Below are 102,682 nucleotides of genomic sequence, written 5' to 3'. Positions count from 1 at the left end.
CTGCGGTCAGCGTCGTCTTGCCGTGGTCAACGTGGCCAATCGTGCCGATGTTGACGTGCGGTTTTGTACGCTCAAACTTTTCCTTTGCCATTCCTCAGGCGCCCTTTTGCGATTTGGGGGACCCTTGGTCCCGTGGTTACATCTGCGCGCGCGAGATATTTGGTTCGCAGGGGAAAATCAAGCACATCCTGCGGGAAAAGCGGATCAAGACGCCGGATTCTGCGTGACCTCGCCAGAATTCAGCGGCTGGATCAGATCAGGACGTCGGTCGAACCAGCCGTTCTCCTCATGTTCCTCGGCCAGCCATTCTTCGACTCGGTCCGCGACCTTAAGAGCCAGACCGCTCATCTGCTCTTCTCTTGTGCGCGTGTTGCCTGATCCGGTCAAGGCACTTTCGCCGGTCGTATCTTCGAGAACCTGAAACTGTTTCCCCTTGGCCAGGAACTCTTTCTTGTTCACGTCGTAGACATTGACCAACACGATCGCCGTGCTTTTAGGATTGTAGATGACCGGAATGCCCGGAGGGGCCAGCATGTAGCCTTCAAGACTGATACCGATGTCATAATCCTGCAAACCTTCATAGCGACCGAGACGGATATCAACCGCATTCTGGATGGCTGCCGTCCACTCGTCGGGCGTGGCATCGCGGGATACCGGACCTTGCACAGCCTTGTCTGCGAAGGCGTAGTTGACCCTCAACTTGAACTCACCCAATGACTCGGGCTCTTCGTATAGCTGGGTTTGAGTGCACGCGCCCATCAGGGCGAGTCCGGTGATCAAGGTCAGGATGCGCAACATATGTTCGTCTCGATAGGCCTGTTTTTGTCTGATCTAGCGCACCGATACGGGTTGTGCCAAGCCGTATCAGCGGATTTCCCCCCGTGAAGGCGCGCGATCACGAGAATTTATAGCTGCGCGGGAAACCATAGGGTGGCTTTTTTCCAACGCTGGCGCGCTTGGACAACCACTGAGACATGTCGGCCTCATGTCGGGTTTTGTCGCCACCCATGGACCATTTCAAACCCTCTTCCCAGTTGAAGGTGGTGATGTCGGACAAACCGCCATCCAGTTCCAGCGTCCCCTGACGCCCGCGTGCCATATTGTATTTCTGCAGGCGTACTCCTTTGCCGCGCGTCATCTCAGGTAACTCGTCGGTCGGGAAGACAAGGAACTTACCATTCTGCGACACCACGGCGACGTGGTCGCCTGCGACCGGTTTGCAGATCACCGCCGTCTCGCCCCCTTTGACGTTCAGCACCTGTTTGCCGTTGCGGGTCTGCGCCAGCACCTCATCCTCGGGCACCATGAACCCGTTGCCAGCATCCGACGCTACCAGCAGCTTGCGCCCCGGTTTGTGGATCATGATGTCGATGATCTGCGCCTCGTTCGGCAGATCGACCATCAGGCGCAGCGGTTCGCCCATACCCCGCCCGCCGGGCAAGTTCGCAGCGCTGACCGTGTAGAAGCGGCCATTCGAGGCGAACACCAGCAGCCTGTCAGTGGTTTCCGCGTGGAAAATGAACCGCGGCCCGTCGCCGTCCTTGAACTTCAATTCTCGCTTTAGATCAATGTGACCTGTCATGGCGCGAATCCAGCCCATCTGGGAACAGACGACCGTGATCGGCTCGCGGTCGATCATCGCCTCAAGCGGCACCTCTTCGACCTGTCCGGCGTCAGCGAATTGCGTGCGACGCGCACCGCCTTCGTAATCCTTGCCAAAGGTCTTCTTGGTCTCTTTCAACTGCTCGGCGATCTTGGCCCATTGCAGAGCAGGATCGGCCAGCAAGTCTTCGAGGTTGGCGCGTTCTTCCATCAGCGCATCCCGTTCGCGGACAAGTTCCATCTCTTCCAGACGGCGTAAGGAGCGCAGGCGCATGTTGAGGATGGCATCGACCTGAACTTCGGACAGTTCGCCCTCACCCGGTTTGGGTGTGATGTAGTCGGATTCGTCTGTGGCGCGGACGTGGTCGATGCCCCAGTCCTCGCGCATCAGCGCGGCTTTGGGGTCGTCGTCATATCGGATGATGTCGATCACACGGTCGAGGTTGAGGAAGGCAACGATAAAGCCTTCCAACACTTCCAACCTATGGTCGATCTTAGCCATGCGGTGACGAGACCGGCGCAGCAGCACCTCTTGCCGGTGATCCAGGAAGGCGCGCAGCACCTCCTTCATCGAGCAGACCTTGGGCGTCACGCCGTCGATCAGCACGTTCATGTTCAGGCTGAACCGCACCTCTAAGTCCGAGTTGCGATAAAGCATCCCCATCAGCACCTCGGGGTCCACGTTCTTGGAGCGCGGTTCAAGGATCAGGCGAATGTCATCGGCGGATTCGTCGCGGACATCGGCAAGGATCGGGATTTTCTTGGTCTGGATCAGCTCGGCGATCTTTTCGATCAGTCTGGATTTCTGAACCTGATAGGGGATCTCGGTGACAACGATCTGCCACTGACCCCGGCCCAGATCCTCGACTTCGAACTTGCAACGCAGGCGGAACGATCCGCGCCCGGTGCGATAGGCCTGTGCGATATTCTCGGGCGGCTCTACGATCACGCCGCCGGTCGGGAAATCCGGGCCGGGCACGTAATTCAATAGCGTGTCGTCACGCGCGTCGGGCGTTTTGATCAGATGCAGACAGGCGTCGCACAGTTCCGAGATGTTGTGCGGAGGGATATTCGTCGCCATCCCCACAGCGATACCACTGGCCCCATTGGCCAGCAGGTTCGGGAATTGCGCGGGCAGCACGACCGGCTCGGTCAGTGTGCCATCGTAGTTGTCACGGAAATCGACCGCGTCTTCGTTCAGACCCTCAAGCAGCGCCTCTGCCACGATGGTCATCCGCGCCTCGGTGTATCGCGAGGCCGCCGGGTTATCACCGTCGATATTGCCGAAATTCCCTTGCCCGTCGACCAGCGGGTAGCGCACGTTGAAATCCTGCGCCAGACGCGCCATCGCGTCGTAAATCGCGGCGTCACCATGCGGGTGGTAGTTGCCCATCACATCGCCGGAAATCTTCGCCGACTTCCGGAACCCTCCGGTTGCACTGAGTCGCAGCTCGCGCATCGCGTACAGGATTCGCCGGTGAACCGGCTTCAGACCATCCCGCGCGTCCGGCAGCGCCCGGTGCATGATGGTGGACAGCGCATAGGTCAGATAGCGCTCACCAATTGCGCGGCGCAGCGGTTCAGCTACCTCGCCCCCACCATCAGGGGCCTCCATGTTGGGGTCATCAATCGTATCGTTCATATATGATGTGATACGCCGCAAGACGCCGCTGGTAAAGCAATCAGCGCGCATTTTACTGGGGACAAGTGGCGCTTTTTGCAACAGGGGGAGGCAAGTCCCGGATTTCCCCCGTTTTTCGACTCGGACCCCGAAATATGCTAGTCTTTCCGAATTGAACCGCTGCCTTTTTTGTTTCTTACGATTGCCTGAGGGATGCGCCATGACGCGCCTTATTGTTTTGACCTTCGCCGCACTGGGATGGTGCTTTTATGTCATGAGCGGCGGGCCCGATTTTGAACCGCGCGGCCTGCGGTCGGATCAACCTCGACATGTGGCCGCTGCTCAAAGCCGAACGCTGGCTGCGCCTGTCAAAGCCGAAGAGCTTGTAACCCACGTCGCCTTGCGTAGGCCTGCGCCTGCCGTCGAAGTTTCGACTGCACCGGTCGCGGCCGAAATCGCCGCGTTCGACGAAGGCAAGTCTCCAACGCTTGCAGATTTTCCAAGTTTCGCGGACCCAAGCAGCAATATCACGCTTGCATCGCTCGAGGATGGTCTGAACGGACTGCGTCAGACAGCACCTGCCGAAGAAGATAATTCGGCCGTCGCTCCGCAAAGCCCAGAGCCCAAAAAGGATATCCGTGAAATCTCTGGTACGCGTGTGAATATGCGCGATGGTCCGGGGACCATCTACCCGATCATTGCCAAGACCAGCATCGGGCAAAAAGTCGAAGTGCTCGGCGACTCGGGCACCGGATGGCTACGCCTGCGCGTGTTGCCCGCGCAACAGGTGGGATGGGTTTCGGCCTCGCTTGTTCGAAAAACATCAAACTGACGCAAGGCCGTCATTGTCCTGACCTGATACGCGCCATAACGTCGGCGCAACGTCAGGTCCGGGATCATCATGCAAAAAACCATCCTTATCACCGGCTGTTCCTCGGGGATCGGCCTGGACGCGGCACACGGTATGCGCGCGCGTGGTTGGCGTGTGTTTGCCTCGTGCCGACAACAACGCGACTGTGACCGCCTTCGCGCGCAAGGATTCGACAGCCCGCTGATCGATTACACCGATGCCGACAGTATTACATCCGGTCTGACCGAAGTTCTGAACGCCACCGGAGGCACCCTTGACGCGCTGTTCAACAACGGTGCCCACGGTTTGCCTGGCGCGGTTGAAGACATGCCGACCGAGGGGTTGCGACATATCTTTGAATCCAATTTCTTTGGCTGGCACGAACTGACCCGGCAGGTGATCCCCGTGATGCGCGCGCAAGGCCACGGTCGCATCGTACAGAACTCGTCGGTGCTGGGTCTGGTGGCCTTTCCCTGGCGCGGGGCGTATGTGGCCACGAAATATGCGATCGAAGGGCTGACCGATACCTTGCGCCTGGAACTGGCCGACACACAAATCAAGGTCATCCTGATCGAACCCGGCCCAATCACATCGAAAATTCGCGAGAACGCGATCCCGGCGTTCGAGCGGTTCATCAACTGGAAGGATTCGGCGCTGCGCGAGCGGTACGAGGCAACCCTGTTGAAAAGACTGTATGAATCCTCGGGGCCCGATCGGTTCGAGTTGCCAGCCTCAGCAGTAACCGACAAGCTTGCACATGCGTTGGAGGCCAAACGCCCCCGCCCCCGCTATTATGTCACGACGCCAACCTACATCGCGGGATTTTTGCGCCGCATCCTGCCGACCCGCGTCATCGATCGCATCCTTTCGGATATCTGAGACGAAATTACCCGTTCGCTTTTCAGACACAGAAGGCTAGATGATAGCGCAAAGAAACGGCAAACGCGGACGGTGTATTGATGGACCTCTTGATGGTCATTTTGCTTTTGGCCATGGCGGCTGTGGTCGTCGTGCTGGCGATTGGTATCAGCAACTTTGGCAAAAGCGGTAAAAGCGCCGCGATGAAAAGCAACAAAATGATGCAATTGCGCATCCTGTTTCAGTTCATTGCCGTCGTACTGATCGTGATTTACGTCTGGCTGCGCGGACAGGGAGGTCAGTAAATGGTCGTGCTCAACAAAATCTACACGCGTACCGGCGATGACGGTAAAACCGCATTGGGCAACGGCGAGCGGGTCGCCAAATACTCGGGCCGCGTCGCGGCATATGGTACCGTCGACGAGTTGAATTCATTTGTCGGCGTCGCGCGGACCGAGGCTGAAGGCGAAGTCGAATCCGCCCTGTCGCGTATCCAAAACGATCTGTTCGATCTCGGCGCGGATTTCTGTCGCCCCGACATGGACAAGGACGCCGAAGCCGACTTCCCCCCATTGCGCATCGTGTCAGCGCAGATTGACCGGCTGGAGGCCGAAATCGACGCGATGAACGAGACGTTGGAACCCTTGCGCAGTTTCATCCTGCCCGGCGGTTCGCGTCTGGCCGCGCATCTGCATGTGTGCCGCACAGTCTCGCGCAGGGCCGAACGGTTGGCCGTTGAACTGACGAACATGGAACCGGTAAACGAGGTCGCGGTGAAATACCTCAACCGCCTAAGCGACTGGTTTTTTGTTGCCGCCCGTTGCGCCAATGACAACGGCAAGGCTGACGTTCTGTGGATTCCCGGAGCGAACCGCTAACACCTTGCGGGTGGGCAATATTATTGCGCTCCGTTGCGTCAAAAATCTTGAAACGCGACGTCCCCAGCCCGTGACGTGACGATTTTGCCCTGTTGCGGCGCGATTTGAGACGCTATGCAGTCGTCCATGAACATTGGTGGAGTCGCTTAGCGGCTTACCGTTATCTTGAGGAGAAAGCGCAAAATGAAGGTACTCGTGCCTGTCAAACGCGTGATTGACTATAATGTGAAGGTCCGCGTCAAAGCGGACGGTAGCGGTGTCGATCTCGCCAATGTCAAAATGTCGATGAACCCATTCGACGAAATTGCCGTCGAAGAGGCCATCCGCCTGAAAGAAGCCGGTAAGGCCGACGAAGTCGTCGCAGTTTCCATCGGCGTCAAGCATGCGCAGGAAACCCTGCGGACCGCGCTGGCCATGGGCGCCGACCGCGCCATTCTGGTTGTTGCGGCCGATGACGTCCATCAGGACATCGAGCCTCTGGCAGTTGCCAAAATCCTCGCCAAAGTGGTCGAGGAAGAGCAGCCCGGTATGGTTCTGTGCGGCAAGCAGTCCATCGACAACGACATGAACGCCACGGGTCAGATGCTGTCAGCGCTGCTGGGCTGGTCGCAAGGTACGTTCGCCTCTGAGGTGGATATCGAAGGCGACAGCGCCAAGATCACCCGCGAGGTTGACGGCGGTCTGCAAACCATCAGCGTCAAGATGCCGACCATCGTGACCGTTGACCTGCGCCTGAACGAGCCGCGTTATGCATCGCTGCCCAACATCATGAAGGCGAAGAAAAAGCCGCTGGATGAGAAAACCGCCGCCGATTACGGCGTCGATGTCTCGCCCCGTCTGGAAATCGTCAAAACCGAAGAGCCGCCGGCACGTGCCGCTGGTATCGTCGTGGGCTCGGTCGACGAGCTGGTTGCGAAACTCAAAGAAGCGGGGGCTGTGTAATGGCTGTTCTTCTTCTCGCCGAAGTCAACAATGGTGAGCTGTCGCTGGACGCCACCGCCAAAGCCGTCAACGCCGCAAAAGCGCTGGGTGACATCACCGTTCTGGCCGCAGGTGGTTCCGCCGCTGCTGCTGGTGAAGCCGCTGCCAAGATCGACGGTGTGTCCAAGGTTCTGGTTGCCGAAGACGCGTCGCTGGGCCATCGCCTGGCGGAATCGACCGCAGCCCTGATCGTAGGCCTGGCCGATGGGTATGAGCACATCGTTGCCCCCGCCACCACCGACGCCAAGAACGTTATGCCGCGCGTTGCCGCGCTGCTGGACGCAATGGTGATTTCGGATGCATCCGGTGTGGTTGACGGTTCGACCTTCGAGCGCCCGATCTATGCGGGTAACGCGATCCAGACCGTGAAATCCAACGACGCCAAGAAAGTCGTCACCTTCCGCACCGCGTCCTTTGACGCAGCGGGCGAAGGCGGGTCGGCTGCCGTTGAGACGATTTCGGTTGGCGAAAGCGCTGGTCTGTCGTCCTGGGTCGAAGACAAGGTTGCCGAAAGCGACCGCCCCGAGCTGACCTCGGCTGGCGTTGTTGTCTCGGGCGGCCGTGGTGTTGGTTCGGAAGACGACTTCAAACTGATTGAAGGTCTGGCAGACAAGCTGGGCGCAGCAGTTGGCGCGTCACGCGCGGCCGTTGACTCGGGCTATGCCCCCAACGACTGGCAGGTGGGCCAGACCGGTAAGGTGGTTGCACCCGATCTGTACGTCGCCGTAGGCATCTCGGGCGCGATCCAGCACCTGGCTGGCATGAAAGACTCCAAGGTCATCGTGGCGATCAACAAAGACGAAGAAGCACCTATTTTCCAGGTTGCAGACTTTGGCTTGGTCGCCGACCTGTTCCAGGCGGTGCCGGAACTGACCGAAAAGCTCGGCTGATCACAGGCCAAGATTTTTCGACGAAAAATCTCTGAAAGGCCCGCCAACCGGCGGGCCTTTGTCACTGCAGTTCGTGAACCACACGCGCGAGCGCATCAGCTATGTTTCGGTGTGTGGCCGGACCGATCATGTGCTCGGCAACAGGCTGTTGCAATGTTCCAAACAGCATATCCTCCAACTCTTCTGACTCTCCCGACCGCCGAACTTTCAAAGAGACCGTTTTGGCACTCAAAGCCTCCAACGCGTCCACCATCTGCGGTTCGATCCGGATCGGGTCATGCGTGCCGGATTCGGTCGGGCTCGCCTCCAGCTCCAGCCAAAGAAGTATGACCGGCGGAATGACTTTCGCCAGAAAACTCGAGACCTTTTCGGTCCATGACCGGCGTATCTCGTGCGCGACAAAATCAAAACGCGCATCACAATAGCCGTGCAATCGGCCGACCAAATGCCGGACAAAGTGAATATCCGTAAAATCCGCTTCGGGATACAGAGATTTCAGATCCTCACTCGGCGCTACAAACCGGTCGTTTCGACGAGGGTGCACGCGGAAAAACCCGTTGGATTGCCCTAGGATATCGGGCAATTGCAGGATGCACAGTTCAGAACCGTTGACCAGATCCAGCGCGCCGTCATCCTGCGACAGCGCCTCAGCACCGCAAAACAAGCTGCCGAAGTTAATGCACCTGCGGTCCAGCGCGCGCTCCAAAGCAGTCGGATACGGTTGATCCACGAACCGGCCAAAGGTCATTTCTCCGCCGAGGCAAGCGACATAAGCGCTATCCAGCCTGCGTTCAGGACCCCGGAACTGCAGTTTCGACCCGTCGTATCGGCACACGGATTCGGCAGGACCACCTGCCGATGACAGTTGATAGCTCATCACACTCACCCAAATTTTTCACCCAATTGCCATGTTGCAGCCTCAGGTCTTGAGAAATCCCTAATGCGCGCATTTGAAGCGAATTTGAGCGACCCGATCCCCTTGCCGCCCGCCCCGATCTGCCGATATTGTCGCGGAGGTCCCGTGACACAGAGGCAACTGAACATGGATATCAAATCGGTCGGAGTGATTGGCGCAGGCCAGATGGGCAACGGCATTGCGCATGTACTGGCCTTGGCCGAGTATGATGTTTTGTTGAACGACGTCAGTCAGGACGCGTTGAATTCAGCGATGACGATAATTGAGGGCAACCTGAGCCGCCAGGCCTCGCGCGGGAAGATCGCCGATGCCGCCGTGCAGTCGGCGATGAAGCGCATCAAGACAACGTTGGAATTGCCTCAGCTTGGTCAGACGGATCTTGTCATTGAGGCTGCGACCGAACGCGAAACGGTCAAACAAGCGATCTTCGAGGACCTTCAACCGCATTTGCTGCCGCATACGATTCTGACTTCGAACACGTCGTCCATTTCGATTACGCGTCTGGCCAGCCGCACGGATCGTCCTGAACGGTTCATGGGATTTCATTTCATGAACCCGGTGCCGGTGATGCAACTGGTCGAGCTGATCCGGGGGATAGCAACCGACGAAGACACGTTCAACGCCTGCAAAGCGGTCGTGGATCGTTTGGGCAAAACGGCAGCCAGCGCCGAGGATTTTCCAGCCTTTATCGTGAACCGGATATTGATGCCGATGATCAACGAGGCCGTTTACACACTGTACGAAGGTGTCGGCAGCGTTCAATCCATCGATCAGTCGATGAAGCTGGGGGCCAATCACCCGATGGGGCCACTGGAACTGGCAGATTTTATCGGATTGGACACCTGCCTTGCTATCATGAACGTTCTGCATGACGGTTTGGCGGACACCAAATACCGCCCCTGCCCGCTGTTGACGAAATATGTCGAAGCCGGTTGGCTGGGCCGTAAAACGCAGCGGGGATTTTATGACTATCGCGCTGAGGTACCGGTGCCGACACGATAGCGTGCATAGGGGGCCAGCCCCCTCGCCCGGATGGTATCCGGGCTCACCCCCGGGATATTTATGGCCAGATGAAGGGGCGGATCAGGGCTTTTGTCCTAAAGACAGCGTCCGTTTCCTGAGCCAGGCCATAAAGCCGCGCGGGTCGCGTTCGAGCATTTGCATATCTTCGTCTGAAACCGGCTCGCCGATGACGGGGGATTGCGGTTTATTGCAGGATCGGACGATCTCGTGCAACAGCAGACCCTGGCGTAGTATCGCCGAGATTTTGTTGGCGATCTGGTAGGCACGCGAATTTCTGCCGGGGAAAAAGATCGGAACCACCTGTGCGCCCGAGCGGCGGATCATCTTGGCGGTGAACACATTCCATTCACGCTCAATTGCTGGGCCGAACCAGTCATCCGAGGACATCACAACGCCGGAAGGGAACAGAGCGACAACACCGCCGTTTTTCAAATGCTCCATCGCCTTTCCGCGCATTTCCAGCATTTTGGCCTGGGCTTCGGGGTCATGCGGGAACGGAACCGGGATCATGAACGAGGTCGCGGCCTCGTCCAGCCCAGTCAGGACCGAGCGGGTCAGGATGCGGTAGTCATTGCGCACACGGCCAATGAGTTCCGCCAGGATCATGCCGTCAACCATCCCATGTGGGTGGTTGGCTACAACAACCACCGGACCTTTTTGGGGAATGCGCGAAATCTGTTCTGCGGGTGTGGTCAGGTCGATGCCCATCACCTCAAGCGCACCGCCCCAGAACCGTTGGCCCCGATAGTATTCGTTCTTCTTCTCGAACTTGTTGACCATGCGCAGGATGGTGAATTTTCCGGTGCACCATTCGATGGCGCGAATGGCCGTCGCAGTCCAGACGTCGTCGAAGGAGTTTGCGTAGGTCAGTGTTCTGCGATCATAGATTTCGCCCTGATCAACAGCCCCGTCTGTTACCGGTCCTGTCTTGGTATCGTGCGTCGTTTCCGCCAATTCCTGGTCTTCCCATTCCTTGTGTCGTGGCAGGGCGTCGCCCTAGAACCCTTCTCCGAACTTGTCATTCACCAAGGTTTCCAGCGCGTCTGCCAACGCCTCAGCATCCGGGCCGGACGTCTCGACGTCAATAGTGGTTCCGCGAGACGCTGCCAACATCAAAAGGCCCATAATACTGTCCCCCGATGCAGAAAGGCCGTCGCGGGACACTTCGGCACGGGCATCAAACCCTTCGACCACCTCGACCAACTTTGCCGAGGCACGCGCGTGCAGGCCCTTTTCGTTTATGATTTTCAAGCTTTTGACGATCATTCGAGTTAATCCGATTTTAGTCAAATGTCACATTTTGCGCGTTGATGTATTTGCGTCCGGCTTCAAGGGCCAGACGAACGGCTTCGGCCACCGGCAAGTGGCGACTTTTGGCCAGTTTTATCAGCAGGGGCAGATTCGCACCGTAAAGGATTCGCCGATCTTGTGGCGCGCAGGCGCGCAGGCTGAGATTCGAGGGGCTCCCACCAAACAGATCCGTCACCACAACGACGCCGTCACCGGCATCTACTTCGTCCGCAGCACGGCAGATCTCGGCCTGTTTTTCTTCCCGGTCGTGGTCAGCTTCGATCGCGACGGCCACAAGTCCGGGCTGTTTGCCAACCACATGCTGCGTGGCAGCAAGATACTCTTGCGCCAACCCGCCATGTGCTACGATTACGATACCGATCAACCCGGCCTCACATTCAACGCTCGTCGTTCCATTTCGCGATGCCTAATTGACACCTGCTGACCCCCATCCACAAGGGCTTTGGCTACCGCTTCGGCCACGGCGACCGAGCGGTGCTGACCGCCGGTACATCCGAAGGCAACGGATAGATGTGCCTTACCCTCGGCTCGGAAAGCAGGCAAGAGTGTGGTCAGCAGATCAATCACGCGGTCGACAAAAGGGCCATAGTTCTCATCAGACTGAACATAGGCGGCAACATCCGGATTTCGACCATCTTCGGCGCGCAATTCCGGACGCCAATAAGGATTGGCCAGAAATCGGCAATCCAACACCATATCCAAACCGCGCGGCAAACCGCGTTTGTAAGAAAAAGATTCGACCGACACGGCAAGATGTCGACCACCTTGGGGCGCGAACCAGTGTTCTACCTCATCGCGCAACTGGTGAACGTTCAATGCAGTAGTATCGATCAGAGTGTCGGCAATTTCCCGGATCGGGGCCAGCAGTTCCTTTTCGCGCTCGATCCCGGTTTCTGGGCTTGCATCGGCCGCCACAGGATGGCGGCGGCGAGTTTCTGAAAATCGCCTCAGCAGAACCTCATCGCTGCAATCAAGGTAAAGCGTCGTGAGGTCCACATTTTCCATCCGGCCCAGCTTGGCGGCTAGTTCGATGAACCCGATGGTCGAGAAATCCCTGTTTCGGGCATCAATCCCCAATGCCATCGGACGAGTAAGGTCCTCTCCGTCCAGCAAGCGCGTAAGAAGGCCCATCGGCAGGTTGTCGATGGCCTCGAATCCAAGGTCCTCCAGAACATGGATCGCAGTCGACCGACCTGCGCCCGACGGACCGGTGATCAAGACAATCCGTCTTTGTGAGGTCATTTGCTCGGCCATTGCGGGTCAACGCGCCCCAGTTTTGCAAGTTGCATCAATGCTGCGGCTAAATTGGGCACACCACCAGCTCTAAGCAAGGGAACAGTTTGCCTCACAAGGACAATTTCCACTGGGTCGGGCAATCGCTTTTGTTCCGTTTGATCCAAATCGACAATATAGGCCAGCCGGGCTGAATCGATAGGGTCGGCCCGCAAGAGACCTACGCCGCGCGCTTCGATCAGCCCGAGGATTGAGGTGGGGGCGCTGGCGGTCAGATGGCCGTCTTGAACCTGCAACTCAACGCGGTCGTCCGCCACCAACTGCGCTCCGACAGCCATCATTTGCAAAGCCAAACCAGATTTGCCGGAACCTGAAGGTCCGACAATCAAAATCCCTTTTCCGTTCGCTGCGACGCAACTGGCGTGGATACAGGCTGTATCGCGATCCGCAAGGTCTGACAGCGGGACCGCGCACATGGCCTAGACTGGCAGCCCTACGACAAAGCGCGCGCCCAGCGGCTCTGAGGTGATATCCGCCTCGGTCGGACGAATGTTCTCGGCCCAGATCACGCCGCCATGGGCTTCGACGATTTGCTTTGAAATAGCAAGACCGAGACCGGAGTTGTTCCCAAAATGCTCCTCGGGGCGTTCTGAGTAGAACCGTTTGAAAATCTTGGTCAGCGCCTGTTCGGGAATGCCTGGCCCAGTGTCCTCGACCACGACCAGAACCCGGTTGTCGCGACGGCGCACCCAAACTCGGATGGCGTCGCTTTCACCGGAAAAGGAAATCGCGTTGGTGATCAGGTTGACGAAGACTTGCGCCAGGCGCGCCTCCAACCCGTTCACCACAATGGGGCCAGGCGGCAGATCGGTGATGTAGTCGATCCCTTTCTTACGTGCGTCCTCGCCCAGAAACTGGCCAATATTGTTCAGAAGGTTAAGCAGGTCGAATGGCTGTTCTTCTTCTTTCACAAGCTCCGCATCCAGACGCGACGCATTCGAAATGTCGCTAACCAGACGGTCCAACCGCCGGACATCGTGTTCAATCACACCCAGAAGCTTGTCGCGCTGGTCGTCCCGTTTGACCATCCGCAGAGTACCGACCGCGGATTGCAAGCTGGCCAGCGGGTTCTTGATCTCGTGCGCGACGTCGGCGGCAAACTGTTCGTTGGCGTCGATCCGGTTGTAGAGCGCGGTGACCATGCCGCGCAGAGCTTGGCTAAGGCGTCCGATCTCGTCCGGGCGTGCGCTGAGGTCCGGGATACGGATGCGCCCCGGATTAACCCCGGCCCCCCTGTCCTTGCCAAGCTCGGCCGCGGCGGCCAGATCCGCCAGCGGATTCGCGATTGTGGATGCAAGAACCAAGCTGAGACCAATGGACACAAGCAGCGCGACGACAAACATCTGCAGGATGCGTTCCTGTTCTTTGCGGGCGAGGGCATCAATTTCACCTGGAGGTCCAGCCATGGCAACGGCGCCGACAGCCTGGCCCTCGACACGAATGGGTGCGGCGGCAACGATGACAGTGTCACCCGATTCGTCTTGCACCGCTTGCACCTGCTTTGCACCCTCAAGCGTGCGGGGAATGATCTCTTGCACCCTTTGAGCCAGCGTCGGCGGGTCACCTGGCGCGGTGCCGGTAAAAACGGCGGATAAACCGTTCCAAACCGCCGTCAGCGCGTCGCTGATCATCGTGCTGCCTGTGGGCGACGGCGTTTCCGTGTGCAGCAGGCTCGGAAGCGTGGTTGTCGGAGATGCGCCGCGCGTCCAGCCGATCAGGGTGCCGGTGCTGTCATAAACAAACACCTCGCCACCCTCGGGCAGGCTTAGGCCGGACAGCGTGTCGTTGACATCCAGTGCGGTGGCCGCCCGGTTTGCAGGTTGCCTCAGCTGGGTTTCGAACACGTTGCTGACCAGTTGCGCATCACCCAGCAGGTTTGCGGCGGTCTGCTGCACCCTGTCCCTACGAGTGTCATCCAGATAAAGAAGACCCGCGACAAGAATGACCAGTGCGATAAGGTTGAAGGTAATGATTCTGCGTGCCAGAGGCGAACTGCGCAGGGAAAACAGGTTTCGCCGCGACCGTTTTGCGCGCAGTTCGGCAGACTCGGGATCCTGGGGGATAACCCAATCATCCCCTAGAACGACGTCTCCGTCGCGCATATCACTGACTTGATCGGTATCGCGCACGAGACCCTTTAACCCTTGAAAGACGGCCGCGCCTATTCTTCGTTATATCGATACCCGATGCCATAGAGTGTTTCGATCGCCGAAAACTCCTGATCAGCCGCGCGCATCTTCTTGCGCAAACGTTTGATGTGGCTGTCAATGGTACGATCATCGACATATACCTGATCATCATAGGCCACATCCATCAGTTGGTCACGACTTTTGACAAATCCCGGGCGCTGAGCCAACGCCTGCAGCAACAGGAATTCGGTCACTGTCAAAGAAACGTCGTTGCCCTTCCAACTAACAGCATGGCGCAGCGGATCCATCCGAAGTTCGCCCCGCTCCATGACCTTGGCGTCGCCGGTTGCCGCGTTGGTCACATCGCCTTCGGTTGCTTCCTGACGACGCAGCAGAGCGCGGATGCGTTCAACCAGCAACCTTTGGGAGAATGGCTTTTTGACGTAGTCGTCCGCGCCCATGCGCAAGCCCAGAACCTCATCAATCTCATCATCCTTGGACGTCAGAAAAATGACCGGCATCTGCGTTTTCTGACGCAAACGCTGCAACAAATCCATGCCGTCCATACGCGGCATCTTGATGTCCAGAACGGCCATGTCGGGCAGTTTCTTGTTGAACGCGTCCAGCGCGGCCTGTCCATCGTTATAAGTTTCGACCTCAAAGCCTTCGGCCTCAAGCGTCATGGATACGGACGTCAGAATATTCCTGTCGTCATCCACCAGTGCAATCTTAGACATCGGGGTTACCCCTGTTCCTGCTCACTCACGCAATATTCCGCTTATTAGTAGTGCATTTTTGTCTTTTTTAAGGCCGCGAATCAATCCGTATCTGCGAATCGTGAGATTGATGCCACACAGTTGCGACAAAAAAGCCGTATCGTTTCGCGGAAACACGCCAGTTTTTCCGACAGGAAATCAGTGGTGGCGCTAAACCTGAACTTGGTTGCGCTAACTCCACCAAACCCTTCTGTTCATGCCCTAAATGACCGTGGTAAGACCCAGCCAACCGCCGGAACGATCCGGCAATTTGCCCCAATGGCGCACCTCGGCCCACCCGCCGCCGCGCCGCCACAGGAGAAGACACACATGACATCTGGACGGGTTAACCCGCAATTCCGCCTCGAAGATCAGGGCATCGAGGGTCTGGGCAATGTCTATTACAACTACATGGAACCGGCGCTGATCGAAGAGGCGCTGAAGCGCAGCGAGGGCACCCTTGGCAATGGCGGGGCCTTTCTGGTCACCACCGGCAAGTTCACCGGCCGGTCGCCCAAGGACAAGCACGTCGTGCGCACCGACAGCGTGGCCGACCATATCTGGTGGGAAAACAATGCCGAGATGAGCCCAGAAGGGTTCGAAGCTTTGTATGTCGATATGCTCGAACATATGAAGGGCCGCGACTATTTCGTACAGGACCTCGTCGGTGGAGCTGATCCGACCTATTCGATCAACGTGCGCATGGTCACCGAACTGGCCTGGCACAACCTGTTCATCCGCCACCTGCTGCGCCGCCCGGATCGCGAAGATCTGGACGATTTCACCGCCGACTTCACGATCATCAACTGCCCGAGCTTTCAGGCCGATCCGGCCAAGCATGGCTGCAAGTCCGAGACCGTGATCGCCCTGAACTTTGACCGCAAGCTGATCCTGATCGGCGGAACCGAATACGCGGGCGAGAACAAGAAATCCGTCTTTACACTGCTGAACTACATGCTGCCCGAAAAAGGCGTGATGCCGATGCATTGCTCGGCCAACCACGCGGTCGGCAACCCGGTGGACACAGCCGTGTTCTTCGGTCTGTCGGGTACCGGCAAGACCACCCTTTCGGCTGACCCGGCGCGCATTTTGATCGGCGATGACGAACATGGCTGGTCCGATCGCGGCACCTTCAACTTTGAAGGTGGCTGCTATGCCAAGACCATCAACCTGAACGCCGAGGCCGAGCCCGAGATTTACGCGACCACCAGCAAGTTTGGCACCGTGATCGAAAACATGGTCTTTGATCCCGAAACCAAGGAACTGGATTTCGAAGATGATTCCCTGACCGCGAACATGCGGTGCGCCTATCCGCTGGAATATATTTCGAACGCGTCCAGCAGTGCGCTGGGGGGGCATCCCAAGAACATCATCATGCTGACCTGTGACGCGTTTGGCGTTCTGCCTCCGATCGCGCGGCTGACACCGGCGCAGGCGATGTATCACTTCCTGTCGGGCTTCACGTCAAAGGTTGCCGGGACCGAGCGTGGCATCACCGAACCGCAGCCCACATTCTCGACCTGCTTCGGCGCGCCCTTCATGCCGCGTCGCCCGGAAGAATACGGTAATCTGCTGCGCGACAAGATCGCCCAGCACGGCGCGACTTGCTGGCTGGTGAATACCGGCTGGACCGGCGGTGCCTATGGCGTTGGCAGCCGCATGCCGATCCGCGCAACGCGCGCGCTGCTGACGGCTGCTCTGGACGGGTCACTGCGCGACGCCGAGTTCCGAAAGGACGCCAATTTCGGCTTTGACGTGCCCGTGTCGGTTCCTGGCGTGGCCGAGGTTCTGCTGGACCCGCGCCGCACATGGGACGATCAGGCCGCCTTTGACACACAGGCTGAAAAGCTGGTGCAGATGTTTGCCGAGAACTTTGAGCAATACCTGCCGTTCATCGACGACGACATCAAAGCTGTCGCGATTGGATAATCCGCTGGGGGCGACAAGCCCCCGGCCCCTTCCGGCAACGCGTGTTCACATATTCTTAGGGCCTGCCAGAAAACCGTTGCGGCATGGCCCCTGTTCCTGTAGCCAATTCGGTCAGTGACGCGCTGCACACCCCGTAATTTTCGGGCGCGGTCGCGTCGCCGTCAATATTGGGTCGCGGGTTCGGGTTCTCTCACCCCCGTTATCGTGGCTCACGGATTAATGATTGAAGCCACTTGGGGATGAGTGTCTGCCTGAATCGCAATGTGGTACAATCGTGCCCGATACAGGTGGTCACAACAGCTACGGATACACCATGACTGAGATTTCGAAACTCACCGAATTGCGCAAACTGATGCAAAGCATGGAGCGCACACTGGGCCTTGAAGAACTGTCGCCCGTCGAAAAAGACATCTACTACGCCGCCGAAGAGCTTTCGAAATCAAGCCAAGAGGTTCGCACATTCGGGTTGATCGAACACACGCTGGTTCAAAGCGTATCGCGCCCAACCTTTTTTCGCGCCCTTAAGTCATTGGTTCAAAAGGGATATCTGTCGCAGAGCGGCAACGCCAACCGCGGACGGTATGTTGTAAATGCCCCCAGGTGACGCCGCAAATCTGCGCTGCGATGGCTGAGCATCGTGCGCAGGTGGGTCTCGGAAACCTTCTTCGCCTCGTTGGCCTATGTGGCTGCATCATTCCTTACTTTCGAGGTTCTGATGCCGCTGCAAAACGTATTCTTTCCTGAATACCCTAGCCGCGCGAGCCTTCTGTTCCTGCCGCATGGCGTTCGGGTGCTGTCGGCGTGGCTATTGGGATGGCGAGCGATATTTGCGCTTTTGCCCGGAGTTTTCATCGTCTTCGCCGTGCTCGGGGGCTGGGATGTGTTCCTGCCCAGCCGTCTGTTGGCCGTGTTCATCGCGGTCACCACTGTTCCGGCGGTCTTTTATGCCTGCAAGGCGCTGGGATGGGACCTGTTCCCCCGACCCGACCGAAAACCCTGCTGGGCTTGCATCATGGGCGTCGGAGTCGTGACTTCGGTTCTAGTATCGGCATTGACCAATCTGGCCTTTGGCAGCGCAACCGCCGAATATGTCGCCTATCTGATCGGAGATATCTCGGGCCTCTTTTTCCTGATGCTGGGGCTGCTGCTGGCCTTCCGCATCATGGAAAAACGCGGTTGACGGCTTAGCCAAACACCCCGCGCCGCAACAGGTTCGCTCCGGCAATCAGCAAGACCAGAAGGGTCAGTTTGCGAAACTGGTCCTGATCGATCCGGTCCTGCAGCAGCAACCCGCCCCACATCCCGACAACAGCCGGAGGCACCAACAGCGCCGAAAACACCGCCGTTTCCGCGCGCAGAATGCCAGACCCCAGATGCGCCACGACCAGCGCAACCGAACCCAAACCGTAGATGACGCCCTGCACCCGCATCTGTTCTCGCTTTGGGGTGTTGAGCGCGGTCAGGTAAGCCACGGTGGGCGGACCCCAGACGCCCGAGATGCCACCGACAAATCCCGCAACCGCTCCGACCGCAGCCTCAACCCGAAAGGACGGGGCCCGCAGTGTCAGACGCAACCCCAACAGCTGTATCAGCGCAAAGAACGAAACAGGAAGGCCGATGACCAACAGAAAACTCTTGGCGGAAAGCACGGTCACCAACTGGGCGCTGGCGAATAAAAACATCACCCCGACGGCCAGAAAGACACGAAACCGCCGTATCGACGAGATCGCGGCGGGCACGCCTTCGCGCAGGGCCTGCAAACCGTTCGTCACGAGGGTCGGCAGGATCAGCCCCGCCAGCGCCAGTTCAGGCGGCAGCATGATGCTCAGCCCCGAGACCAGCACCATGGGCATGGCGAACCCAACCATGCCTTTGATCCAGCCCGCAACAAATGCAACGGCCAACGCCAGATAGAATTCCTGCGGAGACATGAGCGAAAACAGGGCCATATCGCTTTCATATCATCGGTCAGGTTTTCTGCATCGCAAAAACGTCACGGCAATTTTCGAACTTTTCTAAGCGTTCATACGTATTTTTGTTGCGCTGCATGTGCAGCATGATATGACCAGACGACCCCAGAAAGGACGCACTTCATGGCCCATGACGGACAGGATATGACGAACATGACCCAGCCCGCAGTTTTGCCCGACCTACTGACTCTGACCGCTGCCGCACTGCCCGCGGTGGAAACTGTCTTTTCTCGTGCCCGCGACTCGGTGCGGGACATGGTCTCGCAAGATGGCAAGGTATCCGGCGCGCTGATCGAGGCGCACCAAACCGCGGCGCACGGGTTTGCATGGCTGGCCACTTACCACCAGTCCCTACAGCAGATGCAACGCTGGGCTGAAGCTCTGCAAACTGATGGCAAGTTCGGCGAGATGGAGCAATTGCTGCACCAGATCGCGTTTGGCGAATACCTGCACCAGATCGCGGGCGGCATCCCGATGAACCAGGGAGAGGTTGTGCGCCTGCAGGATCTGGGCCTGGGCTGGGACGCCTTGTCGGGCTTTCAGTGCTCGGAAGTGCAGACCCTTATGGCGCAAGCCAACTCTCAGGCGGCCCGCACGCGGTTGGTTGAGCTGATGGAGGATCAGGCGGGTGCTACCATGTTTGGTGCCTCGGGGCTGGACGAAGAGCTTGAGATGATCCGCAACCAGTTCCGCCGCTACGCGCAGGAAAAGGTCGAACCGAACGCGCATGAGTGGCACCTGAAAGATGAATTGATTCCGATCGAAATCATCGAGGAGCTGGCCGAAATGGGCGTTTTCGGCCTGACCATCCCCGAAGAGTTCGGCGGATTTGGCCTGTCCAAAGCCTCGATGTGTGTGGTGTCGGAAGAGCTTTCGCGCGGCTACATCGGCGTCGGCTCACTGGGCACCCGGTCCGAGATCGCTGCCGAGTTGATCATCGCGGGCGGCACGGACGAACAGAAGGCCAACTGGCTTCCGAAACTCGCCAGCGCTGAAATTCTGCCAACCGCCGTGTTCACCGAACCCAACACCGGGTCCGACCTTGGCAGCCTGCGCGCCCGCGCGGTCAAGAATGCCGATGGTGACTACGAGATCACCGGCAACAAGACCTGGATCACCCATGCGGCGCGCACCCATGTGATGACCCTGCTGGCACGCACCAACCCGGACACCACCGACCACCGCGGCCTGTCGATGTTCCTCGCCGAGAAGACGCCGGGCACCGATGAAAATCCCTTCCCCACCGAAGGCATGACCGGCGGCGAGATCGAGGTTCTGGGCTATCGCGGTATGAAGGAATACGAACTGGGGTTTGACGGCTTCAAGGTCAAAGGCGAGAACCTTCTGGGCGGCGAGGAAGGCAAGGGCTTCAAGCAACTGATGGAGACCTTTGAGTCTGCCCGAATCCAGACCGCCGCGCGCGCCATCGGCGTGGCGCAAAGCGCGCTGGATATCGCGATGCAATATGCACAGGATCGCAAGCAATTCGGCAAATCGCTGATCAACTTCCCCCGTGTGTCGGGCAAGCTGGCGATGATGGCGGTTGAGATCATGATCGCGCGGCAATTGACCTATTTCTCGGCCTGGGAAAAGGATCACGGGCAGCGCTGCGACCTTGAGGCCGGCATGGCCAAGCTGTTGGGCGCGCGCGTGGCCTGGGCGGCTGCGGATAACGGACTGCAAATCCACGGCGGCAACGGGTTTGCGCTGGAATACAAAATCAGCCGCGTTCTGTGTGACGCGCGCATTCTCAATATTTTTGAAGGGGCTGCCGAAATTCAGGCACAGGTCATCGCCCGGCGCTTGCTGAGCTGACCTGTTTTTTGGCAATCCTGTTTCCCCAACTTGACCCGGCGCACGCGCCGGGTCTTTTTTTTCTGCTCGGAGCTTTGCGTGGCCGTTGCGTTCCAGCCTAAGCCATGACCTGCCGCCCCCCAAACTTCCCCCTATCCCCCCGCCCCGAATGCCGTTAGATCACGCCCCAAAGAGCAACGAGCGGCAGAGCAGTATGACCCGACATTTTCTTGGCCTCCTGGCGGTACTTGCGGCGCTGGTTCTCACCGCGTGCGCACCGCCCATGCCGACAGCCAGTCAGGGCGATATCGACGAACTTGCGATGGCAATCCGGTCTCTTAGCCCCGACGTCGACCCCGCCGAGGCACAGCGGGCCGCTGATATCGCCTATACCTATTCGCAGCACCTCGCGCAGGAATGGCAGGTCACCGATCCTGCGATCATCCACAATGCCAAGGTGATCAACGGTTTTCGCGAGTATGGCCTGTGCAATGACTGGGCTGAGGCGATGACCACACGCTTGCGGGCAGAGGATTTCCGCACCCTCGATCTGCATTGGGCAACTTCGCCGCCAACGCCGTTCCGGATTATTCACCACTCGGCCTTGATCAGCGCAAAGGGCGCGTCGATGTATGACGGCATCATCCTTGACCCCTGGCGCGACAGCGGTGCGTTGGTGTGGGCGCCCACGCGCGACGACACCCGGTACAATTGGCGACCCCGTCTGGAGGTGCGAGAGCAACTGCTGAGCGGTGAATTGGATTTCTAATGTCCTCGCGCCGGTTCCACACGCGCGCGAATCTGGTTAGGACGCTGACATGACACGTCTGATATTTATCCTGCCGATGATGGCCCTGTTCCAATGCAACACGGACGAATCCGTTGCTGCCTACGGCTCTTCAGATCGCACTTGGGTATTGCAGGAAATCGACGGTCAGCCCTTCGAGTCCAGCGCGCTACTCCAATTCCCCGAAGATGGTACGATCGCTGGCAACGGCCCCTGCAACAGCTACTCGGGAACACTGAACGCTCCATATCCGTGGTTCGAGATACAGGACCTGACGGCGACCCGTGCCGCGTGCGCTGGTCTTGAGGCGGAAGGCATCTACTTTGCCGCCCTTTTGGCGATGACCCAATCCGAAGTCTCAGGCGACGTGCTGATCCTACGTAATGACGCCGGGCATGAAATGGTGTTCAAAGCCGCCGAGTGAATTGCTCGACAAACCGCTCACGCGCCTCGGGCAAAGGGTTGTGGCCCAGCGATGGGGCAAGCCGGTGGTGCAGAAAGTATCCGGTGGTCGTGAACGCTGCGGCGACCTCGTCATCGTCGCCCTGTCCCTCCCCTTTCAGGCAGGGCGTCAGCGGCAAGAGTTTGTCTGACCAGTCCCCGGCCCCCTCTGCGCTGACCGCGCGCCCTGTCTTGGGAGAAACATATACCAACCCTTCCTTGGCTCCGGTGACGGCGCATTGGCCAAGGTCGAGGCCGAAACCCAACTCTTCCAGCAAGGCAAGCTCCCAGCGCAGATAGGCCAGCGGCCAGATGTCATCCTGACCAAGCAGGTCCATCAACTGTTCTGTGCGCCTGTAAAGGTCCGGATGCGACTGGCGTTCTGGCATCGCAAACGACAGCAATGAGACGACCGCATTCAAACCGGCCAATGCCAAACGCCCCGAAAACGCAGCCGCTGCCCGAGACCGCAGGGGTTCTACCTGAAACGTGCCGATATGCTCCTCAAGCCGCGCGCGCCACAGCACATCCAGCTGTGCGCCCGGCTGCAGGATCGGCGCAATCTTGCGGCTGGTGCCGCCGCGCACGACCCCGGCGTGACGACCATGAGACTGCGTGAAAACTTCGATGATGGCCGCCGTCTCTCCGTGGCGGCGGGAGGTCAGCAGGATGCCCTGATCACGCCAGTCCACACCGGGCCTATATCGCCATCATGCGCTTGCGCCGACGCGACGAAGACAGACGAAACGCCCAATCGCTGATCAGGGTCAACGGCAACAGTATTCGCTCACCTGCGCCATCGATGACAACGAGCTTGCCGCCACGTTCCTGCGCACGCACAATATTCTGGCGGCTGATGTCGCCGACGATGATCCGGCCGTTTTCGAGATCGGTCAGCAGTTCATCCAGCTCATTGATCAAGGCCTCGCGACCCGGAGTACCTTTGGGAAACTGACGCAGTTCCTCGGTGAAAGTCCGGGCCAGATCGCCGTCCGGTCCGGTCATCTTTTCAACCGCAATGGCCGGCCCTTCCGACGTTTGTGCATAGCCGTAGAACCCGGCCAATCGTTCGATTTCCGGGCACCCCCGGCTCATGGCCGACAAGTATTCATTGGCCTCACGCTGCCACTGGCGCAGGTTGCCATATCGATAGGTCGCGTATCGTTTAAAGAACTTTTTCTTTGGCTTGTCGGTGCGCACTTTCAACAGCGCGCCTTCAAGCTGCGGGTGATCATAGATCTTGTAGTTCCGGCTGGCCCTGAGCGGCGTATGATTGCTGAGGTCGATCATCGTTTCACCCTATCTCTGCGAGGCGCACCGCATCCCGCGTCAGCGGGCAGCCTTTGTGAAACAGGCCCGCCCAAGTATCCCTGGTGAATATGTGAGAGCAGTCATGCCTTGCAACCCCAAAGCGTGTTCTGGCCTGCGCTCACTCCAGGCCTTCTTCGCCCAGCAGATGACGCCCCTGACGGTCTTCGACTTCGATCACCCAGAGATCGGGGTCGAAACTGCGTTGGCGTTGAATGGCCTGATCCACCTCGGTCTCCGGGCCACTGGACAGCTCCACCCAGCTGCGCGCGCCGCTCAGGAGATCAAAACTGCGTTGAAAGGCCATTGCGTGCCCGTCGAGCGTGTTCAGCTTGACCAGCACCGCACCTGCTGTGTCATCCCCATGTGCCACCACAAAGGCCGGAATTTCCTGAAATCGCAAGCGCGCCAGATAGGCATGAACCCAAAATTGCGCCGTCAATCGGGTCATGGCCGCGTCCTTAACACCAGCGCCAAGAATTTTCGTCGAAAATTCTTCACCCGTGTCATGCGTTACCGTCTTTGAAATCCAGTCCCATTTCCGAATAGCGTTCGGATTCTTCCAGCCAGTTGGGCCGCACCTTGACCTGCAGGAACAGATGAATCTTGCGATCCAGAAATTCCTCAAGCTCAGCACGTGCCGCCTGGCTGACCGCCTTGATCGTCTCGCCGCGTTTGCCCAGCACGATCCCCTTGTGGCCGTCGCGCATGACATAGATGACCTGGTCAATCTTTGCCGAACCATCCTTGCGCTCTTCCCAGTTTTCGGTCTCGACCGTAAGCTGATACGGCAGCTCCTGATGCAAGCGCAGGGTCAGCTTCTCACGCGTCATTTCAGCTGCGATCATGCGTAGCGGTAAGTCGGCAATCTGGTCCTCGGGATAGAGCCACGGACCTTCCGGCAATTCCGAAGCCAGCCAGGCCCGCAAATCGTCGACCCCATGCCCCTTTTCGGCAGAGATCATGAAAGTTTCCGCGAAGGGATAGCGCGCGTTCAGATCGCTGGTCAGAGCCAAAAGCTTCTCGGATGGCACCTTGTCGATCTTGTTGATCGCCAACGCGATCTTGCGACCCTGCCCAATTTCTTCCAGCCCTTCAAGAATGCGCTCAACACCTTCGGTGATCCCGCGATGCGCCTCGACCATCAGCACGACCACATCAGCATCCGCCGCCCCGCCCCACGCTGCGGCCACCATGGCACGATCCAGGCGACGGCGGGGTTTGAACAGGCCTGGCGTGTCGACGAACACAAGCTGCGCATCCCCCTCCATCGCCACGCCGCGAATGCGCGCGCGTGTTGTCTGCACCTTATGCGTCACGATCGAGACCTTGGCCCCGACCATGCGGTTCAGAAGGGTGGATTTGCCCGCGTTGGGCTCTCCGATCAGGGCAATAAATCCGGCGCGTGTGGTCATGGGTGTTGCGTTCCTATTAGCAAGTGCGCACCCCTATAGCAGAATGATGTCACGGGCCAGAGGGATTTATCCAGACACCTGATCCAGCAAAGCTTTTGCCGCAGCCTGCTCTGCTTGCCGCTTGGACCCCGCCGTGGCCTGAGCTTTGGAGCCGTCCTGCAATCGGGCAGCGATGGTAAAAACCGGCGCATGGTCGGGGCCACTGCGCTTCACTTCGACATAGGACGGCGGCTTTTGCCCGCGCGCCTGCGCCCATTCCTGCAATGAGGTCTTGGCGTCACGCGCGTCAGCCTCGACATTGTGGATGCGGTTGCCCCAAAGGTTCAGGATGACGTCGCGCGCGGCCTCAAAACCTGCGTCGCGATAGATTGCAGCAATGACCGCCTCCATTGCATCCCCCAGCAAAGCCTGTTTGCGGCGGCCACCTGACAGCATCTCGGACCGGCCCAGTTTCAGCACCGCACCCAGATCAATCTGACGGGCCACGTCCGCACAGGCCTCTTTGCGGACCAGGGCGTTGAATCGCGGTGCCAATTGGCCTTCCGACGCGTTCTTGTCTGCTTCCAGTAGCGCAGTCGCCATCACCAGACCCAACACACGATCGCCCAGAAACTCCAACCGCTGGTTGTCGGGGCGCGTCGGCGAAGACACCGACCCGTGGGTCAACGCGCGCACCAACAGTTCGGGGCTTGAGAAGTCATACCCCAACCGTTGCTGAAAGGCCTTTATGTCAGCCGATAGTTTCAATTCACCGCCTTGAAATACCGATCACTGCGCCACGTCCAGAAGAACAGCATCGAGCGACCGGAGGATGAGAACATGATGCGGTCCGCGCGCCCGATCAGGTCTTCGTAGGGCACATACCCGACCCCACCCGCCGATTGCGGCAGACGGCTATCGGCCGAGTTATCCCGGTTATCGCCCATGAAAAAATACTCGCCCTCGGGCACAACATAGACGCCTGTGTTGTCCGAGCCCTGATTGGCGATGTTGAGCACCTCATACGACACGCCATTCGGCAAGGTTTCGATGAAGCGCGACTTCTCACATGCCCCGCCAATGCCCACCGGCCCGTTTTCGCAGCGCGGGCGCAATCCCTGGGGACCCTGTGGCGCTGCAACCTCGGTGAAAACGCCATCTGGTTCTTGTGGAACCGCGGTACCGTTCAGGATGATTTGACCATTGCGCACCTGCACGCGGTCTCCGGGCAGGCCAATCAGACGTTTGATGTAGTCCCGCCCTGTAACAGGGTGCCGGAAAACGATGACGTCGCCGCGTTCCGGATCACCGCCGAACAGACGTCCGTTATCCCCCTGCATCCATCCGCAGATATCTTCGGCGTCGACATTCAAACCGACGCTGGGAATGACCAGGCTTGGGCACGACGCGTAAGAATAACCATAGGCCATCTTGTTGACGAACAGGAAATCCCCGATCAGCAGTGTGGGCTTCATCGACCCGGATGGAATCCAGAACGGCTGAAAGAACAGAGTGCGGAAAACGCCCGCGATCAGCAGGGCATAGACGATGGTTTTGATCGTCTCCCAGACGGCGTTTCCTGATTTGGCTTCCTCGGCCATACTGCTCTCCGGTCCTTGGTTTGTTGGGGTGCTACATGCGGGGCGGACGGGGCCGAGTCAAGGCTGCGCGGGCCCATCGTGAAGCGGCCGCGCCTCGATCACCACAAAGGCCTGGGCCCAGGGGTGATCGTCGGTCAGGGTGACGTGGATGATCGCTTCATGCCCCTCGGGCGTCATCTCGTTCAAGCGTTCCGCCGCCCATCCTGTCACATGCATAACGGGCTGGCCGGTACGCAGGTTCGTAACGGCCATATCCTTCCAGGCGATGCCCATACGCAGACCCGTACCCAGCGCCTTGGAGCACGCCTCTTTCGCGGCCCAGCGCTTGGCATATGTGCCCGCAGTGTCGTGACGCCGTTCAGCTTTGCGCTGTTCGATATCGGTGAAAACTCGGTTCCGGAACCGGTCGCCAAATCGGTCAAGAGTGCCCTGAATGCGTTCGATATTCGCGAGGTCGGTGCCGATGCCCAGGATCATGACAGGCGCACAGTCAGGATCTTGTAGCTTGCAAAACCGAAGAACCCGGCAAAAGCCAGGTCGAACCCGCGTCGGGCGCGACGGTAAGCCCTAACCATTCGTTCTGACGAAAACAGAAACGCATATCCTATGAAGATGAACAGCGAGCCTGCATAGAGCAGGGCGAAATACGTCAGCAACGTTGAAAGGCTGGCGTCATTCGGAGCAACAATTGCGTAGATCGACCCCCAACTCAGTATCGCTTTCGGATTGGTCAGGTGGATCGCCGCACCTTTCGCAAAAATGGTTGCCAGAGAACCAGTTACAGGATTTCCCAGCACCACTTCACTTGAGGTCATGGCACGCCGCAACGCCTTGATAGCCAACCAACCAAGATACGCGACGCCAACATAGCGGATAATCTCAAACACCCACGCATTCGCCAGCATGATTGCGGACAGGCCCAGTGCCGCAGCTATTCCCCACGCAGCTGATCCTGCGCAAATGCCCAAAGCGAACACCAACCCCGAACGGCGTCCTTCGTTCATTGCTGTTCCGGCTATGCCCATTGTTGCAGGTCCCGGTGAACCGCCAGCCATGATCCACGCAAGCCAAATTGCCACAAAGCCTGTGGTCATCATGAGCGCGCCTCATCCATCAGCCGCCGCATCTCGGCAATGGCCGGCGTCAGGCCGCGGAAGATGGACTCGCCGATCAGGAAGTGCCCGATGTTCAGTTCGCGCACCTCAGGGAAGGCCGCCACCGGTTGCACTGTGTCGTAAGTCAAACCATGCCCCGCGTGGACCTCCAGCCCCAATGAATGCGCAAAAGCAGACATCTCGCGCAGGCTTTCCAACTCGCGCGCGGCCTCCTCCATGTGACCTTCGGCGAAAGCGTCGCAATAGGCACCCGTGTGAAGCTCAATCACCTGAGCGCCAATGCGGTGGGCAGCCTCGATCTGACGTTGGTCGGCGGCGATGAAGATGGACACCCGGCACCCGACCTCGCGCAAAGGTGCAATGAAATGGGCTAGCTTGTTTTCCTCGCGCGCGACCTCCAGCCCGCCTTCGGTCGTCCGTTCCTCGCGCTTTTCAGGGACGATGCAGACGGCGTGCGGTTTGTGACGCAGGGCGATCTGCTGCATCTCGGGTGTGGCGGCCATCTCAAAGTTCAGGGGCACCGACAGAACGTCCATCAGCCCGTCGATGTCAGCGTCCGAGATATGGCGGCGATCCTCACGGAGATGCGCGGTGATACCATCGGCCCCGGCTTCTTCGGCCAGTTTCGCGGCGCGAAGAGGGTCGGGATATGCCCCACCCCGCGCGTTGCGCACAGTCGCCACGTGGTCGATATTCACGCCCAGACGCAGGAGATGGTCAGCCATCGCTTGGTTCCTTCTTATGCCCTTGAACAGAGCCTAGGTTATTCATCGGAGAAACGGCAGCGTTAGATTCCGCCAAACGTTTGATTTCCTCAAACTTCGCCTTGATCTTGGCTCGGCGGCGCTGCTGGTACTTCCGGATCAATGGAAGGCTGAGATAGGCGCAGATCACACCCGCCAAAATACCCGGAAGAACGCCGCCCACCATGTAAGGAAAAAACACCTCGTCATAGAAGACCTCAAGCCCGTGCCAGTCCGCAACGCGATCCGTGAACATCGCCAGGACATTATCCTTCAGATCCCCAATTGCGTCAGCAAACTTACCCATCAGGCCGTGGGTATCGCCTTGGCGAAACTCGGTTCCAAGAATGAAATGTCCGGTTTGCAGACTGATCACACCGATCGGGACATATGTCAGAGGGTTGCCGAAGAAAGTACCGCTGAGCGCGGCCAGAATATTACCGTTGAACAGGCGGGCACAAATTGCCGCGACCACGAAATGGAGCCCGTAAAACGGAGTGAACGCAGCAAAAACCCCAGCCCCGATTCCGCGCGCGATGCGTTCGGGTGTGTCCGGCAATCGGCGGACGCGGTGTTTGACATAGTGAAAGGCGCGGGTCCATCCGCCACGGGGGTAGACGAATTCAGATGCGATCTGGACAGGCGAGCGTCGATCTCGGCGCTTGAAAACCACTCCTGATCACCCTTTCTCAGCCTGCCGCGACTGCGGCTTTGGACCGGTCCCTGTAACGCTCGACCGCGGCCACGTCGCTTTCGGCCTCAAGCATCAGCATCAGTGAATGCAATTGCTCAAGGTCGCGCAGTTCGACATTGATCATCAACCGGTAAAAATCCGGTTTGCGGTCAACAAATTCGAGGTTGGAGATATTCGCCTTTTTCTCGCCGATCAATGTGCAAATACGCCCCAGCACACCGGCATCATTTCCGATCGTCAGGTCAATTGTCGCACTATAAACCGCTGGGTGAGTACCCGAGTGCCAATGCAGATCAACCCAGCGGTCGGGCTCGTTTTCGAACTCGGTCAGGCGGTCGCAGTCAATGGCGTGAACAACCACCCCCTTGCCGCGATACGTTATGCCCACGATGCGTTCACCTGGCAGAGGTTGGCAGCACGGTGCCCGGTCAAATTTTTGCCCCGGCTCCAAGCCGATCACCGCCCGCCTCAGAGGAATGGCATCGCCCTCGTCCTGGGCCAACTCAGGGTAAACGGCGCTGACAACCTCATGCGCCGTCAATTCCGCGCTGCCCAGTCGGGCCAACAACTCGTGCCGGTCCGATAGACGCAGGTGTCTGGCCGCGGTATCCAACGCTTTGTCGGTGGCTTTGCGACCGACATTCTCGAACCCGGACCGCGCCAGTTCCTTACCCAGTTTGATAAAGCGTTCGCGGTCTACTTCGCGCAACGCGCGACGGATTGCTGTACGGGCCTTGCCGGTGACCGCGATCTCGAGCCACGTCACCTGCGGAGTCTGGCCGTCAGCGGTAATAATGTCCACGGATTGCCCGTTCTTGATCCGGGTCCAGAGCGGCACGCGAATGCCGTCCACTTTCGCCCCGACGCAGGCATGCCCGATGCGTGTGTGGATGGCATACGCAAAGTCAATCGGCGTCGCCCCGCGCGGCAGCTTCACCACGTCCCCTTTGGGCGTAAAGCAGAAGACCTGGTCGGAATACATCTCAAGCTTGACCGCTTCGAGAAAATCCTCGTGATCGTCTTCGCTGTCGAACTGTTCCGTCAGGTTCGCAATCCACTTGGCCGGGTCCACGGCAAAGGGGTTTTCTGATCGCACACCGTCCCGATATGACCAATGCGCCGCCACGCCAGTTTCGGCCACATCATGCATCTGGCGGGTGCGGATCTGAACCTCTACCCGTTTGCCGTCACGGCCCGAAACAGTGGTGTGGATCGAGCGATAGCCGTTCGATTTCGGCTGGCTGATATAGTCCTTGAACCGCCCTGGCACTGCGCGCCAGCGTTGGTGAATTGCGCCGAGCGTCCGATAACAATCTTCCTCGGTCTGTGTGATGATGCGGAATCCATAGATGTCGGACAGGCGGGAAAAGCCTTGGTCCTTTTCCTGCATCTTTCGCCAGATCGAATAGGGTTTCTTGGCGCGGCCAAACACCTCGGCCTCAATCCCGGCCTTTTCCAACTCGTGTCGCATGTCACCGGTGATGCGATGGATCACGTCGCCGGTTTCGCGTTGCAAGGTAATGAAACGGCGAATGATCGACTGGCGCCCTTCTGGGTTCAAGACGCGGAAGGCGAGGTCTTCCAGTTCCTCGCGCATCCATTGCATACCCATGCGGCCCGCAAGCGGCGCGTAGATATCCATCGTCTCGCGCGCCTTGACGACCTGCTTTTCGGGGCGCATCGCCTTGATGGTTCGCATGTTGTGCAGACGGTCGGCAAGCTTGACCAGAATAACCCGCAGGTCCTTGGACATGGCCATGAACAGCTTTCGGAAGTTTTCCGCCTGTTTGGTCTCGCGGCTGGACAGCTGAAGATTGGTCAGCTTGGTGACGCCATCAACCAGCTTGGCAACCTCGTCCCCGAAAAGTTCGGACACCTTGCCGTAGTTGGCCTTGGTGTCTTCGATCGTGTCATGCAACAGAGCGGTAATGATCGTCGCATCATCTAGACGCTGTTCGGTCAGGATGGCGGCAACGGCAACGGGATGGGTAAAATAGGGCTCGCCGGAATGGCGAAACTGCCCGTCATGCATTTGGCTTCCGAACTCATAGGCCCGGGCGATGCGGTCAGCATTTGTCTTGGGGTTGTAGTTGCGGACCAGCGCAATCAGGTCATCAGAAGAGATCATGCGGTCCGCACCTTCGTTTTTGGGGCTTACCCCTGGCCTTGGGCCTCCATCAGAGCGCGCAGCAGCTTTTCTTCGGACATGTCATCATCGGCTGGTTTGTCCGATTCCGCACCCATCAGCAGCGCCATCTGGTCTTCTTCCGGCTCGTCAACCTCGATCTGGGTCTGGTTGGCCTCAATCAGACGCTCGCGCAGCTCATCAGCGCTCTGGGTTTCATCCGCGATTTCACGCAGGGACACGACCGGATTCTTGTCGTTATCACGATCCACGGTGATCGCCGCACCAGCGGAAATCTCACGCGCACGATGGGCGGCAAGCATCACCAGTTCGAACCGGTTTTGTACCTTGTCTACGCAATCTTCTACCGTCACGCGGGCCATTGGGCGCTCTCCGTTTCTGAATCCATGTCAGGAAGAGGTTTATCTAAGGGCGAATCCCCGCCTTGACAAGCAGGAAATGCTGCAAATGCACCGATCACAAAGGAGTGACGGCGGCAATATCCTCTGCGGGCAAGTCACGGATCATTTCACGGACGGTTTTGTTTAGTTCCGGATGCAACCAATCAGGCGCAACGTCAGCCATCGGAACCAGAACAAAGGCCCGATCCTGCAGCCGTGGATGCGGCAGGATCAATTGATCAGGCGCGACTTTTGTCTGTTCTTCATATGGAAGCGCCTGCCACCGCCGGTATTCCTGCACATCCGGCGACACAAGATCACCACGACACACCAAATCCAGATCAAGTGTCCGCATACCCCAACGCTGCGCACGAGCCCGACCGAACGTCTGCTCGATGTCGTGCAGAACCGTCAAAATGCCCGTGGCGGACAAGTCCGTTTCGATAAGGGCTGCGGCATTGACATAGTCCGGGCCAGCACCTTCCGGGAAACACGGCGTGGCGAAAAATCGGCTTTGCGCGCGAATCACCAGCCCTGCCTCGCTCATCGCCGAAAGTGCTTGCCGAAGAGTGTCGGCGGGTCCGTTTCCTCTCAGGCTGAGATTTGCCCCTAGGGCAACTACTGTCCCGGAAGGTGATTTGATCATATTTTCACTCACATCAGCATCAGAGAATACTTGCGATTAAGCCTAAAAGACCTATCTTAGGGACACCATTGCGCTGAACATTTTTTCTTCACTCACGGATATCACGGGTGCGATGGCTAATACCGGAAGGACCTATTTATGTTTTATAAGGACGAACGGCTAGCGCTGTTCATCGACGGCTCGAATCTTTATGCCGCCGCCAAAGCTCTGGGGTTTGACATCGACTATAAGTTGCTGCGTCAGGAATTTATGCGCAGAGGCAAACTGCTTAGAGCTTTCTACTACACAGCGCTACTGGAAAATGACGAGTATTCCCCGATCAGACCTCTGGTCGACTGGCTGCATTACAATGGCTTCACCATGGTCACCAAGCCAGCGAAGGAATACACCGACAGCATGGGGCGTCGGAAAGTCAAAGGAAACATGGACATCGAGTTGACCGTCGACGCCATGGAACTTGCACCACGCGTGGATCATATTGTGCTGTTCTCGGGCGATGGGGATTTCCGTCCGCTGATTGCCAGCCTGCAGCGTCAGGGCGTGCGGGTTTCGGTTGTTTCGACAATCCGCAGCCAGCCGCCGATGATCTCGGATGAATTGCGCCGCCAGGCGGACAACTTCATCGAACTGGAAGACCTGCGCGACGTTATCGGACGACCGCCGCGTGAAGTGCCCGTCGAGCCACGCAGCGTCGCGGCCGCAGGTGGACATTGATATCCGGTCACTCACTACCGGGGAAGAAATTGGCGCGATCAGGATTCACCACCCTGACCGCGCTTTTTTTGAAAAGTAACAGGTGCTGAAACACCTATTGGCTAGCACTGATTCATGTCAGATCAATGACGAGGTCCTGTCTGGACCAAGGCCGTGAAAAGACTTACCTGTGGCCCATGGAGATCGAGACATGACCAAACCGCCCCTGACCCTCTACCTTGCCGCCCCGCGCGGGTTTTGCGCCGGCGTGGATCGGGCAATCAAGATCGTCGAAATGGCGCTGCAGAAATGGGGCGCGCCCGTCTATGTGCGTCACGAGATCGTTCATAACAAATTCGTCGTCGATGGGCTGCGCGAGATGGGCGCGGTGTTTGTCGAGGAGCTGGACGAATGCCCTGATGACCGCCCGGTGATCTTCTCGGCCCATGGTGTGCCAAAATCCGTTCCTGCGACCGCGGCACAGCGCGAGATGATCTATGTTGATGCCACCTGTCCGCTGGTGTCCAAGGTTCACGTCGAGGCGCAGCGCCACTCCGATGCCGGTCTGCAGATGATCATGATCGGCCACAAAGGCCACCCCGAGACCATCGGCACCATGGGCCAGCTGCCCGAAGGCGAGGTGTTGCTGGTCGAAACTGTCGAAGATGTCGCTACCGTTGAGGTCCGCGATCCGGACAGGTTGGCCTTTGTAACGCAGACCACCCTGTCGGTTGACGACACCAAAGACATTATCGCAGCACTTGAGGCCCGTTTCCCCGCAATCGTCGGCCCACACAAGGAAGACATTTGCTACGCTACAACAAACCGGCAGGAGGCTGTCAAAGCGGTGGCACCCAAATCGGATGCCTTGTTGGTCGTCGGTGCCCCGAACTCGTCGAATTCGCGCCGTCTGGTCGAAGTCGCCAAACGCGCCGGGTGCGATTATGCCCAACTCGTCCAGCGCGCGACCGAGATTGACTGGAGGGCGCTTGACGGCATCTCAAGCGTCGCATTGACTGCAGGCGCCTCGGCCCCCGAAGTGCTTGTGAACGAAGTCATCGACGCCTTCCGCGATCACTACGACGTGACGGTTGAGAAGGTCGAAACCGCCGTCGAGAACGTCGAGTTCAAAGTGCCCCGCGTCTTAAGGCAACCCGCATGAGCGGCATCCCCCGCGTACCACTTCTGCTCGGCCTTGCGGGGTTGATTCCGTTCATCTGGGGCGCGCTGACCTATTTGAATGGCGACCTGAACGACTGGGGCAGGCAAGCGCTGGGGTCGCGATTTGTAGGGCCCTACATCCAACTGTTTTATGGCTCGGTCATCCTGAGTTTCATGTCTGGTGTGCTATGGGGCTTTGCCACCAAAACATCGGGCAGCAAGGCGGCAATTTGCTATACTTTGTCAGTGCTGCCTGCGCTCTGGGCTTTTTTCAAAACCGGTGGCGGCCCCGTCAATGCGGGCACCAATCTGATGTGGGGGTTCGCCGGATTGTTCGTGCTGGATGCGGTGTTCGCCTATTGGCGTTTGACGCCTGTCTGGTGGATGCGACTGCGGACGTTACTGACCGCCATCGTCCTGGCCTGCCTTGCTGTCGGAGTTTACCTGTGACCGATTCCAAAACGATCGATGCCTACACCAACAACGTGGGCGAATACCTCAAGGTGCCTTTGCCCCCCGAACAGCTTGAGGCGCGTCAGGCCTTTGTGGATGCAGTTGGGCAAGGCCATGTGCTGGACCTGGGCTCGGGGCCTGGATCGGACAGCACCTTTTTCCTGCGCCAGGGCCTGACGGTTCGGGCGCTGGACGCGACGCCAGCCTTTGTTGAATACGCGCGCGGCATTGGTGTTGATGCTCATCTGGGCACGTTCGACGACCTCACCGAGGTGGCAGAATACGATGGTGTCTTTGCCAGCTTTTCTCTGCTGCATGCCCCACGGGAGGATTTCCCCCGTCACCTCGCGGCAATCCACCGCGCGTTGAAACCCGCTGGCATCCTGTTTCTGGGCCTGAAACTCGGCACCGGACAGCATCGCGACCATCTGGACCGTTTCTACACCTATTTCTCGCAACCCGAGATCGAAGAGGCGCTGACTGAATCGGGGTTTGCCATCGACAACATCACCACCGGTATGGGCAAGGGATTGGCCGGGTCTTACGACGGGTTCATTCTGGTGCTCGCCCATGCCTGAGCTGTTTGCTTATACGGACGGCGCGTGCTCGGGCAATCCCGGCCCGGGCGGTTGGGGTGTACTGCTGCGCGCGATGGAAGGGGACAAAGTCCTGAAAGAGCGTGAGCTCAACGGCGGCGAGGCCGAGACGACCAACAACCGTATGGAGTTGCTGGCCGCGATCAGTGCGCTTGAGACATTGGACCGGGCCTCGAAAATCACGGTGGTCACCGACAGCGCTTATGTAAAGAACGGCGTCACTGGCTGGATTTTCGGTTGGAAGCGCAACGGCTGGAAAACCTCGAACAAGAAACCGGTCAAAAATGTCGATCTGTGGCAGCGACTGGACGAAGCCCAAACACGCCATGACGTGACATGGGAATGGGTCAAAGGTCATGCGGGTCACCCTGAAAACGAAAAGGCGGACGAATTGGCCCGCGCTGGCATGGCACCGTTCAAACCCAAAAAGGCACAAGCGTGACCTGGCTGGCGCTGCTGGACTATGGATCGGTTCTTGTCTTTGCGCTGACCGGCGCTTTGGTGGCCAGCCGGGCGCAGCTTGATCTTGTCGGTTTTGCGTTTGTCGCCAGCCTGACAGCGGTCGGAGGCGGCACAATTCGCGATCTGCTACTGAACCGGCATCCGGTCTTCTGGATCGGCCAACCTGACTATATTCTGATCGCCGCCGGAGCTGCCGTGTTGGTGTTTTTCAGCGCGCATCTGGTGGAAAGCCGTTACAATTGGCTGGTCTGGCTGGACAGTTTCGCGCTGTCCATCGCAGTCGCCGCAGGAACAGGTGCGGCGTTGTCGCTGGGCCAACCCGGTCTGATCGTCGTTCTGATGGGCATCACCACCGGCTGCCTCGGCGGCCTGATGCGCGACGTGGTTTGCAATGAGGTTCCATTGGTGCTGAAACAGGGTGAGCTTTACGTCACTTGCGCTTTCGTTGGGGCACTGGCCGCTGTCGCCGCAACGCGCCTTGGGTTCGAAGACTTGGTGGCGCTCGCGGCGTGTGCCCTGATCTGTTGGGCGCTGCGTGCCGGATCGCTACTGTTCGGCTGGAGACTGCCGGTTTACAAAAGCCGACCGCCTCGGCAATAGGGACAGAACGACGGATATTTTGATGACCCTCCGACTTCCATTTCTGACCACGGCGCTTTTGCTCGTGGCGGCATGCACAGATCCCTACGCCCCCGTCAGCTTTACGGCACAAGGGGACCGGATTGTTGCTGCCGGAACGATCGACCACACAACACTTAGCGCGTTTGAAGAGGTCATTGCGGCGAATCCCAACATCAAGACACTGGTTCTTCAGAACATCGAAGGCTCAGTGGACGATGACTCGAATGTGGTTTTTAGCCGAGTGGTCCGCGAAGAAGGGTTCGACACCATTGTGCCCTCGGACGGGTTGGTGGCTTCGGGCGGAACAGACCTGTTTCTGGCGGGCAACCGGCGCGTGTTGGAGCCCGGTGCCTGTGTCGGTGTCCACAGCTGGGGCGGGGGTGGTTACGTTGCCGCGGAACTGCCCGAAGACCATCCCGAACACGATCGGTATCTCGACTATTTCGCCGATATCGGTGTGGACCCGGCGTTCTATTGGTTCACGCTGGACGCCGCACCCGAGGATGAGATGCATTGGGTCACGTCGGCAGAGGCCAACAGTTTTGACATGACGACCCGCCAAGCGCCCGCTTTGGGATCACCGGACGTGTGCGACGCGCGATAAAGACGCTCAGCGCCGCAGATAGGTCTGCCAGATCCAGATCACCAGCAAGGCGCCCAGAACTGCGCCCACGAATCCCGAGAGCCAACCCGCAACGGTGATCAGGGCGCGCAGAAGAAAGCCACCAACCAGAGCGCCGACAATACCGATCAGCATCGTTGTCGGGATGTCCGCCTCGATCCGCATCAATCGGGTGGCCAGAAATCCAGCGGCAGCGCCGATGATGATAAGGACAACAACGGGCATGTCATTTCCTCCAATGGGTTGGCACAATGATCAGTGCGCCGATCGAGGACAGCACCGCATCCAGACCCGGCGGGCCAAAGCTGATACCGAACATGATGCGGACGAAATAGAACAGGAAAGCCCCGCCCACGCAAATGATGATCGCTGGCAGGTAGCCGTTATGGGTAAAGCCTGTCTTCTCGGACAGATAGCCCACAATCCCGGCGATCACGACGGTGCCCATCAGGATCATGAACATCTGGCTTTACTCCGAAGACAGGCGCGTACCGACCGGGATGGGCCAGCCCCGCAGAAAGGTTTCTCTATCCTGCGCGCCTTTGCCCGCCCTTTGCAAGCGCAGCAACTCAACTGCGCCTTCACCACATGCCACGCGCAGGTGGTCGTCCAGAACTTCGCCCGGTATGCCCTGCCCTTCGGCCAAGCGTGAGGCGAGGAGTTTGATCCGGTCTCCTCCGACTTCGGTCCATGCGCCGGGGAACGGAGACAGCCCCCGGATGTGCCTGTCGACCTCAATGGCGGGGGCCGACCAGTCGACCCGTGCCTCGGATTTGTCGATCTTGGCGGCGTAGGTCACACCGTCCTCGGGCTGCGGTTCCGGCGTCAGGTCGGGAAGGTTTTTCAACGCTTCAACGATCAGCCGGGCACCCATATCAGACAAGCGGTCATGCAGTTGCGCGGTGGTTTCCTCGGCTTCAATATCGGTCGCTTCGCGCAGCAGAACCGGGCCGGTATCCAGCCCGGCCTCCATCTGCATGATGCAGATGCCGGTCTGCGCATCACCGGCCATGATCGCCCGGTGGATCGGAGCCGCTCCGCGCCAGCGCGGCAACAGGCTGGCGTGGATGTTCAGACACCCGTAAGCGGGCGCGTCCAGTATGGGTTGCGGCAGGAGCAAGCCATAGGCGACAACCACCGCGATATCAGCGTTCAGCGCGGCAAAGCGCGCCTGTTCCTCAGGTGATTTCAGCGAGGTCGGGTGGCGCACCTCAAGGCCCAGCGCCTCGGCCCGTGCGTGCACCGGCGTCGGTCGATCCTTCTTGCCGCGCCCGGCGGGGCGTGGCGGCTGGCAATAGACGGCGGCGACCTCATGCCCGGCCTCGACCAGCGCATCCAGCACCGGCACCGAGAAATCAGGCGTTCCCATAAAGATGACGCGCATCGCTATCCCTGTTTCTTTGCCTTGCGCAGCAGCATGTCGCGTTTGACCTTGCTGAGCCGGTCGAAATACATCCGACCGTTCAGATGATCGATCTGATGCTGCACGCTTGTGGCCTCGACCCCGACGAAATCCCGGCGATCAATGATGCCATGTTCGTTCAGGTACTTTACCGTGACGGCCCGAGGGCGTTTCACCTTGGCCGAGACGCCTGGAAGATTGGGGCTGGCCTCGTCATGTTCGCGCAGTTCGATGGAACTGTGCAGAATTTCCGGGTTTGCCAAACGAATAGCCCGCCCGCGTTCGGTTGAACCATCGACAACCGCCAGCCGCAGCATGACACCGATCTGGGGGGCGGCGAGGCCAACGCCCGGCATCGCCTCCATCGTGTCAATCATGTCGTCCCAAATGGCGCGGATAGCGTCCGTGATTTCCGAGACATCTTCGGCCTTGGTGCGCAGGCGCTTGTCAGGCCATGGCAGGCAGGTCCGCACCGTCATGCGCGCGCCTGCTCTCGCTTGAGCTTTTGCATCTTGCGGGTGATCATCTGCCGCTTGAGCGGTTTGAGGTAGTCGATGAACAGCTTGCCGTTCAGATGATCGATCTCGTGCTGCACACAGGTCGCCCAGAGATCATCAAAGGTTTCCTGCTGCAGATTGCCATCGCGATCCATCCATGTGACATCCACCACCTTGGGGCGCGTCACCTCGGCATATTGCTCGGGGATCGATAGGCAACCTTCTTCATAAACATTCGTCTCATCCGAAGACGCAATGACCTCGGGGTTGAACATCACCAAGGGGCGCGGCGTTTCGCCTTCTTCTTTGACGCAATCCACCACGATCAGCCGATCCAGAACGCCGATCTGAGGGGCCGCGAGCCCGATGCCAGGCGCGTCATACATCGTCTCCAGCATGTCGTCGGCCAGCTTGCGCAACTCGTCGGTGATGTCGGCCACCGGCGCGCAGACCTTTTTCAGGCGGGGATCGGGATGGATCAGAATATTGCGTTTCATGAGGTTGATTTAGGCGATCCCGCCCCCTACCGCAACGCCCCCCTTGCACCCGCCGAAATTGCGACTAGCTTTCGTCGCGACAGATGGAGATGACATGACCTTCAACGACCTAATTGACCGCCGGGGGACCAACAGTTCAAAATGGGACAAGATGGAACAGCTCTATGGCGTTTCACCCAAAGACGGGTTGGCCATGTGGACCGCCGATTCCGACTTTCCAACGGCACCTTGCGTGATCGATGCGGTGCGTCGGGCGGCTGAACATGGCGTGTTCGGCTATTCCTGGACGCACCCGGATTATCTGGCATCAGTCCAATGGTGGATGAAGAACCGCCACGGGTGGGAGGTTGACACGGATTGCGTTCTGACGTCGCAGGGGCTTGGCAATGCGATTGCGCTTTGCCTGGATGTCTGGACCGAACCCGGCGATGGGGTTGTGATTTTCACACCCGTTTATCACGAGTTTGCCCACAAGGTGAACAAAACGGGCCGCAAGGTTGTCGAATGCCCGCTGATGCGGGATGGTGCCACCTATGTTCTCGATCTGGATGATGCACAGGCGCGGCTGGACGGATCGGAAAAGATGTTGCTGTGGTGCTCGCCTCAGAACCCTTCGGGTTGCGTCTGGACCGCTGATGAGTTGCGTGCGGTGGCAGCCTTTGCGGAACGCAACGGGTTGATCCTGGTATCGGACGAAATTCATCACGATCTGGTCTATCCGGGCAGCACATTTGTTCCTATGGACGTGGCCGCGCCCGATGCTCGACCTTGGACGGTGACGCTGACGGCGGCCTCTAAAACGTTCAACATTGCGGGGCAGCGGACCGGAAACATGATCATCCCCGACCCAAAGCTGCGGGCCGCGATGCGTCACCGGATACAGGCGCTGGACTATGATCCCAGTGCGTTGGGCGTGGCGATGATCACTGCGGCTTACTCGCCTGAAGGGGCCGCTTGGGTCGATGCGCAGATCGCGCATTTGGACGACAACCGGCGACTCTTCGACGCGTCAATTGCGGACATCCCGGGCCTGTGGTCCATGCCCTTACAGGCGACCTATCTGGCCTGGGTCGATTTCTCGGGCACCGGGATGGACCACGACGAATTCGTGCGCCGACTGCGGCAAGAGGCGCGCATCGCCACATCGCCTGGCCCTGGTTTCGGCACCGGCGGAGAAACGTTCGAGAGGTTCAATCTCGCAACCCAACGCGGACGGGTCGAGGAAGCCTGTGCAAGATTGAAACAAGCCTTTGCGGACTTGCAATAGATCGGCTGGAACACTCGCCAAGTCACATTGGCGAGTTGTCCTATGCCATGACCGTTGGTTCGAAACCCAGTGAAATCGCAATAAGCAGCATTGCCAATTGAACGGTCTCGGCCCCTAGTCCTGATGTCCCAGCAGCGCAATCGGGGCGTCGGGATCACGGTAGAAATCCAGCGGCGCTTTGTCCGCCGCTGCGGTGCTGCGTTTGAATTCGTACCGCATTTCCCCTGCCTCATCCTCATCCGCGATGATCAGGCACTGGTACAGATGGTTTACGCCGTCATAGATATCGACCAATCCCCGCAATTGCGGCGTGGTCGCGGCCTCAACGGTAAAACCGTCTTTCCACAGTCTTAAAATTTTGAATGCATTGTCGCCGAACCCAACACGAAGACGGCTTGCCTTCTTCAGCGCGGCGATTCGGGCCGCATCCAATTCGGCGCGAATTTCCTTAGAAACATAGGTACTCATCAAACACTTCCCCCGCTAACGCATACTATTTTGAACTTCCTTTTGTGAAAATCCAGTGAACTGTGTCACCTAAACCGAATTCGATTTGACTTGTTGCACCGAATTCGCGGCCGGTGTGCATGCATGCAGAGGGTTTGCGCGTGTGGTGAAATAGGAAACGAGCCATACAGGCACTATTCTTTCTCCAAACGCATTTCGGAGGACGCAAGATGGGCCTGCTGGTCGACGGAACCTGGCACGACACCTGGTATGACACCAAATCAACAGGCGGGGCCTTCAAACGCTCGGCCGCGCAGTTTCGCAACTGGATCACCCCGGATGGTGCGCCCGGCCCATCTGGAAAAGGCGGGTTCGTGGCCGAAAGCGGTCGCTATCACCTCTATGTCAGCCATGCCTGCCCTTGGGCCCATCGCACGCTGATCTTTCGTGAGTTGAAGGGCCTGAGCGATCACATCTCGGTCTCAGTCGTCCATCCCGACATGCTGGACAAGGGCTGGACGTTTGAGACGGATGCACATGGCGCAACCGGGGATAATCTGTTCGGCCACGACTTTGCCCATCAGATCTACACCCGCGCCGATCCCAACTATTCGGGTCGCGTGACCGTGCCAATCCTGTGGGACAAACAACAGGGCACCATCGTGTCCAACGAAAGCTCGGAAATCATCCGCATGTTCAACTCGGCCTTTGACGGGATCACCGGCAATAACGACGACTACTGGCCCCAGGCGATGCGGGACGAGATCGAAGAGGTCAACGCGCGCATCTATTCAGACGTCAACAACGGTGTCTACAAATCCGGTTTCGCCACCAGTCAGGAAGCCTATGACGCGGCCGTCGGCCCTCTGTTTGATACGCTGGACTGGCTCGAAGAGCGCCTCGCCTCAAACCGCTATCTGATGGGCGACCGCGTGACCGAGGCAGATTGGCGTTTGTTCACAACCTTGATCCGTTTTGACCCGGTTTATCACCTGCATTTCAAATGCAACCGGCGGCGCCTGATCGACTATCCGAACCTTTGGGCCTATACGCGCGAGTTGTATCAATGGTCGAGCGTCGCCGGGACGGTCAACATGAACCACATTGTACGCCACTATCACTACAGTCACGAAAGCATCAACCCACACCGGATCATCCCGACCAACCCGGTGCTGGACTATGACGCGCCGCATGGGCGCGGTCAGCGACCCGCTGCGTAGTGTTCCACCATAGCCGCCAGATCCTCTGGCGGCGTTCCGCTTTGCACATACGCACAGGCGTTCGAACTGTGGGCAAAAATCGACCCGTCCGAAAAGAACGTGGTGTTGGTGACAAAGATCACCCGCGTCTCGGGTCGGCGATAGCTGGCGAAATCGGCCACAGCCAGCGCGCTGCCGGATTCCAGCACAAGATCCAACACGATGATATCGAAGGCCGTGCCATAGAGCGCCAGAATCGCGGCCTCCTGCGTTTCGACCAGTGTGACCTCGGCCCCCTGCCTTTGCAGATGCCGCTGCCAGACCCGACCTAGATCGGGGTTACTCTCAACAATCAGTACATTCATTTGCAACAACCTCGGCACGTGATAGGGTGAGTGGTGCCGACCCCTAAGGTCCGTGATCACGCGATTTCCTTAACAAAGTGTTAACGATGATTGTCAGGCCGCCCGCTCACGCGGATTTGCTTGTCAAAACGGCGAAAATCCGCTTGAAGCGGGCCGAAACAGGTAATTTCGACGGAATCCCGATGGAAACGCAAGCGACAGATCTGAACCCACGCGCCGTGCGGGACCATGGCGGGGGGCTGGATGACGCCATCCAGCGGTTCGGCGGCAACCGGGAGGACTGGATCGACCTGTCCACGGGTATCAACCCGGTGCCGTATCCATTGATGGGTTTTCATGCGACCGATTGGACGGCCCTTCCAGACCACGGCGCGTTCGAACATCTGACAAAGGCGGCGCGCCAGTTCTGGAACGCGCCCACCGGCGCAGCAATCCTGCCCGCGCCAGGAGCTTCAGCTCTGATCGCGCGCATTCCGACCCTCGCCCAGAAAGGCCATGTTCAGATCACAACACCCACGTACAATGAACACGCCGCTGCGTTTTCCGCACAGGGCTGGACCATTCAGGATACCGGCCCAGCAGATGCGCGCGTCATCGTGCATCCAAACAATCCCGACGGACGATTGTGGTCTGCCGCGGATGTCTCGGCCCCTCTGACCGTCATCGATGAAAGCTTTTGCGACGTGACGCCCAACCGCTCTTTGGTCCATTTGGCCGACAAACCGGGCGTGGTTGTTTTGAAAAGCTTCGGCAAGTTCTGGGGGCTCGCGGGTCTGAGACTTGGTTTTGCGATCGGACATCCCGAACTGATCGCGCGTCTGAACGATTTGACCGGCCCATGGGCAGTATCCGGACCTGCGCTGCGGGTTGGAGCGCAGGCGCTGCGCGATGATCAATGGGCAACGGAAACGCGCGCCAGATTGACCGAAGACGCCACGCGCTTGGATAGTCTTCTTACTAGACGTGGCGCGCGACTTGTGGGGGGAACGACACTTTTCCGTTTGTACGACGTCGACAGCGCCGACAACTGGCAAACTCGCTTGGCGCAATCGCACATCTTGAGCCGCATATTTCCCTATTCGTCTTCCTATCTGCGCCTCGGCCTACCAGCACCTAAGGACTGGGACAGGCTGGAGGCGGCCCTGTGAGTACCCCTTTCCTGCTGGTTTGCGCCATGTGTCTGGATGCAGCTTTGGGAGAGCCAAATTGGTTATGGTCCCGCATCCGCCACCCTGCGGTGATAATTGGCAGCGCAATCGGCTGGCTGGACAAGCGCCTGAACCACGGCGATTGGCGTCAGCTAAAGGGCTTTTTTGTCGTATTAGTGTTGGTTTGTGGTGCGCTGGTTTTGGGCCGCGTGCTGTCCCTATTGGGTCCGGTCGCGGAACTCATACTCTGCGCTATCCTGCTGGCGCAGAAATCATTGGTGACACATGTGCGGGACGTTGGCATTGGATTGCGAACTTCGTCGGAGGAAGGCCGCGCCAAGGTCGCGATGATCGTGTCACGCGATACACGCGACATGACCGAAGCACAGGTGGCCCGGTCGGCAATCGAAAGCGCGGCGGAAAACCTGAGCGATGGCGTCATCGCGCCCGCTTTCTGGTTTCTGGTCGGTGGCTTGCCCGGCCTGCTGGTCTACAAGGCGATCAACACCGCCGATAGCATGATCGGCTACCGCACCGAGCAATACCGATCCTTTGGGTGGGCGTCGGCCCGACTGGACGACCTGCTGAACCTGATCCCCGCCCGGCTGACCTGCGTGATGATCGTTGCCCTGTCCGGGCAGTGGGCGCGTTGGTCAGACATCGTGACCGACGCACGTCGCCATATCTCACCCAACGCAGGCTGGCCCGAGGCCGCCATGTCCCGCGCCCTGAACGTCGCGCTGGCCGGGCCGCGCAGCTATGACGGGCAGTTGCGCGATCTGGCCTGGGTCAACGGCGAGGCCCCGCGCGAGATTGGTACGCAAGAGATTTTCCGCGCATGCGACATGCTTTGGCGGGTTTGGGGGCTTGCGCTTGGCCTCGTGTCAGTGTGGGTTGGGGTCAGATTCATTCTCTGACGGACCTGTTCCATGCGACTTCTCTTTGGCCTTATGGCCACCGCCCTGCTGACCTCGCCCGCCTTTGCCCAATGCGGCGGGGGCTTCAACTCTTTCGTCAAAGACCTGAAGGCCGAGGCCGTGCAACAAGGGTTCGACACGTCCACCGTAAACGGCTTTTTCAACGGCTTGCAGCAGGACAACGCGGTGCTGAAAGCCGACCGCGCGCAGGGCGTCTTTCAAAAACCGTTCATCGATTTTTCCCGCCGCTTGATCTCGCAGAACCGGATCGACCGTGGACAGGCCATGTCGCGCAAATACGATGCTGTGTTTGATCGGATCGAACAGGAATACGGCATCTCGCGGGGTGTCCTGTTAGCCTTCTGGGCCTTTGAGACCGACTATGGCGCGTTTCAAGGGGATTTCAACACCCGCAACGCGCTGGTGACGCTGTCCCATGATTGCCGACGGCCCGAACTGTTCCGACCCCAGATATTTGCGGCCATCGAATTGTACGAGCAGGGCAATTTTGACCCTGCCCGCACCACGGGTGCCTGGGCGGGCGAGATCGGCATGGTGCAGATGCTGCCGCGCGACATCCTGGAAAATGGTGTTGACGGAGATGGGGACGGGCAAGTCTCGCTCAAAACCTCAGCGCCCGATGCCTTGATGTCCGGAGCAAAAATGCTGTCCGGTTTGGGCTGGCAAGCGGGCCAGCCGTGGCTGCAAGAGGTGACGGTGCCCGCGCAAATGGACTGGTCCCTGTCCGGCCCCGGTAAACCGCGGCCTGTGTCCGAGTGGCAGGCAATGGGCGTTCAGCCGCGCAGCGGTTCGCTGGCCAACCTGCCCGCTTCGTTGATCTTGCCACAGGGTCACAACGGGCCCGCATTTCTCGCCTACCCAAATTTCGGCGTCTATTTCGAATGGAACCAGAGCTTTGTCTACGTCCTGACCGCCGCCTATTTCGGCACCCGGCTTGAGGGTGGCCAAATTTATGATGCGGGCAACCCTGCGCCGGGCCTGTCGGGCGCGCAGATGAAGCAATTGCAAAGCAAACTGCAGGCGCGCGGGTATGACGTCGGCAAGATCGACGGCATTCTGGGCGCTGGAACGCGGGCCGCCGTTCAGGCCGAGCAGCAACGGTTGGGCCTACCGGCGGATGCGTGGCCGACGGCAGATTTGTTGGGACGCTTGTAAAGCCGCGTATTCAGTTACCCCACACCGAACAAGCCTTGTCGGAAAACGCTGAACTTGGTAAGTCCTGCCCACGCTTTGCAAACACGCCAAGCGGCGGAGATTTTATGTTCACGATTGCGGGAAACCGCTAAGTCCTGAAACGCAGGACGACCGAAGCCGAACAAAGCCTGCACGTTTCGTGTCAGGGTAATGAACGCGCGGCTCGTGAATACTCAAAACCACACGACAAGTTCCAAGACCGATCCACGAGTTTTGCGCGCATCACGTCAAGCTATGTGCTTGAGTGACGACATGTAGAAAGAAAAACGAACAATGATAATACGACCAACACAGCGCAGCGATATCGCTGCCTTGCAGGATGTGCTCAACGGCACAGGACTGTTCCCAAGCGAAATGCTGCCTGACATGGCCAGTGGCTTTCTGTCCGACACAGACAGTGCTGATATCTGGCTGACATGCGAAGTCGACGGCAAGGCGGTGGGTTTCTGCTACGCCGTACCCGAGGACCTGACAGATGGTGCATGGAACATGCTTGCAATCGCTGTCCTGCCATCCGAGCAGGGAAGCGGTTGCGGCGGTGCCCTGACCAGGCACCTTGAGACAGAGCTAAAGCGTCGCGAGCAACGCATCCTGATTGCAGACACGTCGGGAACGGACGAATTTGCACTGACACGCGCGTTTTATCGCAAGAACGGCTACGCCGAAGAAGCACGTATCAGGGATTTCTGGGGGGACGGAGATGACAAGATCGTCTTCTGGAAGTCTTTAACCTCATCTTAAACAAGTGATGCTGGCCTGTCTTTGGGCAGGCCAGTTTTTCATCGACCCAACTCGGCACCTACAGCTTTCGTCAGCGTGATGACCAAAGCTGGGCGAGAATTCACCTCACTCCGGTCGTACCGGATACCGGTCACCCTTTTCGTCGATCAGGACCAACCTCTCGCCGCTCCGGACATACAGGTCACAGCGTCTAAACCCATTGCGATAGTCGATACAGACACTGCCGTCTTCGGCGATGGAATACGTGCCAAAGGCGGCGTCTCCGCTTGCGTAGGTGTAGGAATAGGCCCCTCCGGCCGAGAATTTGGCCTGACCATCATCGTAAAAAGTCAGCGTCTGGCCAGCAAGCGCGCTCAGTTCCTCGGGGCTGAGGGGCGTGTCTCCGGGTTTAGTGGGCCATTCGGCGGCGAAGGCCGGGCCAGCGGCCAGCAGCGCGAGGATCAGAAAACGGGTCATGCCGCCACCCTACCCTGAGAGGCCGTGAAACAGGCATAACGTTGCAGTGATAGGTCAGGCGACCATCTGCTCGGCCTTCTTGAGGTCAACCGAGACAAGCTGGCTGACGCCCTGTTCCTGCATGGTCACGCCAAACAGCCTGTCCATCCGCGCCATGGTCACCGCGTGGTGGGTGATGATGAGGAACCGCGTATCGGTCTGGCGGCACATCTCGTCCAGCAGGTCGCAGAACCGAGTGACGTTGGCGTCATCCAGAGGTGCATCGACCTCGTCCAGCACACAGATCGGGGCCGGGTTTGCAAGGAAGACACCAAAGATCAGCGCCGTCGCAGTCAGGGTCTGTTCGCCGCCCGACAGCAGGCTGAGCGTCGAGAGTTTCTTGCCCGGCGGCTGGCACATGATCTCAAGGCCGGCATCCAGCGGATCGTCGCTTTCGACCATGACCAGATTGGCCTCGCCCCCGCCAAAGAGATGCTTGAACAGCATGGCAAAGTTCGAGTTCACCTGTTCAAACGCGGTCAACAAACGCTCACGCCCTTCGCGGTTCAGACTGGCAATGCCGCTGCGCAGGGCTTTGATGGCCTCTTCCAGATCGGCCTTTTCGCTGTTCAGCGTGTCGAATTCTTCCTGAACTTCCTTGCTATCTTCTTCGGCGCGCAAGTTCACCGCGCCCATGGCATCGCGCTGTCGCTTGTGGCGATTTACTTCCGCTTCCAGCGCATCTGCGGCGGGCATCTGATCGGGGTTTACGTCCAACTGGTTCAGCAATTGGTTCGGCGTCAATTGCTGATCCTCAGCTATCCGCTCTGCCGCCGCAACCACGCTTTCCTTGGCCGCATCGCACCGCGCCTCAGCCGCAGCACGGGTTTCGCGCGCTTCCGAGGCCAGACGTTCCGCATCGCGCTCGGCCAACACAAGATTACGCTGCTGAGTCTCGGCCACTGAAAGCTGGTCTGCTGCCTCGGCCCGGCGCGCTTCGGCGGTTTCGATCAGTTCGTTCAACTCCTCGCGCGCTTCAGCGATTTCGCCGGGCGCAGCCATTGCATCGGACAATTCCTCTTCGGAACTGTCCTTGCGTTCAGCCAGTTCCGAGATCCGCTTTTCCGCCGTCTCCAACCGGTGCTTCCAACCGCTCAGATCCTTAGTCACCTCTTGCGTGCGGCGCGTTCGGGCCTCGCCCTCGCGGCGCAGCTCGTCATGGGTCGAGCGGTGGGTGAGCATGGTGATCCGCGCCGCCTCAACCGTTTGCTTGATGTCCTCGACCTGCGCGCGGGCGCTGTCCAGATCACCCAGCCCGGTCAACGCACCCTCGGCCTCACGCAGTTGCGCGCGGGCGGCCATGGCGTCTTCCTTGTGGCGATCCACAGCGAGGGCCAGCGTTTCAAGCTTGCCCTGCGCCAGATTGCGGTCCGCTTCGGCCCGGCTGAGCTGGCGCGCGGTTTCTGCCATACGCTGATCAGCGGTGCGGCGGGCTTCACGCGCGCGGCGGTCCGCTTCGGTCACATCGGCCAATTGCTGCGACAGAGCCTCATGCGCGGCGCGGGCTCCTTCGGCCTGCGCTTCGGTGCGCGCAAGCTCCTGCTTCAAAGCCTCCAGCTTGTTCAGCTGCTCCAACCGCAGGGCCGCCGCGCTTGGTGCATCCTCGGCCCAGGCGCGAAATCCGTCCCAGCGCCACAGGTCGCCACTGCGCGATACCAGCCGTTGACCGGGTTTCAAGGCGGCCTGCAAACGCCCGCCCTGTTCCGAATCAACCAATCCAATTTGCGCAATCCGGCGGCTCAGGCGATCCGGCCCCGAAACATGCAGTGCCAATGGCTCTGCCCCGTCCGGCAAGGGTTGATCCGCGTCATAGCCTGCAACCTGAACCCAGCCCGAAGGGCCATCGCCTTCGACCAGCGGCGCGCGCAGATCATCCGCCAGCGCGGCGCCCAAAGCCTTTTCAAAGCCTGGGTCAACGCGAAGCAGGTCCAACACCTGACCACCCTCGGCCGTGTCTCGTTCGACCAGCTTGGCCAATGCCGTCGTTTCAGCCCGGATCGCACCCAACTCGCCCTCGGCCTCAGAGCGTTGGGCGCGGGCTTCGGCCTCACGCGCCTGTGTTTCATTGCGCAACTCATCCGCGGCGGCCAACGCTTCTTCTGCGGCCTCTGCTGCCTCGCGGGCTTCTTCCTCGCCCTCCTGCGCGGCTTCAAACGCCTCGGACGCACGCGTCAACGCGCCGCGCGCATCGTCCACGGCGACGCGGGCTTTTTCTTCTTCGCCTTCGGATCGGGCCAGAGTTTTTCGGCTGTCCTCGACCAGACGTTGCGCCGATTGGTGACGGGCGACCAAACGCGCCATATCCTCGGTCTGTTGTGAAAGGTGATCCTCACGGTCCTGCAGCACCGAAGCCGCCTCGCGCGCGACCTCAGCCGCTTCGGAAACTTTTTCGTCATGCCCTTCGGCGGCTTTGGCCAACTCGCGGGCTTCCCATTCCAGACGTTCGATCATCTGGCCCGCGTCGCGGTTCAGGCCCGTTTCCCGCTCAATATCATTGGCAAGCTGTTGGATACGGTTGGTCAGCGTTTCGATGGTCTGACGGGCCCGCGTTTCCTGATCCGCCAATTGATCGCGCTGCACCTGCTGGCGCTGCAGAACGGCTGCGGCGATGGCCTCTTCTTCGCGCAATGGCGGCAGAGTCTCTTCGATTTCCGCGCGCTTGGCAGCGGCAGCGCGCGCTTCGGCCTCGGCGCGCGAGGCTTCGGTGATCCGTTCGCGCAGCTTTTCTTCGGCCTGCTGCCGGGCCATGTCGGCCTCTTTCCAGCGACGATAGAGCAGCATCCCTTCGGCCTGCCGCAGCTGTTCGCCGATCTCGCGATAGCGCGCCGCCTGACGCGCCTGACGGGCAAGCTGCCCCAATTGCCCGCCCAATTGTTCCAATACGTCATCGACGCGTGTCAGGTTGGATTCGGTGCCTTTCAGCTTCAGCTCAGCCTCGTGCCGACGTTGGTAAAGACCCGAGATACCGGCTGCCTCTTCCAAAATGCGCCGACGGGCACGAGGCTTGGCGTTGATCAACTCGGCGATGCGGTTCTGACCCACCAACGCTGGCGAATGCGCACCTGTCGAGGCATCAGCGAACAGCATCTGCACGTCGCGAGCGCGGACATCCTTGCCGTTGGTCTTATACGCGCTGCCCACATCGCGGGTTATGCGGCGGACGATTTCAAGCTGATCGTTGTCGTTGAAACCCGAAGGTGCCAAACGTTCCGAGTTGTCCATGGTCAGGACCACTTCGGCAAAATTGCGAGCCGAGCGTGTGGCGGCTCCGGCGAAAATCACGTCCTCCATCGCGCCGCCGCGCATGGATTTGGGGCGGTTTTCCCCCATCACCCAGCGCAGGGCTTCCAGAAGATTGGACTTGCCGCAGCCATTGGGACCCACCACTCCGGTCAGCCCGTCCGCGATGATCAGATCGGTCGGGTCAACAAAGCTTTTGAAGCCGGTCAGTTTGAGTTTGCTGAATCGCAAAGGCTGCTCGTCCCATGATTCCTGTGCGATCAAGTCTGCGCAACCTATTGGGGCGAAGTCAACGCGAATGCGCAGGATATGGGTTTTCACCCATACTTATCCACAACATCTTGCAAGGTTTCCGCGAAACGGCATGTTCAATACGGCGTGCATTCGAAGACCTGATAGCCGTAATCGTTGCCGATTCCCTCATAGAGTCCGAAATCGATGCATTCGTAATTCGGCGTCGAAATCGAGGTCAACAAGAGGCGCTCGCCCGCCTCGCGATCACAACCCAACACACCAACGGTTACCGCAGCGTCGCCCAGAACATCCATGATCGGGCAGCCGGATACCTGCGCCATCGCCAGCGCGGCCCTGTCCCGCACGGGTCCCAGTCGGGGCGCATATTGACTATTGATCCGAACAGCCTCGGCCAATTCCCCGCGCACACGCACGTCAAAGACGCTGCCATTCACTGCCACCCGCGTTGCAGGCACATCCCTGAAATGAGGTGTGCCGGCCGAACAAGCGGCCAGCACTAGGAGAGAGAGATACCGGATCATGCCCGCAGCATTGCATCGAATTGGTTAACAGAAGCTTGCCAAAGTCTTAGTCTCGCAAAACTTCCCCAAGACGTTGGACACCTTCGCGGATCGTCGCTTCATTCGAATTGGAGAAACTCAACCGGATTGTATTTTCACCACTTCCGTCCGGGTAAAACGCCTGGCCGGGAACAAAGGCCACTTTCACTGTATCCAAGGCGCGCGCCAACAGGTCAGCTCTACTTATCCCCTCTGGCAAAGTCACCCAGACAAACATGCCTCCCTCGGGCCGGGTCCAATCCACGCCCATTGGCATATGTTTGTCTAATGCGCTCAGCATCGCGTCGCGCCTTGCTGCATAAACGCGCCTCAGCATCGGGATGTGCCTGTCGAAACAGCTGCGTGCGACATGATCAATCGCTATCTGATTGATCGTTGCCGAATGCAGATCCGCCGCTTGTTTCAACAGCACCATCTGCGCGATCACAGGCTTCGCCGCGACGACCCAACCGACCCTCAGGCCCGGTGACAGGGTCTTCGAAAAACTGCCGCAATAGATCGTGCGGCAGTCCTCGATCGACCCCTTGCACGCGATTTCAAGCGCCAAAACCGGAGGGATCGCGACCCCGTCATACCGCAGCGCCTGATAAGCCCCATCCTCGATCACGGCACACCCCAACGCATCTGCAAGATCAAGCAGCGCCTCTCGCCCCGTCTGGTCCACCGTTTCCCCAGTCGGATTGGCAAAGTCGGGTGACAGATAAGCGAATTTCACCGCACCGCCCCCTGCCTCAGCAGCATATTCGGCGGCTCCTCGATTTCCTGTAAGGTTCAACCTGTCAAAGCGCGGTTCATAGGCGTTGAACGCTGCCAATGCGCCTAAGTACGTCGGCCACCCCACCAGTGCGGTGTCCCCCGGCGACAGAAAGAGCTTTCCCAGGTAATCCAACGCCTGTTGCGAGCCAGAGGTGATCAGAACATTTTCGATACCGCAGTCGATACCGATCTGCTTCATGTGATTGACGATCCATTCACGCAGCGGCGGGTGGCCTTCGCTGACGGAATATTGCAGCGCCGTCGCCTTGTTTTGCTCGCTCAAGGCCGTCTGGAACGCGTGGGCGAAACCCTCGGCAGGGAATAGGTTTGGGTCCGGGATGCCTCCGGCGAAGGAGATAATTCCGGGCTGATCCAGCAGCTTTAGCAGCTCGCGAATTTCCGACGCTTTCATCCGCGATATCCGCGTTGCGAAACTGATATCCATGGGCGTGATCCTCCTCCACACGTCGGACGCTATCGGAAGAGAGATTAAAGTCAATAAAGCTGACCTATTATTTCAGCGAACGTGACCGCTGTTCTTGAACACGGTTGGTTTACGTGGTCATATGATTTGACCAATTTCCATCGAGCCCGCATGCCCTTTCAAAAAATCCAATCCGAAAAGCTGTCACTGGCCGTCATGCGCCAGATCGAACTGCTGATCCTGCGCGGCATACTGCGCCCTGGCGAACGCCTGCCACCCGAACGCGAACTGGCTGAACGCATGGGGGTTTCGCGCCCCTCTTTGCGGGACGCGATCTCACAGCTTCAGAACAGCGGATTGCTGACGGCCAAGGCAGGGTCCGGCATTTATGTGGCCGAGGTTTTAGGTTCTGCCTTCTCCCCCGCGCTGATCCAATTGTTCGGCAGCCATGACGAGGCGGTCTTCGACTACCTCTCCTTCCGGCGCGACATGGAGGGGCTGGCGGCCGAACGCGCGGCGCGGTTGGGTTCGGACAGTGATCTGAAAGTTGTTCAAACCATATTCGACAAGATGGAGGCGGCGCATTCCAGCAGTGCAGCCGAAGAAGAGGCCATTCTGGACGCCCAGTTCCACATGGCCATTATCGAAGCCAGTCACAACGTGGTCATGCTGCACATGATGCGGTCAATGTTCGACCTGCTGCGACAGGGCGTGTTCTATAACAGACAGATGATGTTTCAGCAGCGCACGACGCGCGACGCCATTCTGGACCAGCACAGGGCCATCAATACCGCCTTGCAAGCCCGAGACCCGCAGGCCGCGCGACAGGCCGTTCAGGACCACCTGTCCTTCGTTGAGAAATGTATGCAGGATCACCAAAAGGCGATCCGGAACGAAGCGATTGCCCAACAGCGCTTGCAGCACGAAACCGGGAACACCTGATGTTCATCGGACATCTGCCCGGAGCTTATCTGATCTTTCGAACTGTAACGCCTCGTCTGGACAAGCTGGCCTTTTCTGCAGCAATGCTGGGTGCGGTTGCGCCTGATCTGGACATGTTGTGGTTTTACTTGATTGATGACCGAGGGCACCACCATCACTCATACCTGACCCACCGCCCGATCATCTGGGCGGGGGTTCTGCTTGCCGGAATGTTGATACGTGTTTGGGCCTTAAGAACCGGGACGTTTCTGACCTTCCTTGGCGCGGGCGGGCTGGTTCATATGGTGCTGGATTCGATCACCGGAGAGGTTGCGTGGCTCTGGCCTTTCTCGGACGCAACGCACCCGCTGGTCGTGGTGCAGGCCACCCATTCTCATTGGATATTGTCCTTTCTCAACCATTGGACGTTCAAGGTTGAGATCGTGATTACCGTGATTGCGGTGCTTGTCTGGTTTCTCAGTTGGCGCAGGGCCTGAGCGCACGAAAAAACCCGAGTGCCAGAGGCCCTCGGGTTCATCCAAATCATCTATCGACAGATCAGTGCAGCTTTTCACCAACGTCAGCAATCGAGTCGTCGATCAGCTTGTTCGCCTGAGTGGCGGTCATCTGCTTGGCCAGTACCGCGTTCGCTGCCGAAACAGCGACGGTGATGGCCTGATCACGCACCTCTTTAACAGCCGAAGCCTCCGCCGATGCGATCTGATCCTGCGCGGCCGCCAGACGGCGTGCGATGGATTTCTCCAGATCGACCTTGGCTTGTTCCGCTGCGAGAGCTGCGTCGTCCTTAGCCGCTGCAACAATGGCATCTGCCTGCGTCTGCACTTCGCGCTGCTTGCGCTCGTACGAGGCCAACAGGCTGCGCGCTTCTTCATGCAGGGCACGGGCTTCGTCCAATTCAGACTTGATACCCTCGGCACGGTTGTCCAGAGCGCCGCCGATCATGCCGGGGACCTTGAAGTAGAACAGGACCGCGATGAAGACGATGAAGCCCAGCAGGACCACAAAGTCGGTGTTGCCAAGCGAGAAGAAAGGGCCGCTTGCGGCCAGCGCGGGGCTGGCAGCGCCAACGGTCAGGATAAGGGCAAGAGTGTTCCGCATGTCACTTATCCTTTCGTCTGCGCGTCTACAGCGCTGTTGATGGCTTTGGCATCCGCCTCACCGCCCAGAGCTGTGACCAGTTCAGCCGCCGTATCCTTGGCAACCACTTGAATGCTTTCCAGCGCACCGGCACGGATGTCAGCAATTGCCTTTTCCGATTCAGCCGCTTTTGCAGCGATTTCCGCATCCGCCTTGGCAATCGCGTCATCCAGACCAGACTGGATTTCAGCGCGCGCCTCAGCAGCGATACGCTGCGCTTCGGCACGGGCATCGGCCAGCGCCTTGTTATAGGCCTCTTCGGCCTCGACCGCCTTGGCCTTCAGATCTTCGGCCGCAGCCAGGTCATTTGTAATGGTCCCCTGACGTTCAGCCAGGATTGCCGCGATGCGGGGCAGAGCCACGCGAGACAGGACCAGAAAGATGACGACCAGCGTGATGACCAGCCAGAAAATCTGGTTGGGGAACCAATCGAAGCAGAGCTGCGGCATACCGATCGCCGACCCATGAGAGTCAACGCAGGTGCCAGCTACTTCTTTGGCAAGGGGTTCAGTCGCCATGATGTCCTCCGTCGGAACGTTGTCTTTACAACAGGTGGGCCGCTATGGCTTGGGCCCACCTGCGCGTAAGGATCAGGTTCCGCAGATTAGACGGCGAACATCAGCAGCAGCGAGACCAGGAATGCGAAGATCCCCAGGGCTTCTGCGAATGCGATACCGATGAACAGGGTTGCGGTCTGCGAAGCAGCCGCCGAAGGGTTGCGCAGGGCGCCGGCCAGGAAGTTGCCTGCAACGTTGCCCACCCCGATTGCGGCTGCGCCGGAACCGATTGCTGCCAGGCCTGCGCCGATGTGTGCGAGATCGCCTTCCATGATGTGTCTCCTTACGAATTGGAAGTTTCGATGTTGGGTGTTCAGACCTTAGTGCGACGGATGCAGCGCATCCTTCAGGTAAACACAGGTCAGAATGGTGAATACGTAGGCCTGGATGAAGGACACGAGGACCTCGAGGCCGTACATAGCGGTGATCGCCAAAACCGACACGGGCGAGATCACGGCAATCGCGGCAAAGCCTGCGAACACCTTGATCACCGCGTGGCCTGCCATGACGTTACCGGCAAGACGAATGGAGTGGCTGACGGGACGCACGAAGTACGAAATCAGCTCGATAATCGCCAGAACCGGGCGCAGGGCCAGCGGTGCGCTGGAGACCCAGAACAGGCCCAGGAATGCGGCACCGTTCTTGACGAAACCCAGAACGGTCACGGTCAGGAACACGGCCAGCGCCAGCGGGATGGTCACGGCGAAATGCGATGTGGTGGTGAAGGATGTCGGGATCATCCCAAGGAAGTTCGCGCAGACGATGAACATGAACAGGGTCATGACATAGGGGAAGTACTTGACGCCTTCCTTGCCGCAGATGTCTTCCAGCATCTTGTAAATGAAGCCATAGGCGAGTTCGGCCACCGACTGCATACGGGTCGGAACAATCGCGCGTTTTGAGGTGCTGAGCACCAGCAGGCCAAAGATTGCGGCAATCGCCAGGAACATCCACAGGGTCACGTTGGTGGGCGTGTACCATGCAATCGCGCCGTCGCCGAACAACGGCTTGACGATGAACTGGTCCATCGGGTGGAAAACCAGGCTGCTGCCTTCTGCTGCGGTGGTCTCGGTCGCCACGTTCAGTCCCTCTCGTCCTTCTCGGCCGCGCTTGCGGCCGCTTGTTTCTCCTGAACCTCTTTCGCGCTGCGGAGCATAACCTTCACGCCCGCGACAAGGCCCAGCAATGTGAACAGCACCAGAAAAATCGGGATCGTCCCGAGCAGGCTGTCCAGCCCGTATCCGATGCCAAATCCGATCCCCAGACCGGATACCATTTCGATGACCATCCTCCAGGCAAGCTCGCCCCCGGATACGTCAGCATCTGCACGGGGTTTGGGCGCCTTGGCCTTTTTCGCCGCCGTGATCTTGGCCTCAAGCTGCGCCATACGCTGCTTTTGGTCATCATCGGTCACGGGCGTTTCCCTCGCACAGTCTTGGGTAGGGTGCTAAGCGGCGATGGGCGCAGAGTCAACGCTGTTATGGTCGCGGCGCGATGGCCGCTAAGCCTAAGATTTTTATGATAAAAATCTTCCTATTGGAAACCATCGGAACGCCATATCACATTGTCTCATGGTGGATACGCTTGAATCCGCATATTCAACCAAATGGTTGACCAATACCGGAGGCTGTGGTTCAGCGGTGGCATGTCCAACGACCTCGACACCGTATTCGCTGCCCTCGCAGACCCGACCCGCCGCACCATCCTTGCGATGCTGTTGGAGGATGACATGGCCGTGACTGACGTCGCCGACCCGTTCGAGATGTCGCTGGCTGCGATCTCGAAACATCTGGTCATCCTGACGAAGGCCGGGCTGATCTCTCAGGAAAAGCGCGGACGGGTGAAATGGTGCAAGCTAGAGCCCGACGCCCTGCGCGCGGCCTCGGTCTGGATGCAAGGGTTCGGACAATTCGAACCCGTCAATCTGGATGCGTTCGAGCGGTTTCTTGAGGTCGAACTGCCCTCGGATGAGGCCTAACGGTCAGCGCACCACAAAAACCGAAACGCTGGCGTGTTTCGCAAGATGCCCCGCGTGGCTGGAGAACACATAATCCGTGATCCGTGGCGCATGCGTGCCAACCACAATCAGGTCGGCCCCAATCTCTTCGGCGGTGCGGGTCAGGTCGCCATCCACCTCAGGGGCGATATCGGTCGAATGAATATTGCGCGTCGCCACATCAGCACCGCTCTCCGCAGCCATCTGACCTGCCAAATCGGCGAGTTTTTCCTTGATTGACGCATCTGTTTGGGTCGGATCGCCAGGCTGCGTTCCGGTGACGCTGACAATCGTCACTTTTGCCTTTTGCCATCGCGCCAATTCGGTTGCGACCTCAAACGCCCGTTTCACCTCGGGAGGCAAATGCAGATCAACGGGGATCATGATGTGCTTGAACATATGTCTCTTCCTCGTCGTTGATTGCCATCAGTATCGACAAACACAAGCTACATTGCTTTGACCTGCCTCAACATTTGGGTATCGCCAGGCGGCTATCCTTCTTGACTGTATTCAACCGAGGTCACGACCCCGCCCGCATCCGCGCGACACAACCAGGGTGCGGCGGCACCTTCAACGGAAACCGTTGTGATCGAACCCGTGGGCACGGTCTGGGTCGAAATCGCGTTCACGCCATCAGCCCGCACACCGGTGTCAGCGGAGACCAAAGCCTCACAACTGGCCTCAAGGTCGGTGCCCGCTGTCGACCCATTATGGGTACATGCCGCCAAAATCAGCAGACAGCCAGTAAGTCCGGGGTTTTTCATTTGTCCAAACGTCCTTTGTTGCAAGTTCTCTCAGGCTTACAGGTTCGAAAATAAATGCAAGGTTCATCCTGCAGGGCGTATCTTGGCCTCGTCATTGGCGTCCTCGCCCTTCAGCAACAGCACCAATGCAAAAATGGTCAGCCCGGCCCCCACAAAAACAAGTAATGCAGGCGCTGGCCGGCCCAGGGCAACCTCCCACAGGATGACCCAGCTTGGTACAAGATAAGTGTAGGCCATGACCTTGGCCGAGGGCAGGCGCAAGGCAGCGAATTGGACCAGAACGAAGCTGGCCGCTGTTGCAAAAATTGCGACGTAGATGAGGCCCAACCAAACGAGTGCGGGTAAATTCAGCCAATCCGTTGCACGAATTTCGCCCCAGCCATAAACCATAAGAATAAGACAGCCAGCGACCAGCGTGCCAAAGGTGAACACAACCGCCGGTTCGCCCCTGTTCAGCTTTCGGACCATGGGGGTATAGACTGCATGTGCGACGCACCCCACAAAATAGATGACCTCACCCATGCCGATTTCAAACGCTGCAAATGCTTGCCAGTCGGCCCGGAAAATGACCCATAGTGCACCAACCGCGCCGATGCTTAGCGCAAGCGCCATTCGGGGTGTCGTTATCTGCCGCAGCAATATCCAACCGGCAATGGCGGACATCACGGGGGTCAAAGTGAACACGGCCGCCGCGCTGACGGGCGGTGCGGTCTTCAAGCCGTGAAACATCAGGACGAAATACGCACCGAACAAGCCTCCTAGAACAAGGTACCGCCATGGCGCCTGTGCAGCACTTTTCGACAACCCCGTGGTCAATAGCGCTGCAACCCCGATCACAACGGCAGCGATGGCGAAGCGTGCGGCCGTGAGCGCTTCGGGCGCGATCTGATTTGCGATCAATGAACCGAGGGAAAAGCTGCCTGCGACCAGCGCCGAAAATGCAAGCATAGCCAGGTGGCCACGCGCCTGTTGGCTCATGGCAGCCAGCTTTTTGATTGCTCTTTCAAAAAGCTTAAAAAGGCCTGAACTTTGGTGGTACGATGCAGGTCAACATGGGTCACAAGCCACAGGTTCCCTGACCATTCCGGCATCGATGGGATCACTTCGACCAAATGCGGATCGCGGGCCGCTTCCCACCTCGCCATGAACCCGATACCTGCACCCGCCAAAACGGCCTCGCGAATGCAGAAGTTGTTGGTGCAGCGAAAAGTGATCTGTTCCGGCGGCACAGTCTCGCGCAGCCAGCGGGAAAACGGCGCGCGGCTGTTTTCGTCATCTGTGCTGACGAAGAAATGTTTGGGAAAGTCCTCAACCCCCGAGGGTTTACCATGGCGATTGATATACGAGGTGCTGGCATACAGACCGACTTCCTGTTTGATAAACGGTTGCACCACGTTGTCTGGCTGATCAGGGGCCGAGCCTGCACGGATGGCCACATGCGCCTCGCCATATTCCAACCGAAACAGCCGGTCGCCCGTTAAGTACCGTACGATGAGTTCCGGGTGCAGACGTTGAAACTCGCTCAGGACGGGTACAACCATCGGGGCCAGAGACGACAGGGACGTGACCACCAACTCGCCAGAAACGTCATCTCCGCGACCCTTCATCCGTCCGACTAGCTGATTGAACTGATCCTCGGTCGCCTGCGCCACGCGCAAAAGATCTTCTCCGGCTTCAGTCGGGGTATATCCGCGTGCATGGCGTTGAAACAGCTTAATAGCCAAACGGGCCTCGATCGCGTCTATGTGGCGGATGACGGTGGCGTGGTGTACGCCCAGAACCTCTGCCGCCCCGCTGACCGTGCCCATCCGTGCCACCTGATAGGCGGTTCTTACTTCGTCCCAGTTGTCCATTGCATCCGTTCCAATGTGCAAATTCTAACAATACCTGTTGGCATATCAGAGTTTTGTTCGCACATGCAACATTCATATTGGGTGCAGACGCAATCCTCATGCTGAAAGGACCCCTGACATGACCAAAACCATCCTGCATATCGACGCCTCGGCCCGGCGCGAAGGGTCTGCCACGCGCGACCTGTCCGACCGGATCGTCAAACACCTAAACGCAGGGCGCATTATCCGCCGCGATCTGGCCGCTCCGTTGCCGTTGCTGACAGAAGACTGGATCAATGCAAACTTCACGCCTGCCGATCAGCGCGACGAAGTTCAGCGTGATCAATTGGCCTTGTCCGACGATCTGGTGGCAGAGTTGCAAAAGTCAGACATCATTGTCATCGGCCTGCCAATCTATAACTTCTCAGTTCCTGCTGCATTCAAGGCCTGGATCGATCTGGTGGCCCGTGCCGGCCTGACCTTTTCCTATTCCGAAAACGGTCCCAAAGGCCTTTTGGAAGGCAAGCGCGCCGTCCTGGCGATCGCCTCGGGCGGCACCGCCGTCGGGTCCGAGATCGACTTTGCCACCAACTACGCCAAACATGTGCTGGGCTTTATCGGCATTCAGGATGTCGACGTGGTGGCGGCTGACCAAATGGCGCTGGATGCCGAAGCCGCGCTGAACAATGCACATAAAGCCGTGTCTCAACTGGCGGCCTGAACACCTCTGGCAATCATGCCCGAAAACGTCCAGTCTGCGCCTGAACAGGGCTAGGCAGGCTGGGCGTATTCTATGAAGAAGATTGGCATATTGGGAGGCGTCGGATGGGCCTCAACCGTTGATTACTATCGCGCGATTGCCGAAGGCGCGGGCCGACACTTTGCCGAACGCGGCCACGGATCCCCGCTGCCAATCCCGCCCATGACTATTGAGTCTGTCACTCAAGCGAAGACCCGAGCGCTGCGTGGCGTTGCCGGGGACGAAGCCAGTTGGGCCGCATTTGATGCGGTGTTCCGCGAGGCATTGTTGACGCTGGAAAAGGCAGGCTGTGACTTCGGCATCATCGCCTCGAACACCCCACACGCCCGGCTGCACGCGATCCGCGAAGGGGTTGCCATGCCAATTCTCAGCATCTTCGACGCCACGGCCAAGGTGACCGCCCAGACCGGCGCGTCAAACGCTCTGGTCCTCGGCACCACAGTCACAATGCAGGCCACCAACTATGCCGAACGTCTTGCGGCAGAAGGCATCACCGCAAACGCACGTCTTCCCGACCCCGAGATCGCTGAAATGCAAGCGATGATTGACAGCGATTTCTACGGCGGCGCGTCTGATACGGCCCATACTCGGCTTCTGGCGTTTTGCAATAAACACGCATCACCCGGAACGGCCATTCTGCTGGCCTGCACTGAATTGCCTCTGGCTTTCCCAGACTATCTGGACGATCCGGTGTTCGAAGCGGATGGCCACTTGTTCATCAACCCGTCCGCTGCCCATGTCGCGGCTGCTTTGAACGAAGCGCTTGAAGGGTGATCAGGGCAACCAGGCCACTTCACACGCAGTTTTGTCGAAGAAGGCCATCAGATCACTGCGCGTCATCGCAACTGTCCGGTCATTGACCAGCGGGTGCATATAGATGACATCCGCCTGCTGCGCGGCGGCATCCATGAAGAAGCGAACCCCGTTCCTTACCCCGTTTATCATCGCCAGAGGGCTGACCGATCCGGGCCGGATACCAAGGTTTTGAAACAACCGATCGGCCGAACCAAAAGACAGATTGCCGACCCCCAATTCCGCCCCCAGCGCCTTAAGGTCGATCTCACGGCTCTGTTCTAGCGTCACCAGATAGTTCCGCTTTTTCTTGTCGCGTAAGTACAGGTTCTTCAGGCGCAGAGCGTTCTCGCCCGGCACCATGAACTGGTCTTCAACCGCTTTGGCCTCCTCAACCGTGCGCAGCGGGATATGGGTGTGCAACCTGTAGCCCAGCCCCCATTCATCCAACTGCGCCAATAGCGCGTCGGACCTCAGCGGCAAAGTCTCTTGAAAGGCAGATGATGCGTCCATGGAAAGTCCCTCGTGTGACGCGCCCGTCGCGCGATCGGCTTTTTGCGCTCATCACGCAATTGGCTTGGTGCGCTCATCGCGCAATTGGCTTGGTGCGCTCATCGCGCAATTGGCTTGGTGCGCTCATCGCGCAATTGGCTTGGTGCGCTCATCGCGCAACGGCCGCGCGAATTCAAGCCACGACAGGCGTAAGGTTCAATGCTAGCGTGCCGCCATGAAAGTGACGCGCAATACTTCTAACCAGCTGATCCTGTCAGATACGCCGTGGTTCATCGGCATCACTCTGATCTTCTTCATTCTGGCTTTCGTCGGCGCAGGCGTCTTTATGGTCAGCGAAGGCGGCGAAGGTATCTTCTTTGGTATCTTCTTCGCGCTCTTTGGCGGCGGTATGGGCGTCGGAGCATTCTGTGCCTTTGTGCGTCGCGTACAGGTCATACTTGACCGCAACAAAAGCAGCATCACCATCCGCAGGCAATCGGTCTTTGGCTATCAAGCCGTCGAGCACGAGCTTGCAAACCTGTCCCACGCAGAGATTGAAAGCACCACATCGCGCAGCGACAAAGGCACATCAACCCTCTATCGTCCAGTCCTTGTCCTGCACCAAGGTATGAGCGCTGGGCGGCATCCCATTGTCGAGGCGTTCTCGAACGGGCGGGGCGCGCACCAACTGGTTGATGCGATCAACGACTGGCTTCCCGCACACAAGGTTGACTCTGCCAGCCAATCGGCCTAAATCGCCGCCAACATCCGGAAGCGTCTGATCTTCCGGTCCCTTGAGTCGTTCAGGGATCGCCCCCCACCAGCGAGTTTCGCCCGTGGGGGCAATGCCATTTGGCATGACCCCCACGTCTAATTCAGTGGGAGGGGGCAATTGTGTATTTAACCGGTGTTTCCTACCTAGGAAGTGCCACCAGATAACCGGCTAAGGAGGCCGAAGGCATGTTTGAAAATCTATCCGAACGCCTTTCCGGCGTCTTTGACCGGCTGACCAAACAGGGCGCCCTGTCTGAAGAAGACGTCAAAACCGCCCTGCGCGAGGTCCGCGTTGCCCTGCTTGAGGCTGACGTCTCGCTGCCAGTGGCGCGCGCCTTCGTCAAGAAAGTTCAGGAACAGGCAACCGGTCAGGCGGTGACCAAGTCGATCACCCCCGGCCAGCAGGTCGTCAAGATTGTGCATGACGCGCTGGTCGAGACGCTACGCGGTGAGGATGACCCCGGCGCGCTGAAGATCGACAACCCGCCTGCCCCGATCCTGATGGTCGGTCTGCAGGGCTCGGGTAAGACGACCACCACCGGAAAGCTGGCGAAACGCCTGAAAGAAAAAGAGGGCAAGAAAGTCCTGATGGCCTCGCTCGACGTCTACCGCCCAGCGGCGATGGATCAGCTGGCCGTTCTGGGAACGCAGGTTGGTGTCGATACCCTGCCGATCGTTCCCGGCCAGAAACCCGTCGACATCGCGAAGCGCGCCAAACAACAAGCGACTCTGGGCGGCTATGACGTCTACATGCTGGATACCGCGGGCCGTCTGCATATCGACGAAGTCCTGATGGATGAGGTCGAGCAGGTCCGCAACGTAGTTGACCCGCGTGAGACGCTGCTGGTTGTCGACGGCCTGACTGGTCAGGTCGCCGTTGAAGTCGCCGAAGAGTTCGACGCCAAGGTCGGCATCTCCGGCGTGGTCCTGACCCGGATGGACGGTGACGGACGCGGTGGTGCGGCGCTGTCGATGCGCGCGGTCACCGGCAAACCCATTCGCTTTGTCGGTCTGGGCGAGAAGATGGACGCGCTCGAAACCTTCGAGCCGGATCGGATCGCCGGTCGTATTCTGGGCATGGGCGACATTGTTGCCCTGGTCGAAAAGGCCCAGGAAACGATGGAGATCGAACAGACCGAGCGCATGATGAAGCGCATGGTCAAAGGTCAGTTCAACATGAACGATCTGAAAATGCAGCTGGAACAGATGATCCAGATGGGCGGCATGCAAGGCATGATGGGCATGATGCCAGGCATGGGCAAAATGGCCAAGCAGATGGATCAGGCCGGTCTGGACGACAAGATCCTGCGCCAGCAGATCGCCCTGATCCAGTCTATGACCAAACGCGAACGCGCCAATCCACAGCTTTTGCAGGCCAGTCGCAAGAAACGGATCGCCGCCGGTTCGGGGATGGAGGTCAGCGACCTCAACAAACTGCTCAAGATGCACCGGCAGATGTCGGACATGATGAAGAAGATGGGCAAGATGGGCAAAGGCAAGATGTTGAAACAGGCCATGAAGGGCATGTTCGGCAAAGGCGGCCCCAGCCCCGAGGAAATGGCCGCAGGCATGGATCCCAAGGCGCTGGAACAGGCCGCCCGCGCCATGGGCGGCAAGATGCCCGGCATGGGCGGCGGAATGGCGTTGCCTCCGGGCCTCAGCGGGTTCGGGAAGAAGAAGTAACGTGGCTTTCGCCCCCTGCATATCCTTGTGCGCATGCGCGACACCGGAGGTTCTATGATGACCTTTCGGTTCGAAGCTGCGCCCAATGCTCAGGGGGCTGAATTGGCGGCTCGGGTGGCGCGCACCATCCCGACGCTTGAGACCGAGCGTCTGGTTCTACGCGCGCCACAACTGTCGGATTTCGACACCTACGCACGGATCGTTGCCAGCCCGCGTGCGCGGTATCTGACTGTCATGTCGCGCGAGGACGCTTGGTACGATTTTGCTCAGATGGTCGCCATCTGGTCGCTGCGTGGCCACGGGTTGTGGTCGGTTGCAGCCAAGACCAATGGTCAGTTGCTTGGATTTGTCGTTCTCGGGTTCGAACCGGAAGATCCGGAACCAGAGCTTGGTTTCATCTTCACCGAAGACGGCGAAGGCCACGGTTATGCCTTTGAAGCGGCCAGCGCGGCGCGGGAATTTGCATTCGACCAGCTTGGTTGGACCACACTCGCAAGTTTCGTGGTCAAGGGAAACACCCGATCGCAACGTTTGGCCGAACGGCTGGGCGCAACCATCGATCGTGAGATCGCTGAGGCCGATGGCACAACTCTGGTCTATCGCCACCTGCCTTCCAATGCCGGGGGACAAGCATGACCTTGCTTAATATCCCCCAACTTGAGACCGAGCGCCTGATCATGCGCGCGCCGTCCGAGGCTGATCTGGACGCGGATTCTGCCTTCTTCGCCAGCGACGAAGCGAAGTTCGTCGGCGGACCGCTGCGCCGGGATGAGGTGTGGCGCGTGTTTGCCGCGCTGCTGGGGCACTGGGTTGTGCGTGGCTACGGGTATTGGAGCGTCGATGAGAAAGACACTGGCGCCTATGTCGGACGCATCGGCCTGTGGTTCCCCGAAGGCTGGCCCGAGCCGGAAGTGGGTTGGACTTTGATGACCCAAGCCACGGGCAAGGGTTACGCGACCGAGGCCGCTCTGGCCGCGCGCGCCCATGCCTATGATGTGCTGGGTTGGGACACGGCAATTTCGCTGATCGATCTGGACAATCACGCCAGCAAGGCCGTGGCCAAACGTCTGGGTGCACAACTCGAATATCTCTACGAACATCCCAAATACGGCAAATCCGAGATCTGGCGGCACCCGTCGCCTGGCGATCTGGTGAATGGCGGGATAGAGGCTTACGCATGACCTCATTCACCATCCCGACCGTCGAAACCGACCGCCTGATCCTGCGCGCGCCGCATCTGGATGATCTGCCCCAAATGATCGCGTTTTACACGTCTGAGCGCAGCCATATGGTCGGCGGCCCCAAAGACCAAATGGGCTGCTGGTCCTCGCTTGCCGGCCGCCTAGGACACTGGGCGCTGCGCGGCTATGGCCTGTGGCACCTGACCGAGAAAGCCTCCGGTGCCTTTGCAGGCTGGTCGGGCATGATCAACGTCCCCGGCTGGGCTGAACCCGAACTGGGTTGGGCGTTGATGGCTGAGGCCGAAGGCAAAGGGCTGGGGTTCGAGGCCGCGCAGGCCGCACGGGACTATGCCGCGCGCCACCAGGGGCTGAACGGCGTGATCTCGTACATTGCACATGCCAATGATCGATCGCGTGCATTGGCGGAACGGCTCGGCGCGACGCTCGAGATCGAAAGAGCCGAACTGCTAGGCAAGCACGCACAGATCTGGCGTCATCCGCAGATCGACCTGACCACCGAGAGGACCGGCCAATGACCAATCCTGTGACACAGGCTGCCACGCTGCTGAAAGAGCATCGCGAAAGCATCGACCGGCTGGACGCGATCCTTGTCTATACCTTGGGCGAGCGGTTCAAGCACACGCAAGCCGTTGGCAAGCTCAAGGCAACACACGATCTTCCCCCGTCCGATCCCACGCGCGAAGCCGCGCAGATCGCACGGTTAGAAGACCTGGCGAAAGAGGCCGATCTGGACCCCGACTTCGCCAAGGCTTTCCTGAATTTCATCATTCAGGAAGTCATCCGACACCACCGGAAGCATCAGGAATAACCGCGCTTCCACGAATACCAAGAATAGCCGGACAAGACCCCGGCGAACGCCATCTTAAGGAGATACCACCATGGCAATGAAAATTCGTCTCGCCCGCGGCGGCTCGAAAAAACGTCCCTTCTATCGCATTGTTGCGGCTGACAGCCGTATGCCGCGCGATGGCCGTTTCATCGAGAAACTGGGCACCTACAACCCGCTGCTGCCGAAAGACAGCGAAGAGCGCGTGAAAATGAACATGGAGCGCATCCAGTACTGGCTGGATCAGGGCGCACAGCCCACCGACCGGATCGCACGCATGCTGGAAGCAGCAGGAGCCCGTGACAAGGCCGAGCGCAACAACCCCAACAAGGGTACCCCGGGCAAGAAAGCTCAGGAGCGCGCGGAAGAAAAAGCGGCCAAGGCTGCTGAAGCGGCGGAAGCAGCTGCTGCACCGGCTGAAGAAGCGGCTGCAGAAGAATAAGCAGGCCGGCGCGTGCGGGATCAGGCTTTTTCGGGCGATTTTCGCACGCAGTTCGATCTGTTGATGCGGCTCCGGCGCGATGTGCGTCGGTTCCGCACCGACGCAATAGACGAGGCAGTGCTGACGCACTGCCTCGACGCGTTTCGGTTGGCGCCTTCAGTGGGCTTAAGCGAACCGTGGCGCGTGATCCGCGTCGAAACAAAGGCCGCACGCGACGCGGCGCTTGAGAATTTTAAAGCGGCCAATGCCGAAGCCCTGAAAGGGTATTCCGGTGAAAAAGCGCAGCTTTACAGCGGCTTGAAACTGTCTGGGATGCACGAGGCCCCGGTGCATCTGGCCGTGTTTTGCGATGATGCGACCGAAAAGGGTCAAGGGCTGGGCGCTGGCTCGATGCCTGAGACACGGCGTTATTCGGTGGTCTCGGCCATCACTCTGTTCTGGCTGGCCCTGCGGTCCGAGGGGCTGGGGCTGGGCTGGGTGTCCATACTGGACCCTATTCAGTTGGCGCGTGATCTGGATGTTCCCGATGACTGGCATCTGATCGGCTATTTCTGTGTGGGCTGGCCCGAGGAAACGTCGGATACACCCGAGTTGGAACAGGTCGGTTGGGAAAACCGGACTTCCACTCTGCCGATCGAGGTAAGATAAATATGTTCGGACTGTTACGACTTCCCATCCTGTTGGTGATCGCCTTTATTGTGGGAGTGTTCTTTGAACGCTCGAACCAGCGCGAGGCATGCGCAGCCTTGGGACAATGGCAGAACGGAATATGTGTGACGGATGGGCGAAATGAGTGATCTGATCTGCGTCGGCAGCGTTGCGGGGTCCTACGGCGTGCGCGGCGAGGTGCGGGTAAAGAGCTTTTGCGCGGTGCCCGAAGATATCGAGGCCTACTCGCCACTGACGGATGAGGCGGGCAAGGAACGATATCCGCTTGTCCTGACCCGTTCGATCAAGAATGGTTTTGCCGCCCGGTTGGGCGGGGTGGAAACCAAGGAACAGGCCGATGCGATCAACGGTCTACGCCTTTATGCGCGCCGCGATCAATTGCCGTCGCTGCCCGATGACGAATTCTATCACACCGACCTGATCGGGCTTGAGGTCTACGATACCGGCGGCACATTGTTGGGCAGGGTGAAATCAGTTCAGAACCATGGCGCGGCGGACCTTCTGGAACTGCACGGGCCGGGGTTGAAGGCCACCGTATTGCTACCTTTTACGTTGGAAGTCGTCCCAACCGTCGATCTGGACAAGGGTCGCATCATCGCCGACCCGCCCGAGGGCTTGCTGTAATGCGCCGCGTGCTGCTTCATCTGGGCCTTCACAAAACCGGGACGACGGCAGCACAGTCATTTCTGTTCGAAAACCGCGAACTGATCTGGCCGCATCACGCGCTGGTTTTGCCGTATCGGACTCGGAATACGGGGCTGTCTGAAGCGGCAACGCGATATTCCGTTTACGGCACGCCCGGCACGCTTGCAGATTTCGAAGACCTGATGCGCGGTTTTCTGAATTCACTGGAATTCGGAGAAAAGCGCGGCTTGGTGTTAAGCGAGGAAAATTTCTCGGGCCTGCGCCCCAGCCGCAATGTGGCCGTAGGGTATGAGGCCGCACCAGAACTGGCCGCCTGCCTCGTGCGTTTGATCCGTGAACGGTTCGAAGGTCAGGAAACACATATCACGATCTATCTGTCCCTGCGCCAGCGTGGCAGCTGGATCCGTAGCCTGTGGGCGCATGATCTGCAACGCTCGCGCCTTGTGCAGGACTTTGATACATACCGCGCCCGGTTGGATCAGGTTCCATCGCCTCAGGTTGCAGCCGAGGCAGTACGGGATCGCCTGCCCTCGGTCTCGGTCCGGACCGAGTGGCTGGAGGATGTGCAGGCGCATATCTACGGCCCCGGCACGCCCTTCGCCGAGTTTTTAAACCTGCCTTCAGACAAGGCGCAGCAACTGGTCGGCCCCAAACGCGTCAACCCGCGCATGCCCGAAGACATTTTGCGCGCACTGCTTGACCTCAACCGATCCTCGCTGGACGACGCTGATCTGATCCGTCAAAAGGCGGCTTTGGTCAAGAAGACCCAAACCGAGATGATCAGCGCCTCATGACAGACAAGCCCAATAAATCCCACGGCCGCAAAGCCATTCGCCCGACTCTGAAACCTCGGGAATTGCTGACCCCGACGCCCGACCTGCATGGCGTGTGGAAGGCCAAGATCATCACCCTATTTCCGTCCGCTTTTCCCGGAGTGCTGGGCGAAAGCCTGACCGGCAAGGCGCTGCAGGAAGGTCTGTGGCAGCTGGAAACCGTCGACTTGCGCCAGTTCGGCGTGGGCAAGCACCGCAATGTGGATGACACGCCAGCAGGTGGTGGTGCGGGCATGGTCCTGCGCGCCGACGTACTGGGCGAGGCGATCGAGCACACTATGGCGGGAGTGCAGGGCAATTGGCCGCTGATCTACCTCAGCCCCCGAGGGCGCCGCATGGACCAACGAATGATGCAAAACCTTGCCCGCTGCGACGGCATGACACTGCTGTGCGGACGGTTCGAGGGCGTCGACGAACGCGTTCTGGAACATTACGGTGTGCAAGAGGTCTCATTGGGCGATTTCGTTATGACCGGTGGCGAGATCGCGGCGCAGGCGCTGATTGACGCCACTGTCCGTCTGATCCCGGGCGTATTGGGCAATCAGGCCTCGGCCGAGGATGAAAGCTTTTCGTCAGGCCTGCTGGAACACCCGCAATACACTCGCCCTGCCGAATGGAACGGCCGCCCGATCCCAGAGGTTTTGATGTCGGGTCACCACGGACGTGTGGCTGACTGGCGTCACGAGATGTCGGAACGCATCACCCGAGAACGACGGCCTGATCTTTGGGAACAGCACCAAAATTCCAAGGGTAAAGACTAACCCCCTGCCTTCCAACGTGCCCAGGTTTCCGGTGTGCCGTTGAAGGTGTTGATATCGACCCTACCCTGCACACCCGGCACCAAACCCGTTCCGGTGTATTGCCAGAATCGCCAGATCGCGCGCGGGTAAACGTTTCTTGGGTGACCTGCGACAGACCGAAGCCAGAACTCGGTTTTGGGCAGCCGGCCTATGTCGGTGTCGCCATAAAAATCGACGGTCGTATAGACGATGGGACGACGGCCATAGTGACGCTCAAGAATATCCAAAAAGCGCTGCGCCTCAGCCCGAACAGTCCGCCCGTCGGGTCGCAAGGTGCAGGTGCGCGAATGCGGCGTCCATTCCATATCCAGCACATGCGGCAGGTCTGACCCTTTGGGCACGTTCTGGATGAACCACCGCGCCTGTTCGCGTGCAGATCGGCAGAAATAGTAATAGTGATAGGCACCCCAGGGCACACCCGCCGCAGACGCGCCCTGACTGTGACTTTCAAACATCGGGTCCGCCACGTCGCCGCCTTCTGTTGCCTTGATGAACACAAAGCTCACACCCGACGCCTTGGCTTGCTTCCAATTGATCGGTCCTTGCCAGCGCGACACATCCAGCCCGTGGACAGGATAGTGTCCAGGATGCCGCCCCTCCCACTCATGCGGGTCGGCATCACCGAAGGCCGGGTAGATGACCGACGGGCTTCGCCGGTCAACATATGACTGAGGCTCAAGCGTCTGAGGTCGCGGGCCGCTGCGCCCGCAGGACGTGATGGTCAAGGCCAAGACGGCCAGAATGACGGCAATGCGCATGATCTGGTCCTGTGGTAAATATCTGCTCTTATAATTGAGACCAGAATGCCTGATTGGGTGCATAAGGCAACGGTTGGTTTCCTGGGCGGCAAAAACCCACCGCCGCCCGCTGAAGATAATGGCGATTCAGGCTTGATCCCTGCCCCCAAAGCCCGTAAAGCACCGCAATCCGGTGTTGCGAGATGTGACTCCGGTGTTTTGGTTTGTATCATGGCGTGTCGCCCCGCTTTCTTCGGCAAGGGTGCGCTGGGACAGGCCAGACCAAAGGAACATTCGATCTGACCTCTGGCGGGCTGTACGCAGGACCCGGTGAAGACCAAGAGCTCTCAGGCCGTGCCCAAACTTCGTGGACCAACCACGAGCAGATAGGAGTAATTGCGATGGACCTGATCGCACAGCTTGAGGCGGAACAGATTGCCGCCCTGGGGAAAGACATCCCCGACTTCAAAGCCGGTGACACCATCCGTGTCGGCTATAAGGTGACCGAAGGGTCGCGTACCCGTGTGCAGAATTACGAAGGCGTCTGCATCGCGCGCAAAGGCGGCGAAGGCATCGCCGGTTCGTTCACCGTCCGTAAGATTTCGTTTGGCGAAGGCGTGGAGCGTGTTTTCCCGCTGCATTCGACCAACATCGACAGCATCACCGTTGTCCGCCGTGGCCGCGTCCGTCGCGCCAAACTGTACTATCTGCGCACCCGTCGCGGTAAATCCGCACGTATCGCAGAGGTCACCAACTACAAGCCCAAGGCTGGCGCCGAGGCGTAAGGAGCGGAAAGATGAAAAAAGACATCCATCCCGACTACCACATCATCGACGTCAAACTGACCGATGGCACCGTGGTTCAGATGAAATCCACCTGGGGCGCCGAGGGCGACCAGTTGGCCTTGGAAATCGACCCCTCCGTGCACCCTGCATGGACCGGTGGCGGCGCGCGTCTGATGGACGCCGGCGGCCGCGTGTCGAAGTTCAAGAAGAAATACGAAGGCCTGGGCTTCTAAGCCTGACGTCTGCCGATCAAGAAAGCCGCCCCGGAACGGGCGGCTTTTTTTGTGACTGTTGACAAGTTGTGGCGTCTTTCGACGTCTTGAAGGCCCAGACCCCGGATCATATGGTCGCCAGATGGGTCTTACAGTCTTACCAGCCAAAGAAAAGGACGTGTCCTGGATCGCCGCCCTCTGGGAGGCAGGTTGGCACGAAGCACACGCACAGATCGTGCCAGACGAATTGCGCCGTTTGCGAACCCACGAGAGTTTTCTCGATCGCGCAATACTCAACCTTTCCGGCACGCGTGTGATATTCTCTGGCAAAGAACTGGCTGGATTTTGCATGGTGAAGGCAGACGAGCTTTATCAACTGTATGTGTCACCGAACGCGCGCGGTTCGGGTGCCGCAAAGACAATGATTGCAGATGCCGAGCATCGTATCCGGTCTGCGGGCTACAATCGGGCTTGGCTTGCCTGCGCAATCGGAAATGACAGGGCCGCGCGTTTCTACGAAAAAGCGGGGTGGCACAACTCAGGGCGCCGCACGGTCCAATTGGACACCTCCGACGGTGTGTTTCCTCTGGAAGTGTGGCAGTTCGATAGACCATTGGTCGCGCAAGATGCATAACCCGCGCGTTTGATCAGGCACACCATTTGGATTTATTTGCGCGTCAAATCAGCCGCACTGTGCACCGGCGGAACCGGCCCGCGCAACAGGATCAACGCAAGAGCCATCCCGATCAGCGCCGCAATTGCGGTCACCAGCATGGCGCTGTCAAAAGCGTCGTCCAGCAAGTCTCGTAGAGCCTGTGCCAGCGTCGAACCCGCCTCTGGGGTCATGCCATTGATCAGCTGCTGAATCTGGCTTGGCGTACCGTGTGTCAGCGCATGAGCCAGGTCTTCGCGCTGCGTCGAACCCTTTGGCAAGGCGTCGATCACCTCGGATAATCCACGGCGGATCGTGATAGATTCGATCAGACCACAAACCACGGCCCCCAGCGTTGCACCGAAATACAGACAGGCGTTGATCACCCCGGACCCTTGACCCACATGCTCTTCTGGCAACAGGCGCAGCCCCAAGCGTGGCAAAAGGGAAAAGCAAATGCCCAACCCGATTCCAAGGATCATCAGCTTCCACCAAATTTCGGCATATTGTGTCGCGTTCGAAGTTGTCGTCATCAAAAGGAAGCCGCAGGCCATCAATCCCAACGCAATCACGACCGGCCAATGAAAGCTGTACGGGGCCAAATACCGGGGTGCGACCACCGAAACGACAAACATGCTGAGGCTTAACGGCATGATCGCAAGGCCTGCCCCAACCGAGCTGTAGCCAAACGCGTCAGGCGACTGAACGAATACGTTGAAATAGACAAAAAAGCCAAACAGGGTGAAACCCGTACAGAACATTCCTGCCGCAGCCATGAAATACCGGGGATGCCGAAAGTACCGCAGCTCGATCAATGGATCATCACTGCGGCGCGACGCCAGAACCAATGCAACGGTGCCCAGGGCTGCAATACCCAGCGGAATAAGGGTCAAAGGCGTCCCCCATCCACCGCTCTCACCGTTGCTGAGCGCAAAGGACAAGGGCCCGAGAAACAACATTATCGCAATGGCTCCGAGGTAGTCGAACTCGGCCCCAGCTTGCCGGGTATCCGGGATGATTTTGCGCTTGCTGACCAGCAGCCCGACCACAAAGGCCACGGCCAGCAACAGCAGATCGGTGGCAAAGACTGCACGCCAACTGATGTAGTGGGCAAACACACCGCCCACGATCGGTCCCACACCGATTGCAAGTCCAACGATCGCCCCCCATGCGCCTGTGACGCTTGCACGCTGGTCCTCTGGTGTTGCGGCCGTTAGCAGCGACAAGGAGGTGCCAAACAGGGCCGAAGCTCCCGCGCCTTGGGCTGCCCGACCTGCAAGCAACATCGTGCTGTCTTGCGAAAACAGAACCAGCGCGGACCCGATGGCAAAAACAATCATGCCAAAGAAGAAGACGCCCATCTTGCCGGTGATATCGCCGAGCCGACTGACAATCGTGACAAGGGTTGCGCTGGCCACTGTGTAGGTGGCCATGACCCATTGCAAACCAGAGGGCGTCAGATCGAATTCGGCCTTCAAATTGGGCAGAATGGTTGCAACAGCCGTCGTGTTGAAGCCAACGACCATCATACAGATTGCTGTCATCGCCAGAACGATGCGCGCGCCACCCTGTTGAGTTGATTGATCTGTCCCTGATTGTGCCAACGCCGCACCCATTTGTCCGCGTGGCATGTTTGGGATGCCACATCAACACCTTAGCAGATTCTGCGCACTCGCATAGCCTGTGCGTCAGATCCAGAAAGACAAGGCAACCGGCAGGACAAGTATGGTCGACAGGGTTGAAACCAGAATAAAGCCTGCAACGTCCGGCCCATATTCCGGCACGTGCTGATCAATGAACAGATAGTTTGCCACCGAAGACGGCATCAGGCAGCACAGAATGACCGCGCCACGCTCGGCACCGGTAAAGCCGAACAGCCACACCAAGGTAAAGCTGATGGCAAGAGCCATCACTAGATGCAAAACCGTCAAAACGACCGCGCGTCCCAGGCTGGCGATCCGCAAACTGGCGAGAGTGTGGCCCAGCGTCAAAAGCATCAAGGGGATCGAGAGACCGCCCAGTATGTCGAAAGACTTTGCAATCGGTTGCGGTAGCGCATAGCCCGTGGACATCAGGATCAGCGAAATCACCACGGCATAGATAATCGGTGAAGTAAGCAGTTTTCTGGCCGAAAACGCGCCCGCAGGAATCCACATGCCGACCGTAAAGATGCTGACAAGCACGACAACGACGAAACCCATGGTATAGGCCATCCCGGCGTTGCCCAGCGCAAGCAGAGTGATCGGCAGTCCAATATTGCCGACGTTGCCATGCATCAATGGTGTCAGGAACGCGCGAACGGGCAGCCGTAACGCCTTCAGCGCAATGAACCCAAGGACGCCGAACGCCGCAATGGCCAACGCCGCTGCGGACATGACGTCCAGAAAGGTGCCAACGGCAATGCTTGTGGTCGATAGGTGTGAGATGATCAGCGTCGGATATCCGACGCGGGACACGATGCCGCCGACCACCTTGTTGTCGAAAGGAGCCTTAATCAGCGCCAGGACATACCCGAATCCTGCACAGATCAGCACGGGAAGAACGACGTTCAAAACGTTCAAAAACAGGTGTTCCAATGGTCCTCTCTTGGGCGAAACTCTGATTCAGACAATCATACGGCGCACGGTATTTCACCAGCACTCGGTGTAAACCTGCATTCGCGCTTGGTTTTCCAAATTTGGCTCTGAAATTGCGTGTAGACGGCCTCTGAAGTCCTTCCCTTCCTAACAGACACAACATATAGTGGGCCATAACAACGTGTGTGCAAACACGGCGGGACTTGGGAAGACAGGCATGGCACATATTATCGTCGTCGGAAACGAAAAAGGCGGGGCGGGAAAGTCGACCGTATCGATGCATGTGGCCACCGCGCTGGCGCGTCTTGGGCACAAGGTCAGCTCGCTTGATCTGGACCTGCGGCAGCGCAGTCTGGGGCGGTATTTCGAAAATCGCCTGAACTTTATCAACGGCTCTGATCTGGGGCTCGCAACCCCGCGCCACCACGACCTGCCCGAGATTGATGCCAGCACGCTGAAACCAGGCGAAAACATCTATGACCACCGCCTGTCTGCTGCAGTGGCGGAATTGGAAAGCGATAGCGACTTTATCCTGATCGACTGCCCCGGTTCGCATACACGCCTCAGCCAGGTTGCACATTCGCTGGCTGATACATTGATCACTCCGCTTAACGACAGCTTTATCGATTTCGACCTGCTGGCGCGCATCGACACAAAAGGCGAAAAAATTCTGGGACCTTCGGTATACTCCGAGATGGTGTGGAACGCCCGTCAGTTGCGCGCTCAGGCCGGGCTAAAGCCTATCGACTGGGTGGTTGTGCGCAACCGCGTCGGCACCCAGCGCATGGTCAACAAGGAAAAGATGCAGCGCGCGATTGAGATGCTGTCCCAGCGCATTGGCTTCCGCGTCGCCTCGGGCTTTTCCGAACGCGTGGTCTTCCGCGAGCTTTTCCCCCGTGGGCTGACGCTCTTGGACCTCAAGGATATCGGGGTCAAGCAACTGAACATCTCGAATATCGCAGCCCGGCAGGAACTTCGCGATATGATGAAAGAGTTGAACCTGCCGGGCGTTGAGATCGATTTCTAAACACTTCGCCCGAGCCGGGTGATTTGACACTGATGGACACGGCGGTCAAATCAGGCGAACCAACCGGCCTTTTCGTTTGTAGATGTTCTTGTAATCCCATTGAATGTCCCGGCTTTTTGAAAGCCATCGGTTCACGTCATCCAGATTTACATCCTCGACTCCGGCAAAACGGATTGAGGCGTCTTTGAACTTGCCTGTTCCTGGCTTCAACTCCGGCTCATCGAAGTCAGCACCGCTCCAGAACATCAACCGAACGCAGTCTTTCAGCTTGCTGTACCCAACAATTGGATTTCCGTTCAGAAACCAAACCGGATGCGCGTGCCAAATCTTGCTTTCGGCCTCGGGCAAGCCCTGGTCGATGGCATCTCGCAAAACATCGCAAATCGTCCTGAATTCTGGCGTCTGAGCGTTGTGGAACGCGTCAATGGTGGTCGGCTTCATACCCTCATTCTAACAGAAAACGGCAGTCAGATGGGTTTTGCTTGGAGAACGAGGCAAAGCGGACAATAGACGTCAGTCATGCCCCAGCACTATAAACCGTAAACAGCTCCTTCGGCTCAACCACGCCGCGCAGCATGTACCGCCCGACCGAGATCAGATCCTGTCCGCACGGCTGCGCCGCGCGCGCTACGTCATCCGAGATCAAGATGCGTTGCCCAAGAGACCGGTGCATTCCCGCAATCCGGGCCGTCTGGTTTACAGCCGGGCCGATCACGGTGAAATCCAGACGGGTCTCGGACCCGATATTGCCGTACAGGATTTCGCCAGAATGCAGCGCCAGCGTGTACTTTGCGGTCGGCAGACCAGCCGCTTCGCGATTGACATTCAGCTCGGTCATGCGTTCTTGCAGGACCGGAACAGCCTTCAGTGCGGCTTGTGCGTCTTCTTCGATCTCACCCACATCAAACATCGCCATCAGCCCATCCCCCATGAACTTGAGGATGTTGCCGCCGCAATCGTGCACGACACCAACGGCAACGGCGAGGTAGTCGTTCAGCATGTCAATGATCTCATTGCCGGGCAATTCCTCGGACAGGCTGGTGAACCCCTCCAGATCAAAGTTCCAGATTACGGCATCGATTTGCTGTAAAGACCCGCGCCGGATTTCTCCGGACAGCACCCGACGCCCCGCATCGCGACCCAGGTAGATGCGCATCAAATCCTTGGAGACCCGAGCATTCGACGCGGATTTCAGCGCCAGCCCCAGATGTGGCAAAGCGCTATTGATCAGGTCCAGATCACCATCGCGAAAGCCATCGGGCGCGTTGGATGTCCAGGATAGAAGGACCCCGTCGACAGCCATTTTGGCCTCCGTCGCGCCGTTGTTCGTGGGTACATTGAACGAAACGCCCGTCGCAAAATATTCGGTCGCGCCGTTCTCGCGCAATTCGTTGATCAGGGGGTAACGGCTGGGTTCGTTCTGGTCGACCATGCGTTCATGTACGTTTTCAAGATTTTCGTTCAGGATCGCGTATAACGGGCTGTTTTGCCAATCCTCGCCAGCCTCTTCCGAGTACTCGAATTTTTGGTAGTCGCCGCCGCGGCCCTGGTACCAGCTATAACCTGTGCCGCCATACACCGGATGCAACGCAGACTGTGCCGCGTGAAACCGCATCAGCGGGATGCCTAGATCGACCAAACGGGTGCAGTAACCGTCCAGAAGTTCCTCTTTATCGGCGCCTTCAAGGCCGCTGGTTACCAGCCAGTTGATCAAATCAGTTGTTTTGGCCGCGTTGGGGTCCGGGGCTGTCATATCAATTTCCTGTGTCCACTCAGCGCTTCATCTGGGGGCGAGGGTCGGCAATGTCCAGTGTTCAACTCATTTGCGCGAGGCGTCGTAACATTGTCCGAAGCAAGACAGCATCCTCGTCGCTGAACAGTCCCGCCAGGTTGGCATCATATTTCCGAGCAATACCGCGCAGTTCACGATAAGCCGTTTTGCCTGCCGCTGTGAGCTTTAATTGTTCAACGCGACGATCGGTTTCGTCGCGGCTGCGTACCAGAAACCTGCGTTGTTCAAGTTTGCTAACGGCGCGGCTGATCTTGGTTTTGTGAATTTTGGCGCGTTCTCCGATCTCTTTCGCGGTCATCTCGCCGTAATTGCCTAAATGAAACAGCACCCGCCATTCTGTGCGCAGCATCCCGTACCGGTCTTTGTAAAAACGTTGAAATTCCAACGAGCTTTCCTCGGCTGCGCGATTCAGCAGATAGGGCAGGAAATCCCGCAAATCAAAGTCATCATTTTTTTTGGATTCAATGTTGCTCATGGTTGTTAGTTACAAAATCAACTATTATCCGACAAGCAGCAAATAAAAGGAGCACAGGATGAATCGCCCGACTGATCCGCACGCCCTGACCCAGGCCAGCACCCCGGTTGGCACACACGCGGGGTATATGCCCGGCTTTGGCAATGATTTTGAAACCGAGGCTTTGCCGGGCGCACTGCCCCAAGGCATGAACAGCCCGCAGCGCTGCAATTACGGCCTTTACGGCGAACAGCTGAGCGGCACCGCATTTACCGCAAACCCGCCGGAACGCACCTGGTGCTATCGCATCCGGCCATCGGTCAAGCACTCGCACCGTTACGAAAAGATCGACCTGCCTTATTGGAAATCTGCACCGTACGTTGATCCTGACGTGATCAGTCTGGGCCAGTACCGGTGGGATGCTGTCCCTCATACGGATGAGGGTCTGACCTGGCTGACCGGCATGCGCACGATGACGACAGCAGGCGACGTGAATACGCAGGTCGGCATGGCCAGCCATATCTATCTGGTGACCGAGTCCATGCAGGACGCCTATTTCTTCTCGGCCGATTCCGAGCTGCTGGTAGTGCCTCAGGAAGGCCGTCTTCGCTTTGCGACCGAGTTGGGGATCATCGACCTTGAGCCCAAGGAAATCGCCATCATTCCGCGCGGGTTGGTATACCGCGTCGAAGTTCTGGAAGGTCCCGCGCGGGGGTTCGTGTGCGAGAACTACGGTCAGAAGTTTGAACTGCCAGGACGCGGTCCGATTGGGGCCAACTGCATGGCAAACCCGCGGGATTTCAAGGCCCCAGTGGCGGCGTTTGAAGACCGCGAGGTACCCTCGACCCTGACGATCAAGTGGTGCGGACAGTTCCACACCACAAAGATCGATCAGAGCCCGTTGGATGTGGTCGCCTGGCACGGCAACTACGCGCCTTACAAATACGACCTGCGCACCTATTGCCCGGTTGGCGCGATCCTGTTCGACCACCCCGATCCGTCGATTTTTACCGTACTGACCGCGCCTTCGGGCCAGCCGGGCACGGCGAATATCGACTTTGTTCTGTTCCGTGAACGCTGGATGGTGATGGAGGACACGTTTCGCCCGCCCTGGTACCACAAGAACATCATGTCTGAACTGATGGGCAACATCTACGGCCAGTATGACGCCAAACCGCAGGGCTTTGTCCCCGGCGGCATGAGCCTGCACAACATGATGATTCCGCACGGGCCGGACAAAGACGCGTTCGAAAAAGCGTCGAATTCCAACCTCGGTCCGGACAAGCTGGACAACACAATGTCCTTCATGTTCGAGACCCGCTTTCCGCAGCATTTGACGCAATTTGCGGCCAATGAGGCCCCCTTGCAGGACGACTATATTGACTGCTGGACCTCGCTTGAGAAAAAGTTCGACGGAACGCCCGGCAAGAAGTGAATGATCCACGCAGCACAAGATTTTTCGTCGAAAAATCTCACCGTTTGAAAAAGGTTTGAAGACAGAATGCCTCTGATGAAGTCCTGGGTGGCTTCGGCCAATGACGCCGAACACCCCTTCCCCTTGAACAACCTTCCCTACGGCGTCTTTTCGACTGAGGGAGGTGAACCACGGTGCGGCGTGGCGATCGGTGACATGATCCTGGATGTTACCACAGCCGAGGCCGAAGGATTGATCACTCTGGCCGATGAGCCGCTGTTCGACCTGCCTTTCTGGAACCCGCTGATGGAGCAAGGCCCCGCCGTCTGGGCCGCCCTCCGCGACCGGTTGACCTCGCTGTTGTCGAAAGGGTCCGAAGAAGTAGCCAAAGTCGAACCTCTGCTGGTCGCGCAAAGCGACGCCGAGATGCACATGCCCTTCGCCGTCAGCGAATACACCGATTTCTACGCTGGGCGTCACCACGCCCAAAACGTCGGCACCATGTTCCGCGGCCCGGAAAACGCATTGCCGCCGAACTGGCTGCATATCCCCATTGGTTATAACGGGCGTGCGTCGTCGGTCGTAGTATCCGGCACCGATATCCGCCGCCCCTGGGGACAACTGAAGTCCCCCGATCACGACGTCCCAGCCTTCCTGCCCTGCCGCCGTTTTGACATTGAGCTTGAGATGGGTGCCATTGTCGGCACACCTTCGGACGGTCCGATTTCTGTGCAAGAGGCGGACGACAACATCTTTGGCTATGTCCTGCTGAACGACTGGTCCGCGCGCGACATTCAGGCCTGGGAATACCAGCCGCTGGGCCCGTTTCAGGCCAAGGCTACCGCAACCTCGATCAGCCCGTGGATTGTGACCAAAGCCGCATTGGAACCCTTCCGCTGCGACACGCCTGCACGCGAATTCGAGCTGCTGGATCATCTCAAAGACTGCGGCCCAATGCTTTATGACATCGACCTTGAGGTCACGATGGCCCCGGCGGGACAAACCGCCAGCCCTATCGCGCGGACCAACTACCGTGAAATGTACTATTCAGCCGCGCAGCAGCTTGCCCATCACTCCACATCCGGCTGCCCGATGAACACGGGCGATTTGCTGGGCTCGGGAACCATCTCGGGCCCGACCAAACCCGAACGCGGCTCTCTCCTGGAACTCAGCTGGGGCGGCAAAGAGCCTTTGACGCTGGACACGGGCGAAACCCGCAGCTTTATCGAAGATGGCGACACGCTGACCCTAAGAGGCGCGGCAAATGGCGATGGCTTTAAGATCGGCTTCGGCGATTGCACCGGCACGGTATTGCCTGCCCTAGAAAACCCCTACGCACGATAAGGAAACCATTATGGCAAAGGCATTCGCGTCCCAGGGGGACATGTCAGAAAAGAAGATCTCGTTCACCGAGGTGGGCGAGGGCCTATATGCCTTCACCGCCGAGGGCGATCCGAATTCGGGCGTCATCATCGGCGATGACAGCGTGATGATTGTCGAGGCTCAGGCAACGCCGCGTCTGGCGGGCAAGGTGATCGAATGCGTGCGGTCCGTGACGGACAAGCCGATCACCCACGTGGCGTTGACCCATTACCACGCGGTTCGCGTATTGGGTGCCAGCGCCTTCGGTGCACAGCAGATCCTGATGTCTGACATGGCCCGCGCGATGGTTGTGGAACGCGGTCAGGAGGACTGGGACAGCGAATTCCAACGCTTCCCGCGCCTGTTCGAAGGGCATGAAAGCATCCCCGGCCTCACATGGCCTACCACGACGTTCAGCGACACGATGACCGTCTATCTGGGTAACCGCCGGATCGACCTGATGCATCTGGGCCGCGCCCACACTGCCGGAGACATTGTTATCCATGTGCCCGATCAGAACGTGATGTTTACCGGTGACATCGTCGAATATCACTCGGCCTGCTATTGCGGCGACGGGCATTTCAGTGACTGGGGCGATACGCTGGATGAGATCAAGTGGTTCGATGTGGACGCGATTGCGCCGGGGCGCGGAGACGCTCTGATCGGCAAGGACATGGTCAACGCGGCCATCGAAAACACGCGCGATTTCGTCGAAAGCACCTATCGCCCGGCAGCCAAGGTTGCAGCACGCGGAGGCTCGTTGAAAGAAGCCTGGGACGCGGTGCGCGCCGAATGTGATCCGAAATTCGCCGACTACGCAATCTACGAACACTGCCTGCCCTTCAACGTTGCCCGCGCCTATGACGAGGCGCGCGGCATTGACACCCCGCGCATCTGGACCGCTCAGCGCGATCTGGAGATGTGGGAGGCGCTGCAAGGCTAAGAAAAAGCGGGCGAATTTGATCCAGATCGTTTTGCCAGCCCGGAATTGGTGAGACCATAAAAACTACACCCTGGCCCCCAAGGTCAGGGACGGAAGGATTGCGCCGAAAACCCATCAAAATTGGGGGGAGAGCCCATGAACAAGATCTTCGAAGTTCCACTTTACGCCTATGAACGTAGCCCCGATCAGGACGCGTCCGCCCCGGTCCGGCACAAGGTCATCGTGGTTGGCGCGGGCCCGGTCGGTCTGGCAGCCGCGATTGATCTGGCGCAGCAAGGGGTCGAAGTGGTCGTGCTGGACGAAAACGACAAGGTCGGCTTTGGCAGCCGGGCCATCTGCTTTTCCCAGCGCACCCTCGACATCGCGGACCGCCTTGGGGCCGGAAAGCCGATGGTCGACAAAGGCGTTCAGTGGAATGTCGGCAAAGTGTTCTTCGATGATCGCGATGTCTATCAGTTCAACCTGCAGCCGGATGATGGATACGCAAACCCCGCGTTTATCAACCTACAGCAATACTATTTTGAGCAGGTCCTCGTAGACCGCGTGCGCGAGTTGCAGGCACAAGGCGCACCCTTGGAAATCCGTGGCCGCAACAAGGTCGAGGCCATCGGCACGCACGATGATCACGTCAAGCTTGAGGTTGAAACCCCCGAAGGCTCCTACACCGTCGAAGCCGATTGGCTGATCGCGTGCGACGGGGCAAACTCTCCGACCCGCCGCATGCTTGGTCTGGATTTTGTGGGCCGCGTGTTCGAAGACAACTTCCTGATCGCAGACGTTGTCATGGAGGCCGATTTTCCGACCGAGCGCTGGTTCTGGTTCGACCCGCCGTTCAACAAGGGCCAATCGGCGCTGTTGCACAAACAGCCCGACAACGTCTGGCGCATCGACCTGCAATTGGGCTGGGACATTGACAAGGAACGTGAAAAGCGCCCCGAAAATGTGATCCCGCGCCTCAAAGCTATGCTGGGCGACGATGTGCAGTTCGACCTTGAATGGGTCAGCATCTACACCTTCCAATGCCGCAGGATGGAAGACTTCCGTCACGGGCGCGTGCTCTTTGCAGGTGATAGCGCCCATCAGGTCAGCCCATTCGGTGCGCGCGGAGCAAACTCGGGGCTACAGGATACGGACAACCTGTGCTGGAAGCTAAAGCTGGTACTGGACGGCAAAGCACCCGAGACGCTTCTGGACAGCTACAACGCCGAACGCATCGTTGGGGCGGATGAGAATATTCTGAACTCCACGCGTTCAACGGATTTCATAACGCCCAAGTCCCAGATGTCGCGCATCCTGCGCGACGCGGTTTTGGACCTGAGCGAGCATTACGAATTTGCCCGCCCACTGGTCAATTCCGGTCGCTTGAGTGTACCGTGCACCTATGACGGATCGCTGCTGAATTCAGCCGATGCGCTGAACGGTCCCGCCACGACGCGCCCCGGTTCGGCCTGTCCGGATGCACCGCTGGGCGACAGGTTCCTGCTGCCACTTCTGTCGGACAAATTCACTTTGCTGACCATCGACGCGGATGCGCCGGATGAGATCGAGGTGGATGGGATACCGGTCACCCGACTGGCCCTGTCCGTCAAGGACGACCCAACACTGGAATTGAAACGCCGCTATCTCGGCGACGCAACCAGTGCGGTTTACCTGATCCGTCCCGACCAGCATGTCGCGGCGCGGCGTGATGCCTATGAAGAAAACGTATTCCACCACGCGGTCCGCAGGGCCACAGGCAAGGAGTAACCCATGACCGATCTGATCCTGACACCGAATATGGACAACGCGGATGATTTCTATGCCGATCTGCTGGCAGCGCATGAAGGGCTGGATAAGGCGCCCGGAGACGCCTTGAATGCGCGTCTGATTCTGATCCTTGCCAATCATATCGGCGACGGAAATGTGCTAAAGCAAGCGTTGAAGGCAGCTGCTCTGGCCGATGACGCGGTCTAGGGCGCGGTTATGTCTGACGTCGTACTCTATGATTATTGGCGGTCCTCGGCCAGCTACCGTGTCCGCATCGCGTTGAACCTGGCCGGAATAGCCTACCGCGCCGTGTCGGTGGATTTGGTCAAAGGGGACCATCGCCAACCCGACCATCTGGCGCGTAATCCGCAAGGTTTAGTCCCGGTTTTGGACATAGACGGAATCCGTCTGACGCAGTCGCTCGCCATTTTGGACTATCTGGACCGGACGCGGCACATGGGCCTGCTGCCCGACGACCCGGCCAAGCGCGCTGCGGCGCAAGCTCTGGCCTACAGCGTCGCTGTGGACGTGCACCCGGTCTGCAATCTGTCGGTCGCAAGACACGCCGCGCAACTGGCGCAAGGTGCCGGGGATATGCCGGGTGATTGGATGCGCCATTTTATTCGCCCCGGACTGCTCGCGTTTGAGGCGCTAATGTCTCAATTTCCACAGTCACCCTATTGCACAGGCTCATCGCCGGGTCTGGCTGACATTTGCCTGATCCCGCAGCTTTACAATGCGCATCGTTGGGGTGTGGACCTGTCTGATTTGCCGCGTTGTCTTGCGGTCGAAGAGCTGTGCAACAGCCAGCCAGCCTTTGCCGCCGCGCATCCCGATTTGCACACGCCTACGCTGTAAATCTGGCCGGATCAGAAGCTTGCAATTCTGGCCCTATGTCGGCGCAATATCTGGCCCTACTTCACGCGCGCATTTCACGGTGATCTGCGGTATCAAGATAGCCTGCGCAGGCGGTTTGCCGCGCACAAAAAACTGAAAGGACATGTCATGGACGGCACGTTCAACGAAAACGATCTTTCCCGTGTGGTCGAGGCCGACCGCGCCCATATCTGGCACCACCTGATCCAACATAAACCCTTTGAAACCAACGACCCGCGCATCATTGTCGAGGGCAAAGGCATGCGTGTCTGGGACCAGAACGGCAAGGAGCATCTGGACGCCGTTTCGGGCGGGGTCTGGACGGTGAACGTGGGCTATGGCCGCGAATCGATCTGCAAGGCCGTCTACGACCAGTTGATGAAGCTGTGCTATTTCGCCCAGTCCGCCGGATCGATTCCCGGTTCGATCTTTGCTGAAAAGCTGATCAGCAAGATGCCGGGGATGAGCCGGGTTTACTATATGAACTCGGGCTCTGAGGCGAACGAGAAAGCCTTTAAGATGGTCCGCCAGATCGCCCACAAGAAATACGGCGGCAAAAAGACCAAGATCCTGTATCGCGACCGCGACTATCACGGCTCTACCCTTGCTGCGATGTCGGCAGGTGGCCAGGACGAACGCAACGCGCAATACGGCCCCTTTGCCCCCGATTTCGTGCGTGTGCCGCATTGCATGGAATACCGCAAGCACGAACTGGACGGCGCGCCCGAAGAGAATTTCGGTGAATGGGCGGCTGATCAGATCGAAGAGGTCATCCTGCGCGAAGGTCCCGATACTGTTGGTGCGCTGTGCCTTGAGCCGGTGACCGCAGGTGGCGGCGTGATTGAGGCGCCCGAGGGATATTGGCAGCGCGTGCAGGAGATCTGCGACAAGTACGACATCCTGCTGCATATTGACGAGGTCGTCTGCGGTGTCGGTCGGACCGGCACATGGTTCGGCTACCAGCAATACGGCGTGAAGCCCGATTTCGTGACCATGGCCAAGGGTGTCGCCTCGGGCTATGCGGCGATTGCCTGCATGGTCACGACCGAGGAAATCTTTGACATGTTCAAAGACAATGCAGACGACCCGATGAACTATTTCCGCGACATCTCGACCTTTGGCGGCTGCACCGCGGGTCCGGCGGCGGCGATCGAAAACATGCGGATCATCGAGGATGAAAACCTGCTGCAGAACTGCACCGACATGGGCGCGCGCATGATGGGCAACCTTCAGGCGCTGATGGAGAAGCACAAGGTTATCGGTGACGTACGTGGCAAGGGCCTGTTCCTCGGGGCAGAACTGGTCTCGGACCGTTCCAGCCGAGATCCTGTGGACGAAAAGATGGCGCAGGCTGTGGTCGCTGACTGCATGGCGCAAGGCGTGATCATTGGCGTGACCAACCGGTCTGTACCGGGCCGGAACAACACGCTGTGCTTCTCGCCTGCATTGATCGCCACACCAGACGATATCGACCAGATCACCGACGCCGTTGACGGCGCGCTGGAGCGTGTGTTCGGCTGATCAGCCGCATCGCCATGGGCCGAATCCGCACGCGGGTTTGGCAAATTGGCACTGAAATGAAGACTTTGGCGGCGTAATCGCGCTCAAATCGGGTTGATCGCGCCACCATTCCTCTTGTCACGTTGCCCGGGCAGTGCCATACCCAAGGGGCATACGTTTTTCTATTTCGACCTACTGTCCCCGATTCCGGCGCTCAGTCTATCGATACAGACGACGACGCCGGGCTGTCGCAACTCCGTGGGCAGCACAATTCAGGAGACAACGGATATGCCTACAGGCACCGTAAAATGGTTTAATACCACCAAAGGCTTTGGCTTTATCGCACCGGAAGAAGGCGGCAAGGACGTGTTTGTACACATCTCTGCTGTTGAACGCTCGGGCCTCACCGGCCTGGCCGACAACCAGAAAGTCACGTACGAGCTGCGCGCCGGTCGTGACGGTCGCGAAAGCGCCGACAACATCGAACTGGTGTAAGTCATTGAAAGGGCGGGGTCTCTCCCCGCCCGATCCCCAAGTGCCAACATCATTCAACCTCAGGTGTGTGGCACAAGAAATACATCACGTTTAGGTTATGTTCCCCCGGTGATTGACCAAGCCAGCTATGGTTTCAAAATAGCTTCGAAATTTCTTTGGTCATTTAGGGGAACCAATTCATGCTTACACGGCGCATATTCATGGCCGGTACTGCCGCCAGCCTGCTGCCCGGTATCGCCAACGCCAAGAAGGCGGTGGAATACGATCCAACGCCGCAATTCGTCCGGATAAAAAAGCAGTTCGTGCCGGGACAATTGCTGGTCGTTCCGCGCTCATTCTACCTGTACTACGTCACCGAGCCCCGCAAGGCGGTCCGCTATGGCTGCGGCGTAGGACGGGCCGGGTTGGAATTCACCGGCACCGCGACAATCGACGTCAAGAAAGAGTGGCCGACCTGGCGGCCTACGGAAGAAATGATCGAGCGTGAGCCGAAAACCTACGCGCGGTTCAAGGATAATGACTACGTCCAGCCTGGGGGCGGAGACAATCCGTTGGGCGCGCGGGCGCTCTATCTGTTCCAAAACGGCGTCGATACCTATTTCCGCATTCACGGCACCACGCAACCCCAGACGATCGGGCGCGCAGCGTCCAACGGGTGCATCCGGATGCTGAACGAGCACGTGATCGACCTGTACAACCGTGTACCGATCGGTACCGTAGTCACGGTGGTCTAGGCTTCCGTCCAGTCCACGTCATCTGCCTCTTCAATGGTCAGCCGCCCGTCGGGCCAAGGCTGGGTGAGGCTTTGCGCGTCGGTCTCGGTCCCCGTCAGCCATGTCCCCACAGCGTCAGGTTCCAACAGAACGCCCATGCGGTGGTGGATCGGTTTGACGTCGGCATTGGGTTCGCAAGTCACGGCGGCCACTTGATCCACGCGCTGCCCGCCCGGGGCAGCCCATGTGTCGGTGATGGCCGCAAACAACAACGGCGCACCGTCCGTTGACGAAATACGCCACGCGGTCTTTCTTCGCTTTTCTCCGGTCCATTCGTACCAGCCGTCCACCGGGATAATCGCACGACCAACTCCGTCAAAAGCACTTTTGTCAAAGACAGTCTCAGAGCGGGCGTTGATGATCGTTTCCATCACCGGACGGCCACGCGCGTTCACGCGACCTACCGGGATCATGCCCCAACGCATCGCGGTCAGCCCTGTTTCGGTCAATGCGACCACCTCTTGCCCCGGCTGAATATTCCTGCGTGGTGGCTGAGGCGCAATGGCACCAGTACCCAGAAATTCAGCGATTTCGGAAATCGGTCGTGTGAGGAAAAACCGCCCAGGCATCGCGCCCTCCTATTCGCCGGCCTGTTCAGCAAGCGTCATTGCCATCGGCCCCAGCGCCTGAACGATCAAAGACACGCCCTGCGCATTCGGATGGATGCCATCGGGTTGCATGTATTGCTGTGCGGCGTTGGGATCGCCTTCGGCGGTCAGACCGGTGAAAAAGCTTTCGGCATAGAGCGCATCGAACTGTTGCGCCAATTCAGGGTACATGGCATCGAACCGCTCTTTGTAGTCAGCCCCATAGTTGCCCGGTGCCTGCATGCCAACGAGCAGCACGTCAACGCTGTTCGCATCCGCCGCTTTCAGGATCGTTTCCAGATGGGCACGCGACACCGAAGGATCGATCCCGCGCAGCAGATCGTTGCCGCCAAGCGCCACGATCATGGCGTCAACATCCGGCGTCAGAGTCCAATCCACGCGCGCAGCACCGCCCGCCGTGGTGTCACCGGAAACGCCCGCATTGATCATACGGACTTCCGCGCCCTCAGCCTCAAGCCAGCGTTGCAGTTGCGGCACAAACCCGTCCTGTTCAGGCAGGCCATAGCCCTGCGTCAGCGAATCCCCCAACGCCGCGATCACCACCGGTTCGGCCGTCGCGGCAAAACCGCAACAGATCAGCGCGCCGGACATCAAAACCTTGCGCAACTTTCTTACAGCGCCATATCCCAATTAAGCCTACTCCTTGCGGACCGAAAAATGACAACCTCAGTTCTGACTCTAGAGAATGCCGCATTGTCGCTGGATGGCAATGCCGGGCGCGTGGATATTCTGCACGATATTTCCCTGACCGTGACCGAGGGCGAGACTTTGGGCCTGGTCGGGCCGTCCGGGTCCGGCAAATCATCCCTACTGATGCTGATGGGCGGGTTAGAGCAAGCCACGGGCGGGAGTGTCACCGCTCTGGGTCAGGACCTGACCCGGATGGATGAGGACGCGTTGGCGCGTTTTCGGCGTGATGCGATGGGGGTCGTGTTTCAGAACTTCCATCTGATCCCGACCATGACAGCGCTGGAAAACGTGGCCACACCGCTGGAACTGGCAGGCCACAAAGACGCCTTTCAGCGCGCGGAAGATGAACTAGACAGCGTTGGCCTTTCGCATCGGCAGGGTCACTACCCAGCGCAGTTGTCAGGGGGCGAGCAACAGCGCGTGGCATTGGCCCGGGCCTCCGCTCCGCGACCCAAAATACTGTTGGCCGACGAGCCCACCGGAAATCTGGATGAAACCAACGGGGCGGCCATCGTCGACCTGTTGTTTGGATTGCGCGACAAGCACGGCGCGACTTTGGTTCTGGTGACACACAGCCACTCGTTGGCGCAAAAATGTGACCGCGTCGTTCGCTTGCGCGATGGACGCATTGCCGAAGATACGCAGCGCGAGGCCGCTGAATGAGCCTGCGCATGGCCGGACGGCTGGCCCGGCGCGAGCTGCGCGGCGGATTGCGCGGGTTTTGGGTGTTTCTCGCCTGCCTCGCTTTGGGGGTTGCCGCGATCGCAGCCGTCGGGTCAGTGCGCTTTGCCATCCAAACTGGGCTGACAAACGAAGGCGCGGCGTTGTTGGGCGGCGATGCCCAGTTGGAATTCACCTATCGCTTTGCCGATGATCAGGAACGCGCCTGGATGGAGCGGACCGCGCAAGGCGTCTCGGAAGTCGTCGACTTTCGGTCAATGGCCGTCGTCGGCGACGGCCCGGATGCGCAACGTGCTTTGACGCAAGTTAAATCGGTCGATGCGGCCTATCCGCTGCTGGGTGCGGCGGAACTGGCCCCCGACATATCCCTACCGGACGCGTTTGAAGGTACGGATGGGCTGCCCGGCGCGGTGATGGATCAGGCGCTGATTGACCGTCTGAGCCTGTCGGTCGGAGATCGCTTTGCCCTCGGCGCGCAGAGTTTTGTGCTGATGGCCGCGCTGGAACATGAACCGGATGGGGCTGCGGATGGGTTCGGTCTTGGACCGCGCACACTTGTCCGCACGCAGGATCTGTCGGCCTCCGGCCTGCTGGAACCCGGCACCTTGTTTTCGACCAAGTACCGGCTGGACCTGCCTGCAAACACCGATCTTGCCGAACTGGCCGTCGAGGCCGGTCAGGCCTTTGACAGCACCGGCATGCGCTGGACCGACGCCCGCAACGGTGCGCCGGGGATTGCCGAGTTTGTCGCCCGCCTCAGCGCCTTTCTGGTGCTGGTCGGGTTGGCCGGTCTGGCCGTCGGTGGGATCGGCGTTTCTGCCGCTGTCCGCGCCTACCTGTCGCAAAAGACCGAGACCATTGCGACCCTACGCACTTTGGGTGCCGACCGCGCGACGATCTTTCAAACTTACGTCATACAGATCGGTGTTCTCTCGGTTGTGGGTGTCGTCATTGGACTGATCCTGGGAGGGTTACTGCCTGTGCTGCTGGCCCCCGCAATCGAAAGCCGCCTGCCCGTTCCTGCCGTGTTTTCGCTCTATCCCCAGCCATTGGCCGAGGCCGCGCTTTACGGCCTGCTCACAGCCTTTCTGTTCACGCTATGGCCTCTGGCCCGAACCGAAGAGGTTCGCGCCGCAACCCTTTTTCGCGATGCTTTGTCCAGCGCGCGCGCTTTGCCACGCTTCGTGTATTTGGTTGCGACAGCCCTTGGGCTCGCAATCCTTATCGGCGCGGCAGCTTGGTTCAGCGGCTCGGTCAGGCTGACTTTGTGGACCAGCGGCGGGCTGGTTGGCGCTTTGATCCTGCTTGCATTGGCTGCCTACGGCATTCGCCGCCTGTCCCGCGCCTGCGCGCCTTGGGCCCGAGGCCGCCCTGCGCTGCGATGGGCGCTGTCTGCAATCTCAGACGCGCGTGAAGGTGCGGCATCGGTTGTTCTGTCACTCGGGCTGGGTCTATCCGTCCTCGCTGCTGTCGGGCAGATCGACGGCACCTTGCGCAACGCAATCTCGGGCAACCTGCCAGATGTGGCCCCGAGCTATTTCTTTGTAGACATACAGAAAGACCAAATGCCCGGGTTCACGGAACGGCTCGAGACTGACCCAGCCGTCAGCCGGATCGAAAGCGCGCCGATGCTGCGAGGCATCATCACCCAGATCAACGGCCAACCGGCCCGAGACGTTGCGGGCAATCACTGGGTTCTGGATGGCGACCGCGGCATCACCTATTCCGCGCTGCCAACGGAAACCACGCGCATCATCGACGGCACATGGTGGTCCGAGGACTACGCCGGCGCCCCTCAGGTCAGCTTTGCAGCAGAAGAGGCCGAGGAAATGGGCCTCAAGATTGGCGACGAACTGACTGTGAACATCTTAGGCCGAGACATCACCGCGACGTTGACCTCAACCCGCGAGGTTGATTTTTCGACCGCAGGTATGGGCTTCATCATGTCCATGAACCCATCAGCATTGGCCGGAGCACCCCACAGTTTCATTGCGACTGTCTATGCCGAAGAACAGGCCGAAGGCGCGATCCTCGGCGATCTGGCGGGACAGTTCCCGAACATCACGGCAATCCGGGTGCGCGACGCCATTGACCGGGTCTCGGGCCTGTTGGCCGGATTGGCCGCTGCAACATCATATGGGGCGGGTGTCTCTCTGTTGACCGGTTTTTTAGTTCTGATCGGTGCTGCGGCAGCGGGCGAACCCGCGCGGCGCTATGAGGCCGCTATTCTGAAAACGCTGGGCGCAAACCGTACCCGCATCCTGTTCAGCTTTGCGCTGCGGGCTATCCTGCTTGGGGCCGCTGCGGGCTGTGTCGCGCTGCTCACCGGCATCCTCGGCGGTTGGGCCGTGGCGACTTATATCTTTGAAACCGACTTTGCCGTCATCTGGCCATCGGCCATCACGATCGTGTTGGCCGGTATCTTCGTGACGCTCGGTGCGGGTCTGGTCTTTGCCTTGCGACCACTCGCCGTTAGACCGGCGCGTATCTTGCGCGCAAGCGACTGAAGTTATCGCACGCAGGCCACCGGCTGCAGAATCTGCAACAGCTGCGTGTTATCGCAAACCAGGGAATCCAGCGTAATCTCATCGAGTGAGGCGTAAAATACCTCTGCCGCATCCTGCAATGCCAACCGCAATCGGCACGCGGCTGTTAGCGGGCAAGTATTGTCGGCATCCGCAAAACATTCGGCAATCGGCAAGCAGCCTTCGACATGGCGGAACACAGATCCGATGCGGATCTGATCCGCTGGACGTGCCAGTTCCATACCGCCATTCCGGCCCCGTTGAGTACTGAGATACTCCAACTGGCTGAGCTGGTTGATCACCTGCGCCAGATGGTTTTCCGAGATGTTGCACACTTCGGCAATCTCGGATTTGGTGACAAGCCGGTCGGGATGTGCGGCGCAATACATCAGCAGGCGCACGGCAATGTTCGTTCGTTTGGTGATCCGCATATTGACCTCCCAAATTTCAAGATGAGGCCTTATTGCATGTCGGGCAAAAAAGCGGTTTGACATACATCAATCGTACCCAAAGGACCCGACGGCACATGGCAGACCCTTACTTTTTTGGCTATGGCAGCTTGGTGAATCTCGCGACCCATGATTTTCCCAACCCCCACCCCGCCAAGCTGAAAGGTTGGCGTAGGGCGTGGCGGCATACCGACCTGCGCCCCGTTGCATTCTTGACTGCCGTTCCCGACCCCGACGCCGAGATTGAGGGCATGATCGCCCATGTCCCCAAAAACGACTGGGTCGCGCTGGATGAACGGGAATGGGCCTATGATCGCGTGCCGGCTACGGATTCCATCGACCACCCGCTGACGCATGACGTGGAAATCGCGGTCTACGCCGTTCCGCAGCGCCAACACGCTGAACCGACGGATCGACACCCGCTGCTTCTCAGCTATATCGATGTTGTTGTTCAAGGCTATCTGCGCGCCTACGGCGAAGACGGGGCCGACAGGTTTTTCGCCACCACCGATGGATGGGATGCGCCGATCCTCAATGATCGCGCTGAACCACGCTACCCGCGCCATCAGCAACTCAAACTCGCAGAGACCCGTTTTGTCGACGACCGCCTCAGCCGTTACGAGGTAACGCTGATCAGCACCTGAGGATCAGCACGAAAGCCCTCCGCTTCTTCTGTTCAAAAATACTTCTGCCAGAGGCAAGCGCCGCACGGCGCGTTCCCTTACCCGCGCGCGCGGATCACCTGAAGCAACGGCAAAAGCGCGGCCATTTCCGGCCCACGTTCCATCCCCGTCAACGCCTTGCGCAGCGGCATGAACAAGCCCTTGCCCTTGCGGCCAGTCGCTTCTTTCACCGCCCCTGTCCATTTGCCCCAGGTGTCTTCGTCAAACGGTCCTTCCGGCAACAGGGCAACGGCCTCGGCAATGAATGCACTGTCTTCATCAGCGATCAGGGGCTCGGCCCCATCGCGGCAAAGCTCCCACCAGCCTTTAAGATCGGCCAGTGTGGTGATGTTCTCGCGCGCCATTGCCCAGAACGGCTCGGCCAAATCTGCGGGCACACCGGCATCCGCAACCGCATCCGCCACATCCGCCAGCGGCAGGGATTGCAGGTGTTTCGCAGTCAAAGGGAACAGATCCTGCACGTCGAACTTGGTCGGTGCAGCCCCGAACCTGCCGATATCGAACCCGTCGATCAACTCGGCCATGTCCGACCGCAATTCAACCGGATCAGAAGACCCCAGACGCGCCATCAGGCTCAGCAGCGCCATCGGCTGGACGCCCTGTTCGCGAAGATCGCGCAGCGCCAAAGTGCCCAGGCGCTTCGACAGCGCCTCGCCCTGCGGGCCAGTCAGCAGAGAATGGTGGGCAAAGCGCGGGCAGGTTCCGCCCAGCGCCTTGATAATCTGAATCTGCGTCGCGGTGTTGGTTACATGGTCCGAACCGCGCACCACGTCAGTCACGCCCATCTCGGTATCATCCACCACCGACGCAATCGTATATAGCACCTGACCATCCCCCCGGATCAGGACCGGATCGGACACGGACGCCGCATCGATCGAGATATTTCCCAAAATGCCGTCATTCCATTCGATCCGCTCATGATCAAGCTTGAACCGCCAGACACCGTTGCCGCGCTCGGCGCGAATGGCCTCTTTCTCGGCGTCCGACAGGGTCAGCGCGGCGCGGTCATAAACCGGCGGCTTGCCCATATTCAGTTGCTTCTTGCGCTTGAGGTCCAATTCGGTCGGCGTTTCAAACGCCTCGTAGAACCGGCCCATGTCGCGCAGCTTGTCCGCAGCCTCGGCATAGCGATCCAAACGATCCGACTGACGCTCAACCCTGTCCCAGTGCAGGCCAAGCCACTCCATATCCTGCTTGATCGCATCGACATATTCTTCCTTCGACCGCTCGGGGTCGGTATCGTCGATCCGAAGGATGAACGTACCCCCGGCCTTGCGGGCGATCAGGTAATTCATCAAAGCGGTGCGCAGGTTGCCCACATGAATGTAGCCGGTGGGTGACGGGGCAAAACGGGTGGTGGTCATCGGTGTCTCCTGTTGGCGCGGCTCTTGTCATATGAGCGTGGATTTGTCCAGCCACGGGGGACCGCAACGGCCGTTTGACCCAGCCCCAACCCAACACCAAAATCCGCACCTAAACAAAAATTCACACGTAATGTTCAACCCTGCACCCTATGTCTTGCATCTATAAGCTAGCAACAGACACACATCGACCTAGTTCTATCATCGGCGTTCTGACAGGGAGACTTAGATATGAGCATCAAATTGACACGTAGAGCGGCGCTGGGTGCCGCAGCGACTTTGCCATTTGCATCAGCGGCAACTCCGCTTTTGGCTGCGGGGGCCGAGACCAAGGCCAACTCGACCGTCGCCAAGTCCTATCATTTGGGTGACTTTACGGTCACAACCCTGCTGGACGGCAGCCTGCCGCGGGATGGTGCCAAAGAGATCTTCGGCGGCGGCGCGTCCGACGAGGAATTCGCAAAGGTTTCGGCCGAAAACTTCATCCCCGCGGACAAGGCTCAATTCTACTTCACACCTACACTGGTGAATACCGGTTCAGAACTTGTTCTTTTCGACACCGGCCTTGGGCAGGGCGGCATTCAGGCGGCATTGGCCGACGCGGGTGTAACCCCTGATCAGATCGATATCGTGGTCCTGACGCATATGCACCCTGATCATATCGGCGGTATGACGACAAACGACGCCCCGACCTTTGCCAACGCGCGGTATGTCACCGCATCGCCCGAATATGATTTCTGGGCCGCGCAGGAGGCGGGCAACCGCGTCGGAGATCTGGTGGCCGCCAAAGTCACGCCTTTGGCCGAGAAGATGACGTTCCTGGGGGACGGTGGTGAAGTTGCCTCGGGTATCACAGCTGTCGCTGCATACGGGCACACGCCCGGCCACACGGTCTATCATCTGGAAAGCAACGGTCAGCGGCTGGTTCTGACGGCCGATCTAGCGAACCACTACGTCTGGTCCTTTGCGCACCCGGAATGGGAAGTGCGGTTCGACATGGACAAAGCCGCAGCAACCGCGTCGCGGCGCAACGTCCTGGGCATGCTGGCCGCCGACAAGGTTCCGATGATCGGCTATCACATGCCCTTCCCGGCCGCAGGTTACGTTGAGCCGCGTGGCGAAGGCTTCCGGTTCGTGCCGGTCAGCTACCAAATGGCGGGCTAGCATTTAATACCCTGGATCCGGCCGCACTTTTGAGCCATCCGTGAAACGGGACAGGCGAAACGCGGTCGGATCGACGCAGAGTGTCGATCCGGTCACAAGATCGGCCACCAGCCGTCCTGCCCCTGGACCGATGCCGAACCCGTGTCCCGAGAATCCGGTTGCGATGTAAAGGCCCGGTATTGCATCAACATCCGAAATCACCGGGATCGCGTCCGGCGTTACGTCAATCAATCCTGCCCAGCTTTGAACGATCTCTGCTTGATCCAGCATCGGGAAACTCTTGCGGGCCCTGGACCATGTGGTCCGCAGAACCTTTTGCGACGGCTCGGGGTCCAGAACGCGACACTGTTCAAACGGGGTGACATCCGTCGGCAACCATGCACGATCTTCCCGCGCTTCAACCATCCAACGACGTGAGAGGCGAAACCGCAGCGACTTCCATTCTTGGCGAAACGCGGGCAGGAATTGCAACGCGAGGCGGAAGCTGTCTGGTACAAGGTCCACCGTGTTCTCATGACCCGACGCGATCGTGTACCCGCCATCCGCACGCTTGCGCATCGCAAACCCGTCGGACCAGAAGGCTGTACCGGGCCCACCCTCGACAGGCGAAGTGCGCATGACCGTGTTCAGGACTTTGAGCTGCGGCAGCCCGATTCCGGCATTCCCCGAGAACAGCCGGGACCATGCACCACCCGCAAGTACAACACGCCCGCACTGAACACGACCACGTTCAGTAACCACGCCAGAAATCTGACCGGCCTGAATGTCCAGACTGCGAACCGCGCAATTGGTCATGACGACGGCGCCATTGTCCCGTGCGGCCTCAGCCATCGCCGGGGCCACCCATTGAGGTTCGGCGCGCCCGTCCTGCGGCATGATAAGTGCTGCATTTGAAGTATCGGAACGTCCCGGCTGCAGGTGCTGCAACTCTGCCCCTTGGATCATGTCTGCGCCGGTGCCTAAATCCGCGATATGCGTGGTCCAGCGCTCAAGGTCGCTGGCCGCGCGGGCAGTCGGCGCGTCAAACAGGATACCTGACTGAACATACCCGGTCTTTCGCCCAATCCGGGCGTCCAGCCCCTGCCAGATGCCGATGGAGGTTTGCATCAACGGAATTTCGCGGGGGTCTCGCAATCCAAGACGCACCCAACCCCAATTGCGCGAGCTTTGTTCGGCCCCGATCCGGCCTTTCTCGCACAACAGAACCGAAACGCCCCGTTCCGCCAGTTCCAATGCCGTTGAAACGCCAATAATGCCGCCGCCGATCACCACGACATCTACTTTTTTGGGAAGGGACAGATCAGACTCGACAGGGGTCAGAGTGGGGCCAGGCATCAACCGCTCGTGCTAGTATTCTCGAGGTCACATGGAGCGCGAGAAGACCCGGTGATGCAATGCACAATTGGGTCGATCAAAGCAATTGATCGCACCTGTGGCTGTTAAGCCAAACCGGTGGGTATTTCAGAGGTGTAAGCGCGGTGGAAAATCAGGCCGCGCCGGAAAACTCAGTCCATTTCTGACGCAGAACCGCGCCCAGACCGGGCTGGGCATCACCCACCGGAACGGACGGCTCCGGAGGCATCAGATCCGGGAAAGCGTGTGCCGCAGGGGCATTGCTTGCAGGCTCTGCACCGCCCGGATTTTCACTGTTCATCAGATCGGCAATCGCCGCATCCGTCTTTGATTCGTCCAGAACGCGACCCTTGGATTCCATTGCTTTGTATTGCAACGGAGCATGAAGCGGCTTGTCATAATTGTTCGCCATTTGACCACCCAAACCATTAACGACATCCCAAAACACGGATGCACTTACCCAGTTGTGAACCCGGCGCGGAATTCGCTGAACTAGCGCACCGCGCGGATTGCGTCACATTTGCCCAACATAAGGCAAACCCACGACCCAAATGTGGCAAAAAATGGACGCTTAGGCAAGCTCAACCCAAACGGCTATCGCCTGGAATTTCTCAACTGTAGACAATGCCAATCTAACGGATCGTTTAATATCTGTTTTGGCAACAGTTGGGCCTCGACACGCCTCGATTCCGATGGTCGCGCCGCGCCTTCAGGAGCGGTCACGCCACCGGTTAACGATTGGATAGCGTCGATCAAGCCAAAATGCCCTTGGAGTCAGCCTTGTGCCGGGGGCCGACTGAAAACGTTTGTATTCGCTGATGTAGATCAGATGCTCGACCCGCCTTGCCACGTCCTCATCAAACCCGGCAGCCACGCAATCTGCGATCGACCCATCCTGATCGACGAGAATTTCCAGGATGGCATCAAGTTCCGGGTAATCCGGCAGGCTGTCGCTGTCTTTCTGATCTTCGCGCAGTTCTGCACTGGGTGGCTTGTCGATGACCGATGGGCGGATCACCTCGGTTGCCGGACCCATCATCCAATCGCGGTGGTTGGCGTTGCGCCAGCGACAGGTCTCAAACACGCGGGTCTTATACAAGTCTTTGATCGGGTTATAACCGCCATTCATGTCGCCGTAGATCGTGGCATAGCCGACTGCGACCTCGGATTTATTACCGGTGGTCAGCAGCATCTCACCAAACTTGTTCGAGATCGCCATGAGCAGCAATCCGCGCAGGCGGGACTGGACGTTTTCCTCAGTCAGGTCCTCATCTCGCCCGGCGAATAACGGGGCGAGCGTCTCGGTTACGGCGGCCTTGCCCTGTGAAATCGGCACAAAGTCGTAATGCACACCCAGCGCCTTGGCGACGGCTTCGGCATCGTCCAAGGAGCTTTGGCTGGTATATTCGGATGGCAGCATCACACAGCGCACATTCTGCGCGCCAATCGCATCGACAGCGATGGCTGCCACAAGCGCTGAATCCACGCCGCCAGACAGCCCCAGCACTGCCTTCTGAAACCCTGTTTTCGCTATGTAGTCCCGCAAGGACTGAATCATCGCGCGATAGTCCTGCTCCCACGTGTCCGGCTGCCGGACGATCTCACCCGCATCGATGCGCCACCCGGAATCTCCGCGCGAGAGGTCAACATGCGTAATCGCTTCGTCAAAAACGGGCATCCGAAAAGCCAATTCCCCGCCCGGGTTCAGACCAAATGTGGCACCATCAAAGACCTGATCGTCCTGACCGCCCACCATGTTCAGGTAGATGACCGGCAATCCTGTCTCGACGACGCGGGCAACCATGTGGTTTAGCCGAACTTCGTATTTGTCGCGAAAATAGGGTGACCCGTTGGGGATCAGCAGAAACTCGGCACCCGATTCTTCCAGCGTTTCCGACACATCCTCGTGCCAGCCATCCTCACAGATCGGGCTGCCGATTCGTGTGTTTCCAACGGCATAGGGTCCTCCCATAGGGCCCGAGTCATACAAGCGCACTTCATCAAAGACGGTTTCATTCGGCAGGTGGTATTTCAATACCTTGCTAACAATGCGCCCGCCGTTGAGTATCAGATAGGCGTTGTAAAGCTTGCCGTCCTCGAACCAGGGTCCGCCAATTGCCAGCGCCGGTCCGTCCGCGCAGTCCTGCGCCAAAGCCTCAACCGCGCGCATCGCGGCCTGGTGAAACACAGGCTTCATTACCAGGTCTTGGGTGTTGTAGCCGGTGATGAACATTTCGGGCAACGCCACCATATCGGCATTCGCGTCCCGCCCCTGCCGCCAGGCCTCGGCCGCTTTTGCGGCATTTCCGTCGATATCCCCGACGGTGGGGTTCAGTTGTGCCAGCGTGATGCGGAAACGATCGGCCATTTTACCCTCATGCCTTCGTCAGTCTTTCAGGGATTTAGCAGATCACAGCGTGAGTAAAAGGCAAATGCGGCAAAAGCCGTTGCCCTGCCCCCGGCGGTATCTTAGTTTTGCGCAAAGATACGACATCATCGATCAGGCAGGCCGAGACTCACATGAATGTAATCCGCTTATCCATTGCCGCAGCAGCCCTTGCACTTGCCGCACAGGCCCACGCGCAGCAGGACGGTCAGGTCGTGGTCGCCGATGACGACGTCGGCGGCGTGTACGAAGGGACCTTTGAAAACGGATTGCGCCACGGAACCGGCACCTATCGCCTGCCAGATGGGTTCGAATACTCCGGCGAATGGGTCGCAGGTGAGATACAGGGGCAAGGCACGGCCCGTTACGCCAACGGCTCGGTCTACGAAGGAACGTTCGTCAAGGGTCAGCCGGAGGGCCAGGGTAAAATCCTGTTCACAGATGGCGGAAGCTATGAAGGCGAATGGTCCGAAGGTGCAATCAATGGCGCTGGCGTTGCGCAATATGCCAACGGCATGCGCTATGAAGGTGGATTCAAAAACGCCCGGCACCATGGCAAAGGCGTGATCTCTGATCCTGGCGGATATGCCTATGACGGCGACTGGGTGGATGGCGTAAAACAAGGCTCTGGCACCATCACCTATGCCGGAGGTGGTACATACGCGGGCGAGATTCAGGCAGGTCAGCGTCACGGGCAAGGTGAACTCACCATGCCCGACGGTATGATCTATGCTGGCCAATGGACCGAGGACCAGATCACCGGCTCGGGTCGATTGACGCAGGCGAACGGAGATGTCTACGAAGGCGATCTGGTCGATGGGCGCAGGCAAGGCAAGGGTAAGGCGACCTATGCCAATGGCGACGTTTACGAAGGAGATTTCGTAGACGATCAGCGCCACGGTCAGGGCACTTTCACCGGCACCGATGGCTTTACCTATACCGGCGAATGGACCAAGGGCCAGATTGAGGGTCTGGGCGAGGCAAGCTACCCCGACGGCTCGGTCTACACCGGCGATTTCAAGGGAGACTTGGCAGAAGGCAAGGGCCGAATATCCTATCCCGATGGGTCCGCTTACGATGGCGATTGGATCGCTGGCGTGATCGAAGGGAAAGGCACCGCAACCTATTCCAACGGCACTGTCTACACAGGCGCTTTCAAGAATGCCCGAAACCATGGAACGGGCGTTCTGACTTATGCGGACGGGTATAAATACGAAGGCGAATGGATTGACGGCGTCCGACAGGGCAACGGAACTGCAACCTATGCCGATGGCACCGTTTACTCAGGCGGTTTCGAGCAGGGACAGCGCCATGGTCAGGGCGAGATTACCATGGCCAACGGGTTCAAATACTCGGGTCAATGGACCGACGGCAAAATAACCGGCACCGGAACGGCCACATATTCCAACGGGGATGTCTATGAGGGTAATTTTGTCGATGCCAAACGTCAGGGCACCGGCACGATGACCTATGCGAATGGCGAGGTTGAAACCGGCGTCTGGGACAACGGGGCGCTCTCCGAAGACAGTTCGACCGAGGCCGCCGACCCCGAAACTCCTGAGACCGACACGTCAGACGGCTAGACGCGCGGTCACCAGGGAACCGGCTTACCGGCCCAGTCAAAGAAACCGCCTGTATCCTGGGGCGTCAGTCCGGAGATCACGGATAGCAGATTTTCTGCGGCTTCGTCCGGTGAAACGGCTGGATGACGGCCTAGATATTTCTCAGTAAAGGTGGTTTTGACCGTCCCCGGGTGAAGCGAAACACAGATTGCGTTCGGGTGTGTCCGGTTCAACTCGATCGCGGCAGTATGAACAATCTGGTTCACCGCAGCCTTGGCCGCGCGATAGCTGACCCAACCGCCCAAACGGTTGTCCCCAATGGACCCAACCCGCGCCGACAGCACGGCCACCACCGCCCGCCTGTCTCGCGGCAGCAATCGGCTGGCATGCCGCAGAATCAGCGCCGGGCCGACTGCATTCAACGCGAACTGATCCATCATAGCCTGCGCTGAGACCGACCGCATGGATTTCTCGGGCGCGGAACCATTGATCTCCAATGCGCCCGTTGCCACCAGGACCAGATCAAACGGCCCATTTACCTGCGACAGCAAACGCTCGGTCACATCCGCGTCCGTCAAGTCCAGCCCATCCTGGGATCGCGACAACCCAGTCACCGGGACCTGCTGGGCGCGCAGATTGCGGATCAGCGCCTTGCCGATACCGCCGCTTGAACCAATGATCAGAGCCTTAGACATGAAGCAGTACCTAGCGACATACCCAGCACGTTCAACGCTTTGCCCGCAATTATGCTGGCCTCGCACATTTTCTTACTTTTCATTCCCAATCCGCATTGTATAACCTGACGTCATGATCAACCGCGCAGATATCCCATTTGTCGACGCCGCCCTTCGCGGTGCGTCTTTGCGTGGCCTACTGATCCTAATCCGCCTCTGAGCGTGCCACCCGGCGCGCCCGCTCAGAGGAGGACGCCCGCGCGCCAATAGGCATTAGGACAGAAGAAGAAAGAGTACCCCATGACCAACGTGACCGACCAAGACCGCGTCTTGATCTTTGACACCACTTTGCGCGACGGCGAGCAAAGCCCCGGCGCAACCATGACGCATAACGAAAAGCTGGAGATTGCCGAGCTGCTGGACGAGATGGGCGTCGATATCATCGAGGCTGGCTTCCCCATTGCTTCGGAAGGTGATTTCAAGGCGGTGTCCGAGATTGCCCAGCGGTCCAAGAACAGCCGCATCTGCGGGCTGGCCCGCGCCAATTTCGCCGATATCGACCGCTGTTGGGAGGCCGTGAAACACGCGGGTCAAAACCGCATTCACACTTTCATCGGCACATCCCCGCTGCACCGCGCCATTCCTAACCTGACGATGGACGAGATGGCCGACAAAATCCACGAGACAGTCAGCCACGCGCGCAACTTGTGCGAAAACGTGCAATGGTCGCCGATGGACGCAACCCGGACCGAGTGGGACTATCTGTGCCGCGTAATCGAGATTGCGATCAAGGCCGGGGCGACCACGATCAATATCCCCGACACGGTGGGCTACACCGCGCCAGTGGAAAGCGCCGACTTGATCAAACGCCTGATCGAGACCGTACCGGGCGCGGATGAGGTGATCTTTGCAACGCACTGCCACAACGACCTTGGCATGGCGACGGCAAACTCGCTGGCCGCCGTCGCGGGCGGCGCGCGTCAGATCGAATGCACCATCAACGGTCTGGGCGAGCGTGCCGGCAATACTGCATTGGAAGAGGTCGTCATGGCCCTGCGTACCCGCAACGACATCATGCCGTGGCACACTGGCATCGATACGACCAAGATCATGCATATCTCGCGCCGGGTGGCGACGGTGTCGGGCTTCAATGTGCAGTTCAACAAGGCCATCGTCGGCAAGAACGCCTTTGCCCATGAAAGCGGCATCCATCAGGACGGGATGCTGAAGAACCGCGAGAATTTTGAGATCATGCGTCCCGAGGATATCGGCCTGTCGGGAACCTCGCTGCCTTTGGGCAAACACTCGGGCCGCGCCGCCCTGCGCGACAAGCTCGAGACGCTGGGCTTTGAATTGGGCGACAACCAGCTTCGCGACATTTTCGTGCGGTTCAAAGATCTGGCCGACCGCAAGAAAGAGGTTTTCGACGACGACCTCATTGCCTTGATGACGCTGGATGAAGCTGATGACTACCTGCAATTGGTGTCCATGAAAGTGACCTGCGGCACCGGTGGTCAGGCAGAATCGACGGTTGAGCTTGAGATGGACGGCAAGGATATCATCGCCACAGAACATGGAGACGGGCCGGTAGATGCGACCTTCAAGGCGATCCGGGCGATATATCCCAACCAAGCACATCTTCAACTGTACCAGGTTCACGCTGTCACCGAAGGCACCGACGCGCAGGCGACGGTTTCGGTGCGTCTGGAAGAGGACGGGATGATTGCGACCGGTCAATCGGCCAATACCGATACCGTGGTGGCCTCGGCCAAAGCCTACATCCACGCCCTGAACCGTCTGATCATGCGTCGCGAGAAAACCGGCCCCGGAACGGACGCGCGCGAGATCAGCTACAAAGACCTGACCTGAACACCTGAGGGGGAAAGGCTCCCGCACCCGCGGGTGCCCGGCTCCGCCGAACCCCCTTGCGGCTTTGGGCCCGGCAGCGCGCCTGCGGCGCGCTGCAGG

General features: G+C 58.9%; 122 protein-coding genes. 62 read left to right on the top strand and 60 right to left on the bottom strand.

Annotated elements, in window-relative coordinates; translation table 11 throughout:
- The 3 genes from ACR0CR_RS18940 to parC form a co-directional block, all read right to left on the bottom strand.
- Window positions 1-91 (bottom strand): GTP-binding protein (locus tag ACR0CR_RS18940; RefSeq protein ID WP_215675807.1); only part of this gene is annotated, 91 nt, incomplete at its 3' end.
- Window positions 92-204: 113 nt separating this feature from the next.
- Window positions 205-798 carry a hypothetical protein gene (locus tag ACR0CR_RS18935; RefSeq protein WP_480602195.1) on the bottom strand — a complete coding sequence of 198 codons (594 nt, stop codon included), beginning with the start codon at window positions 796-798 and terminating at the stop codon, window positions 205-207.
- A 97-nt stretch (window positions 799-895) separates the two neighbouring features.
- The gene (gene parC, locus ACR0CR_RS18930; protein WP_480602193.1) at window positions 896-3,244 is read right to left on the bottom strand and encodes a DNA topoisomerase IV subunit A; all 2,349 of its coding nucleotides are present in this window, start codon (window positions 3,242-3,244) and stop codon (window positions 896-898) included.
- A 199-nt stretch (window positions 3,245-3,443) separates the two neighbouring features.
- Between parC and ACR0CR_RS18925 the strand changes: the two genes are divergently transcribed.
- From ACR0CR_RS18925 to ACR0CR_RS18900, 6 genes are all read left to right on the top strand, one after another.
- A complete protein-coding gene (locus tag ACR0CR_RS18925) occupies window positions 3,444-4,055 on the top strand; it encodes an SH3 domain-containing protein (RefSeq protein WP_480602191.1) in 612 nt (203 codons plus the stop codon).
- A gap of 69 nt (window positions 4,056-4,124) precedes the next feature.
- Window positions 4,125-4,952, top strand: a complete 828-nt coding sequence (locus ACR0CR_RS18920) for an SDR family NAD(P)-dependent oxidoreductase (RefSeq protein WP_480602189.1) — start codon at window positions 4,125-4,127, stop codon at window positions 4,950-4,952.
- 80 nt (window positions 4,953-5,032) lie between these two features.
- Window positions 5,033-5,236 carry a twin transmembrane helix small protein gene (locus ACR0CR_RS18915; RefSeq protein WP_170657759.1) on the top strand — a complete coding sequence of 68 codons (204 nt, stop codon included), beginning with the start codon at window positions 5,033-5,035 and terminating at the stop codon, window positions 5,234-5,236.
- Window positions 5,237-5,809, top strand: a complete 573-nt coding sequence (locus ACR0CR_RS18910) for a cob(I)yrinic acid a,c-diamide adenosyltransferase (protein WP_480602187.1) — start codon at window positions 5,237-5,239, stop codon at window positions 5,807-5,809.
- Between the two features lie 183 nt (window positions 5,810-5,992).
- Window positions 5,993-6,751 (top strand): electron transfer flavoprotein subunit beta/FixA family protein, encoded by a 759-nt coding sequence (locus ACR0CR_RS18905; protein WP_480602184.1) that lies wholly within the window; start codon window positions 5,993-5,995, stop codon window positions 6,749-6,751.
- Window positions 6,751-7,680, top strand: a complete 930-nt coding sequence (locus ACR0CR_RS18900) for an electron transfer flavoprotein subunit alpha/FixB family protein (RefSeq protein WP_480602181.1) — start codon at window positions 6,751-6,753, stop codon at window positions 7,678-7,680. The genes ACR0CR_RS18905 and ACR0CR_RS18900 overlap by 1 nt, the downstream gene beginning before the upstream one ends.
- 61 nt (window positions 7,681-7,741) lie before the next feature.
- Here the strand turns inward: ACR0CR_RS18900 and ACR0CR_RS18895 are convergent, their stop codons facing one another.
- The gene (locus ACR0CR_RS18895; protein ID WP_480602179.1) at window positions 7,742-8,557 is read right to left on the bottom strand and encodes a DUF6473 family protein; all 816 of its coding nucleotides are present in this window, start codon (window positions 8,555-8,557) and stop codon (window positions 7,742-7,744) included.
- Window positions 8,558-8,722: 165 nt separating this feature from the next.
- On the opposite strand from ACR0CR_RS18895, the gene ACR0CR_RS18890 reads away from it, so the two are divergent.
- On the top strand, window positions 8,723-9,598 hold the full coding sequence (locus ACR0CR_RS18890) for a 3-hydroxybutyryl-CoA dehydrogenase (RefSeq protein WP_480602202.1): 876 nt from the start codon (window positions 8,723-8,725) through the stop codon (window positions 9,596-9,598).
- Window positions 9,599-9,679: 81 nt separating this feature from the next.
- Here ACR0CR_RS18890 and ACR0CR_RS18885 read toward each other — a convergent pair whose 3' ends face one another.
- From ACR0CR_RS18885 to ACR0CR_RS18855, 7 genes are read right to left on the bottom strand one after another with little or no spacing between them, the layout of a single operon-like run.
- On the bottom strand, window positions 9,680-10,573 hold the full coding sequence (locus ACR0CR_RS18885; protein ID WP_480602177.1) for a lysophospholipid acyltransferase family protein: 894 nt from the start codon (window positions 10,571-10,573) through the stop codon (window positions 9,680-9,682).
- A gap of 42 nt (window positions 10,574-10,615) precedes the next feature.
- Entirely contained in the window at window positions 10,616-10,885 is a 270-nt protein-coding gene (locus ACR0CR_RS18880; protein ID WP_480602175.1) for an HPr family phosphocarrier protein, read from the bottom strand.
- A gap of 16 nt (window positions 10,886-10,901) precedes the next feature.
- Window positions 10,902-11,294 carry a PTS sugar transporter subunit IIA gene (locus ACR0CR_RS18875; protein WP_480602173.1) on the bottom strand — a complete coding sequence of 131 codons (393 nt, stop codon included), beginning with the start codon at window positions 11,292-11,294 and terminating at the stop codon, window positions 10,902-10,904.
- On the bottom strand, window positions 11,291-12,172 hold the full coding sequence (rapZ, locus tag ACR0CR_RS18870; RefSeq protein WP_480602170.1) for an RNase adapter RapZ: 882 nt from the start codon (window positions 12,170-12,172) through the stop codon (window positions 11,291-11,293). The genes ACR0CR_RS18875 and rapZ overlap by 4 nt, the downstream gene beginning before the upstream one ends.
- Window positions 12,169-12,639, bottom strand: a complete 471-nt coding sequence (locus tag ACR0CR_RS18865) for an HPr kinase/phosphorylase (protein ID WP_480602168.1) — start codon at window positions 12,637-12,639, stop codon at window positions 12,169-12,171. Before ACR0CR_RS18865 ends, rapZ begins: the two co-directional genes overlap by 4 nt.
- Window positions 12,640-12,642: 3 nt before the next feature.
- Window positions 12,643-14,325, bottom strand: coding sequence for an ATP-binding protein (locus tag ACR0CR_RS18860; protein WP_480602167.1), 1,683 nt, complete (start codon window positions 14,323-14,325; stop codon window positions 12,643-12,645).
- A gap of 59 nt (window positions 14,326-14,384) precedes the next feature.
- Window positions 14,385-15,089 (bottom strand): response regulator transcription factor, encoded by a 705-nt coding sequence (locus ACR0CR_RS18855; RefSeq protein WP_480602164.1) that lies wholly within the window; start codon window positions 15,087-15,089, stop codon window positions 14,385-14,387.
- Window positions 15,090-15,437: 348 nt separating this feature from the next.
- Here ACR0CR_RS18855 and ACR0CR_RS18850 point away from each other — a divergent pair, with 348 nt between their 5' ends.
- From ACR0CR_RS18850 to ACR0CR_RS18840, 3 genes are all read left to right on the top strand, one after another.
- A complete protein-coding gene (locus ACR0CR_RS18850; RefSeq protein WP_480602162.1) occupies window positions 15,438-17,036 on the top strand; it encodes a phosphoenolpyruvate carboxykinase in 1,599 nt (532 codons plus the stop codon).
- A 313-nt stretch (window positions 17,037-17,349) separates the two neighbouring features.
- Complete coding sequence (locus tag ACR0CR_RS18845; protein WP_480602160.1) at window positions 17,350-17,640, top strand: hypothetical protein; 291 nt, start codon at window positions 17,350-17,352, stop codon at window positions 17,638-17,640.
- A gap of 33 nt (window positions 17,641-17,673) precedes the next feature.
- The gene (locus tag ACR0CR_RS18840) at window positions 17,674-18,216 is read left to right on the top strand and encodes a hypothetical protein (protein ID WP_480602158.1); all 543 of its coding nucleotides are present in this window, start codon (window positions 17,674-17,676) and stop codon (window positions 18,214-18,216) included.
- Window positions 18,217-18,220: 4 nt separating this feature from the next.
- On the opposite strand, the gene ACR0CR_RS18835 is transcribed toward ACR0CR_RS18840, so the two are convergent.
- A complete protein-coding gene (locus ACR0CR_RS18835) occupies window positions 18,221-18,985 on the bottom strand; it encodes a sulfite exporter TauE/SafE family protein (RefSeq protein WP_480602156.1) in 765 nt (254 codons plus the stop codon).
- A 144-nt stretch (window positions 18,986-19,129) separates the two neighbouring features.
- On the opposite strand from ACR0CR_RS18835, the gene ACR0CR_RS18830 reads away from it, so the two are divergent.
- The 3 genes from ACR0CR_RS18830 to ACR0CR_RS18820 all read left to right on the top strand — a co-directional run bounded on the left by ACR0CR_RS18830 (window position 19,130) and on the right by ACR0CR_RS18820 (window position 22,011).
- Window positions 19,130-20,821: an acyl-CoA dehydrogenase family protein gene (locus ACR0CR_RS18830; protein ID WP_480602154.1), complete on the top strand. Its 1,692-nt coding sequence runs from the start codon at window positions 19,130-19,132 to the stop codon at window positions 20,819-20,821.
- A 193-nt stretch (window positions 20,822-21,014) separates the two neighbouring features.
- Window positions 21,015-21,569 carry a hypothetical protein gene (locus tag ACR0CR_RS18825; RefSeq protein ID WP_480602151.1) on the top strand — a complete coding sequence of 185 codons (555 nt, stop codon included), beginning with the start codon at window positions 21,015-21,017 and terminating at the stop codon, window positions 21,567-21,569.
- A 49-nt stretch (window positions 21,570-21,618) separates the two neighbouring features.
- Window positions 21,619-22,011 (top strand): META domain-containing protein, encoded by a 393-nt coding sequence (locus tag ACR0CR_RS18820; RefSeq protein WP_480602148.1) that lies wholly within the window; start codon window positions 21,619-21,621, stop codon window positions 22,009-22,011.
- Here ACR0CR_RS18820 and recO read toward each other — a convergent pair.
- The 13 genes from recO to folK form a co-directional block, all read right to left on the bottom strand.
- Window positions 21,995-22,720: a DNA repair protein RecO gene (gene recO, locus ACR0CR_RS18815; RefSeq protein ID WP_480602145.1), complete on the bottom strand. Its 726-nt coding sequence runs from the start codon at window positions 22,718-22,720 to the stop codon at window positions 21,995-21,997. The genes ACR0CR_RS18820 and recO overlap by 17 nt on opposite strands.
- Window positions 22,721-22,727: 7 nt before the next feature.
- Window positions 22,728-23,318 (bottom strand): YrbL family protein, encoded by a 591-nt coding sequence (locus ACR0CR_RS18810; protein ID WP_480602142.1) that lies wholly within the window; start codon window positions 23,316-23,318, stop codon window positions 22,728-22,730.
- A gap of 139 nt (window positions 23,319-23,457) precedes the next feature.
- On the bottom strand, window positions 23,458-23,787 hold the full coding sequence (locus ACR0CR_RS18805; protein ID WP_480602139.1) for a DUF1491 family protein: 330 nt from the start codon (window positions 23,785-23,787) through the stop codon (window positions 23,458-23,460).
- 55 nt (window positions 23,788-23,842) lie between these two features.
- The gene (era, locus tag ACR0CR_RS18800) at window positions 23,843-24,751 is read right to left on the bottom strand and encodes a GTPase Era (RefSeq protein WP_480602137.1); all 909 of its coding nucleotides are present in this window, start codon (window positions 24,749-24,751) and stop codon (window positions 23,843-23,845) included.
- A gap of 66 nt (window positions 24,752-24,817) precedes the next feature.
- Window positions 24,818-25,498 (bottom strand): ribonuclease III, encoded by a 681-nt coding sequence (gene rnc, locus ACR0CR_RS18795; RefSeq protein WP_480602134.1) that lies wholly within the window; start codon window positions 25,496-25,498, stop codon window positions 24,818-24,820.
- Window positions 25,495-26,331 carry a signal peptidase I gene (gene lepB, locus ACR0CR_RS18790; RefSeq protein WP_480602132.1) on the bottom strand — a complete coding sequence of 279 codons (837 nt, stop codon included), beginning with the start codon at window positions 26,329-26,331 and terminating at the stop codon, window positions 25,495-25,497. Before lepB ends, rnc begins: the two co-directional genes overlap by 4 nt.
- A 57-nt stretch (window positions 26,332-26,388) precedes the next feature.
- The gene (acpS, locus tag ACR0CR_RS18785) at window positions 26,389-26,808 is read right to left on the bottom strand and encodes a holo-ACP synthase (protein WP_480602130.1); all 420 of its coding nucleotides are present in this window, start codon (window positions 26,806-26,808) and stop codon (window positions 26,389-26,391) included.
- The gene (locus ACR0CR_RS18780) at window positions 26,805-27,428 is read right to left on the bottom strand and encodes a LysE family translocator (protein WP_480602127.1); all 624 of its coding nucleotides are present in this window, start codon (window positions 27,426-27,428) and stop codon (window positions 26,805-26,807) included. Before ACR0CR_RS18780 ends, acpS begins: the two co-directional genes overlap by 4 nt.
- Window positions 27,425-28,171 (bottom strand): pyridoxine 5'-phosphate synthase, encoded by a 747-nt coding sequence (locus ACR0CR_RS18775; RefSeq protein ID WP_480602124.1) that lies wholly within the window; start codon window positions 28,169-28,171, stop codon window positions 27,425-27,427. The genes ACR0CR_RS18780 and ACR0CR_RS18775 overlap by 4 nt, the downstream gene beginning before the upstream one ends.
- Entirely contained in the window at window positions 28,164-28,862 is a 699-nt protein-coding gene (locus ACR0CR_RS18770) for a DUF2062 domain-containing protein (protein ID WP_480602121.1), read from the bottom strand. The genes ACR0CR_RS18775 and ACR0CR_RS18770 overlap by 8 nt, the downstream gene beginning before the upstream one ends.
- 16 nt (window positions 28,863-28,878) lie before the next feature.
- Window positions 28,879-31,011: a RelA/SpoT family protein gene (locus ACR0CR_RS18765; protein WP_480602118.1), complete on the bottom strand. Its 2,133-nt coding sequence runs from the start codon at window positions 31,009-31,011 to the stop codon at window positions 28,879-28,881.
- A gap of 26 nt (window positions 31,012-31,037) precedes the next feature.
- Complete coding sequence (rpoZ, locus tag ACR0CR_RS18760) at window positions 31,038-31,391, bottom strand: DNA-directed RNA polymerase subunit omega (RefSeq protein ID WP_170356736.1); 354 nt, start codon at window positions 31,389-31,391, stop codon at window positions 31,038-31,040.
- 94 nt (window positions 31,392-31,485) lie between these two features.
- Entirely contained in the window at window positions 31,486-32,055 is a 570-nt protein-coding gene (gene folK / locus ACR0CR_RS18755; protein WP_480602116.1) for a 2-amino-4-hydroxy-6-hydroxymethyldihydropteridine diphosphokinase, read from the bottom strand.
- Window positions 32,056-32,193: 138 nt separating this feature from the next.
- Between folK and ACR0CR_RS18750 the strand changes: the two genes are divergently transcribed.
- The 7 genes from ACR0CR_RS18750 (at window position 32,194) to ACR0CR_RS18720 (ending at window position 36,645) form a co-directional block, all read left to right on the top strand.
- Window positions 32,194-32,769, top strand: coding sequence for a LabA-like NYN domain-containing protein (locus tag ACR0CR_RS18750; protein ID WP_480602114.1), 576 nt, complete (start codon window positions 32,194-32,196; stop codon window positions 32,767-32,769).
- 190 nt (window positions 32,770-32,959) lie between these two features.
- Window positions 32,960-33,910, top strand: coding sequence for a 4-hydroxy-3-methylbut-2-enyl diphosphate reductase (gene ispH / locus ACR0CR_RS18745; RefSeq protein ID WP_480602113.1), 951 nt, complete (start codon window positions 32,960-32,962; stop codon window positions 33,908-33,910).
- The gene (locus ACR0CR_RS18740; RefSeq protein WP_480602111.1) at window positions 33,907-34,359 is read left to right on the top strand and encodes a DUF3429 domain-containing protein; all 453 of its coding nucleotides are present in this window, start codon (window positions 33,907-33,909) and stop codon (window positions 34,357-34,359) included. The genes ispH and ACR0CR_RS18740 overlap by 4 nt, the downstream gene beginning before the upstream one ends.
- Window positions 34,356-34,940 carry a class I SAM-dependent methyltransferase gene (locus ACR0CR_RS18735; RefSeq protein ID WP_480602109.1) on the top strand — a complete coding sequence of 195 codons (585 nt, stop codon included), beginning with the start codon at window positions 34,356-34,358 and terminating at the stop codon, window positions 34,938-34,940. The genes ACR0CR_RS18740 and ACR0CR_RS18735 overlap by 4 nt, the downstream gene beginning before the upstream one ends.
- On the top strand, window positions 34,933-35,400 hold the full coding sequence (gene rnhA, locus ACR0CR_RS18730; RefSeq protein WP_480602106.1) for a ribonuclease HI: 468 nt from the start codon (window positions 34,933-34,935) through the stop codon (window positions 35,398-35,400). Before ACR0CR_RS18735 ends, rnhA begins: the two co-directional genes overlap by 8 nt.
- Window positions 35,397-36,020, top strand: a complete 624-nt coding sequence (locus ACR0CR_RS18725; RefSeq protein WP_480602103.1) for a trimeric intracellular cation channel family protein — start codon at window positions 35,397-35,399, stop codon at window positions 36,018-36,020. The genes rnhA and ACR0CR_RS18725 overlap by 4 nt, the downstream gene beginning before the upstream one ends.
- 22 nt (window positions 36,021-36,042) lie before the next feature.
- Complete coding sequence (locus ACR0CR_RS18720; protein WP_480602101.1) at window positions 36,043-36,645, top strand: COG3904 family protein; 603 nt, start codon at window positions 36,043-36,045, stop codon at window positions 36,643-36,645.
- A 6-nt stretch (window positions 36,646-36,651) separates the two neighbouring features.
- Here ACR0CR_RS18720 and ACR0CR_RS18715 read toward each other — a convergent pair whose 3' ends face one another.
- The 5 genes from ACR0CR_RS18715 to def (ACR0CR_RS18695) are packed head-to-tail and all read right to left on the bottom strand — an operon-like array spanning window position 36,652 to window position 39,059.
- Entirely contained in the window at window positions 36,652-36,888 is a 237-nt protein-coding gene (locus ACR0CR_RS18715) for a GlsB/YeaQ/YmgE family stress response membrane protein (protein WP_480602098.1), read from the bottom strand.
- 1 nt (window position 36,889) lies between these two features.
- A complete protein-coding gene (locus tag ACR0CR_RS18710; protein ID WP_480602095.1) occupies window positions 36,890-37,126 on the bottom strand; it encodes a hypothetical protein in 237 nt (78 codons plus the stop codon).
- Between the two features lie 6 nt (window positions 37,127-37,132).
- A complete protein-coding gene (gene fmt, locus ACR0CR_RS18705; protein WP_480602093.1) occupies window positions 37,133-38,047 on the bottom strand; it encodes a methionyl-tRNA formyltransferase in 915 nt (304 codons plus the stop codon).
- Between the two features lie 2 nt (window positions 38,048-38,049).
- The gene (gene def, locus ACR0CR_RS18700) at window positions 38,050-38,544 is read right to left on the bottom strand and encodes a peptide deformylase (protein WP_480602090.1); all 495 of its coding nucleotides are present in this window, start codon (window positions 38,542-38,544) and stop codon (window positions 38,050-38,052) included.
- Window positions 38,541-39,059, bottom strand: coding sequence for a peptide deformylase (gene def / locus ACR0CR_RS18695; RefSeq protein ID WP_480602088.1), 519 nt, complete (start codon window positions 39,057-39,059; stop codon window positions 38,541-38,543). The genes def (ACR0CR_RS18700) and def (ACR0CR_RS18695) overlap by 4 nt, the downstream gene beginning before the upstream one ends.
- A gap of 94 nt (window positions 39,060-39,153) precedes the next feature.
- Here def (ACR0CR_RS18695) and ACR0CR_RS18690 point away from each other — a divergent pair, with 94 nt between their 5' ends.
- Window positions 39,154-40,326, top strand: coding sequence for a MalY/PatB family protein (locus ACR0CR_RS18690; RefSeq protein ID WP_480602086.1), 1,173 nt, complete (start codon window positions 39,154-39,156; stop codon window positions 40,324-40,326).
- Between the two features lie 114 nt (window positions 40,327-40,440).
- Here ACR0CR_RS18690 and ACR0CR_RS18685 read toward each other — a convergent pair whose 3' ends face one another.
- Entirely contained in the window at window positions 40,441-40,794 is a 354-nt protein-coding gene (locus tag ACR0CR_RS18685; protein WP_480602083.1) for a hypothetical protein, read from the bottom strand.
- 209 nt (window positions 40,795-41,003) lie between these two features.
- On the opposite strand from ACR0CR_RS18685, the gene ACR0CR_RS18680 reads away from it, so the two are divergent.
- Window positions 41,004-41,993 carry a glutathione S-transferase family protein gene (locus ACR0CR_RS18680; RefSeq protein WP_480602081.1) on the top strand — a complete coding sequence of 330 codons (990 nt, stop codon included), beginning with the start codon at window positions 41,004-41,006 and terminating at the stop codon, window positions 41,991-41,993.
- On the opposite strand, the gene ACR0CR_RS18675 is transcribed toward ACR0CR_RS18680, so the two are convergent.
- Window positions 41,975-42,337, bottom strand: coding sequence for a response regulator transcription factor (locus ACR0CR_RS18675; RefSeq protein WP_480602078.1), 363 nt, complete (start codon window positions 42,335-42,337; stop codon window positions 41,975-41,977). The two genes, ACR0CR_RS18680 and ACR0CR_RS18675, sit on opposite strands and share 19 nt — an antisense overlap.
- A gap of 182 nt (window positions 42,338-42,519) precedes the next feature.
- Here ACR0CR_RS18675 and cobD point away from each other — a divergent pair, with 182 nt between their 5' ends.
- The 4 genes from cobD to ACR0CR_RS18655 all read left to right on the top strand — a co-directional run bounded on the left by cobD (window position 42,520) and on the right by ACR0CR_RS18655 (window position 46,358).
- Window positions 42,520-43,485, top strand: a complete 966-nt coding sequence (cobD, locus tag ACR0CR_RS18670; RefSeq protein WP_480602199.1) for a threonine-phosphate decarboxylase CobD — start codon at window positions 42,520-42,522, stop codon at window positions 43,483-43,485.
- The gene (cbiB, locus tag ACR0CR_RS18665; protein ID WP_480602076.1) at window positions 43,482-44,402 is read left to right on the top strand and encodes an adenosylcobinamide-phosphate synthase CbiB; all 921 of its coding nucleotides are present in this window, start codon (window positions 43,482-43,484) and stop codon (window positions 44,400-44,402) included. Before cobD ends, cbiB begins: the two co-directional genes overlap by 4 nt.
- 12 nt (window positions 44,403-44,414) lie before the next feature.
- Complete coding sequence (locus ACR0CR_RS18660; protein WP_480602073.1) at window positions 44,415-45,578, top strand: lytic murein transglycosylase; 1,164 nt, start codon at window positions 44,415-44,417, stop codon at window positions 45,576-45,578.
- Window positions 45,579-45,890: 312 nt separating this feature from the next.
- Window positions 45,891-46,358 (top strand): N-acetyltransferase family protein, encoded by a 468-nt coding sequence (locus ACR0CR_RS18655; RefSeq protein ID WP_480602070.1) that lies wholly within the window; start codon window positions 45,891-45,893, stop codon window positions 46,356-46,358.
- A gap of 105 nt (window positions 46,359-46,463) precedes the next feature.
- Here ACR0CR_RS18655 and ACR0CR_RS18650 read toward each other — a convergent pair whose 3' ends face one another.
- The 4 genes from ACR0CR_RS18650 to ACR0CR_RS18635 all read right to left on the bottom strand — a co-directional run bounded on the left by ACR0CR_RS18650 (window position 46,464) and on the right by ACR0CR_RS18635 (window position 52,109).
- The gene (locus ACR0CR_RS18650; protein WP_480602067.1) at window positions 46,464-46,814 is read right to left on the bottom strand and encodes a hypothetical protein; all 351 of its coding nucleotides are present in this window, start codon (window positions 46,812-46,814) and stop codon (window positions 46,464-46,466) included.
- Between the two features lie 54 nt (window positions 46,815-46,868).
- Window positions 46,869-50,324: a chromosome segregation SMC family protein gene (locus tag ACR0CR_RS18645; protein WP_480602065.1), complete on the bottom strand. Its 3,456-nt coding sequence runs from the start codon at window positions 50,322-50,324 to the stop codon at window positions 46,869-46,871.
- Between the two features lie 137 nt (window positions 50,325-50,461).
- The gene (locus ACR0CR_RS18640) at window positions 50,462-50,869 is read right to left on the bottom strand and encodes a hypothetical protein (protein WP_480602062.1); all 408 of its coding nucleotides are present in this window, start codon (window positions 50,867-50,869) and stop codon (window positions 50,462-50,464) included.
- A gap of 46 nt (window positions 50,870-50,915) precedes the next feature.
- Window positions 50,916-52,109, bottom strand: coding sequence for an aminotransferase-like domain-containing protein (locus tag ACR0CR_RS18635; protein WP_480602060.1), 1,194 nt, complete (start codon window positions 52,107-52,109; stop codon window positions 50,916-50,918).
- 150 nt (window positions 52,110-52,259) lie between these two features.
- Between ACR0CR_RS18635 and ACR0CR_RS18630 the strand changes: the two genes are divergently transcribed.
- Window positions 52,260-53,030, top strand: coding sequence for a FadR/GntR family transcriptional regulator (locus ACR0CR_RS18630; RefSeq protein ID WP_480602058.1), 771 nt, complete (start codon window positions 52,260-52,262; stop codon window positions 53,028-53,030).
- Complete coding sequence (locus ACR0CR_RS18625) at window positions 53,030-53,506, top strand: metal-dependent hydrolase (RefSeq protein WP_480602056.1); 477 nt, start codon at window positions 53,030-53,032, stop codon at window positions 53,504-53,506. The genes ACR0CR_RS18630 and ACR0CR_RS18625 overlap by 1 nt, the downstream gene beginning before the upstream one ends.
- A 61-nt stretch (window positions 53,507-53,567) precedes the next feature.
- Here the strand turns inward: ACR0CR_RS18625 and ACR0CR_RS18620 are convergent, their stop codons facing one another.
- The 5 genes from ACR0CR_RS18620 to ACR0CR_RS18600 form a co-directional block, all read right to left on the bottom strand.
- On the bottom strand, window positions 53,568-54,128 hold the full coding sequence (locus ACR0CR_RS18620) for a F0F1 ATP synthase subunit B (RefSeq protein ID WP_480602054.1): 561 nt from the start codon (window positions 54,126-54,128) through the stop codon (window positions 53,568-53,570).
- A 5-nt stretch (window positions 54,129-54,133) separates the two neighbouring features.
- A complete protein-coding gene (locus ACR0CR_RS18615; protein ID WP_480518492.1) occupies window positions 54,134-54,685 on the bottom strand; it encodes a F0F1 ATP synthase subunit B' in 552 nt (183 codons plus the stop codon).
- An 86-nt stretch (window positions 54,686-54,771) separates the two neighbouring features.
- Window positions 54,772-54,996 (bottom strand): F0F1 ATP synthase subunit C, encoded by a 225-nt coding sequence (locus tag ACR0CR_RS18610; protein WP_005981269.1) that lies wholly within the window; start codon window positions 54,994-54,996, stop codon window positions 54,772-54,774.
- A gap of 48 nt (window positions 54,997-55,044) precedes the next feature.
- Entirely contained in the window at window positions 55,045-55,803 is a 759-nt protein-coding gene (locus tag ACR0CR_RS18605) for a F0F1 ATP synthase subunit A (protein WP_170587982.1), read from the bottom strand.
- Between the two features lie 2 nt (window positions 55,804-55,805).
- Window positions 55,806-56,138 carry an AtpZ/AtpI family protein gene (locus tag ACR0CR_RS18600; RefSeq protein ID WP_480602051.1) on the bottom strand — a complete coding sequence of 111 codons (333 nt, stop codon included), beginning with the start codon at window positions 56,136-56,138 and terminating at the stop codon, window positions 55,806-55,808.
- Between the two features lie 231 nt (window positions 56,139-56,369).
- Between ACR0CR_RS18600 and ACR0CR_RS18595 the strand changes: the two genes are divergently transcribed.
- Window positions 56,370-56,702 (top strand): ArsR/SmtB family transcription factor, encoded by a 333-nt coding sequence (locus ACR0CR_RS18595; RefSeq protein WP_480602049.1) that lies wholly within the window; start codon window positions 56,370-56,372, stop codon window positions 56,700-56,702.
- 3 nt (window positions 56,703-56,705) lie between these two features.
- Here ACR0CR_RS18595 and ACR0CR_RS18590 read toward each other — a convergent pair whose 3' ends face one another.
- The 4 genes from ACR0CR_RS18590 to ACR0CR_RS18575 form a co-directional block, all read right to left on the bottom strand.
- Window positions 56,706-57,119, bottom strand: a complete 414-nt coding sequence (locus ACR0CR_RS18590) for a universal stress protein (RefSeq protein ID WP_480602046.1) — start codon at window positions 57,117-57,119, stop codon at window positions 56,706-56,708.
- Between the two features lie 92 nt (window positions 57,120-57,211).
- The gene (locus ACR0CR_RS18585; RefSeq protein ID WP_480602044.1) at window positions 57,212-57,484 is read right to left on the bottom strand and encodes a hypothetical protein; all 273 of its coding nucleotides are present in this window, start codon (window positions 57,482-57,484) and stop codon (window positions 57,212-57,214) included.
- Between the two features lie 63 nt (window positions 57,485-57,547).
- The gene (locus ACR0CR_RS18580) at window positions 57,548-58,462 is read right to left on the bottom strand and encodes a DMT family transporter (protein ID WP_480602042.1); all 915 of its coding nucleotides are present in this window, start codon (window positions 58,460-58,462) and stop codon (window positions 57,548-57,550) included.
- Window positions 58,459-59,337, bottom strand: a complete 879-nt coding sequence (locus ACR0CR_RS18575) for a LysR family transcriptional regulator (RefSeq protein ID WP_480602040.1) — start codon at window positions 59,335-59,337, stop codon at window positions 58,459-58,461. Before ACR0CR_RS18575 ends, ACR0CR_RS18580 begins: the two co-directional genes overlap by 4 nt.
- Before the next feature lie 118 nt (window positions 59,338-59,455).
- On the opposite strand from ACR0CR_RS18575, the gene ACR0CR_RS18570 reads away from it, so the two are divergent.
- Window positions 59,456-60,037, top strand: a complete 582-nt coding sequence (locus ACR0CR_RS18570) for an FMN-dependent NADH-azoreductase (protein ID WP_480602039.1) — start codon at window positions 59,456-59,458, stop codon at window positions 60,035-60,037.
- Between the two features lie 72 nt (window positions 60,038-60,109).
- Window positions 60,110-60,850, top strand: coding sequence for an aspartate/glutamate racemase family protein (locus ACR0CR_RS18565; RefSeq protein WP_480602036.1), 741 nt, complete (start codon window positions 60,110-60,112; stop codon window positions 60,848-60,850).
- On the opposite strand, the gene ACR0CR_RS18560 is transcribed toward ACR0CR_RS18565, so the two are convergent.
- Window positions 60,851-61,381, bottom strand: a complete 531-nt coding sequence (locus ACR0CR_RS18560; RefSeq protein ID WP_480602034.1) for a prolyl-tRNA synthetase associated domain-containing protein — start codon at window positions 61,379-61,381, stop codon at window positions 60,851-60,853.
- 214 nt (window positions 61,382-61,595) lie between these two features.
- Here ACR0CR_RS18560 and ACR0CR_RS18555 point away from each other — a divergent pair, with 214 nt between their 5' ends.
- The 12 genes from ACR0CR_RS18555 (at window position 61,596) to trmD (ending at window position 69,195) form a co-directional block, all read left to right on the top strand.
- Window positions 61,596-62,114, top strand: coding sequence for a hypothetical protein (locus ACR0CR_RS18555; RefSeq protein ID WP_480602031.1), 519 nt, complete (start codon window positions 61,596-61,598; stop codon window positions 62,112-62,114).
- 206 nt (window positions 62,115-62,320) lie between these two features.
- Window positions 62,321-63,817 carry a signal recognition particle protein gene (ffh, locus tag ACR0CR_RS18550; protein ID WP_480602029.1) on the top strand — a complete coding sequence of 499 codons (1,497 nt, stop codon included), beginning with the start codon at window positions 62,321-62,323 and terminating at the stop codon, window positions 63,815-63,817.
- Window positions 63,818-63,874: 57 nt separating this feature from the next.
- A complete protein-coding gene (locus tag ACR0CR_RS18545) occupies window positions 63,875-64,453 on the top strand; it encodes a GNAT family N-acetyltransferase (RefSeq protein ID WP_480602026.1) in 579 nt (192 codons plus the stop codon).
- A complete protein-coding gene (locus ACR0CR_RS18540) occupies window positions 64,450-64,998 on the top strand; it encodes a GNAT family N-acetyltransferase (RefSeq protein WP_480602023.1) in 549 nt (182 codons plus the stop codon). Before ACR0CR_RS18545 ends, ACR0CR_RS18540 begins: the two co-directional genes overlap by 4 nt.
- Complete coding sequence (locus tag ACR0CR_RS18535) at window positions 64,995-65,534, top strand: GNAT family N-acetyltransferase (RefSeq protein ID WP_480602020.1); 540 nt, start codon at window positions 64,995-64,997, stop codon at window positions 65,532-65,534. Before ACR0CR_RS18540 ends, ACR0CR_RS18535 begins: the two co-directional genes overlap by 4 nt.
- The gene (locus ACR0CR_RS18530; protein ID WP_170494189.1) at window positions 65,531-65,827 is read left to right on the top strand and encodes a chorismate mutase; all 297 of its coding nucleotides are present in this window, start codon (window positions 65,531-65,533) and stop codon (window positions 65,825-65,827) included. Before ACR0CR_RS18535 ends, ACR0CR_RS18530 begins: the two co-directional genes overlap by 4 nt.
- A 70-nt stretch (window positions 65,828-65,897) precedes the next feature.
- The gene (rpsP, locus tag ACR0CR_RS18525) at window positions 65,898-66,287 is read left to right on the top strand and encodes a 30S ribosomal protein S16 (RefSeq protein WP_010437590.1); all 390 of its coding nucleotides are present in this window, start codon (window positions 65,898-65,900) and stop codon (window positions 66,285-66,287) included.
- 12 nt (window positions 66,288-66,299) lie between these two features.
- Window positions 66,300-66,935 carry a 5,6-dimethylbenzimidazole synthase gene (bluB, locus tag ACR0CR_RS18520; RefSeq protein WP_480602018.1) on the top strand — a complete coding sequence of 212 codons (636 nt, stop codon included), beginning with the start codon at window positions 66,300-66,302 and terminating at the stop codon, window positions 66,933-66,935.
- A gap of 2 nt (window positions 66,936-66,937) precedes the next feature.
- Window positions 66,938-67,084 carry a hypothetical protein gene (locus tag ACR0CR_RS18515; protein WP_480602016.1) on the top strand — a complete coding sequence of 49 codons (147 nt, stop codon included), beginning with the start codon at window positions 66,938-66,940 and terminating at the stop codon, window positions 67,082-67,084.
- A complete protein-coding gene (gene rimM / locus ACR0CR_RS18510; protein WP_480602015.1) occupies window positions 67,077-67,580 on the top strand; it encodes a ribosome maturation factor RimM in 504 nt (167 codons plus the stop codon). The genes ACR0CR_RS18515 and rimM overlap by 8 nt, the downstream gene beginning before the upstream one ends.
- A complete protein-coding gene (locus ACR0CR_RS18505) occupies window positions 67,580-68,395 on the top strand; it encodes a hypothetical protein (RefSeq protein WP_480602012.1) in 816 nt (271 codons plus the stop codon). The genes rimM and ACR0CR_RS18505 overlap by 1 nt, the downstream gene beginning before the upstream one ends.
- A complete protein-coding gene (gene trmD / locus ACR0CR_RS18500) occupies window positions 68,392-69,195 on the top strand; it encodes a tRNA (guanosine(37)-N1)-methyltransferase TrmD (RefSeq protein ID WP_480602009.1) in 804 nt (267 codons plus the stop codon). The genes ACR0CR_RS18505 and trmD overlap by 4 nt, the downstream gene beginning before the upstream one ends.
- On the opposite strand, the gene ACR0CR_RS18495 is transcribed toward trmD, so the two are convergent.
- The gene (locus ACR0CR_RS18495; RefSeq protein WP_480602007.1) at window positions 69,192-69,992 is read right to left on the bottom strand and encodes a glycoside hydrolase family 25 protein; all 801 of its coding nucleotides are present in this window, start codon (window positions 69,990-69,992) and stop codon (window positions 69,192-69,194) included. The two genes, trmD and ACR0CR_RS18495, sit on opposite strands and share 4 nt — an antisense overlap.
- 380 nt (window positions 69,993-70,372) lie before the next feature.
- Here ACR0CR_RS18495 and rplS point away from each other — a divergent pair, with 380 nt between their 5' ends.
- The 3 genes from rplS (at window position 70,373) to ACR0CR_RS18480 (ending at window position 71,602) form a co-directional block, all read left to right on the top strand.
- Complete coding sequence (gene rplS, locus ACR0CR_RS18490) at window positions 70,373-70,756, top strand: 50S ribosomal protein L19 (protein WP_170531453.1); 384 nt, start codon at window positions 70,373-70,375, stop codon at window positions 70,754-70,756.
- Window positions 70,757-70,767: 11 nt separating this feature from the next.
- On the top strand, window positions 70,768-70,989 hold the full coding sequence (rpmE, locus tag ACR0CR_RS18485; protein WP_170388151.1) for a 50S ribosomal protein L31: 222 nt from the start codon (window positions 70,768-70,770) through the stop codon (window positions 70,987-70,989).
- A gap of 157 nt (window positions 70,990-71,146) precedes the next feature.
- Window positions 71,147-71,602, top strand: coding sequence for a GNAT family N-acetyltransferase (locus tag ACR0CR_RS18480; RefSeq protein WP_480602003.1), 456 nt, complete (start codon window positions 71,147-71,149; stop codon window positions 71,600-71,602).
- A gap of 32 nt (window positions 71,603-71,634) precedes the next feature.
- Here the strand turns inward: ACR0CR_RS18480 and ACR0CR_RS18475 are convergent, their stop codons facing one another.
- Entirely contained in the window at window positions 71,635-73,251 is a 1,617-nt protein-coding gene (locus ACR0CR_RS18475; RefSeq protein ID WP_480602000.1) for an MFS transporter, read from the bottom strand.
- A 57-nt stretch (window positions 73,252-73,308) separates the two neighbouring features.
- Complete coding sequence (locus tag ACR0CR_RS18470; RefSeq protein WP_480601998.1) at window positions 73,309-74,196, bottom strand: AEC family transporter; 888 nt, start codon at window positions 74,194-74,196, stop codon at window positions 73,309-73,311.
- Window positions 74,197-74,413: 217 nt separating this feature from the next.
- Here ACR0CR_RS18470 and ACR0CR_RS18465 point away from each other — a divergent pair, with 217 nt between their 5' ends.
- A complete protein-coding gene (locus ACR0CR_RS18465) occupies window positions 74,414-75,223 on the top strand; it encodes a division plane positioning ATPase MipZ (protein WP_480601996.1) in 810 nt (269 codons plus the stop codon).
- 45 nt (window positions 75,224-75,268) lie between these two features.
- Here ACR0CR_RS18465 and ACR0CR_RS18460 read toward each other — a convergent pair whose 3' ends face one another.
- The 3 genes from ACR0CR_RS18460 to ACR0CR_RS18450 form a co-directional block, all read right to left on the bottom strand.
- Complete coding sequence (locus ACR0CR_RS18460; RefSeq protein WP_480601994.1) at window positions 75,269-75,664, bottom strand: DUF1801 domain-containing protein; 396 nt, start codon at window positions 75,662-75,664, stop codon at window positions 75,269-75,271.
- Between the two features lie 76 nt (window positions 75,665-75,740).
- Entirely contained in the window at window positions 75,741-76,976 is a 1,236-nt protein-coding gene (locus ACR0CR_RS18455; RefSeq protein WP_480601992.1) for an adenylate/guanylate cyclase domain-containing protein, read from the bottom strand.
- Between the two features lie 61 nt (window positions 76,977-77,037).
- Complete coding sequence (locus ACR0CR_RS18450; protein ID WP_480601989.1) at window positions 77,038-77,490, bottom strand: MarR family winged helix-turn-helix transcriptional regulator; 453 nt, start codon at window positions 77,488-77,490, stop codon at window positions 77,038-77,040.
- A 58-nt stretch (window positions 77,491-77,548) separates the two neighbouring features.
- On the opposite strand from ACR0CR_RS18450, the gene hmgA reads away from it, so the two are divergent.
- The 9 genes from hmgA (at window position 77,549) to ACR0CR_RS18405 (ending at window position 86,539) form a co-directional block, all read left to right on the top strand.
- The gene (gene hmgA, locus ACR0CR_RS18445) at window positions 77,549-78,904 is read left to right on the top strand and encodes a homogentisate 1,2-dioxygenase (RefSeq protein WP_480601987.1); all 1,356 of its coding nucleotides are present in this window, start codon (window positions 77,549-77,551) and stop codon (window positions 78,902-78,904) included.
- 66 nt (window positions 78,905-78,970) lie between these two features.
- A complete protein-coding gene (gene fahA, locus ACR0CR_RS18440) occupies window positions 78,971-80,227 on the top strand; it encodes a fumarylacetoacetase (protein WP_480601985.1) in 1,257 nt (418 codons plus the stop codon).
- A gap of 10 nt (window positions 80,228-80,237) precedes the next feature.
- Window positions 80,238-81,188, top strand: coding sequence for an MBL fold metallo-hydrolase (locus ACR0CR_RS18435; RefSeq protein ID WP_480601982.1), 951 nt, complete (start codon window positions 80,238-80,240; stop codon window positions 81,186-81,188).
- Between the two features lie 135 nt (window positions 81,189-81,323).
- Entirely contained in the window at window positions 81,324-82,934 is a 1,611-nt protein-coding gene (locus ACR0CR_RS18430; protein ID WP_480601979.1) for an FAD-dependent oxidoreductase, read from the top strand.
- A 3-nt stretch (window positions 82,935-82,937) separates the two neighbouring features.
- Window positions 82,938-83,141: a DUF2783 domain-containing protein gene (locus tag ACR0CR_RS18425; protein ID WP_480601976.1), complete on the top strand. Its 204-nt coding sequence runs from the start codon at window positions 82,938-82,940 to the stop codon at window positions 83,139-83,141.
- A gap of 9 nt (window positions 83,142-83,150) precedes the next feature.
- Window positions 83,151-83,792: a maleylacetoacetate isomerase gene (maiA, locus tag ACR0CR_RS18420; protein WP_480601973.1), complete on the top strand. Its 642-nt coding sequence runs from the start codon at window positions 83,151-83,153 to the stop codon at window positions 83,790-83,792.
- A 147-nt stretch (window positions 83,793-83,939) separates the two neighbouring features.
- On the top strand, window positions 83,940-85,331 hold the full coding sequence (locus ACR0CR_RS18415) for an aminotransferase family protein (protein WP_480601970.1): 1,392 nt from the start codon (window positions 83,940-83,942) through the stop codon (window positions 85,329-85,331).
- Window positions 85,332-85,598: 267 nt separating this feature from the next.
- Window positions 85,599-85,805 (top strand): cold-shock protein, encoded by a 207-nt coding sequence (locus tag ACR0CR_RS18410; RefSeq protein ID WP_170657663.1) that lies wholly within the window; start codon window positions 85,599-85,601, stop codon window positions 85,803-85,805.
- A 179-nt stretch (window positions 85,806-85,984) separates the two neighbouring features.
- Entirely contained in the window at window positions 85,985-86,539 is a 555-nt protein-coding gene (locus tag ACR0CR_RS18405; protein WP_480601968.1) for a L,D-transpeptidase, read from the top strand.
- Here the strand turns inward: ACR0CR_RS18405 and ACR0CR_RS18400 are convergent.
- Together ACR0CR_RS18400 and ACR0CR_RS18395 are read right to left on the bottom strand one after the other, a co-directional pair.
- Entirely contained in the window at window positions 86,536-87,147 is a 612-nt protein-coding gene (locus tag ACR0CR_RS18400) for an SOS response-associated peptidase (protein WP_480601965.1), read from the bottom strand. The genes ACR0CR_RS18405 and ACR0CR_RS18400 overlap by 4 nt on opposite strands.
- Before the next feature lie 9 nt (window positions 87,148-87,156).
- Window positions 87,157-87,777: an arylesterase gene (locus ACR0CR_RS18395; protein WP_480602197.1), complete on the bottom strand. Its 621-nt coding sequence runs from the start codon at window positions 87,775-87,777 to the stop codon at window positions 87,157-87,159.
- A 66-nt stretch (window positions 87,778-87,843) separates the two neighbouring features.
- Here ACR0CR_RS18395 and ACR0CR_RS18390 point away from each other — a divergent pair, with 66 nt between their 5' ends.
- A complete protein-coding gene (locus tag ACR0CR_RS18390) occupies window positions 87,844-88,539 on the top strand; it encodes an ABC transporter ATP-binding protein (RefSeq protein ID WP_480601964.1) in 696 nt (231 codons plus the stop codon).
- Window positions 88,536-91,064 carry an ABC transporter permease gene (locus ACR0CR_RS18385; RefSeq protein WP_480601962.1) on the top strand — a complete coding sequence of 843 codons (2,529 nt, stop codon included), beginning with the start codon at window positions 88,536-88,538 and terminating at the stop codon, window positions 91,062-91,064. The genes ACR0CR_RS18390 and ACR0CR_RS18385 overlap by 4 nt, the downstream gene beginning before the upstream one ends.
- Before the next feature lie 2 nt (window positions 91,065-91,066).
- On the opposite strand, the gene ACR0CR_RS18380 is transcribed toward ACR0CR_RS18385, so the two are convergent.
- Window positions 91,067-91,513, bottom strand: a complete 447-nt coding sequence (locus ACR0CR_RS18380) for an RrF2 family transcriptional regulator (RefSeq protein WP_480601960.1) — start codon at window positions 91,511-91,513, stop codon at window positions 91,067-91,069.
- Between the two features lie 95 nt (window positions 91,514-91,608).
- Between ACR0CR_RS18380 and ACR0CR_RS18375 the strand changes: the two genes are divergently transcribed.
- A complete protein-coding gene (locus ACR0CR_RS18375) occupies window positions 91,609-92,175 on the top strand; it encodes a gamma-glutamylcyclotransferase family protein (RefSeq protein ID WP_480601959.1) in 567 nt (188 codons plus the stop codon).
- A 77-nt stretch (window positions 92,176-92,252) separates the two neighbouring features.
- Here ACR0CR_RS18375 and gltX read toward each other — a convergent pair whose 3' ends face one another.
- Window positions 92,253-93,578 carry a glutamate--tRNA ligase gene (gene gltX, locus ACR0CR_RS18370; protein ID WP_480601956.1) on the bottom strand — a complete coding sequence of 442 codons (1,326 nt, stop codon included), beginning with the start codon at window positions 93,576-93,578 and terminating at the stop codon, window positions 92,253-92,255.
- Between the two features lie 228 nt (window positions 93,579-93,806).
- On the opposite strand from gltX, the gene ACR0CR_RS18365 reads away from it, so the two are divergent.
- Entirely contained in the window at window positions 93,807-94,739 is a 933-nt protein-coding gene (locus ACR0CR_RS18365) for an MBL fold metallo-hydrolase (RefSeq protein WP_480601953.1), read from the top strand.
- A gap of 3 nt (window positions 94,740-94,742) precedes the next feature.
- On the opposite strand, the gene ACR0CR_RS18360 is transcribed toward ACR0CR_RS18365, so the two are convergent.
- The 3 genes from ACR0CR_RS18360 to ACR0CR_RS18350 form a co-directional block, all read right to left on the bottom strand.
- Window positions 94,743-96,074, bottom strand: a complete 1,332-nt coding sequence (locus ACR0CR_RS18360; RefSeq protein WP_480601951.1) for an NAD(P)/FAD-dependent oxidoreductase — start codon at window positions 96,072-96,074, stop codon at window positions 94,743-94,745.
- Window positions 96,075-96,225: 151 nt separating this feature from the next.
- Window positions 96,226-96,504: a hypothetical protein gene (locus tag ACR0CR_RS18355; RefSeq protein WP_480601949.1), complete on the bottom strand. Its 279-nt coding sequence runs from the start codon at window positions 96,502-96,504 to the stop codon at window positions 96,226-96,228.
- A gap of 297 nt (window positions 96,505-96,801) precedes the next feature.
- Window positions 96,802-98,460 carry an NAD+ synthase gene (locus ACR0CR_RS18350; protein WP_480601945.1) on the bottom strand — a complete coding sequence of 553 codons (1,659 nt, stop codon included), beginning with the start codon at window positions 98,458-98,460 and terminating at the stop codon, window positions 96,802-96,804.
- Window positions 98,461-98,612: 152 nt separating this feature from the next.
- On the opposite strand from ACR0CR_RS18350, the gene ACR0CR_RS18345 reads away from it, so the two are divergent.
- A complete protein-coding gene (locus tag ACR0CR_RS18345; RefSeq protein ID WP_480601942.1) occupies window positions 98,613-100,061 on the top strand; it encodes an MORN repeat-containing protein in 1,449 nt (482 codons plus the stop codon).
- 8 nt (window positions 100,062-100,069) lie between these two features.
- On the opposite strand, the gene ACR0CR_RS18340 is transcribed toward ACR0CR_RS18345, so the two are convergent.
- Window positions 100,070-100,735, bottom strand: coding sequence for an SDR family NAD(P)-dependent oxidoreductase (locus ACR0CR_RS18340; RefSeq protein ID WP_480601940.1), 666 nt, complete (start codon window positions 100,733-100,735; stop codon window positions 100,070-100,072).
- 279 nt (window positions 100,736-101,014) lie between these two features.
- Here ACR0CR_RS18340 and ACR0CR_RS18335 point away from each other — a divergent pair, with 279 nt between their 5' ends.
- The gene (locus ACR0CR_RS18335; RefSeq protein WP_480601937.1) at window positions 101,015-102,583 is read left to right on the top strand and encodes a 2-isopropylmalate synthase; all 1,569 of its coding nucleotides are present in this window, start codon (window positions 101,015-101,017) and stop codon (window positions 102,581-102,583) included.
- The last annotated feature ends 99 nt before the right edge of the window (window positions 102,584-102,682 follow it).

It is taken from the genome of Ruegeria sp. AM2, from assembly GCF_056540685.1.
This window is presented reverse-complemented; position numbering and strand designations above follow the sequence as displayed.

Coding starts and splice junctions, on each gene's coding strand:
- ACR0CR_RS18935 (WP_480602195.1), bottom strand. CDS start 798: ATGTTGCGCATCCTGACCTTGATCACCGGACTCGCCCTGATGGGCGCG.
- parC (WP_480602193.1), bottom strand. CDS start 3,244: ATGAACGATACGATTGATGACCCCAACATGGAGGCCCCTGATGGTGGG.
- ACR0CR_RS18925 (WP_480602191.1), top strand. CDS start 3,444: ATGACGCGCCTTATTGTTTTGACCTTCGCCGCACTGGGATGGTGCTTT.
- ACR0CR_RS18920 (WP_480602189.1), top strand. CDS start 4,125: ATGCAAAAAACCATCCTTATCACCGGCTGTTCCTCGGGGATCGGCCTG.
- ACR0CR_RS18915 (WP_170657759.1), top strand. CDS start 5,033: ATGGACCTCTTGATGGTCATTTTGCTTTTGGCCATGGCGGCTGTGGTC.
- ACR0CR_RS18910 (WP_480602187.1), top strand. CDS start 5,237: ATGGTCGTGCTCAACAAAATCTACACGCGTACCGGCGATGACGGTAAA.
- ACR0CR_RS18905 (WP_480602184.1), top strand. CDS start 5,993: ATGAAGGTACTCGTGCCTGTCAAACGCGTGATTGACTATAATGTGAAG.
- ACR0CR_RS18900 (WP_480602181.1), top strand. CDS start 6,751: ATGGCTGTTCTTCTTCTCGCCGAAGTCAACAATGGTGAGCTGTCGCTG.
- ACR0CR_RS18895 (WP_480602179.1), bottom strand. CDS start 8,557: ATGAGCTATCAACTGTCATCGGCAGGTGGTCCTGCCGAATCCGTGTGC.
- ACR0CR_RS18890 (WP_480602202.1), top strand. CDS start 8,723: ATGGATATCAAATCGGTCGGAGTGATTGGCGCAGGCCAGATGGGCAAC.
- ACR0CR_RS18880 (WP_480602175.1), bottom strand. CDS start 10,885: ATGATCGTCAAAAGCTTGAAAATCATAAACGAAAAGGGCCTGCACGCG.
- rapZ (WP_480602170.1), bottom strand. CDS start 12,172: ATGACCTCACAAAGACGGATTGTCTTGATCACCGGTCCGTCGGGCGCA.
- ACR0CR_RS18865 (WP_480602168.1), bottom strand. CDS start 12,639: ATGTGCGCGGTCCCGCTGTCAGACCTTGCGGATCGCGATACAGCCTGT.
- ACR0CR_RS18860 (WP_480602167.1), bottom strand. CDS start 14,325: ATGCGCGACGGAGACGTCGTTCTAGGGGATGATTGGGTTATCCCCCAG.
- ACR0CR_RS18855 (WP_480602164.1), bottom strand. CDS start 15,089: ATGTCTAAGATTGCACTGGTGGATGACGACAGGAATATTCTGACGTCC.
- ACR0CR_RS18850 (WP_480602162.1), top strand. CDS start 15,438: ATGACATCTGGACGGGTTAACCCGCAATTCCGCCTCGAAGATCAGGGC.
- ACR0CR_RS18845 (WP_480602160.1), top strand. CDS start 17,350: ATGACTGAGATTTCGAAACTCACCGAATTGCGCAAACTGATGCAAAGC.
- ACR0CR_RS18835 (WP_480602156.1), bottom strand. CDS start 18,985: ATGGCCCTGTTTTCGCTCATGTCTCCGCAGGAATTCTATCTGGCGTTG.
- ACR0CR_RS18830 (WP_480602154.1), top strand. CDS start 19,130: ATGGCCCATGACGGACAGGATATGACGAACATGACCCAGCCCGCAGTT.
- ACR0CR_RS18825 (WP_480602151.1), top strand. CDS start 21,015: ATGACCCGACATTTTCTTGGCCTCCTGGCGGTACTTGCGGCGCTGGTT.
- ACR0CR_RS18820 (WP_480602148.1), top strand. CDS start 21,619: ATGACACGTCTGATATTTATCCTGCCGATGATGGCCCTGTTCCAATGC.
- ACR0CR_RS18810 (WP_480602142.1), bottom strand. CDS start 23,318: ATGATCGACCTCAGCAATCATACGCCGCTCAGGGCCAGCCGGAACTAC.
- ACR0CR_RS18805 (WP_480602139.1), bottom strand. CDS start 23,787: ATGACCCGATTGACGGCGCAATTTTGGGTTCATGCCTATCTGGCGCGC.
- era (WP_480602137.1), bottom strand. CDS start 24,751: ATGACCACACGCGCCGGATTTATTGCCCTGATCGGAGAGCCCAACGCG.
- lepB (WP_480602132.1), bottom strand. CDS start 26,331: ATGGCCGAGGAAGCCAAATCAGGAAACGCCGTCTGGGAGACGATCAAA.
- acpS (WP_480602130.1), bottom strand. CDS start 26,808: ATGATCCTGGGCATCGGCACCGACCTCGCGAATATCGAACGCATTCAG.
- ACR0CR_RS18780 (WP_480602127.1), bottom strand. CDS start 27,428: ATGATGACCACAGGCTTTGTGGCAATTTGGCTTGCGTGGATCATGGCT.
- ACR0CR_RS18775 (WP_480602124.1), bottom strand. CDS start 28,171: ATGGCTGACCATCTCCTGCGTCTGGGCGTGAATATCGACCACGTGGCG.
- ACR0CR_RS18765 (WP_480602118.1), bottom strand. CDS start 31,011: ATGATCTCTTCTGATGACCTGATTGCGCTGGTCCGCAACTACAACCCC.
- rpoZ (WP_170356736.1), bottom strand. CDS start 31,391: ATGGCCCGCGTGACGGTAGAAGATTGCGTAGACAAGGTACAAAACCGG.
- folK (WP_480602116.1), bottom strand. CDS start 32,055: ATGATCAAATCACCTTCCGGGACAGTAGTTGCCCTAGGGGCAAATCTC.
- ACR0CR_RS18750 (WP_480602114.1), top strand. CDS start 32,194: ATGTTTTATAAGGACGAACGGCTAGCGCTGTTCATCGACGGCTCGAAT.
- ispH (WP_480602113.1), top strand. CDS start 32,960: ATGACCAAACCGCCCCTGACCCTCTACCTTGCCGCCCCGCGCGGGTTT.
- ACR0CR_RS18740 (WP_480602111.1), top strand. CDS start 33,907: ATGAGCGGCATCCCCCGCGTACCACTTCTGCTCGGCCTTGCGGGGTTG.
- rnhA (WP_480602106.1), top strand. CDS start 34,933: ATGCCTGAGCTGTTTGCTTATACGGACGGCGCGTGCTCGGGCAATCCC.
- ACR0CR_RS18720 (WP_480602101.1), top strand. CDS start 36,043: ATGACCCTCCGACTTCCATTTCTGACCACGGCGCTTTTGCTCGTGGCG.
- ACR0CR_RS18715 (WP_480602098.1), bottom strand. CDS start 36,888: ATGCCCGTTGTTGTCCTTATCATCATCGGCGCTGCCGCTGGATTTCTG.
- ACR0CR_RS18710 (WP_480602095.1), bottom strand. CDS start 37,126: ATGTTCATGATCCTGATGGGCACCGTCGTGATCGCCGGGATTGTGGGC.
- fmt (WP_480602093.1), bottom strand. CDS start 38,047: ATGCGCGTCATCTTTATGGGAACGCCTGATTTCTCGGTGCCGGTGCTG.
- def (WP_480602090.1), bottom strand. CDS start 38,544: ATGACGGTGCGGACCTGCCTGCCATGGCCTGACAAGCGCCTGCGCACC.
- def (WP_480602088.1), bottom strand. CDS start 39,059: ATGAAACGCAATATTCTGATCCATCCCGATCCCCGCCTGAAAAAGGTC.
- ACR0CR_RS18690 (WP_480602086.1), top strand. CDS start 39,154: ATGACCTTCAACGACCTAATTGACCGCCGGGGGACCAACAGTTCAAAA.
- ACR0CR_RS18685 (WP_480602083.1), bottom strand. CDS start 40,794: ATGAGTACCTATGTTTCTAAGGAAATTCGCGCCGAATTGGATGCGGCC.
- ACR0CR_RS18680 (WP_480602081.1), top strand. CDS start 41,004: ATGGGCCTGCTGGTCGACGGAACCTGGCACGACACCTGGTATGACACC.
- ACR0CR_RS18675 (WP_480602078.1), bottom strand. CDS start 42,337: ATGAATGTACTGATTGTTGAGAGTAACCCCGATCTAGGTCGGGTCTGG.
- cobD (WP_480602199.1), top strand. CDS start 42,520: ATGGAAACGCAAGCGACAGATCTGAACCCACGCGCCGTGCGGGACCAT.
- ACR0CR_RS18660 (WP_480602073.1), top strand. CDS start 44,415: ATGCGACTTCTCTTTGGCCTTATGGCCACCGCCCTGCTGACCTCGCCC.
- ACR0CR_RS18655 (WP_480602070.1), top strand. CDS start 45,891: ATGATAATACGACCAACACAGCGCAGCGATATCGCTGCCTTGCAGGAT.
- ACR0CR_RS18650 (WP_480602067.1), bottom strand. CDS start 46,814: ATGACCCGTTTTCTGATCCTCGCGCTGCTGGCCGCTGGCCCGGCCTTC.
- ACR0CR_RS18640 (WP_480602062.1), bottom strand. CDS start 50,869: ATGATCCGGTATCTCTCTCTCCTAGTGCTGGCCGCTTGTTCGGCCGGC.
- ACR0CR_RS18635 (WP_480602060.1), bottom strand. CDS start 52,109: ATGGATATCAGTTTCGCAACGCGGATATCGCGGATGAAAGCGTCGGAA.
- ACR0CR_RS18630 (WP_480602058.1), top strand. CDS start 52,260: ATGCCCTTTCAAAAAATCCAATCCGAAAAGCTGTCACTGGCCGTCATG.
- ACR0CR_RS18625 (WP_480602056.1), top strand. CDS start 53,030: ATGTTCATCGGACATCTGCCCGGAGCTTATCTGATCTTTCGAACTGTA.
- ACR0CR_RS18620 (WP_480602054.1), bottom strand. CDS start 54,128: ATGCGGAACACTCTTGCCCTTATCCTGACCGTTGGCGCTGCCAGCCCC.
- ACR0CR_RS18615 (WP_480518492.1), bottom strand. CDS start 54,685: ATGGCGACTGAACCCCTTGCCAAAGAAGTAGCTGGCACCTGCGTTGAC.
- ACR0CR_RS18610 (WP_005981269.1), bottom strand. CDS start 54,996: ATGGAAGGCGATCTCGCACACATCGGCGCAGGCCTGGCAGCAATCGGT.
- ACR0CR_RS18595 (WP_480602049.1), top strand. CDS start 56,370: ATGTCCAACGACCTCGACACCGTATTCGCTGCCCTCGCAGACCCGACC.
- ACR0CR_RS18590 (WP_480602046.1), bottom strand. CDS start 57,119: ATGTTCAAGCACATCATGATCCCCGTTGATCTGCATTTGCCTCCCGAG.
- ACR0CR_RS18585 (WP_480602044.1), bottom strand. CDS start 57,484: ATGAAAAACCCCGGACTTACTGGCTGTCTGCTGATTTTGGCGGCATGT.
- ACR0CR_RS18580 (WP_480602042.1), bottom strand. CDS start 58,462: ATGAGCCAACAGGCGCGTGGCCACCTGGCTATGCTTGCATTTTCGGCG.
- ACR0CR_RS18575 (WP_480602040.1), bottom strand. CDS start 59,337: ATGGACAACTGGGACGAAGTAAGAACCGCCTATCAGGTGGCACGGATG.
- ACR0CR_RS18570 (WP_480602039.1), top strand. CDS start 59,456: ATGACCAAAACCATCCTGCATATCGACGCCTCGGCCCGGCGCGAAGGG.
- ACR0CR_RS18565 (WP_480602036.1), top strand. CDS start 60,110: ATGAAGAAGATTGGCATATTGGGAGGCGTCGGATGGGCCTCAACCGTT.
- ACR0CR_RS18560 (WP_480602034.1), bottom strand. CDS start 61,381: ATGGACGCATCATCTGCCTTTCAAGAGACTTTGCCGCTGAGGTCCGAC.
- ACR0CR_RS18555 (WP_480602031.1), top strand. CDS start 61,596: ATGAAAGTGACGCGCAATACTTCTAACCAGCTGATCCTGTCAGATACG.
- ffh (WP_480602029.1), top strand. CDS start 62,321: ATGTTTGAAAATCTATCCGAACGCCTTTCCGGCGTCTTTGACCGGCTG.
- ACR0CR_RS18545 (WP_480602026.1), top strand. CDS start 63,875: ATGACCTTTCGGTTCGAAGCTGCGCCCAATGCTCAGGGGGCTGAATTG.
- ACR0CR_RS18540 (WP_480602023.1), top strand. CDS start 64,450: ATGACCTTGCTTAATATCCCCCAACTTGAGACCGAGCGCCTGATCATG.
- ACR0CR_RS18535 (WP_480602020.1), top strand. CDS start 64,995: ATGACCTCATTCACCATCCCGACCGTCGAAACCGACCGCCTGATCCTG.
- ACR0CR_RS18530 (WP_170494189.1), top strand. CDS start 65,531: ATGACCAATCCTGTGACACAGGCTGCCACGCTGCTGAAAGAGCATCGC.
- rpsP (WP_010437590.1), top strand. CDS start 65,898: ATGGCAATGAAAATTCGTCTCGCCCGCGGCGGCTCGAAAAAACGTCCC.
- ACR0CR_RS18515 (WP_480602016.1), top strand. CDS start 66,938: ATGTTCGGACTGTTACGACTTCCCATCCTGTTGGTGATCGCCTTTATT.
- rimM (WP_480602015.1), top strand. CDS start 67,077: ATGAGTGATCTGATCTGCGTCGGCAGCGTTGCGGGGTCCTACGGCGTG.
- ACR0CR_RS18505 (WP_480602012.1), top strand. CDS start 67,580: ATGCGCCGCGTGCTGCTTCATCTGGGCCTTCACAAAACCGGGACGACG.
- trmD (WP_480602009.1), top strand. CDS start 68,392: ATGACAGACAAGCCCAATAAATCCCACGGCCGCAAAGCCATTCGCCCG.
- ACR0CR_RS18495 (WP_480602007.1), bottom strand. CDS start 69,992: ATGCGCATTGCCGTCATTCTGGCCGTCTTGGCCTTGACCATCACGTCC.
- rplS (WP_170531453.1), top strand. CDS start 70,373: ATGGACCTGATCGCACAGCTTGAGGCGGAACAGATTGCCGCCCTGGGG.
- rpmE (WP_170388151.1), top strand. CDS start 70,768: ATGAAAAAAGACATCCATCCCGACTACCACATCATCGACGTCAAACTG.
- ACR0CR_RS18475 (WP_480602000.1), bottom strand. CDS start 73,251: ATGCCACGCGGACAAATGGGTGCGGCGTTGGCACAATCAGGGACAGAT.
- ACR0CR_RS18465 (WP_480601996.1), top strand. CDS start 74,414: ATGGCACATATTATCGTCGTCGGAAACGAAAAAGGCGGGGCGGGAAAG.
- ACR0CR_RS18460 (WP_480601994.1), bottom strand. CDS start 75,664: ATGAAGCCGACCACCATTGACGCGTTCCACAACGCTCAGACGCCAGAA.
- ACR0CR_RS18455 (WP_480601992.1), bottom strand. CDS start 76,976: ATGACAGCCCCGGACCCCAACGCGGCCAAAACAACTGATTTGATCAAC.
- ACR0CR_RS18450 (WP_480601989.1), bottom strand. CDS start 77,490: ATGAGCAACATTGAATCCAAAAAAAATGATGACTTTGATTTGCGGGAT.
- hmgA (WP_480601987.1), top strand. CDS start 77,549: ATGAATCGCCCGACTGATCCGCACGCCCTGACCCAGGCCAGCACCCCG.
- fahA (WP_480601985.1), top strand. CDS start 78,971: ATGCCTCTGATGAAGTCCTGGGTGGCTTCGGCCAATGACGCCGAACAC.
- ACR0CR_RS18435 (WP_480601982.1), top strand. CDS start 80,238: ATGGCAAAGGCATTCGCGTCCCAGGGGGACATGTCAGAAAAGAAGATC.
- ACR0CR_RS18430 (WP_480601979.1), top strand. CDS start 81,324: ATGAACAAGATCTTCGAAGTTCCACTTTACGCCTATGAACGTAGCCCC.
- ACR0CR_RS18425 (WP_480601976.1), top strand. CDS start 82,938: ATGACCGATCTGATCCTGACACCGAATATGGACAACGCGGATGATTTC.
- maiA (WP_480601973.1), top strand. CDS start 83,151: ATGTCTGACGTCGTACTCTATGATTATTGGCGGTCCTCGGCCAGCTAC.
- ACR0CR_RS18415 (WP_480601970.1), top strand. CDS start 83,940: ATGGACGGCACGTTCAACGAAAACGATCTTTCCCGTGTGGTCGAGGCC.
- ACR0CR_RS18410 (WP_170657663.1), top strand. CDS start 85,599: ATGCCTACAGGCACCGTAAAATGGTTTAATACCACCAAAGGCTTTGGC.
- ACR0CR_RS18405 (WP_480601968.1), top strand. CDS start 85,985: ATGCTTACACGGCGCATATTCATGGCCGGTACTGCCGCCAGCCTGCTG.
- ACR0CR_RS18400 (WP_480601965.1), bottom strand. CDS start 87,147: ATGCCTGGGCGGTTTTTCCTCACACGACCGATTTCCGAAATCGCTGAA.
- ACR0CR_RS18395 (WP_480602197.1), bottom strand. CDS start 87,777: ATGTCCGGCGCGCTGATCTGTTGCGGTTTTGCCGCGACGGCCGAACCG.
- ACR0CR_RS18390 (WP_480601964.1), top strand. CDS start 87,844: ATGACAACCTCAGTTCTGACTCTAGAGAATGCCGCATTGTCGCTGGAT.
- ACR0CR_RS18385 (WP_480601962.1), top strand. CDS start 88,536: ATGAGCCTGCGCATGGCCGGACGGCTGGCCCGGCGCGAGCTGCGCGGC.
- ACR0CR_RS18380 (WP_480601960.1), bottom strand. CDS start 91,513: ATGCGGATCACCAAACGAACGAACATTGCCGTGCGCCTGCTGATGTAT.
- ACR0CR_RS18375 (WP_480601959.1), top strand. CDS start 91,609: ATGGCAGACCCTTACTTTTTTGGCTATGGCAGCTTGGTGAATCTCGCG.
- gltX (WP_480601956.1), bottom strand. CDS start 93,578: ATGACCACCACCCGTTTTGCCCCGTCACCCACCGGCTACATTCATGTG.
- ACR0CR_RS18365 (WP_480601953.1), top strand. CDS start 93,807: ATGAGCATCAAATTGACACGTAGAGCGGCGCTGGGTGCCGCAGCGACT.
- ACR0CR_RS18360 (WP_480601951.1), bottom strand. CDS start 96,074: ATGCCTGGCCCCACTCTGACCCCTGTCGAGTCTGATCTGTCCCTTCCC.
- ACR0CR_RS18355 (WP_480601949.1), bottom strand. CDS start 96,504: ATGGCGAACAATTATGACAAGCCGCTTCATGCTCCGTTGCAATACAAA.
- ACR0CR_RS18350 (WP_480601945.1), bottom strand. CDS start 98,460: ATGGCCGATCGTTTCCGCATCACGCTGGCACAACTGAACCCCACCGTC.
- ACR0CR_RS18345 (WP_480601942.1), top strand. CDS start 98,613: ATGAATGTAATCCGCTTATCCATTGCCGCAGCAGCCCTTGCACTTGCC.
- ACR0CR_RS18340 (WP_480601940.1), bottom strand. CDS start 100,735: ATGTCTAAGGCTCTGATCATTGGTTCAAGCGGCGGTATCGGCAAGGCG.
- ACR0CR_RS18335 (WP_480601937.1), top strand. CDS start 101,015: ATGACCAACGTGACCGACCAAGACCGCGTCTTGATCTTTGACACCACT.